Here is a 108,026-nt window from a genome sequence, read left to right as displayed (position 1 = left end):
CGAGGTCGCCCGCTACCTCGACGATCTGGCGCACGCCGTCGGCGCGGACGAAGTCATCACCGCGCACCAGATGCCCGACCTCGGTGACCGGCTCCGCTCCGTGGCGCTGACCGCCACAGCATCAGGGATCACCCCCAAGGACAGACAGGAGCACAACGCCCGACAAAAGCGCGTGTAGAGACGGTCAGCGCCCTGCTCGGGCCGAACACAGTGCACAAGTTTGGGAACAAGACACTGCGATCCCGGGATCGGCAACTCCACATACTCATTGACAACAGGTCAACACCACGAAGGAAACATGAAGATGCCGACTGAAGAAACACGCCGGATCGCAAGAGACTTTATTGAGAATCTCACGACCGGCCGCCACCGCGAGGCGCTGGGCAACTTCTCCGCAGGCGCCTACTGGCACCTCCTCGGGCGTACCGACGAGTTCTCCCTGGCGCGACGGTACCGGGTGGAGGAGCTGGACCAGCTGATGTCGGTGCTGGCTGCCTCGGTCACCCGCGATCACTACGTCCACATCGACAGCATCCTCGCCGAAGGCGCCCACGCCGCGGTCGAGATCCGCACCGGAGGAAGGACCCCTGACGGCCGCGCATACGACAATCGCGTAGCCTTCATGCTGGACATCCGCGACGGAAAAATCGAATACCTGAGAGAGTATCTCGACACCAACCACCTCAAGGCGATCACCCAGGGCGCAGATCCTGGCCCTCTTCAATCATTTCGCTGATTTCCTCTTATTTGCTGGAGTTTCGTCGCACTTACCGACCTGCACCGACCTGTTTCGCGGCCCGACCACCGGACAGCTCCGGCACGTGCTTGTACAAGGTCGAGCGGGACACTCCGAGCAGTCGGGCGATGGAGGCCACCGAGTTGTCGGGGCGGGTGAGTAGGTCACGGGCGTGGCGGATCTGCTCCGAGGTCATCGCTGGCGGGCGGCCCAGGCGTTTTCCGGCGGCGCGGGCAGCGTCCAGGCCTTCCTTGGTGCCCTGGACGATGAGTTCGCGGATGAACTCGGCCAGGGCGGCAAAGACGTGGAAGACCAAGCGCCCACCCGGCGTGGTGGTGTCCAGCGCTTCGTGCAGGGAGCGGAAGCCGATCCCGGCGCGGCGCAGGTCGCCGACCAGGGTGATCAGGTCTGCCAGGGAGCGGGCGAGCCGGTCCAGGGCGGGGACGACCAGGGTGTCGCCTGGGCGCAGATAAGCCAGGCACGCCTTGAGGTCGGGGCGCTCGGCGTCACGGCCGGACTTCTTGTCAGCGAAGACCTTGGCGCACCCGGCGGCTTCGAGGGCGGCGAGCTGGCGGTCGAGTTTTTGGCCCTGGGTCGAGACCCGGGCGTAGCCGACCAGCGCCCCGCCGCCGCGGGCGGGTTCGGGGGCCAGCGGATCATCCGGGAGCGAGAGGGCGGAGTCCATCCCCCAAGTGTACGAAAAATGGTGCCCTTGGAATAGATGAACAGTCCGACTTCTCAACACGTTTTTCTGACACCCTCAGGCCCGGTTCGGCGCCCTCCGGCGGCGTTCGGGGCACCTGTCTGAGAAATGATCGTTAGTTGGACACCCGCAGGGTTGCACGCTCAGTCACGAGAGTTACGGAGGTGCTACCGCCAAAATCCGGACCGATCCTCCCCGGAGGCCGATCCGCAACCGCGACGGCGGGGCGCTGTCGACCCGGGCCGCGAACACCGTCGTGTGCGCACTGGGGCCGCGGCGAACTCGCCACCGCACCGGTCGACGTGGTCCTGGTGGCCGAGCTGATGGGACACGCCGATCTGAACACCACCCGCCGCTACACCCTGCCCACCGACGCGGACAAGACCCGGGCGTTGGAGGCGCTCACCACCGACCGGTGAAACAGGCCGGGGCCGCCTCAACCGGCGGCCCCGGACCCGTGCGGATGGCCAGAGCATTCAGCGTTCGATGCGGGCCATGTTCTCCTCGTTGTGGCGCTCACCCGAGGCCGGGGTGAGGTTGTCCAGGCGCTCCAGCTGGTCCGCGCTGAGTTCGATGCCGTCGGCGGCCGTGTTCTCCTCCACCCGGGAGACCCGCCGGGTCCCGGGGATGGGGGCGATGTCGCTGCCGCGGGTCAGCAGCCACGCCAGCGCGGTCTGGGCGGGGGTCGCTCCGATCTCGGCGCCGATGGCCTGCACCTCGTCGACGATGCGCAGGTTGCGGTCGAAGTTCTCGCCGATGAACCGCGGGTTGGTCTTGCGCCAGTCGTCGTCGGCGAAGTCCTCGACCGTGCGGATCCGCCCGGTCAGAAGGCCGTGCCCGAGCGGCGAGTAGGGCACGAATCCGATACCGAGCTCGCGCAGCAGCGGAAGGATCTCCTCTTCGACGTCGCGGGTCCACAGGGAGTACTCCGTCTGCAGCGCGGACACCGGGTGCACGGCGTGCGCGCGGCGGATCGTCCGGGCACCGGCCTCGGAGAGCCCGATGTGGCGCACCTTGCCCTGCTCGACCAGCTCGGCCAGGGCGCCCACGGTCTCCTCGACGGGCGTGTCGGGGTCGACGCGGTGCTGGTAGTAGAGGTCGATGTGGTCGGTGCCCAGGCGCCGCAGGGAGCCTTCGACCGCGGCCCTGACGTTGTCGGCGCTGCCGTCGACCACGCCGGGGCCACCACCGGAGTGGGAGACCAGTCCGAACTTCGTGGCCACCACGACCTCGTCGCGGCGTCCCCTGATGGCCTTACCGACGACCTCCTCGCTGTGGAAAGGACCGTAGATCTCGGCGGTGTCGATGTGGGTGACCCCGAGGTCCAGGGCCCTGTGGATGGTGCGGACGGACTCGGCGTCGTCGAGCGCCGCGCCCGTGGTGTAGGTGCCGGCCATGGTCATGGCGCCCAGGCCGATGCGGGAGACGTCGAGGCCGCCCAGCGATACGTGCTTCATCGTGTTCTCCTTGTGGTGGTGGCGATCAGGGGGCGCTCAGGCGGTGGCCTCGTCCAGGTTCAGGTTCCCGCCCAGTTCGCGGGAGGCCTGGGCCTGCTCTGCCAGTTCCTGGGCCTTGGCCTGGACACCCGCGATGGCGTCTGCGCCGGCGACGAAGCGCAGCGGCGGCTGCTCCTGGTCGGCGAGGGTCACCAGCGCCCGGGCGAGCTTGGCGGGGTCCCCGCTCTGCTGGCCGTTCATGGACTGCCACTGGGCCTTGGTCGCGGCGGTGCGCTCGGCGTAGTCGTCGATGGACAGCTCGGCCCAGCTGGTGGAGGCCTCCACCAGCAGCTCGGTGCGGAAGAAGCCGGGCTCCACCAGGGTGGTGCGGATACCGAAGGGCTCCACGTCATAGCGCAGCGACTCCATCCACCCCTCCACGGCGAACTTGGAGGCGGCGTAGGCCACGCAGAACTCCTGGCCGATCAGCCCGGCCGAGGAGGAGATCGTGATGACGTGGCCCGCCCGCTGGGCGCGCATCACCGGAAGGACGGCGCGGGTGACGTTCATCGGGCCGAAGAGGTTGGTCTCGATCTGGACGCGCATCTGCTCGGGCGAGATCTCCTCGAAGTACCCGGCGATGAAGTTGCCCGCGTTGTTGATCAGGACGTCGATGCGGCCGAACCGGTCAAGGGCGGCCTGCACGGCGGCGCGCGCGTCCTCCTGGTCGGTGATGTCCACCTTGGTGACCAGCAGGTTGTCCTGGGGTCCGCCCAGTGTCTGCTGGACCTTCTCGGGGCGGCGGCCGGTGGCGATGACCCGGTGGCCCTGGGCGAGGGCCTGGCGGACGATGTCGGTGCCCAGGCCGCGGCCGGCGCCGGTGACGAAGATGACCTTGCTCATGAGGTGCTTCCTTCCAGGCCCCCCGGGGCCCTGTGTGGTGTGCGGGTGAAGGTCAGGCCTGTTCGGTGGGCATGATCCACAGCTCGCCCACCGCGGTGTGGCGGGGACGGGTGACCATGTAGGCCACCCCGTCGGCGATGTCGTGGGCGGTGAGGATCTCGGTCCGCTCCAGGAAGGGCTCGATGGTCGAGCGGACCTCGGCGTTGTTGTGCGAGACCAGCTCGGACTCCACCGCCCCCGGTTCCAGGACGCCCACGCGCACGTGGCTCTGGGTGAGTTCCTGGCGCAGGGACTCGGTGAAGCCGTTCACACCGAACTTGGTGAGGTTGTACACGCCGTAACCGCTGCTGGCCTGACGGCCGGCGATGGAGCTGATGTTGACGATGTCGGCGACCCGGCGCGGCCCCTCCTGCGCGGCCTGGAGCAGGTGCGGCAGGGCGGCGTGCGTGGTGTGGAGCAGCCCCTGGACGTTGATGGCGATCATGCGCTCCCACTCCCCAAGGTCAGCGCCCACGACCGGGCCCAGGAGCATCAGCCCGGCGTTGTTGACCAGGGTGTCCAACCGGCCGAACCGGTCGACGCTCTGCTGCACCGCGGCTCGGGCCTGGCCCGGGTCGGTGATGTCGGCCTCGACGGCCAGTGCGGTGCCGCCGTCCTGCTCGATCTCGGCGACCAGACCGTCCAGGCGGTCCTTGCGGCGGGCCACGAGCGCGACCTGGGCGCCGTGCTGGGCGAGCAGGCGGGCGGTGGCTGCGCCGATACCGCTGCTGGCGCCCGTGACGAGGGCGACGGTTCCGGTCAACTTCGATGCCATGAGAGCTGATCCTTGTTCTGCGGGTGCGAGGGGGCGGGTTCCTGACCAGGGCGTTGAGCCCTGTATCCAGGCAACCACCCGACTCCGCCGCACGGGGGCCCGTAGGGGGCACCGTTGTTCCAAGGGTCTGCCAGTACCCCTTTACGGTCCCCGCGAGAAGGGGGCCCCGACGTACGGTGGACCCATGGACCGCAGCACCGAGATCCGCGAGTTCCTGCGCACCCGCCGGGCCCGGATCACACCCGAACAGGCCGGCCTCGAACCGCAGCCCGGCACCCGCCGCGTGCCGGGACTGCGCCGCGAGGAGGTCGCCTCCCTGGCCGGGGTCAGCGTCGACTACTACATCCGCCTGGAGCGGGGCCAGGCCAAGGGCGTCTCCGAAACCGTGCTCTCAGCGCTGGCCGGGGTCCTGCACCTAGACGAGGCCGAACGCACCCACCTGTTCGACCTGGCCCAACCCACACCGGCACGCACCCGCCGCACACGAAACCTCAGCCCCCAGAGGGTCCGCCCCACCCTGTACCGGGTCCTGGACCTCCTCGGCGCCCCCGCCATCGTCCAGGGGCGGCGCCTGGACGTGCTGGCCGCCAACCGGCTGGGGTATGCGCTCTTCGCCGACTTCGAGGCCCGGCCCCACCGCGAGCGCAACTTCGCACGGTTCGTCTTCCTCGACGAGGCTGCCCCGGCGCTCTACACCGATTGGGAGCGCGTCGCGGCCGACAGTGTGGCCATGCTGCGCCTGTACGCCGGACGCCACCCCCAGGACCCGCAGCTCACCGAGCTGGTCGGGGAGCTGTCCCTGCGCAGCGACGCCTTTCGCCGACTGTGGGCCGACCACGACGTCGTGGCCCACTCCACCGGTACCAAGCGCCTGCACCACCCGCTCGTGGGCGACCTCACGCTGGGCTATGAGTCCCTGGACGTCGAAGGCGACCCCGAGCAGGTACTGGTCATCTACACCCCCGAGCCCGACTCTGCCTCCGCCGAGGCCCTGGCCATCCTCGCCAGCTGGACCGGCACCGCCGTGCCCGAACCGCGCACCCGCCCACAGAGCACCTAGGCACCTAGCCCGCGCGCCCCTGAGGCGAGCCCCAGGACTACCGGCCCCTTTCACAAGCCTCACACGGCCAGGTCCAGGCGCCTGTCCATGTCGAGCACGAACCGGCCATACGGGTTGACGTGGGTCCAAAACAGCGGGTTCAACCCGCGCCGGTCCTCAGGGGTGAGCCGCCCCGCCCAGACGGGGTCTTCCAGCACCCGTTGCAGGAGCAGGGTGTTGACGTGGACCAGGCAGGACTGGAGCAGGTGCAGGGCAAGCATGGAGATCTCGGCGTGCTCGCGGTCGGCGCCGGTGAGCACGCCCTCCTTGCCGTAGAAGAAGGTGTCGTTGGCGCCGTTCCAGTTCTCCACCACCTCCAGGCCGCCGTGGATCTCCCGGCGCAGGGCCTCGTCGGCCAGGTAGTCGCAGGCGAAGATGGTGCGCACCGCCCGGCCGAGTTCCTCCAGGGCCTGGTAAACCGGGTTCTTGGGGCCGCCGCCCTTGGTGAAGCGGCGCAGCACCTGCTCGGTGTCGGCCGTGCCCAGGCGCAGGGCGGTGGCGTAGGCGACCATCTGGTCGTAGTTGCGCTCGATCAGCGCCCAGTCGATGGGCCGGTTCTTGAGGACCCGCTCCAACCTCGGCCACGTCGCGGGGCCGGCGTCGGGGCTGTACAGGCGCACCGCGCCGATGTTCTTCAACCTCGGCAGCAGCTTGAACCCGAGCAGTTCGGTGAACGCGAACCCCACGATGGACGCCCCGTGGGTGTCGGTGTAGTTCGCCTCGACCTCGGCGTCGGTGCAGTGCCGCAGCACCCCCTCGATCATCGCCGCGACCTCCGAGGACGAACACGACTTGAGCTGGGAGTAGATGCACGCCCGGCCCTTGTCGACGTGCCAGTAGATCATCACCCCGTGCCCGCCGTAGCGGGCGTGGAACTCCGTCATCAGGTTCGACTCCCAGGACCCGAACCGCTTGGAGTCCGACGCGGTCGTGGTCGCGGTGCCCCACCACTGGGCGTCCCGGGCGGCGAAGGTCTCGTTCACCACCCGGGCGATGGCCCGGCGCAGGTTGTCGCGGGTGATGTGCGAGGCGCGGGTTCGGCGCAGCGCCCCCTCGTCCTCGCCGTGCTCGCCGGTGGCGATCATCTGCTTGATGCCCATGTTGGTGCCGAGCGCGAACAGGCACAGCAGCAGGCGCCGGTGCAGCGCCGCCTTGGGGATCGCCTCGCGGGTGGCCACCGAAGCGAACTCCTCGCAGAACCCGGTCAGCAGTGCGGAGTCCTTGAGGATGTCGAGCAGGTCCAGGGTGCCCCACCGCTTGAGCACCTCGCCCTTGAGCGCACGCAGATTCTGGGGCTCGGGCAGCGCCTCCAGCTTCGGGACGCTGATCCAGGGCTGGCCCTTGCGGGTCACCACCCGCACCCCGCCGGTGGTGTCCTTGGCCATCGCCCCGTCGAGCCGGTCCAACGCCTGGCGCATCCGGGTGCGCACCCCGTCCACGAACGCGTTCGGCTCCACCGGCTTGTTCAGGGCGGCGTAGTGCACGTCGCGGTTCTCGGCGAAGTCGCCGGGCAGGTCGGTGTCGGGGTCGCGCCAGCGGCTGGCGCCCTGGACGTAGATCTCGCGCCGACGCAACGCCTCGCGCAGCGCGATGAGCACGCACAACTCATACGGGATGCGCTCCACCCGACCGGAGGCGGCGTCGGTGACCGCCTCGGCCCAGGCCTTGGGCACCACCCCCTCGATCGGCACGTGCTCGGCAGCGCCGTAGAACTTCTCGCTCCGGTCGACCTCGGTGTAGCGGCCCAACAGCTCAATGGCCTCCATCACCGGCCGGTAGGCGGTGTTGTTGCAGGCAAAAGACAGAGCGGCCAGCAGCGGGGAGAGCATCCGCCGGTAGTGGTGGGTGTAGGAACCGCGCAGCTGGTAGCGCACCCGCTCGGCCATCGCCTTCTCGGTGGCCATCAACTCCTTGGCCAGACGGCGCAGCGTCTTCTCCCCGCCCGGGACCGCGGGGAAGACCACCTCGGCCACCGTCCCGCCGGGCTGGGCCAGGGAGGCGTCCACCATCCGGCGCAGGATCGACTTCTTGCCCGGCACCGCGGTCAGCTGACCGATCAGCTCTTTTTCCACCCGCGTCTCGGCGCGGGCGTTGATCCGGTGGATGAGCCGGATCAGCAACTCCACCAGGGAGTCGGTCAGCTCAGCCTGGCGAGTCCAGCACAGGGCGGCCAGCAGGGTGTAGCGCACCGGTTCGGCGCACTCGGCGAAGTCCGAGGGGTACATCCGGGCCGCCCGGGAGCGCCAGGCGGCCACGATCTTGTCCGAGACTCCCGCGAAGGGCTCGTCCGGCAGCCCCAGGGCCTGCACGGTCTTGAGCTTGTCGACCTCGGTGAGCAGGGTCTCCAGCCCCAGCGGGCCGGGGTCGGACTTCACGGCCAGCAGCACGCCCTCGGTGCCCAGCACCCGGCTCTGGAGCCGTTCGCACACCCCCCGGCCCAGATGGGCAGCGACCTGGGTGGTGAAGGCCTCCTCGAAGCGGCGCCCAGCCGAGGCCACGATCCGCTCGATCTGCCCCGGGCGCGGGGGTTCGATCTTGAGGGTGTGGCACCGGTTGACCACGGCCTGGGCGAGTTCGGTGCGATCGACCTGCACCGGGCACACCTGGTCGGCCAGCCACTGGGCAAGCTGGTCCTCCTCATCCTCGGTGGCGGCGTGGGTGCCGTACTCCTGCCGGATCTGGTGCCGGTGCCGCCCCGGAACACGTGTGTTCCACGGGTACTTGCCGAACAGGGCCGCGTCCACACCGACCTGCTCGGCGACGAAGTCCACCGCCGCCGACGGGATCTCCTCGGCGTAGGAAGGAAAACGGCCCTGGAGCTGGAAGAACTTCAGCTTGAGCGCGAACCCGAGCCGAGTCGCGCCGCTCTTGTTGCCGACCAGGGCCCGGTCGCCCTCTTCGAGGGTCCACTGGTCGACGAGTTGTTCGAGGGACGGCTCCTGGCGCATGAAGGGTGCTCCGGGTCGTGTGGGGTCAGTCGACACCGCACACGATCGCGAAGGGGTACCGGGTTACCGGTTGGTTCACCTGATCCGTGACCTTGGGGACGCCCACGAAGTTACTCACGGGTTACTTGTCCTGTTGCCGGGCGTTCGGGAGAACCACCCCGACTTAGCGGGTACACCCCAGACAGTACAGCCTGGGGTGTACCCGTCTCGTTTGTGCGGGTCGGAGGGCGCCCTGAATAACGTTGGCGGGCCGGATTGGGCGCCTGGAGGGAGCTGGGGCGCCCCTGAAGGGCTGACTTCCTAGAAGGTTGACTTATCGGAAGTCAGGATTTCCGGGCTTCGGGGTTCTGTTTCGTCACGAAACCTGCGTAACGTTTATTAAATAACGTTACCAACGAAACGATATTTACGGGGTCCGCGAGGGGCCTTCCACGCCGTGTGGCCCCCACCCGAGCTGGATGCGGGCCACACGGGGGCTCTGTGCGGCGTTGGCGCCTCACGCCCACGCCGCACGGGAGTCGCGGGCGTCGAGGATGATTACCACAGGATCTGGCGGCAGAGCCGTCCTGGGCGAACGGTTCGGTGACGGGGCCGGGTTGCCCTGTTCGCGGCCCCCACATTCGGGGCACGTCGCATGAACATCTCTCCGATGAGCGGATCGCCCGCTACGGCCGCTACCCCGACGAGTTGCCGGCGGGCAACCTGGAACAGTTCTTCCGCCCCAGCCGCCTGGAACTCACGGGCAAACGCACCCTGCCCACCCGCTGGGGTGGGACGTGCGGTGGGGCACCGTACGCATGTCGAATCCCGCCACCGTGCAGGAGTCCCGCCACAAGCTCGCTCGCGATGTGTGCCCCGGCAAGCACGGCACCATCCACCAGGCGTACCGCGACGGCATGGAGGACCAGCTCGGCGCGCTCGGTCTGGTCCTCAACGCCATCGTGATCTGGACCTGATGCGCCGGAGCTGGACGTGGACGGGACCGGCTGGGAGGGAGTCGGGGCCGTCGCTGCCTGTGTCTTTACAGGCCGTTCGACCGGTCGCTCAGAGGAGGGCGCCGCCGGAGACCTCGATTCGCTGGGCGGTGACCCAGCGCAGGCCCTCGGAGGCCAGCGTGGCGATGGCGTCGCCGATCTCCTCGGGTTCGCCGACGCGGCCGAGCGCGGTCTGTCCGGCCAGACCCTGGCGCATCTCGGCGTCGTCCCGCATCGCTCCACCGTTGAAATCGGTGGCGGTCGGCCCCGGGGCGATGGCGTTGACCCGGATTCCGCGCGGGCCGAGTTCTGCGGCGAGGGTGCGGCTCAAGGCTTCGACGGCGGCCTTCGAGGCGGAGTAGACCGAGGTGGCGGGGCTGGTGTGGCGGGTCAGTGACGTCGAGACGTTGATGACGCGGCCACCCTGGGCCAGCAGCGGCGCAAGTGACTTGATGAGGAAGAACGTGCCCCGGACGTTGGTGCCCATCACCGTGTCGAAATCGTCGATCGTGACGTCCTCCAGCGGTGCGAAGATCCCCACTCCCGCGTTGTTGACCAAGATGTCGAGCCGCGAAGTACCCCAGCGCTCCAGCTGCTCGCTCAGTTCGGAGGTGAAGGACGCGAAAGAGGAGACGTCGCTGATGTCGAGCCGGAGAACAGCGGCGGTCCCACCCACCGCCTGCACCTGTTCCACCGTCTTCTCGGCCCCGGCCGCATCGCTGCGGTGGGTGACCAGAACCCGCACCCCGCGTTTGGCCAGAGCGATGGCCGCGCCACGTCCGAGGCCGCGATTCGCACCGGTCACCAAAGCGATCCTGTCGATCGTCATGAGCTGTTCCTCCACCGCGCGGCTACCGGAATTCACCCGGCGCCACAGATAGGATGCGAGTCGACCGACTCGCCTTGCTCTCGTACCCAAGCAGGACTATCGAGGCGAGTCAAGTGACTCGCCTCGGGTCTGCGGCATACTGGCCGCATGGCAGCAGAACTCTCCGCACACCACCGCAGACTCGCTCAGCAAAAACGCGCGGCGATCACCACCGCAGCCACAGAACTGTTCCTGGACCGTGGCTACGACGGCACCTCGCTAGCCCGGATCGCCGAAGCGGCCGGGGTCTCGAAGTCCACCCTGTTCAAGCAGTTCCCCACCAAGGCGGCCCTCTTCGAGGCCATCGTCACGCAGTCCTGGCAGCGCGACGCCAGCGATACCGCGCGGCCACCGGCGGGAGATCTGCGCTCCGGGCTGACAGCCATCGGCCACGGCTACGCCGACCTGATGGGTCAGCCCCGCATGACAGGCCTGTTCCGGATCGTCATCGCCGAACTGCCTCGTTTCCCCGAACTGGGACGGATGCAGTTCCAGCTCGGCAAACTGCCCTACTTCACCTCCGTCCAGCACTACTTGGAAGCCGAGCACGAGGCGGGCAACGCTGATGTCCCGGACGCGGCGAGCGCCGCGAACCAGTTCCTCGGCATGATCGCCAACTACGTCCTGTGGCCCCGCATGCTGCTGACCGACTGGAACCCCGCAGCCTCCGACATCCACGACGCCGTCGAACAGGCGGTCCAGACCATGCTCGCCAGATACACCCCGACCCGCCAGCCTGACCCGAGACCGGAACGTTGACACTGGCGCGCAACGCTCAAGATCCGTGGCGCCTGTCGGTAATGATCGTTTGCCGACTGGCGGCCGACGCGTCCAAGGAACCCGTGCAATCCGGGGGCGCGGCGGGTCGAATCCCATCAGATCCGATGGTGATTGCTGACAGGGTTTGACGACAGGTGGCCGGGACCACCGCGAGCAGGTGGCCCTGCGCATCCATGACGGCGCGTTCTTCGCGCTGGACCTCGCCGCCCGCCGTCGGCGACCTCCATCGGGAACTGACCCACGACGGACTGCACGCTGTTAGGGCCAAGGCCAGCAAGGCCGTCGCCGACCTTCCACCCGATCACACCGGCGTGGAGGAGGACATTCCCGCCCGGGAGTTACCGGTCACCCCTCGACTTGCCGCGCAAGGTCGCCGACTTCCTTCGCTCGGCCGAACTGGAGTCTGCCGAGCGGGCCGTGCTCGACGAGGGGGCGACCGTGCGATGAGGCCAGGGCTACACCCTGCGCGTGACCGCCTCCTCGCCGTGCACTGTCGGCTCCTCGACCGCGGCCAGCCGTTCGACGGCGGCCAGGGTGTCCCGGCTGTTCCGGCCCAGCACTGTCGCGAGTGCGAGAACCGCGTCAGCGCGCTCGTGCCGATCGCACCATGATCGTGCTCAGCGCCAACGGCTGTACGAGCAGGTCAGGTGGATCTTCGGCCGCGGCATGGGCCCCTCCTGCGCGTTCGGTAGGCCCATGCGCTTCGGTTCGCCACTACCGCTCCTGTGGGAATCCTCCTCGGCCCCCGTGCCCTTCTCCGTGTGGCGGTGTGACCCCTGCTGGCGCGGGGAAGGGGAACACGCCGCACCGCGGACCGGGGGCGGCGGGTTCCTCAGGTGTGGGGGGTCGCGGGCCTGGGGGCCTTGGGGCCGTGGGTGGCGGTGTACTCCTCGGCCAGCCAGGGGGCCAAGTCCTCGAGGAGGTCGACCAGGTGGTCGCGGTCGGCGCTGGGGTGCCGGGCGGTGTGAGCGGCGGCGCGCATCTGCTCGTGGCGGCCGGGGTGGTAGTGGCCGAAGACCTCCGCCGCCAGGGTCAGGTCGCTGGTCCATCCGCCCCAGGCGGGCATGACCAGTGTGAGTCCGGTGCGGGTGAGTCTGCGGGACACGCCCCGGCTCAGCGCGCGGAGCTGGTCGTCGGTGGTCGCCTCGGCCAGGCGGGTACGCCAGCGGCGCAGGGTCAGGTGCAGGTCGCCGTTGGTCTCACGGGCCAGGAGGCTGGTGGGTCGGTACCGGGGCAGTTGCCGGGCCAGGTCGGGGCCGGTCAGAGGGGTGCACAGGCAGGCGACGAAGAACCCGGAGTCGTGCCGTTCGAGTTCGCTGGTCAGTGTGGGCACCCCGTCCAGGAGGATCCCGCCGCCGTCGACCTGGGGAAAGTCGGTGTCGATCTCCTCCAGGAGCGCTCGGGCGCGGTCCCGGTCAGTGGGAGTGGGGTCGGTGTGCAGGGCCACCAGGGCGTCCAGGTCCGAGACGCCGGGGACGGCGGTGCCCCGGGGGATGCTGCCGTACAGGTAGGCGCTGTGCATGCGGGGCCCGAAGACCTGGTGGAGGCGGGTGCGCAGGGTCTCGACCACGGGGGTGAAGGCGGTGTGGACGCGGTCGGTTGAGCCTTCGCGGGCGATGGTGCCGTCGGGGCGTAGTCCTCGGACGGGGGGTGGTGTCACGGCGGTGGCTCCGAGTGGTGGGTCAGGTGAGGGGGTGCCAGGCCCACATGTTGGGTTCGACGTAGGTGCCGCGGTCGGCGGCCAGGTCGATGGTGACGGGCGACAGGGCGCCTTCCACGATGTGGCGTCCGCTGCCGGGGAAGTCCATGGCGGTCCACTGGCGCCACTGGGCGACGGTGCCCTCCACGGTCATGGACCTCTCGCAGGGGTGGAGCAGGTGCGCGCCGAGGCGTTGGTGGGTGCGCAGCCAGGGGTCGATGGACAGGCCGTCGTCGCGGGTCCAGCTGGCGTACTCGGCCATGGGGATCAGCGGGTAGCGGTGTTTGTGGGTGGGTCGCAGGGGTGCGGCCAGCGCGGTGAGTCCGTGCTCGGCGGCGTTGTCGCGCAGGGCCTGACCCATGCGGGCGCTGACCCCGGCGCCCTGGTGGCGGGTGGAGACGGCGATGTACAGGGCGGAGGCGATGGTGGGTGCGCGTCCGGCGGCCCTGTCGTCGAAGGCCTGTTCCAGGGCCCACGCGAAGCCCTCGTCGGGGAGTTCGTCGGGGGTGCCGTGCCATGCCAGCGGGACGCTGTTGGCGCGGGCGATGACCTCGTCGCCGCGTACCAGGGCGATCTGGTACTCGGCGAAGTCGCGGGCCAGGCGGTTCCAGTACCGGTGGGCGACGGTGTCGTGGAACATCACCTCGGGCCCGGGGTTGAGTTCGGGGCGTTCCAGGACCTCGGCGAGGTCGGGGCGCTGGGCCAGGGTCACGATCCGCATGGGTGCATCGTTGCAGGGGCGCCTTCGGCGGGCAAGCGGATTGCTGCCGGTCAGGTGAGTGGGTCGGAGCTCCGGTAGTGCTGGCACCACTGCGGGAGGTGGGTGGGAGTGGACCGGTAAGTGGGTGTCTGCGTCATCGTGCCGGTCGTACCCGCGGTTCTAGCGTTGAGGGTGTCAGCGAAGCCTGTTGTACGAGGAACCTCGGGGAGAGTCATGATCGCGGCGGGCCCATCCACCATTCCGGTCCCTGAGCCGTTGCGCTATGAGCGCGCCCAGGGGTACGGGGTTCGTCTGCTGGCCTGTGACGGGACCGAGGACGGGCGGATCGTGGAGGAGTTGGGGGACGCGGCCACCGCGGACCATGTCGCGGTCCTGGTGCCGGGCAACGACAACTACCTGGGCAACTACTTCAACCAGAAGCGGGCCACACGGCCGCGCGCCAACGGGGAGACGTTGTTGCGCACGATGCGTGAGGTGGCGCCGGGGGAGCGTGTGGCCGTGGTGGTGTGGGTGGGGTACCGCACGCCGCGCGGGTTCGGGGAGGCCGTCTCGCGTCGCCCGGCGTTGGAGGGGGCTGCGGACCTGGTGCGGCTGACCCGGTTCCTGCCGGGTGCGGCACGGGTGACGCTGGTGGGACACAGCTACGGCACGGTGGTGTGCGGTCTGGCCCTGGGCCGGGGGCGGGTCAGTGACTGTGTGGCGCTGGGCAGCCCCGGCATGGGGACGCGTTCGCTTGAGGAGCTGGGGTTCTCGGGGAACCTGTGGGCGGCGCGGGGGCCCCGTGACTGGATCCGGTTCTTTCCGCGCGGGCACGTGGGGGAGGTGGGGCACGGGCCCTCGCCGATGCGGCCCGGGTACGGGGCGCGGGTGTTCGGGACCGGGGACATCCCGGGGCACTGCTCGTACTACCGGTCGGGCAGTGAGTCGGTGCGCAACATCGCTCGGATCGCGGTGGGCCGGTACGAGGAGGTGACGCCGGTGGTGGCGCCGCGTCCCCGTCACGCGGGTCGGGTGCGGGTGGCGGAGGTGGTCTCGTGAGCGGCGAACCGGTGATCCTGGCGGAGGGGGTGCGCAAGCTCTACCCGGGTGGTGGGGCGGCCCTGGACGGGGTGGACCTGGCGGTGGCGCCGGGGACCGTGCACGCACTGCTGGGGCCCAACGGTGCGGGTAAGACGACGTTGGTGCGGGTCTTGGCGACCCTGTTGGGGTTCGACGGTGGCCGGGCCAGGGTGGCCGGGGCCGATGTCGCCTCGCAGGCTCGGCTGGTGCGTTCGCGGATCGGGTTCGTGGGGCAGTACGCGGCGGTGGACGAGATCCTCAGCGGGCGCCGCAACCTGGAGATGTTCGGGCGCCTCTACCACCTGGGGCGGCGGCGTTCTCGGGAGCGGGCCGTGGAGTTGTTGGAGCGTTTCGACCTGACGGGGGCGGCTGACCGTTCGGTGCGCACGTACTCGGGTGGGATGCGCCGCCGGTTGGATCTGGCGGCGGGGCTGGTGCTGGACCCTCGGGTGCTGTTCCTGGACGAGCCCACGACCGGGTTGGACCCGCGCAGCCGGGCCGAGGTGTGGCGGGCTGTCAGGGAGTTGGTGGCGGGGGGTACGACGGTGCTGTTGACCACGCAGTACCTGGAGGAGGCCGATCGGTTGGCGGATCGGGTGTCGGTGTTGGACCGGGGCGGGGTGATCGCCGAGGGAAGCCCGGAGGAGTTGAAGTCGCGGGTGGGCGGTGGCCGGGTGGAGGTCGTGGTGGCCGGTGTGGAGGAGTTGCCGGTGGCGGTGGAGGTGCTGGGCCGGATGGCCGGGGCGCCGCCGGAGGTGGACCGGGACGCGTTGCGGGTCAGTGCGCCGGTGTGTGGGCGCGGCGCGGGGTTGTCCAAGGTGGTGCGGGCGCTGGACGAGGCTGGGTTGGACGTGGAGGACATCGCGTTGCGGCGTCCGACGTTGGATGACGTGTTCCTGGGGTTGACCGGGCAGCACGGTGGCGCTGTGGCGGAGGAGCGGTCGTGATCGCGGACGTGGAGCGTGAACGGCGGGGGCCGCGGGTCCTGCTGGGAAGGGCTGGTTGGGCGGTGGCCGATTCCGTCGTGGTGGCCCGCCGCTACCTGGCGCACCTGCTGTACAAGCCCGATGAGGTGATCGGGACGCTGATGATCCCGGTGCTGGCGGTGCTGCTGTTCGGTTTCGTGTTCGGTGAGGCGATGGGCGCGGCCATGGGGGTGGGCGGTGAGGACTACCGCGACTTCCTGATGCCGGGGCTCTTCGCGCTGACCATGGCGTTCGGGATCGGGAACACGACGATCGCTGTGGTCACGGACGTGGGCCGGGGTGTGGTGGACCGGTTCCGGACGTTGCCGATGGCTCCGTCCGCGTTGTTGGTGGGGCGCAGTATGGCGGACGTGGTCTCGGCCCTGGTGGATCTGTTGGTTCTGGTGGGGATGGGGTTGTTGGTCGGGTGGCAGTGGCACAACGGACCTGCGCCGGCGTTGGCCGCGTTGGGGTTGTTGTTGCTGTTGCGACTGGCGTTCACGTGGATCGGGATCTACCTGGGGTTGCTCGTGCGCAGCCCCGAAGCGGCCATGAAGTTCTTCTCGCTGGTGTTCCCGCTGGCGATGGTGGCCGAGACGTTCGTGCCCACGGAGGTGATTCCGGCGTGGTTGGCGCCGGTGGCCGAGTGGAACCCGTTGTCGGCGACGGTGCTGGCCTGTCGTGAGTTGTTCGGCAACACCACGGTGGTGGGTGAGTCGTGGGTGGCGCAGAACGCGGTGTTGATGGCGGTGGTGTGGCCTCTGGTGCTGATGGCGGTGTTCGTTCCGTTGGCGATGCGGCGCTACCGGAATCTGGGTCGCTGACTCCGCGTCGGCGTGTGCGGGCACGCTCTTGTTGTGTTCACCTCTCCTTCGTGATGCCGGCGCCACGCCCGTCCCTGGCGGCCTGGCGCGGAAGGCTGGGTCACTGACGGCCGGGGAGGCGGGTCGGCGCCGCCTCCAGGGGTCCTCCTGCTCGAACCGTTTCGCGTTCGTGCCCCCCCCTTCGCCCGTCGGTGGAACGGTGGTGGGAAGGGGCCCGCGTTCGGGGGCGCCCCAGGGTGCGCACACCGGGGGTGTTCTTTGGCGCGGGTGGGTCTTTGGGGGTTCAGGCGTGCGTGGACAGGTGGGCCTCCAGTTGGGCGGCGCCGGTCAGGAGCGCTCGTCCTCGGGTGTCGAGCCGCTGGTGCCAGTCGTCCAGGGTCCCCTCCAACGGTTGGAGGCCGCCGGCCGAGCGCACCTGGGTGATGAGCGGGGCGATCTGTTGCAGCAGGTGGCCGCCGCGCCGGAGCTGGTGGACCAGTTGGGCGTCGCGTACCGCGGCGTCGTCGTAGACGCGGTAGCCGGTTCGTGGGTCGCGGACCGGGAACACCAGTCCGGCGTTCTCCCATTTGCGCAGGGTGGCCGGTCGGACGCCGAGGCGGCCCGCGAGCTGCCCGATGAAGACGGTCCCGGGTGTGGGGTTCGTGGTGGTGAGTCCGGAGAGCACCCTGGTGGCCGCTGGTGCGGCCGTGGTCGGCGCGGGGTCCAGGTCGTGGAGCGCGTTTCGGACGGCGGTGAGGGTGCGGCGGTCGTCGAGGAGTTGGGCGTGGCTCAGGTCGATCTCGTGCAGTGCCTCCTCCACGTGCCCGTGGTTGACCGCTCGCATGATCGCTGCCGCCCGCTGGTGGCCGTGGCCGGGGAACAGGGCCAGGAACGCGCGCAGGGCCGAGGCGTGCAGCGGGGTGTAGGTGCGGTAGCCGTGGGGGGTGCGTTCGGCGGGTGGGAGGATGCCGTCGGCCTCGTAGTTCCTGATCGCCTGGGTGGACAGCCCGTGCCGACGGGCCAGGTCGATCGGTCTCAGGCGTACCCCTCTTTGAAGCTTTTCTGCCATGTTCTCGATGCTAGTGCGTCAAAGTCTCCACGGTCGGTTCAGCGATACCGTCGAAGGTATGGACACGCGGACGAAGGACACGACGCATGCGCTCGGGGCGGCCTCGGTGATGGGGTTGCTCCCAGACCGGCCGCGCGTGCTGGCTCTGGGTGAGCCCACGCACGATGACGGCACGCTGCTCCGGGTGCGCAACGACCTGTTCCGCGAGCTCGTGGAGGAGGGGTATCGGACGATCGCGCTGGAGAGCGACTGCCTGAGGGGGCTGGTCGTGGACGAGTACGTCACCTTCGGTCACGGAACCCTCGACGAGGTGATGGAGCGCGGATTCAGTCACGGCTTCGGTGCCTACGCCGCCAACCGCGAACTGGTGCGGTGGATGCGCGCCCACAACGAGGGACGCCCGGTGGGTGAGCGGGTGCGGTTCGCCGGGTTCGACGGTCCGTTGGAGATCTCGGGCGCCGAGAGCCCCCGGCAGGCCCTGAGCGCCCTGTACGACCACCTGGCCGAACAGGTCGAGGCGGACCTGCTGCCCTGTACCGCCGGGTACCTGGACCGGTTGCTCGGATCGGACGGGACTTGGACCGACCCGGAGGCGATGATGGACCCGGGCCGGTCGGTGGGGCAGTCCGCCGAGGCCGGTCAGTTGCGGTTGATCGCCGACGACCTGGTGGCGCTGCTGGACGCGCAGGCTCCGTACCTGGTGGGGGCGACCTCGCGCGCGGAACTGGCGCGGGCCGAGCTGTACGGTCGCACGGCCGTGGGGTTGTTGCGCTACCACCACTGGCTGGCGGACGCCTCGCCCGCGCGCATCACCCGGTTGTTGGGGGTTCGGGACCAGATGATGGCGCACAACCTCCTGGCCCTGGCCGACCATGGGCCGGTGTTGGTGCACGCGCACAACTCCCACCTGCAACGGGAGCGGAGCTCAATGCGGATGTGGCAGGGGTTGATGGAGTGGTGGAGTGCGGGGGCACTCGTGGCGGAGCGGCTGGGCCGCGGGTACGCGTTCCTGCCCACCGCGTTGGGCACACTGCGTCACCACGGGGTGGAGGAACCACCCCAGGGAAGCGTGGAGGGGGTGTTGTACGCGCTGGGCCGGGAGCGCTGTGTGGTGGACGCCCCTGAGTTGGCGCGGGTGCTGGGTGAGGGTTCCGCCGAGGCCCGGGAGTCGCCGTGGTTCGGATACGCGCCGTTGGACCCGGCGCACCTGGCGAACAGTGACGGTCTGGTGTTCGTTCGGGAGGTCACGCCCTCGGAAGGGCCGGCCAGCGGCTGCGAGTAGGCGCGGCCGAGGGGCCCGCTCACGCGTGGCGCGCTCGCGGACCGGCTGTGGTCCTGGTTCTCGGGTGCGGCCGCTTCGTCGCGGGTGCGCCTCAGCTTCGGGCCAGGAACTCGGCGAAGGTGGTGCGGCCCACGGCGTGCTCGGGGGCCAGGTGCCCCCCGGCGCGGAAGGCGGCGAAGGTCGCTCCGGGCAGGCGCACCGGCAGCAGGCGGCGCGAGGCGCCGGTGGCGTCCAGGTAGGCGCGGGCCAGGTCGTGGAAGGACTCGACCCGGGGGCCACCCAGGTCGGGGACGCGTCCGGAGGGTTCCTGCTGGGCCAGACGGACCAGGCGCAGGGCGACCTCGCCGGGGTCGACGGGCTGCACGTCGACGTCGGGGTAGGGCATCACGGGCAGGCGGGCGGCTCGGGCGCAGACCGCGGCGACGAGCTGGTGGAACTGGGTGGCGCGCAGGACGGTCACGCCCAGACCGGAGGCGAGCAGGGCCTCCTCGACGGTGTGCTTGGTGCGGTAGTAGCCCAGGGGGACGCTGTCACAGCCGACGATGGAGACGTACACCAGGTGGGTGACGCCGTTGGCCCTGGCGGCGCGCAGGAGGTGGGTGGCGGCCTGGAGGTCGCCGCCGGTGGGGCTGCTGGCGCAGTGCACGACGGTGTCGACGCCGGTCAGGGCGGTGTCGAGTCCCTCCCCGGTGCGCAGGTCTACGGCGTGGGCGTTCGGGTCCTGTGGGTCGGGGTGGCGGCTGAGGGTGTGGACCTGGTGGTCGGTCTGGTGTAGTCGTTCCACGACCGGTGCGCCGAGGGTTCCGGTGGCGCCGGTGACCAGGATCGTGCTCATGTGCCCACCTCCGCGGCCGTGGGTGGTGTGTCTGGGCCGTTGGGGCCAAGCTAACACCGGACTGGTCCGCTTTTGTGGATGTTTGGTGGGTATTCGTCTTGTTTTGCCGAGGCGTGGTGTGGGAGATCGTGGGTGTTCGTCCTGGTACGCGGGTGACTCATGGGGTGAGGCGTCCCGTTAGAGTGCTGGGCAGCGTCGGTGCAGTGAGCGCCGCCACACAGGGTGAAGGAGGGGTCCATGCCGGGGGTCGTCGAGGAGCTGGTGGCCGCGATCGGGGCCGAACAGGTGGTCACCGATCCCGCCGTGATGGAGGGCTACTCCCATGACGAGGCCGAGTGGGCGCCCTACGACGCCCCGGCGGCGGTGGTACGGCCCCGCGACACCGCCGACGTCGCCGAGGTGGTGCGGATCTGCGCGAGCGGAGGGGTCGCGGTGGTCGGACGCGGCGCCGGTACCGGGCTGTCCGGGGCGGCCAACGCCGGACGGGGCTGGGTGGTGGTCTCCTTCGAGCGGATGAACCGGGTGCTGGAGGTGGACACCGTCCAGCAGACCGTCACGGTCCAGCCGGGCGTGGTCAACGACGACCTGCGGGCGAGGGTCGCCCAGGACGGCCTGTGGTACCCGCCGGACCCCGCCTCGTCGCCGTGGTCGACGATCGGCGGGAACGTGGCCACCAACGCCGGTGGGCTGTGCTGTGTGAAGTACGGGGTCACCCGGGACTACGTGCTGGGCATGGAGGCCGTCGTCGGCTCCGGTGAGGTGGTGCGACTGGGCAGGACCACCGCCAAGGGGGTGACCGGGTACGACCTGGCCGGGCTCATGGTGGGTTCGGAGGGAACGCTGGGCCTGGTCACCGAGGTGACGTTGCGTCTGGTGCCGTTGCGCCGGGGTGTGGAGCACACCGTGGTGGGCTACTTCGACTCCCTGACCGATGCCGGGCGGGCGGTGGCCGCCGTGTCCGCGGCGGGCATCGTGCCCTCGGCCCTGGAACTCATCGACCGGTTCTGCCTCCAGGCCGTGGACGAGTGGAAGAACATGGGGCTGTCCGCCGAGGGAGAGGTCCTGTTGTTGGCCCGCAGCGACCTGCCCGGGACCTCCGGTCAGGAGGAGGCTGACCGCATCCTGGAGTGCTTCGAGAAGGAGAAGGCCGTGTACGCGGTGCGCTCCACCGACGAGGAGGAGGCCGAGGCGCTCTTCCAGGCGCGGCGGCTGGCCTACCCGGCCCTGGAGCGGCTTGGTCCGTTGCTGACCGAGGACGTGTGTGTGCCCAAGGCGCGGGTCCCGCACATGCTGGAGGCGATCGAGGCGGCCGGGGAGCGGTTCGACACCAGGATCGGCAACATCGCGCACGCCGGGGACGGGAACCTGCACCCGCTGTTCATCGTCCCGGCAGGTGACGAAGAGGCCAAGGGCCGTGCCAAGCAGGCGTTCGAGGTGATTGTGGACGAGGCCCTGGCGGTGGGCGGGACGGTCACCGGCGAGCACGGCGTGGGTCTGTTGAAGATGCGCGGCGCCGCCGACGAGCTGGGCCCGCATGTGCTGGCGATGCACCGGGCGGTCAAGGGAGCGCTGGACCCCGCGGGGATCTTCAACCCGGGCAAGGTCTTCGCTCTGCGGGAGGAGCGGGACTGAGCGTGGGGGACCCCGGTGCGGGGGTCGCCGGAGGAGAAGGGGTGCGGGTCGTCCGGGTGGTTCCCAGGCGGCCCGCACCCCTGTGTGTGGGGGGACGAGGCCAGGTGGCGGGGGGCGACGGCGGTCAGACCGTGCGCGCGTAGTCGTCGAGGAGGGCGGCCGCGGTGAGCATGGCCCGTGAGCGCTGGGTGAGTTCGTCCGCGCGTTGGGCCAGGGCGGTGTGCAGCGCCCGGCTGTCGCCGCTGCGGCGCAGTTCCTGGATGACCGGCGGGATGTCCGAGAGCGGGTAACGGACCTGGCGCAGCAGGTGCACCATACGGGCCTCGCGCACGTCGGCGGGGGAGTAGAGGCGGTACCCGGTGGGGTGTTCGCGCCGGGGGTCGAGCAGCCCGGCGTCCTCCCACACGCGCAGGGTCGAGGTGCGTATGCCCAGGTGGGCGGCGAGTTCGCCGATGCGCAGCTCACCTCCGTGGGCGGCTGGTGCGTCGGGGGTGTGTTCGGCGACCGCAGCCAGGGCCCGACCTGTGGCGTGCAGGGCGGTGCGCTGTTCGTGCAGGGCGTGGTGGGCTGCGTCGATCAGCGCCAGGGCCGCGGGGAGGTCGCGTTGGTGCACGGCGGCCATGACGTCGCGGGCGGTGGCGCCACCGAACCCTGCGCTCAGGGCGCGGAAGGTGAGCAGGGCCCGGCGGTGGAGGTCGGTGAGGATCCGGTAGCCGGAGTCGGTGCGGGCGGTCGGCGGCAGGACGCCCTCGTCCGCGTGGTTGCGAACCTGTTGCGTGGAGATGCCGGCGGCCCGGGCCAGGTCGATGGGGCGGAGCCGGTCGGTGGGCGCGTCCAAGGTGTGGGTCCTCCCTGGGTGTGGGTGATCAGGATAGGGCGCGGGGCGGCCCTTCGGCGGGGTGTGGCGAACGCCCACCCGGGCAGGAGGGGGCGACGTGCCCCGGAAGGTCAAGAAGCAGTGTCGAAGCTGGTCGGGTGGACCCATGCCCGCGACTGAACGACTCCCCCTGGGCCAGGCCGTCGGACGCGTACGACGCTCTCTGGGAACACGTCCAGCGCACGGAAGGAGCGGTGGGAGCCGTGGAAGGAACCACACCCGGTGTCGGACTCGGCGGGCGACTCGCCCGAGGAGACCCGCGCCGCGTGCTGGACCTGACACCGGGTCGCGGCCGGTGAGGACGGCACACTGCCCCCGCAGTAGTGCGAGGGGAAGGGCGGTCTGTGGCAGATTCGGGGTATGGAAGACGAACTCACCCCGGTGCTGGAGGCGGTGGGGCCGCGGTTGCGGTCCCTGCGCAGGGACCGGGGCACCACGCTGGCAGGGTTGTCGGAGCAGACGGGGATCTCGGTGAGCACCCTGTCCCGGCTGGAGTCGGGGCAGCGGCGCCCCACCCTGGAACTCCTGTTGCCGCTCTCCCGTGTGTACGAGGTGCCCCTGGACCGGCTCGTGGGGCAGCCCCCGGTGCGGGACCCCCGGGTCCGGCGCGGGTCGTTCGTCCGTCACGGGGTCACCTATGTTCCGCTCAACCGCAGGCCCGGCGGACTCCAGGCCTACCGGATCACCAACCCGACCGTGAACGCCCCGCTCACCGTCCCTGCGGAGGAGATCGAACAGCGCACCCACGAGGGGCACGACTGGCTGTACGTCCTGGAGGGGCGGTTGCGGCTGGTCCTGGGCGATCACGACATGGTGTTGGAGCCGGGGGAGGTCGCCGAGTTCGACACCCGTATCCCGCACGCGCTGGCCAACCCCGGACCGGGGCCGGTCGAGTACCTGGGCCTGTTCGGCCCCCAGGGTGAGCGCGCGCACGTGCGGGTGCGCCCCAGTCAGGACTCCGGGAAAAGGGCGGAACCAGGCGAGGAGTGAACGGCGTCTCAGTGGGTGGAGAGCCGCGCTGAGAGGAAGTTTCCCTATGTCCGGTGGCACCCTGACGATCATGGCGATCGTCGTAGTCATCATCGTCGCGCTCGTGATGATGTCCTCGGCCGCTGAGCGGCGGCGATCAGAGGCTCTGGAGGCCTGGGCGGGTGAACGGGGCTGGACCTACGACCGGGAGCGCCCCGAACTGGTCGCCCGGTTCAGCGGAACACCCTTCCAACGAGGTCGCTCCGACGCCAAGGCCAGGCACGTTCTGACCGCCGAGCACGGGGGTCACGGGGTCCTGGCCTTCGAGTACAGCTACACGACGACCAGCTACGACGGTCAGAACACGAGCACCACGAAGTACTGCTTCGGGATCGTCGCCCTGAGCACCCCGCGCACCCCCACTCTGGAGGTCAGGAACGAGCACTTCGGACACACCCTTCTCGGACTGTTGGGGGTGCACGACCTCCAGGTGGGGGAGCCGACCTTCGACGAGACCTTCCGGATCGCCACCGAGGACGACGCGTTCGCCCTGGCGGTGCTGGGACCGGCGCTGCGGGCGTGGTTGCTGGAGCGCGCCGAGGAGCGCATACCTTTCCGCTTCACGGGTGACCACCTCCTGACCTGGTACACGGGCGCGTTGGAGCCCGAGAAAACGGTGGCTGCCGCAGACACCCTCATCGGCCTGATGGAGCGGGTCCCCGCCCAGGTGTGGGAGGGGACCCGGGGCTGAGGTCAGGGGCGCAGGTGCGGTGGGAAGCCCGTCCATCGCAGGTCGTGGGGCAGGTGGGTGAGTTCGTTGAGGGTGACCACTGAGGCCGGGGTGTCGGGGGCGTACCTGATGACGGTGAGTCCGGCGTTGGCGGCGCCCACGCTCACCCACCGCCAGGGCGGGGCGTCCAGGGCGGCCGTGACGAGCCAGCCAACCAGGTAGGCGTGGGTGATGAACACCTCGCGCCTGTCCGTCCCGCCCTCCACGGGGCCGGTCAGGAGTTCCAGTGCCCGCTGCCCGAGTTCGGGTGAGCGTTCGGCGGCGGGGACCCGGCTGACGAAGTCGAGGACGCCCTCGGCGTGGGCGGTGGGTAGCTCGTGGCGTCGGGGCAGGTGGGGAGCGTAGTCCCCGGCCTCGGGGAGTTCGGCCGGGGTCACGTCCTCCAGGTGGGAGGCCACCAGGTGGGCGGTTTGCGCGGCGCGGGGCAGGGGGCCGTGCCAGAGGGCGTGGGGCGCGAACTCGCTCAGGCGGGCCCCGAGCAGGTCGGCCTGGAGGCGCCCGGTCTCGGTGAGTTCTCCGGTGTCGGGGTCGGCTTGGGCGTGGCGGGCCAGGTACAGGTGACGGGTCGCGGCCATGGGCGGCCCTTTCTGGTGACAGGGGGCGGTCCTCCCTACGATCCGTGGTTGTGGCGCGTGGTTCGTGGCTGTCCGTGCCGCCTCGTGCGGGGGCCTCTCTCCGGTGGTGGAGCGCTCCCCGAGTCGAAACCACCGCTGTGATGAGCCCCGTGGTACCGGTGCCTCCCGGAGCGGGAACCGAGCTTTTCTCGGCCGAACTGGCCGAACGGTGAACGCTACGTGCTCGTGAGGAGTAGACACTCTTCCAACACGTGATCGGGAGAGCCCGGTGGTGAACAGGGACGGGGGACGGATGGGCCGTGTGCTTCGACGGCGCCGTCGATACGGGGCCGGTGTGGGTGACCCCGAGCCGGACTTGCGTGACGAGGGCGGGGTCCAGGCGGCCTACAACGCACACGGGCCCGAACTGTACCGGTTCGCGTTGCGCCAGCTCAGCGACGAGGTGGCCGCGCAGGACGTGGTGCAGGAGGTGTTCCTGCGCGCCTGGCGCGCGGCGGACCGGTTCGATCCCGAACTCGCCAGTCTGAGGGTCTGGCTGTTCGCCATTGCGCGAAACGTCCTGGTCGACGAGCTTCGTCGCGCCGCCAGACGGCCCCTGCCCATGGCCCCGAGTGGAAGCGGGCGGCTCCCGGAACGCTCCACCGGGCGCAGCCTCGACGAGCAGGTGATGCAATCCTGGCTGGTGGAGGAGGCGCTCCAGCGGATCGGCCCCGAGCACCGGGCCGCCCTGGTGGAGACCTACCTGCGCGGTCGGCCCTACGCCGAGGTCGCCGCTGAGCAGGGCATACCTGTGGGCACGCTGCGCAGCAGGCTCTTCTACGGACTCAAGGCCCTGCGCGTGGTCATGGACGAGATGGGGGTGCGCGAATGAACGGGGACTCCCATCGCGGCGTACGCGACCTCCTGGGCGCCTACGCCCTGGACATGCTCGGACCCGATCAGCGCGCGGCGGTCTCGGCCCATCTGGACGGGTGCGCCGAGTGCCGCGCGGAACTCGACTTCGTCGCCCCCGCGGCGGAGTTGTTGCCGCTGGCCGACCCCGACCGGCTGTCCGAGCTGCCCGCGCCCCCACCCGAGCTGGGGGAGCGCATCGTCGCCGGTGTGCGCGCCGAACACGTGCCGCGTGCGCGCGGGCGGCGAGCCCGACGGCTCCTGGCGGCCTGCGCCGTGACCCTGCTCGTGGGGGTCGGCGCCGGGGTTGTCGCCGGTCACGCCTTCTTCGCCCCGGAGCCGGTTCCCCTGGAGGGTGTGGCCACCACCGTGCACGAGGCCGGAGTGGACGCCGAGGCCGAGCTGATCCCGCACACGTGGGGCGTGGAGATCCGGCTGACCGGTACTGGTTTCGAGGAGGGGCGGACCTACCGGGCCACGCTCCTCGACGAAACGGGAGGTGAGCACCCCGCGGGTGAGTTCGTGGGCGTGGGCGCGGATCCGATGGTGTGCAACCTCAACAGCGCGCTGCTGCGGGAGGACGCGGTGGGCTTCGAGATCACCGACGAGGGCGGCGACCCCGTGGTGAGTTCCTCGTTCTGAGGGTTTCGCGTCTTGGACGGGGCACGGGAGCGCCGCGGTGACCCCGCGCCAAGGGTCACCGCGGCGCCGTCACTGCGCCTCCGGTCGTCCTACCAGGGCTTGCCGTATCCGTTGCCCGCGTCCATGAGCTGGCCACGGATCGCACCGGCCGGGAAGTCGGCGGTGTGGGTGTCGGCGTAGAAGCTCGCCGGGTCGTCCTCGATCTGGGCCACGGTGAAGCCCTCGCCGGTGTCGTTGCCGTCGGCGTCGTCCAGACCGGTGGTGAACGGTCCCCGCATGCAGCCGGAACTGCGCAGGTCGCCACGACCGTCGTCCTCGGGGTCGGGGAAGGCCAGGCGCGGCGGGCCGAACTCGCCGTCGGCGGCCTGGTGGATGTGCGTGGCCGTCTTGGCGGGGCTCTGGTACGGCGGGGTGACACCACGGAACCTGATGTCGTAGCAGACCACGTCCAGGTCACTGTTGAGCCGGAACTCGAAGGAGCCCCACGCGCCCTCCTCGCCAGCGACGGGCTCGCCCTGGTTGTCGATCACCATGTCGGGGGTGGCCTCGACCCAGAACTCGCTGGTGAACACGTTCGGCTCGGGGACCTCCTCACCGGCGTGCGCGGCCGTGCCCGGTGCCGCCACCAGTACTCCGGCGACCGCCGTCGCGAACGCTCCGGTCGTGATCCGCCTCGTCGCTGTCCTCATGCTTGGCCATCCCCCTGTCATCGACCGCGAGACCTTCGCGGACCACGTGAATACGTTCGCCCTCTCCGTGGAGTTCACCCGGAGTTACCAAGTCTGGGTAAAGCCGTGAGCGGCATCACTCTCCGTCGTTACCGTGGTGACACGAAACAGCGAACGGGCGCAACCTGGGCTTGGCACCTTGGGTGCATGGACGCTTTGAGTGGCAGCCATGCAAACGACGACCGTCACGGATTCTTCGGCCGCGAGGTGCTGGAGATGGGGACCCTGCTGTTCGCCGCCGGGTCGGCGCACCTGCTGGTGGTCTCCCTGGGGCACAGCGCCAGCGGGGTCCGGGCCCTGATCGTGGTGGGGGTCCTGCTCCTCGCCTTCTCCGCCCTGCACCGTTGGCGCAGGCACTGTCGGACGCGCCGCCGACCCTCCGCGCACACGGGTGCTGCCCCCGATCCCGACCCGGTCCGTTCCGCGTCCCCCGCCGAGGACCGGCTCTGGAGCGTGCGGGTCGCCGTCGCCGAAGGGCCGGGCGGGCTGGCCGCTCTCGCTGGCCGGTTCTCCGAGTTGGGGGTCGACATCCGTCTCAGACAGGTCCACTCCGACAGCGGCGGTGCCGTCGACGAGTTCTACGTGAGTGTGCCCCCGAACGTGGACGAGACAGACGTTCTGCGCGCGGTGCGCGAGGCCGGCGGTCGTCACGTCGTGGTGCGCACCGGCGATGTTCACGAACTCAGCGACTCCACGGGGCGACCCCTGACCGTGGTGGCGCGTGGTTCGTGGCTGTCCGTGCCACCACCCGGGACCCGTCCGTGGGCGGGGCCGGGGAAGGTGGTCGTTCCCGTGGAGGCGGACTGATCCGGCGCGGGCACGTGAGCGGAGGGGGCTGGGCGGGTAGGGCCGCACGTGTGAGCGGGCCCGTCCGGGTCCGCGCATCCGAGGAGCACACAGGGGGACACGATGGCTGACCCACTCACCGGACGGCGCGTCGCGATTCTGGCCGCCGACGGGGTCGAGCAGGTGGAGCTGGTCCAACCTCGCCAGGCGTTGGTGGATGCGGGTGCCCAGGTGGAACTGGTCTCGTTGAACGAGGGACGGATCCAGGCCATGAACGGGGACATCGAACCGGCCGACCGGTTCACGGTGGACCGGGTGGTCTCCGCGGTCGGAGTCGACGACTACGACGCGCTCGTGGTTCCGGGTGGCACCATCAACCCGGACAACCTGAGGTCGGACGCCGACGCGGTGCGGCTGGTCCGCGACTTCGTCGCCCGGGGCAAGCCGATCGCCGCCATCTGTCACGGGCCGTGGCTGCTGGTGGAGGCGGACGTGGTGCGCGGGCGCACCCTCACCTCCTTCCCCAGCATTCGTACCGACATCCGCAACGCCGGTGGCACCGTGGTGGAGGAGGAAGTGGTCACCGACCACGGCGTCACCACCAGCCGCAACCCGGACGACCTGCCCGCGTTCTGCGAGCGGATCATCGGGGAGTTCGCCGCCTGAACCGTCCCCGGGCCTGACCTGGGCCGGACCAGGACCCCTTACACGGCCGAGTGGCCGCGAACCGCGTGTGCGGTTCGCGGCCCCTCGGGGACTGCGGGGGGTGGGGTCACTCCGACCCGGGGTCGTCCGGATGACGGCGCAGGTGGATGACGGCCGCGATGAGGCCACCCCAGAGCACGGTGATGGAGATGACCATCATGACGATGGCGCTGGTGGACATCAGCGGTCCTCTTCCTTGTCGAAGGGCGGGATGGTCGCTTCGTTGGGCGCGATTTCGTTGGGCGCCGCCAGCTGGCCCGAGGCGCCCTCCTTCCCGTCCGCGATGCGCTCTGCGTCGTGTCGGGCGATGACGTCGGCGCGCTTCCACGGGAAGCAGGACATGACGATGCCGAAGACGATGGCGCCGATGGCCACGCCCCAACCGGCGGCGAGCAGGTACCCGGTCGGGTAGCCACCGTAGTTGGTGGTCAGCTCGGTACGCAGGCTGTCCCACATCATGATGCCGAGCAGGACCGGGGTGATGCCGCCCAGGGTCACACGCCACCACAGGCCGAGGTGGATGCTGGAGACCGAGTTGACGTGCGCCTGGAACAGGGGCAGCTTGCGCACGCCCCAGGAGACGAAGACGACCAGCACCAGACCGGCCAGCGCGATGCCGTACTGGTTGATGAAGTGGTCGAAGACGTCCAGGAAGTGCAGGCCCTCGGGAGTGGGGAAGAGCAGGATCGAGGCGAGCGCGGTGGCGCCGCCGACCAGCAGCACGGTCTGGGTGCGGCCCAGGCCGGTGCGGTCCTGCACGGCCGAGACGATCACCTGGACGATACTGATCAGCGAGGTGAGTCCGGCGATGACCAGGCAGCCGAAGAACATCACTCCGAAGAGCGAACCGCCGAAGGGCAGGCTGGAGATGATCTGCGGGAAGGCGATGAAGGCCAGTCCGATGCCGGAGGTGGCGACCTCGTCCACGGCCGTTCCGGCGGCGGTGGCCATGAAGCCGAGGGCGGCGAACACGCCGATACCGGCCAGGAGCTCGAAGGAGCTGTTGGCGAAGCCCGCGACCATGGCCGATCCGGTCAGGTCGGACTTGCGCCGCAGGTAGGAGGCGTAGGTGACCATGATGCCGAAGCCGATGGACAGCGAGAAGAACACGTGTCCGTAGGCGGCGATCCACACCTTGCCGGTGAGCATCGCCTCCCAGTCGGGCGTGAAGAAGGCGTTGAGGCCGGTGACCGCGCCGTCGAGGGTGAGCGCTTGGACGACCAGGAGGCAGAACAGGACCACCAGTAGCGGGATGGTGATCTTGTTGATGATCTCGATGCCGCGCCGGACCCCGATGATCAGGACCGCCAGGGTCACGAACCAGACGGCGACCAGAGGCCAGGCCACCCCGGAGACGAACCCGGAGACGACACCCGGTTCGGGGCTCATCTGCAGGAAGTCGTTGAAGAAGAAGCTGTCGGGGTCGTCACCCCAGGCCTGGTTGACGGAGAACCAGGTGAAGCGGATGGCCCAGGCGATGATGACGGCGTAGTAGACCGCGACCACGAAGCAGATGGCCACCTGCCACCAGCCGATGACCTCGGCCGGGCGGTAGATGCGCCGATAGGACAGCGGGGCCGAGGAACGGTACCGGTGCCCGATGCCGTACTCGAGGATGAGCAGCGGGATACCCGCCGTCAGCATCGCGATCAGGTAGGGCAGGAGGAACGCCCCGCCCCCGTTCTCGTAGGCGACGTAGGGGAATCGCCAGATGTTGCCGAGTCCGATGGCCGATCCGATCGCGGCCATCAGGAATCCCGCGCGCGTCCCCCACTGCTCGCGAGGCTGTTGCCCCATGTTCAGGTCTCCTAAATCATCCCGTAGTTCGCGACCCGCACGGTAGCAGGATTTGGGTCTTTGGGCATTGTTGGAGCAGGTCCGAGCGCTGGATGTCGTGATCGGGCCCTCGTTTGGTGCCGGATCGTCCAGGGTTGGTGAGGCGCTCCGGGGCAAGCCCGGCTTACCCCTCGCGTTCAGAGCACCTCACCCTGGGGGCGGGGGCTCGGGTTCAGGCGTCGCGGTGCCGGGGACGCGGGCGCAGCCGCGCGTTGGGCAGGTCCGGGGCTGGCAGGGCGGCGCCGTGGTCGGCGCGAACCGGCTCGAAACGCAGGCCCGAGTCCCGGTCGTCGCCTTCGCGTTGGTCCTCCCAGTCGGCGCGGGCGCGCACGATGTCGTCGTGGTCGCGTCCGACGAAGTTCCACCACATGACGAGGTCCTCGGTGAAGGGTTCGCCGCCGATGAGGAGCAGGTGGGTGCGTTCTTCGGCGTGGAACTGGACGGTGTCGCGGCCGGTGCCCAGGTAGAGCAGGGAGCCGGGGACCACGCGGTGGCCGTGGGCGTGGACGGGGGCGTCCAGGGGCAGCAGGCCGTGTTCGAACGCGGCCTGCACGGGGATGGTGACGGTTCGGCCCGCCTCGATGACGATCTCGGCGCCGACCAGGGGTGTGTGGTTGCGCGCGGGTGAGCGGTGGCCGTGGAGTTCGCCCATGATCACGGTGACCCCGGCGCCGGGCAGGGAGAAGCCGGGCAGGTCGGCGTGGTGTTCGAAGTGGGCGGGGCCCTCGCGGTCGTGTTCGGGCAGGGCCACCCACAGCTGTGCTCCCTGGAGCAGGTCGGGGGCCTGCTCGGGGGTGCGTTCGGAGTGGGCGATGCCGTTCCCGGCGGTCATGAGGTTGAGCTGGCCGGGGCGGACGAGCTGGTCCGAGCCGAGGCCGTCGAGATGGTGGACGGTGCCCTGGACCAGCCAGCTCACGGTCTGCAATCCGATGTGGGGGTGGGGCGGTACCTGCATGCCGGGGCCGGTGCTGACGTCGGCGGGTCCGTAGACGTCGGCGAAGCACCAGGCGCCGACCATGCGTCGGTTCCTGCCCGGCAGGGCGCGGTGGACGAGCATGGCGCGCGGTCCGCCGAGGGGGACCTCGCGGGGTTCGAGGAGTTCGGTGTCGGGTTCGGGGCCGGAGCGGTCGGCCTCGCAGACCCGTTGTTCGGTGGGGTGGGGTTCTACGTTGCTCACCCGGTCGACGCTAGTCCAGCCGGTGGCGTGCGCGCACGTGGGTGGGGGTGTGGCGTGGGAGGCGGGTGGGTCTTGTGGGAACTAGATGGGGAGTTCGCGGGTATGAGTGGGGGACGGGGTCCGTTCTCGGGTTCTCACGCGTGTCCTTCCGGGAGGAATCATGACCCATGTTCCCGACGAGGTCGCTCCCGGTGTACACCGGGTCGGTGACGCGCTCGTGAACTTCTACCTGGTGGAGACCGGGGAGGGGTTGGTGATGGTGGACGCCGGGCTGCCCGCGCACAGCGGTCGGTTCCTGGACGCGGTCGCCTGGGTGGGGGGACGGCTGCGGGCGGTGGTCCTCACCCACGCCCATCCGGACCACACGGGTTTGGCCGAGCGGGCCCGCGACAAGGCGGGCGCCCGGGTGTGGGTGCACGAGGCCGACGCGCCGATCCTGGCGGACGGCCCCACCAGTTCGGTGGTCCACGCCCGTCCCGAACGGCCGATGCTGCCCTACCTGGCCAGGCACCCCGCCGCCGTTCAGGCACTCCTGAGGTTGGGGCACGGCGGGGCCTTCACGGCGGACCGGGTCAGCGAGTTCTCGGTGTTCGGCGACCACGAGGTCCTGGAGGAGGTTCCGGGCCGCCCCAGAGTGGTGCCCGCGCCGGGACACACCCCGGGCAGTGTCCTGGTGGTCTTCGAGGATCGGGGGGTCGCGTTCACCGGTGACGCGCTGGTCACCGTCGACCCCAGCACGGGTTGTGAGGGCCCGCGGGTGGTGAGCCGGATGTCCACGCACGACAGTGCCCGGGCGTTGGAGTCGTTGGAGGGTCTGGCCACGTTGCCGGAGCGGAGCCTGTTGTTGCCGGGGCACGGTGCCCCCTTCACCGAAGGTCCCCGTGTGGCGATGATCCGCGCCCGTGCCACGGGGGTGCGTTGAGCCGGTGGCGGCACCCGGCTCCGACTGACAGGGGCCTGTTGGGAGCGCGTGTCCGCGGCACCTGGCGGTGCGACAATACGGCCCATGTCCGTACGTGAACTCGTGGTCCTGGGGACCTCCAGCGCGGTGCCCACCCGTCGGCGCAACCACAACGGCTACTTCCTGCGCTGGGGCGATCAGGGGGTGCTGTTCGACCCGGGGGAGGGCACCCAGCGGCAGATGCGTCTGGCCGGCTTGGCCGCCAGCGACATCACCCGGGTCTGTGTGACGCACTTCCACGGGGACCACAGCCTGGGGCTGCCCGGGGTCATCCAGCGCATCGCCCGGGACCGGGTTCCGCACACGGTGCGGGTGGCCTACCCGGGCGCCGGTGAGGAGTACTGGCGGCGGCTGCGGCACGCCACGTCCTTCCGTGACACCGAGGTGGTCGTCCCCCAACCGGTGGGCGGATCCGGTTCCTGTGTGGTGGGCCCGGACGAGCCGTTCACGGTGACGGCCCTGCCGCTGCGGCACTCGATGCCCGCCTACGGGTACCGGCTGACCGAACCCGACGGGTGGCGGATGCTGCCCGAGCGGCTGCGGCGCTTCGGGGTGCGTGGTCCGGCCGTGTCGCGGCTCCTGCGGGAGGGTGCGTTGGAGTTGGAGGACGGCCGTGTGGTGGAGCTGTCGGCCTGCGCGGTGCCCCGCCCCGGCCAGGTGTTCGCGTTCGTGATGGACACGGGTGTGTGCGAGCAGGCGGTGGAGCTGGCCCAGGGGGCGGACATGCTGGTCATCGAGTCCACGTACCTGGACTCCGAGGAGCACCTGGCCGAGGCGTACGGACACCTGACGGCGCGTCAGGCCGGTCGGATCGCGGCTCGGGCGGGGGTGCGTGTGCTGGTGTTGACCCACCTGTCGGAGCGCTACGAGGAGGCCGACGAGGCCCACTTCACGGCCCAGGCGGGTGCGGAGTTCGACGGGCGGGTGGTGTTGGCCGCCGACCTGGACCGGATCGCGATGCCTGCCCGGCGCCGATCCGCGTCGGACGATTGGTCCGTTGACGGCTGGGCTCAAGGGAGTTGACACAAGGAGTGACACCAGCGGAGCGGGCGGGGTCACGCCCCGCCCGCGACATGGCCTGCGCACCTCAGTGCTGGTCCAGAGCGCGATCCTGGTCGGGGGCCGCCGGGCTTGCTTCGTTGCCGGGGGCGGGTGAGCTCGGCACGGCGGTCTGGGCGATGAAGGCGCCGGTCACGATGACCACGGCGCCGACGACCTGCACGGGGGTGAGCGCCTCGCCCAGGAGCACCCAGGCGAGCACGATCGCGGTGACCACCTCCAGGTAGGCCACACCGCCCGCGACCTGCGGGGACAGGCGTCGGATCGCCGACACCCCGGCGAAGTAGGCGATGGCGGTGCACACCAGGCCCAGCCACAGCACCAGGGCCCAGCCCGGCAGGGTGAGGGTGCCCAGCGGGACCGGGTCGGCGAGCAGGCCCCACGGCAGGGTCCAGGGCTGGGCGAGCGCACCCAGCAGGACGGTGGCGATCAGCGCGCCGAAGGCGATCACCGCCAGGGGGTCGGTGTCCTCCCCCATGGCGTCGCCGAGCAGGAAGAAGGCGGCCTGCGCGGCGGCCGCGCCCAGGGCCAGGCCCACGCCGATGGCGTCCAGGCGCATCCCCGCCCAGATCTCCAGGAGCAGTCCGAGCCCGGCCACGGCGAGGACGACCCCCACCACGGCGGCGGGGGAGACCCGGTTGCGGCGCACCACCCGCACCCACAGCAGCACCAGCACCGGGCCGAGGAACTCCAGCAGTAGAGCGATCCCCACCGGGATGCGGGCGACGGCCGCGAAGTACAGGGCCTGGACTCCGGCCATGGGGAACACGCCGTAGGCCAGGACCAGCAGCGGCCTGCGTTGGGCGACGCGCCAGTGCCGTAGGGCGACGGGCAGAAGGATGAGCGCCGCTCCGGCCACCCGCAGCCAGGTGACGTGCAGCGGGTCCATGCCCGCGTCCAGCAGGGGCCGGGCGAAGACCCCCGAACCGCCGAAGGCCAGGGCGGAGGCGAGCGCGAAGGCGAGCCCCGAGGGGCGGTGGCGGGCGGTGTGGGCGGACACGGGGGCGCTCCAGGGGATGGTGGGGAGATGGGATCTCGTCGAGCATAGGTGTCCCGCTCCGGGACGGGCCGCCCGACCTGGGTGGAGTCCCCCTCCGGGGCGTTCGCGCTCCGGGTCCGTGGCCCTGACTAGGGGGCCGGAGTGAGGTCCAGCTGGGCCCAGGCCACGTCGTGCCAGGCGTCGTGCTTGTGGCCCACCCGGCGCATGATCCCGACGTCCTCGAAGCCCATGGCCCGGTGCAGTCCCAGACTGGCGTCGTTGGGCAGGGTCATGCAGGCGATGGCGGTGTGCATCCCCCGTGCGGCCAGGCGGGGCATCAGCGCGGAGTACAGGGCACGCCCCGCTCCTCGGCGACGGCGTCCGCCTTCGAGGTAGACACTGACCTCGCAGGTCCGTCTGTAGGCGGCACGGGTGCGGAAGGTGCCGCCGTAGGCGTAGCCGAGCACGCCCTCCTCATCCTCCATGACGATCCACGCGTGGTGGCGCTGGGCTTCGGTGATGCGTCGGGCCATCTCCTCCGCGGAGGGAGGGTCGAGTTCGAAGGTGATGGAGGTGTCGGTGACGTAGGGGGCGTAGATGGCCGCGCACGCCGCCGCGTCGGTGACGGTGGCGTCGCGGATGCTGTCGTGCGTGAGCAGGGCGTCCATAGTTGAAGATGATAGGCGAAGATGTCCACTATGGTGAACGCATGAGCGACCCACTCGGACCCGCCCTCGCCACGACCCTCCAGGCCCTGCGCCGTGACCGCGGACTCAGCGGCGCCGCCCTGGCCGACCTGTCCGGGGTGTCCCGGGCCATGATCAGCCGGATCGAGAACGGTGACGCCCAGCCCACCGCCGCCCTGCTGGGCCGCCTGTCCGGGGCCCTCGGCCTGACCCTGTCCGAACTCATCGCCCAGGCCGAACAGGGTGACCGCCGCCTGGCCCGCCGGGACGAGCAGCCCCTGTGGACCGACCCCGAGACCGGCTACCGTCGCCGCGCGGTCTCGCCCACCTCGGGGGGATCGCTCGAACTGGTCGAGGTGGAGCTCCCCCCGGGCGCCCGGGTGCCCTACCCCGAGGAGGTGTTCGCCTTCACCCACCACCAGATCTGGGTCCTGGAGGGTGCGCTCGCCTTCCGTGAGGGCTCGACCGAACACCTCCTGGAACGCGGGGACTGCCTCCAGCTCGGTGCGCCCGCTCCCTGCGAGTACCGCAACCCGACCGGGCGGCCCTGCCGCTACCTGGTGGCGGTGACTCGCCGGAACTAGGCGTCCGGTTCGGTCAGGGCAGCGAGGAGGACGGGGCGCTGGTCGCGCAGCCACCCGGCTCGGCGGACCCTGAGCCGCTCCCACGAGGCCCAGCCGCCCACCCGTTCCACGGTCCGTACGAACAGGGGATTGCCCTGGTCGAACATGTCCTTGACGAAGCCACGGGAGACCTCGTTGTACTGCTCGATCGCCACGGGAAGGGACCTGCGGTCGGCGTCGGACATGCCGTAGGCGTCGGCGAGCAGGCGGATCCGGTGCGGGGTGCGCGCCCCGGCGAACTCCGTGCGGGCGAGGACCTCCGGGGGCAGGGTGGGGCCCAGGTAGAAGGCGAGGGCGGCCAGGTCCCAGACGGGGCGGCCCGGGGCGGCGAGGTCGAAGTCGATCAGGGAGACGGCCTCGCCGTCACGGAAGACCAGGTTCTCCAGGCAGGGGTCGTTGTGGCACAGCAGGGTGCCGCCCTCGGGGTCGCTCAGGGCGGTGGGCCAGGCCACCTCGGCATCGAGGGGCACGTGCTCGGCGGCGTCGTGGTAGCGGCGCAGGAGTCGGGCGCAGGTGCTCACCACACTGTCGGCGCGGGACCAGGCGGGAAAGGGCGGGAGCGCCACGTCGCCCTCGACGAAGGTGAGCTCCTCGGTTCCGGGGCCGCCTCCTCCCTCGGCCGGGTGCAGGGCCAGCGGCCGGGGTGCCCCGGTGAACCCGCGGTCCGACAGGGCGGTGAGGAAGCCGTGCAGGGCGAGGGCGTGCGGTACGGCCCCGCGCACGACGCGATCGCCCCTACGGACGACCTTGTTCATCATGCCGCCGCTCAGTGGTTGGTCCTGTTCGTGCTCTCCGGTGCTCAGGTCCGGCCTCCGCTTCTCGAATCGTCCTGTGGAGCGGGGATCCCGTCGCGCCCCACCGGTGACCAACCTAGTGTCGTGCCGCTGTTCGAACCCGGGGAAACACGGAAGGGACCGTGAGGCCCGTGCCCGCCGCCGCTCACCTCAGGAGAGAAGGCGCCTGGGCGAGCCGAAGGGAGGGGCCGCAGCTGACGGGTCTCCGGCGCGACGGCAGGGGCGGGGGATGTTCCTCCAGCCAGCCGACCGGGGGACCCACCCTTGGAGCCGGGCTCCACTCGGTCCGGTCCGTGCGGGCAGCGGGATCGGCGCCCCGGTGGGCACCGACATGATCGCGCATGCCATCACCACCGATCCCGGGCACCGCCCTCACAGCCTGGGCTCGGTGGTGACGGGACCCTGGTCACGCGCGCCCGTGAACTCGGGGCCGCGAGGGGACGCTGGTCCGTACTCCACAGGGGGCACGGCCCGTACACGCCCCTGGGGTGGAGTCCCCGGAGCACGGTGGCGGTGCCCCGAGGGACCGGGGCGGGGCTGACACGGCCAGAAGGGGAGCGGTCAAAGAAGGACGGAACCGGACGTGTAACGTCGTTGAGAGCCTCGAAAGTGGCCGAATCACTGATCGCGTTGACGTCCCCCAGGGCGCTGACCCGCGAGGGACGCCAGCGCCGAAGGGACCCGAAACACACATGACCTCTGTCAGCGACTCCGAACTGGAGAACCACCACCCGGGCGTGCGTTCGGCGTTCCAGCACGTGGCCCGGCGCAATCCGGACGAGCCCGAGTTCCAGCAGGCGGTCCTGGAGGTGCTGGAGACCCTCTCTCCCGCGCTGTCGAGCCACCCGGAGTACGTCGACCAGCGTGTGCTGGAGCGTCTGTGCGAGCCCGAGCGGCAGATCATCTTCCGCGTCCCGTGGCGTGACGACCAGGGGCGGGTGCACGTCAACCGTGGTTTCCGGGTGGAGTTCAACAGCGCCCTGGGCCCGTACAAGGGTGGTCTGCGCTTCCACCCCAGCGTGAACCTGGGCGTCATCAAGTTCCTGGGGTTCGAGCAGATCTTCAAGAACGCGCTCACCGGCATGGGGATCGGTGGAGGCAAGGGCGGCAGCGACTTCGACCCCAAGGGTCGCTCCAACGCGGAGATCGAGCGGTTCTGCCAGTCGTTCATGACCGAGCTCCACCGCCACCTGGGCGAGTACACCGACATCCCCGCCGGTGACATCGGGGTCGGCACCCGCGAGATCGGCTACATGTTCGGGCAGTACCGGCGGCTGAGCAACCGCTGGGAGGCCGGGGTCATCACCGGCAAGGGCCTGGACTGGGGTGGTTCGGCGGTCCGTACCGAGGCCACGGGGTACGGAACGGTGATGTTCACCGAGCGGATGCTGGAGCGGGCCGGGAAGGGCCTGGCGGGCCGCCGCGTGGTGGTGTCGGGTTCGGGCAACGTGGCGATCTACGCGGTGAAGAAGGCCCAGCAGCTGGGCGCCACCGTGGTGGCCTGCTCGGACTCCAGCGGCTACGTGGTGGACGACAAGGGCATCGACCTCGACCTGCTCAGGGAGGTCAAGGAGGTCGAGCGCGCGCGGATCAGCGCCTACGCCGAACGGCGCGGTGGCGCGACGTTCGTCGAGGGCGGCAGCGTGTGGGACGTGCCCTGTGAGGTGGCGCTGCCCTCGGCCACCCAGAACGAGCTCGACGTCAAGGGCGCCAAGGCACTGGTCGCCAACGGCGTGCTGGCGGTGGCGGAGGGCGCGAACATGCCCACCACCCCCGAGGCGGCCAAGGTGTTCCGGCAGGCCGGAGTGCTGTTCGCTCCGGGCAAGGCCGCCAACGCGGGCGGTGTGGCCACCAGCGTGTTGGAGATGCGCCAGAACGCCCGGCGGACCTCGTGGTCCTTCGAGCACGCCGAGTCGGAGCTGGCCGAGACCATGGCCGGCATCCACGACCGCTGTGAGGAGGCGGCCGTGCGGCACGGCGCCAAGGGCGACTACGTGCTGGGCGCCAACGTCGCCGGGTTCGAGATGGTCGCCGACGCGATGCTGGCCCAGGGGCTCATCTAGTCGGACGTGAACGAAGGGGCGGGCCGGGACCCGGGAAGGTCCCGGCCCGCCCCTTTCGGCGGTGTGGTTCCCCGTTCCCGGTGTGGGGCGCGGGGATCCGTCTCCGGTCAGGCGTCGGCGGACCTGGCGGGTCGGTAGGTCAGTCGGCGCAGCAGGACCTCCGCCGGGCCGCGCCGCCCGGCGCGTTCCATGGCAGCCGCGCCGGCCACGGTGAGGGCCCAGGTGAGCACGGCCAGCAGAGCGGCCGACCAGCTCGACAGGTGCGCGCCCAGTCCCAGGCCCCAGGCGGCCAGGACCGGCCCCCACACCACGGACTGCGCCATGTACCCGCTCATCGATCGGCGGCCCAGGGCGCCCAGCCACCGCACCGGCCGGGAGGAGGCCGCCGCGCGGCCGCTCATCCAGTGCGCCAGCAGTCCGAAGAGAGCGGCGTACCCGACTCCGGTGAAGATCCCGGCGTAGAAGTGCAGGCCGGTCAGCGCCGTCACCGGGGCGATCTCGGCGACACCGGTGTGCTGGAGGGCCAGGACGGCGCCGGTGATCCACCCGGCGGCGATGCCCCACAGGGCGAGCCGCCGCAGCAGCACGAGGTGTCGGCTGGGCTCGTCCAGGATCCGGTGCCGCGCGGCGAGCACGCCCATGAGGAAGGCCGTGGGCAGTGCCACCGTCGCGATCCCCGCGACCAGCTGGAACGACCAGGTGACGAACCGTGTCGCCGCGGCGGCCAGGTAGGACTCCTCGGCGATGCTGGCGCGCTGCATGTCGGCGGCCGCGGCCGTGCCCGCGTCGGCCGGGACCAGCATCCCCGCCAGGGTGAGCAGGGCGCCCAGCCCCAGCAGGATCCCGATCCAGATCTTGAGGGTGCGGTCCGAGCGTCCGAAGAACAGCGGCACCATGATCAGGCCGATCAGCCCGTAGACGCCGATGATGTCGCCCTGCCAGAGCAACAGGGCGTGGACCGCGCCGAACACGAGCATCCACAGGTGGCGTCGTCGCAGAAGCCGTCGGGCCTGGAGGGGACTGGTTCCCTTGGACGTCTGACGCGCGTACATCTGGCCGATGCCGTAGGCGAACAGGAACCCGAACATGGTGTGGACCCGTGCGTCCACGACGATGAGGGTCAGTGCCTGGGCGATCCGGTCGGCCAGGCCGCCCTCCACCGGGTGCAGGCCCACCGATCCCGCCTGCGCCGTGTAGAGGAAGTACGGGGTGTGCGCCAGAGCGATGAGCAGGAGCATCATCCCCCGTGCGATGTCGGGCGCGAGGGAGCGTTCGGACAGTGGGGTCGAGCGGAGTGGCCCCCCGGAGGGGGTCGGCGCATGATCAGGGGTGCGGGTGGTCATGTCGTCCTTTCGGTGGGGGTGGCTCAGTTGCCCGCGTCGTCGAGCCAGGAGTGGCGCAGGCGGAGCGCGCGCTCGGCGCTGCCCAGGGCGGCGCCGACGCCGAGCGTGACGTTGAGCCAGAGCGGCAGCGTGACGGGGGAGGTGAACGTGCCGGTCACGTCGTTGACCGGCGGGATCTGCGAGATGGGTTCGAGGACCTGGAGCAGGTTCAGGCCGAGCCCGACCACGAGCAGGGCGACCGAGACGGCACCGATCCAGCGGCCCAGGGCCAGGTGTTCGCGGTCGAGTCGGGCGCGTCTTCCCTCGGCCGAGCGCGGGTCCGGGACGAGTTGCCGGTCCGCACCGTCATCGGGAACGTGGTGGCAGCGCCTGAGCCCGAAGGAGCTCATGGCGACCTCGACGTGTCCGCCGGGGACGGGGAAGGCCGCGGGCATCCTGGAGTGGGCGTGCCGTGTGCCGTCGAGGTAAAGGTCGGCCGTGACCTCGCCGTCCTCCTTCCCGCCCCAGTGGTTGACGTCGACCGAGTAGAGCGCGGTGCGACCGTCGTCCTGGCGGAGGGGGAGGTGGAACAGGGAGCGGCTGAACAGCTGCCACCAGCGGAACCGCTTCAGGTGGCGGCCGTCTCCGACCTTGACGCGGCGTGCCGCGCGTCGGCGGCGCCACTGGTCGAGCATGTCCGTCCTCCACCTCTCGTCGATCCACTTCCAACACAGCGTGTTGGCGACACGAGAGACACTAACACACCGTGCTAGTACGGTGTACTAGTAGGATGAGGGCAGGAGGTACCGATGACCGAAGCAGGTGACGCGAGGCAGAGCTCGCGCGACAGGATCCTCATCGCGGCGGCGACGATGATCAGTGAGAACCCGGCCGAGCGACCGAGCGTGCGGGCGGTGGCGACCAGGGCCGGGGTGAGCACCGGCTCGCTGCGGCACCACTTCCCCACGCAGCGCGCCCTGATGGACGCGGTGCTCGCGGGCATCTACGCGCACATCGCCCCGGGCGAGCCCATCCACGACACGGCGCTGCCGGCGCGGGAGCGCCTGGTCAGCTGCCTACGGCAGATCCTCGCGCACGCCGGGACCGGGAACGAGGCGAGGGAGGCCCTGCGCAGGACCTACGAGACCCTCATCGCCCCCGAACCGACCGAGGAGGCCCGCAGGGCCTACCTGGTCATCGAAGGCCAGATGCAGCACCGTGTCGAGCACTGGCTCTCCGTGCTCGTCGAGGAGGGCGCGCTCACCGGGGGCGACAACGCCAGGCGCGCGAAGTTCCTGCTGACCGTGGTCAACGGCGTCACGCTTGAAAGGGCGTTGCCCGGTACGGAGTCCCTGCTGGAGTCCGAGGCCGCCACCCTGTTCGCCGCGGTCGACAGTGTCCTGGGCGGCTGCGTGTAGGAGGGTTTCGGAGCCGGACCCCGTGGGGGTCGGGGCCGGGCGCTGGACGGACTCGTCAGCCCCGGCCCCGACGATCACCACAGGTGGTGGACCTGGGGGCGGATCAGCTGGTCGTAGACCTCGCGGACCTGCTCGTGGGTCTTGGCGTCCAAAGGCGGCAGCTGCGCGGCGGCCGCGTTGCCCCGGGCCTGGTCGGCGTCGCGGGCGCCGGGGATGACCACGCTCACCCCGTCCTGATCCAGGATCCAGCGCAGCGCGAACTGGGCCATGGTGACCCCCTCGGGAACCAGGGGGCGCAGGCGTTCCACCGCCTCCAGGCCGGTCTCGTAGTCGACGCCGGAGAAGGTCTCACCGCGGTCGAAGGCCTCGCCTCCGCGGTTGAAGCTGCGGTGGTCGTCCTCCCCGAAACTGCTCGCGGCGCTGAACTTGCCCGACAACAGGCCGCTGGCGAGGGGGACCCGCGTGATGATCCCGACCCCGGCCTCCCTGGCCGCGGGCAGGACCCGCTCCAGGGGCTTGTGGCGGAAGGCGTTGAGGATGATCTGCACGCTGGCCACGTTCGGCCGGGCGATGGCGGCCAGGGCCTGGTCACAGGTCTCCACCGAGACCCCGTAGGCGCGCATGCGCCCCTCGTCCACCATGGCGTCCAGGTCGTCGAAGACGGCGTCGCTCTCGATGACGGCCGAGGGCGGGCAGTGCAGTTGGACCAGGTCGACGGTGTCCACGCCCAGGTTGCGACGGGAGTCGTCGTTCCAGGCGCGGAAGTTCCCCGAGTTGTAGTGGGCGGGGTCCTGGGCCATGCGGCGGCCCATCTTGGTGGCCACGGTCAGGTGGGGGTGGTCCTTGAGCAGCTTGCCGACCAGCCTTTCGCTGCGCCCGTCCCCGTAGACGTCGGCGGTGTCGACGAAGGTGACCCCCTCCTCCACCGCCGTGTTCAGGGCGTTCATGGCGTCGGTCTCGCTGACCTCTCCCCAGCCGGAGCCGATCTGCCAGGCGCCGAATCCGACGACGCCGACCTGGGCGACGGTACCGAGTTCACGTGTGTCCATGGCCGTGATCCTAAGTCCTCTGGAATCGCTCCCACTCGGGGCTTTGGACCCGGGGCGGCCGGTGTCGGACCTGAATTTGCCATCCGAAGTGGCCGGTACGCCGCCGAACGGGTCAGTCCAGACCGAGCGCGCCGCGTGCGGGGGTGGGAGGCGTCCACCTGATCGAGGGACTGTTGGAGAACACCTCCGGAGTCAAGCCCTCCACCGTCCATGCGGACACCCAGGGCCAGTCCGCGCCGGTGTTCACCCTGGCCACCCTGTTCGGGTTCGACCTGATGCCCCGCATCCGCAACTTCGCCGACCTCACCTTCTTCCATGCCCCCGACAAGGTGCTCTACCCCAGCACCGACGAGCTGTACGGGGATCCGGGCGAATCGACTGACGACTGATCGAGCGGCACTGGCGCGACCTGATGCAGGTCACCGTCTCCATCAGCCAGGGACGGCTGTCGTCGGCGACTGATGCTGCGCTCCAACTCGCGCAAGAACCGCATCCACAAGGTGTTCCGCGAGGTCGGCCGGTCGGTGCGCACCGTGGCGCTGCTGCGCTTCCTGGCCGACCCTGCGCTGCGCGCACGCATCACCGGGCCACCAACAAGGTCGAGTCCTACAACGGTTTCTCCCAGTGGCTGCGGTTCAGCAACGGCGGGGTGCTGGCTGACAACGACCCCGTCGAGCAGGAGAAGCTCATCAAGCTCAACACCCTCAGTACAGCGCACAGGACGGCCGTCCCTGGTCCACCTCACCGGGAGGACGGACGGGCCGGGCTCAGGTGTTCCAAACTCCCTGTGTGACGGCCTCGCGGGCGTAGTCGACGAAGTCCCGGGGCGGGCGCCCCAGGACCCGCTCCACGTCCCCGGTGGCCGTTCCCAGCATGCCGGAACGGACGTGGGCGTACAGGTCGATGGTCAGCTGCACCCATTCCTCGGGCACCCCGTGCGCACGTTGCTCGGCGGCGTAGGCCTCGGGGCTCAGCGGGGTATAGCCGGTGGCATGGGCGATGTCTGCGACAGCGTCGGCGAAGGACATCAGCCTCGGGCCGCTCAGCTCGTAGATGAGCCCGGCGTGGCCCTGCTGGGTCAGGGCCCTGACCGCGACGGCGGCGATGTCCTCGGCGTCCACGAACGCCTCCTTGCCATCCCCGGCCGGCAGGCGCATGTCACCGGAGAGCACCGCCCCGTGTAGGAAGTCCTCGCTGAAGTTCTGGAAGAACCACCGCAGGCGGAGCACCGTCGTCTCCAGCCCGGCGCGGGCGGGTGCCTGTTCGGCCGCGGCCACGTGCTCGGGTTCCATCCCCGGGATGTCGGAGGGTGGGAAGGAGATCAGTACCGCGCGCCCCACTCCGGCCGCTGCGGCCCGCTCGGTGAAGGCCGCCAGGTCATCGGCGGCCTGCGCGCTTCCCAGATCGGGAACGACCAGGTACACCGCCTTCGCTCCCTCCAAAACGGGTTCCCAGGTGGTGCGGTCGTTCCAGTCCAGGCGCACCGAGCTGGAGGGCGAGGCCGCGCGTACCGGCACACCCTGTTCATGGAGTCGGCGCACCACGCGGCGACCGGTCTTGCCCGTGGCCCCGGTCACCAGGATCATCTCGTCGTTCATGTCCTCCAGCGAACCAGCCCGACACAGGTGGCGGCCATGGCGAGCACACTCGGTCGCATACGCGTTCGTCTACGCTGACCGGCATGGACTCCCAGGCGTGGACCACGACGGACCCTCTGACGGACCTGCTGAACGGTGTGCGGACCACGGGCGCGCTCTTCCACCGCTCTGTGCTGGAAAGGGCTTGGGCGGTGCGCTTCGAAGACGCCTCGCCCCTGGCGCTGGCGGTGGCGCTGAACGGCTCCGTGTGGATCAGACCCGACCGTGGAGAGCCGGTGCGCCTGGGCCCGCGCGACGTCGCGGTGCTCAGCGGAGGAGCCCCGTACGTGATCGCCCGCGAACCCGATACCGAACCGGGCGTGGTCGTTCGTCCCAAAGAGCGCTGCACCACCCTGGGCGGCCGCGAACACGACACCACGCAGGGCCTGAGCACCTGCGGTTCTTCCGGCCCCGATGACCCGGTCCTGCTGATCGGCCTGTACTCGGTCCTGGCCGGGACACCCCAGCGGCTGCTCGCGGCACTGCCTCCGCTCGCCGTCGTCCCCGCCGATCAGGGAGCATGCCCGATCGGACCAACGGCGTTGGAGGACCTCTCCCACCCGGCCCCGGGGCAGCAGGTCCTGTGGGACCGGATGCTGGACCTGATGCTGATCACCGCGCTGCGCAGTTGGTTCACCCGACCCGGCGCCCCCGTCCCCACCTGGTACCGGGCGCACAGCGACGGTATGGTCGGCCCGGCCCTACGGTTGATGGGCGAGGATCTGGCCCACCCGTGGACGGTCGAATCCCTGGCCACGGAGACCGGAGTCTCACGCGCGGCCCTGGCCCGCCGCTTCACCGCGCTGATCGGCCAGCCACCGATGACCTACCTGCGCGAACAACGAATCGCCCTGGCAGCCGACCTGCTGCGCGATCCCGACACGACGCTCGAATCGATCTCGGGACGGGTCGGATTCTCCAGCGCCTTCGCCCTGAGCACCGCCTTCACCAAAGTGCGCGGCATCAGCCCGAGCCAATACCGAGCGGCGCAGACCCGCCCCTGAGCGCCACCACCCTGACCGGCCGCGACGCCGTTCGGCGCGGTGGTAGGTTCCACTGGCCAGCAAACCGTGGCGTCCCCAGGCCCCTGCCCGGGGCCACCTTCGGAGAGGACTCCGTGACCGAGCGCACCATCCCCACCGTGATCTCCGACCTGCCCTACGCCGAGGATCTGCGCCCCTTCGACAGGAAGCAGCTCCACGCGGATCTGCACGAGGTCGTCCACGTTGACGGCGAGAGGTTCGAGGGGGTCAACCTCCCCGGAGCCCGGTTCATCGAGAGCGCCTTCACCGACACCCAGTGGGACGGCGGAGTGCTGCGCCGGTGCAGGTTCACCGACGTGTGGATGCGCACGGTGCGCATGATGGGCACCGACACCGCTGAGTGCACCTGGCTCGACAGCCACATCTTGTCCAGCATGTTCGCCGGGACCGCGTCCTTCAACTCCGAAATCCAACGTGTGGTCTTCTCCTCCTGCAAGCTCAACGGAGTCAACTTCCGCGCCTCGCGCATGGCCGACGTGATCTTCCAGGACTGCGTGCTCACCGACGTCGACTTCGGCGAGGCGACCCTGACCCGCCTCACCTTCCCCGGCTCCACCCTGCGTGGCCTACACCTGGCCAAGGCCAAGCTACGGGAGGTGGACCTGCGAGGTGCAAGCGAACTCGACCTCGCCTCCGGGTTCGAGTCACTGGCCGGCGCGGTCATCGGCCAGGCTCAACTGATCGCGCTCGCCCCCGCGCTCGCCGCCAACACGGGCATCACGGTCCAGGACCAGTAGTAGTGCCGCGCCGAACTTCTGGAAACCTCCATTTCCGGAAGTCGACTGCCTGGGTAACTTCAGGAAACCCACGGACAGGGCGCCGCCACCGCGATGGAGGACGGCCCCGCTCACGAGGGCGACCTGGCACGCGCCCTGGCCGAGTTCGACTCCCTCCGTCGCCCCCGGTGTCAGGCCATCGCCAGGCAGGCCCGCCTCATCGCCCGAGTGGGCGCCGACCTGGGTGGTGGATGGCGCCAGGGGCTGCGCAACGCGACCTTCCGGCTGATCCCCGCGAGCAGACTGGTCGTCATGGCCAGGGGAGCCGTGGAGTGGACCCCGCCCGACCCCCTGACCCACGCCTGAGGGCTTCGACGGCTCGCCTCGCTACACTCCGAGTCGCTCCACCTGTGTCTCGGTCCAGGGCTCCTCTCCGTCCTCGGGGGAGAGCGGCACCGACGACGGAGGCGATCACGTCCGCGACGAATGGCGTGTCTGCGCGTGGGCGCCACGTTGCATGGGGCGCTGGTGGCCCCGGAGGACCACGGCTCCGGACCGTGCATGACACGCGATCCTGTTCGACCCCGGCCCCCTGAGCGACCTCCGGTCGCGCGGGGGCCGGGGGATACCGGGCGTCGGTCCGGATGACCGGGGTGGACGGGACACGGACAAATGCGTTGCCAAGAGGACGGCTTCTGCCTAGTGTCGCGGTTCATGACTGATCCCCGCATCGACCCGCCCTACGTCGCCGACGAGCGCACCATGCTCGAGAACTGGTTGGAGTGGCACCGGGAGACCCTCGCCGTCAAGTGCCAGGGCCTCACCGACGACCAGCTGCGGGCACGTTCCACCCCGCCCTCACCGATGTCCCTGCTGGGTCTGGTGAGGCACATGGCCTACGTGGAACACATGTGGTTCCGCGTGGTCCTCGCGGGCGAGGACTACCACTCGCCTATCAAGCTCCCCGGCGACCGGGACGGCGACTTCCTGAACGTTGACTCCGCCTCGGTCGAGGAGTCCTTCGCGGTGTGGCGCTCCGAGATCGACAACGCCCGGAAGGCGTCGGCGGGCCTGTCCCTCGATGCCGTCGGCAGGAACCAGCGGCACGGCGAGGACTGCTCGCTCCGGTGGATTCTGGTGCACATGATCGAGGAGTACGCCCGGCACAACGGCCACGCCGACCTCATCCGTGAGCGCGTCGACGGGGTCACCGGGGAGTAGCCGGAGGTACCGCGACGATCTGGAGCATGACCCCCGCGGATCCGCACGCGAGCCCCCGCAACCGCCTGAAGCCGGACCTGACCGGCACCACGGCGGACGGCGCCGGACCCGCGGGACACGAGGTCAGGCTCGGGAAACCGCCGGTGAGCCGCGGGCGGGGCCCAGAACGGCCGGGGGAATCCGCGTCGGACTCAGCCCTGCGTCGTCGTGCTCCACCCTTGATCCCCACGTCGTCGCCGTTTCCGGGCCCCGCGTCACCTCGCCCTGGGCGTCGGGGAAGACCTTGCCGTGCTCGGAGCTGACGACCGCCGCCAGCCGACGGCGGCGCCCACGAGGGGCCCGCCGTGCGGACCGGTGACATCCACGATCCGGCCTCCGGCTCGTTCCTCGGCTGGGGGACCGCCGCGCGGGTCAGGAGAATGACTTGGACAGGTCCTTGACCACCGTGCGGTCGGGCACGAAGCGGACCAGGCGGGCGTCGTCGGCGTAGTACCGGAAGTCCGGGTGCCAGGTGCTCTCGTCGTCGCCCAGGTACCTGCGGAGCTTGCGTCTGCTGAGGGCGGGGTCGAAGGGGACCACCTCCGCTTCCCCGCGCAGGATCACCTGGAGGAACTCCTGCCGCTCCAGGTCACAGGTGTCCACCACCACGGCTGTGCGCGGGTCCCTCTCCAGGTGCCGTGCCATGACCGCGTACTCCCCGGTGATCCACCACAGCACTCCCTTCTCCCAGAGGAACCAGACCGGCCGGACGGTGGGTGCTCCGGAGGCGTTGACGGTGGCCACGCGGGCCACCAGGGGCTGGGACAGGAAGGCGTCGACGTCGAAGGGCGCTGTTGGCTGGGGGGTGTCCGGCATGTCTCCAGACTAGGGTTCGTTCGGGCATCGCGACAGTGCGGGCGTTCACCTGTGGACAACCGCCCCCGGGATCAGGGGTTCTCGGCGTGGCTGACCTGGACGGTGTGGGTCACCCATCCCCGGTCGGTCTGCTGGTGCAGCAGGAACGCGGTGGGTTCGGGCACCAAGCCGCACGGATCGTCACTGTTCCTCTTGAGGGCGCTCTGCCGGTGTGTGCTGGGAGCGGTGGTGAGGACGCTTCCCCCGAAGCCGGTGGTGGTCTGCCGGTGGACGTGTCCCGCCAGCACACGGGCGACGTTCGGGTGGCCGGCCACCACCTCCTCCAGCTCGGCGCCGTCGTCGAGCCGCATGCCGTCCTGGAACGGGATGCCGAGGGGAACCGGCGGGTGGTGTACGCACACGAGGGCCGGAACGTCGGGGCGCCGATCCAGGACCGAGTCCAGCCAGTCCAACTGCTCGGCACCCAGCAGTCCTCCGGGGGCGCCGGGGACGAGGGAGTCCAGAATGACCATGGTGACCTCGGGGTACTCCACGAGGTAGTGGGCGCTCGTGCTCCCGCCGAGGTGGGCGCTGCCCCCGAAGGCGGTGAGCAGGTTCTCGCGGTGGTCGTGGTTGCCCGTCACCAGCAGCAGGGGAAGCGGGAAACCGTCGATGACCTCGTGGAGTGCCGCGTACTCCTCGGGGCTGCCGTGCTCGGCCAGGTCACCCGAGACGACCACGCAGGTCGGGAGCGGGTCCAGGGCCAGCACCCGGCTGAGCGCCTGGCTCAGCCCGACCGCCGGTTCGGCTGCGCGGCCGTCCGCGGTCAGGTGTGGGTCGCTCAGGTGGGCGACGGAGACGGAGGGAGGACCGAAAAAAGGGGTCATGACGGACACAGTGCCCGAGTCGCGGCCGCCTGGGCAACAGGGTGCGCAGGCCTCAACCGGCCAGACCGGGCGGGTCGACGTCGAAGGGTGTGGCTCGCCACTGGTCGACGGCCGGGTTCAGGAACTCGGCCAGCACGGGCAGCTTCGGGACGAGTTCGAGGGCGGCGATGACCCTCAGAGCCCCCACGGCGTTCACGAAGGCCAGCACGTCCCCGTCGAGCTCGCGCACGCCGTCGCGGCGAGCCCCCCGGTCGTAGGCGGCCTCCAGTTCGGGACCGAGCGCGGCCAGGTCCCACTCCACAGGCCCCAGCGAGACCAGTTCGAAGTCGGCGTAGCGGTCTCCGTCCAGGGCGGCGAAGATGTTGGCGGGCGGGGAGTCGCCGTGGATCGGCTGGAGTTCGATCCCCGGGAACGCGCGCTCGAACTCCTCGCGCGAACTGGCGATCGGCTCCAGGACCCCCCACTCACGGCGTGCCCGCTCCAGGTCCGGAGCGGATATGAGGTCGGGGCTGGCCTCCAGACGGTCGAGGCTGGCGGAGAGGGAGGCCGGTTCGGCCGCGCCCAGGAACTCCAGCCGCCCCGGGTAGCCACGCATGGCCGCGTGCAGTGCGGGGACGCTCTCGGCGTTGGCGACGTAGTCGGGTTCCCCCTCGCGCCTTTCCTCCACGTACTCCCAGAACGTGATCGAGAACCCGTCACGCTGTACGGGCTCACACGGCACCAGCGGGCTGGGCGCGAGGACGGGCGTCCCCTGGTCGGACAGCCACCGTGTGACGTCCAGTTCCGCGCGCTGCCGCGCGGTCACCGAGTCCAGGGTCGTCGAGTCCGGCAGGACCGTGGGGAGGCGGGCCACGACCGGTGAGGGCGCGAGGTGGACGACCACGGAGAACAGATCGTGCAGCACGCGCGGGTCGGACACGGTGAGCCCGAGCTCGCGTCCGGCACCCACGGCGGCGCTCACCGCGGCTGTGGTTCGTCGGGCCAGCTGTTCGGGAGTGAGGAAGACTGTCACGGGTCGATCCTTCCACGTCGGGGGAGGAATGCGCTCTGGTGCGGCGGTCTCCGGTGGTTCGCCCGGACGAGGCCGAACTCGGCGGGCGGTGGCGCTCGCCTGGGTGCGTGGGAGGCGGAAAAACACTTGGACCGCATGGGCACGTGCTCCCACAATGGTCGGATGGTCGATCGACACTTCTCCACGCCGGACCTCGCCGAGCTCTACGACTACTTCAGCCACTGGCGGGTCTCCCCGCAGGACGACTTCTACCTTGACCTCGTGATGGGTGCCCGCTCCGTACTGGACGTGGGCTGCGGCACCGGGAAGCTCCAACGGGTGGCGCGAGAGAGCGGACACACCGGTCGGCTCGTGGGGCTGGACCCGGCCGACGCGATGCTGGACGTGGGCCGCCGGGACCGCGACGACATCGAGTGGACCCTGGGCGACCTGGTCTCGGGTGCCTACGACGGGGAGGCGGGTGGCCCGTTCGAGGACGAGTTCGACCTCGTCATCATGTCCGGGCACGCCTTCCAGGTGTTCACCACGGACGACGAGCTGCGCGCCAATCTGGCCGCCGTCCGGCGCGCCCTCACCGCCGACGGACGGTTCGTGTTCGAGACCCGCAATCCGGCCGTACGGGGCTGGGAGGCCTGGAAACCCGAGCGGGTACGCACGGTCAGCGGTCCGCAGGGCCGGGAGGCCACCTGCGTGCACCGCCTCCGAGAGGTCGACGGTGACCTGGTCACCTTCACCTCCGATTACAGCGTCGAGGGATGGGCGCAACCGCTGGTCAGCCGGAGCAAGCTGCGGTTCCTGGACGCCGACCGTCTCAACGGCTTCCTAGCCGAGGCAGGGTTCGAGGTGACCGCGCAGTACGGCTATTGGGACCGGAGCCCGCTCACCGACACCAGTCAGGAGATCATCACCTTCGCACGCCCGGCCTGACCTCGACCCCTCACGTGGAGCGTGGGGCCGGGCGGGATACTGGTGGTTGAGCGAACCCACGAGGAGGCGTCCGTGTTCTTCTTCTACAGCAGCCGTCTGGGCTGCTTGACCTCCCTGCTGCTCTCGGCCGCGCTGACCCTGCTGGTGCTGTACCTGCTGGGCTGGATCTGACCGGCCCCGCCCTCAGCGGTCCTCCCGGCCCAGGCGCGGTAGCCAAGGATGGTGGATCCCGTGGACCTGGGACAGCGCCCGGACCAGCCACCGGCGCTGGGCGGCGTCGAGGACCGGCAGGGTCTCCGTGAGGTCCCGTTCGTCCTTGGGACGCCTTCCCTTGGCCTTGCAGAGGAGCTGGACCTCCGGGGTCAGGTAGGGGAGCCCCTCCACCGAGCGTCGACCGAGCTGGCTCAGGGGGAGGGTGATCCGCGCGTCCCGACGGTAGGTCCAGCGGTCGCCGTCGGCCTCGTCGAGCATGAACTGGAGCCGCCAGGGCGCCGCGGGGCCGGGGCGGCACCATACGTCGTGGACACCCTCGGGCAGCGTCTCACCCGCGCGCCAGGGGCGGAGCGTGCCGGGCGGGTCGGCCGCCCACCACTCCCAGTCCGGGAGCACTTCCTGGACCTTGTGCTGGTCGCGGCGGAGCAGCAGCACGTCCGTGTCGGCGTGCTCGCGGAACCGGCGGCCCACGGCGAGCGCGATGGCGTGCCCGCCCGCGATCCACCAGGGCGCCTCGACCCCGGTGAACAGCGAGGCGACCTCCTCGGGAGCCAACGGGGCCCAGGGGGCGAAGGGGTCGGCGGTGCTCACGCGGACGCGCCCGAAGTGGCGTCGATGCGTCGCTGTACCCCGTCCAGCAGCGCGTCCAGGCCGAACTGGAAGGACTCCCACGCCTCCTGCTCCAGGTAGGGCTCGCTGGGGTCGTCGTTAGCGAAGGCCCCCTCCTCGGTCATCAGGGTGAGTGTGGGGAAGCGTTCGGAGAAGTCATCGGAGACCTCCTCCAGCTGGGCTGAACGAGCGAACCACCACTGGTCCTCGGGCTGGCCGGTGACGGCCTCGGCCTGGCGGGCCTCCGCGGCGGTGCGGACCATGCCCCTGGCCAGGTTGAGGATGCTGCCGTAGGTGTTGCTGATGGCCTTGGCGGGGAGTCCGGTGCGGTGCAGCACGGTCGCCAGTTCCTCGAAGAGCCGGTACTCGTTGGGGCCCAGGACGGGCCGGGCCTGGGAGATCTCCAGGGTCCAGGGGTGACGCAGGTAGAAGTTCCACAGATGGCCGGACCAGGCCAGGACCTCCGCGCGCCAGTCCGTCCTGTCAGTGTCCCCTCCTAGCATCGGAGCGACGCCGCCGGACTCCCACTCACGGACCAGCTCGGCGAAGGCGTGGTCGTACATGAGGTCGATGAGTTCGTTCTTGCTGGCCACGTAGGTGTAGAGGGACATGGCGGTGCGGCCCAGGCGTTCGCCCACAGCGCGCATGGACAGGGCCTGCATGCCCTCGGTGTCGGCGACCTCGATGGCGGTCTCCACTACGAGGTTCACGCTCAGCTGGGCGCGGGGGCCGGGTCCGGTGCGTTCGGCCGGTTCGTGGTCGCGCCACAGCAGCTGCATGGAGCGACGGGGGTCACCCTGCCCGGCGTAGACAACCACTTGCATCTCCTTATGGAATAAACTAACGTTCGCTGGCTGTTAGTTTACCGCATAAGGCTTTCCGAGGATCCTGAGGAGCAGCTTGTCTTCCGAACCCACCACCCTGGCGGACACCCACGACACCATCCAGGTCCGAGGGGCCAGGGAGAACAACCTCGACAACGTCTCCGTGGACATCCCCAAACGGAGACTGAGCGTCTTCACCGGCCTGTCCGGCTCGGGGAAGTCCTCGCTCGTCTTCGGAACCATCGCCGCCGAGTCCCAGCGGCTGATCAACGAGACCTACACCGCGTTCCTCCAGTCCTTCATGCCGAGCGTGGGCCGCCCTGACGTGGACGCCCTGCGCAACCTCAGCGCGGCGATCATCGTGGACCAGGAGCGGATGGGGGCCAACGCGCGCTCCACGGTGGGTACCGCCACCGACGCCCACGCGATGCTGCGCATCGTCTTCAGCCGGGTGGGCAGTCCGCGCCTGGAACCCTCCAGCGTGTTCAGCTTCAACAACTCCGAGGGCATGTGCCCCGAGTGCGAGGGGCTGGGCCGCACCAACCAGATCGACGTCGAGGAGCTCTACGACCGCGACCTCTCCTTGAACGAGGGCGCCATCACCGTACCCGGGTTCTCCGTGGACAGCTGGTACTGGCAGATCTTCACCACCTCCGGGCTGCTGGACCCGGACAGGAAGCTCCGTGACTACACCGACGAGGAGTGGCACAGCCTCCTCCACCAGCCCGTCACCAAGGTGAAGGTCGGGAGCAGCAACCTGACCTACGAGGGCCTGGTCCCCAAGATCAAGCGCACCTACCTGGCCAAGGAACGCGAGAAGATGCAGACCAGCATCCGCGCGTTCGTGGACCGCGCCGTGGTCTTCTCGATCTGCCCCGAGTGCGAGGGCACCCGGCTCAACGCGGCCGCCCGTGAGGTCGAGGTCAACGGCCGCACCATCACCGAGTGCGCGTCAATGCAGATCAGCGACCTGGCGGAGTTCGTCCGCGCACTCGAGGAACCCTCGGTGAAGCCGCTCGCGGACACCCTCGGGCACACCCTGGACTCGCTGGTGCAGGTCGGGCTCGGGTACCTGAGCCTGGACCGGGAGTCGGGCACCCTGTCCGGAGGCGAGGCCCAGCGGGTCAAGATGGTCCGCCACCTCGGCTCCAGCCTCAGCGACGTCACCTACGTCTTCGACGAGCCCACCGTGGGCCTGCACCCGCACGACATCGAGCGGATGAACACCCTCCTGCTCGGCCTGCGCGACAAGGGCAACACCGTGCTGGTGGTCGAGCACAAGCCCGAGACCATCGCCATCGCCGACCACGTCGTGGACCTGGGGCCGGGCGCCGGACCCACCGGCGGCACCGTCACCTACAACGGCGACGTGGCCGGACTGCGGGCCTCCGGGACCCTCACCGGGCGCCATTTGGACCACCGGGCCCAGCTCAGGGAGAGGGCGCGGACCCCGAAGGGCACCATCCCCATCCGGGGGGCCAGCACCCACAACCTCCGGGACGTGTCCGTGGACGTCCCGCTCGGGGTGCTCACCGTGGTCACCGGGGTGGCGGGCTCGGGCAAGAGCTCGCTCATCCACGGGGCTCTGCCCGGCCGTGAGGGCGTGGTGGTCGTGGACCAGTCAGCGATCCGCGGGTCGCGCCGCTCGAACCCGGCCACCTACACCGGGCTGCTGGACCCGATCCGCACCGCGTTCGCCCGCGTCAACAAGGTGAAGTCGTCCCTGTTCAGCGCGAACTCCGAGGGTGCCTGCCCGGAGTGCAAGGGCGCCGGGGTGATCTACACCGACCTGGCCATGATGGCCGGTGTGGCCACCACCTGTGAGAAGTGCGAGGGGCGCCGGTTCAAGGCCGAGGTCCTCGAACACAAGCTGCGCGGGAAGGACATCAGCCAGGTGCTGGCCATGTCCGTGGTGGAGGCGCGCGACTTCTTCGCCTCCGGCAACGCCCGGGTCATCCTGGACCGGATGTACGACGTCGGCCTGGGGTACCTCGGTCTGGGGCAGCCGCTCACGACCCTGTCCGGCGGTGAGCGCCAGCGGCTGAAGCTGGCGATCTCCATGGCCAGGAAGGGCGCGGTGTACGTGCTGGACGAGCCCACCACCGGACTGCACCTGGCCGACGTGGACCGGCTGCTGGCGTTGTTGGACCGGCTGGTGGACGACGGCAACACGGTGGTGGTGATCGAGCACCACCAGGCCGTGATGGCCCACGCCGACCACGTGATCGACCTCGGCCCCGGGGCCGGGCACGACGGCGGCCGGGTGGTCTTCGAGGGCACCCCGGCGGAGCTGGTCGAGAAGGGGGAGACACTCACCGCCCGACACCTGCGCGCCTACCTGGGCCGCGAGGGATAGCCGGGAGAAGTCACGAGTCGGGCCCGTCACCGGAGGACCTCCGGCGGCGGGCCCGACCGTGTGACCGACCTGACCGCGTGTGGGTCAGGAGGCCGCCGGGGCGGCCCTGCGGCCGCGGGCGATCACGTAGTGCAGGGCACCGCCCAGCACCGCCCCGAAGATCCACACGAACCCGGACCAGGTCTGGAGGGCGGGCAGCCACACCGCCGTCACCGAGAAGACCGAGGCCAGGCAGAAGGCGGACAGCGCGCGCAGGTTCCAGCCCCGGGTGAAGTAGTACTCCGAACCGGGGGCCGCCGAGTACAGGGCCTGGAGATTCACGCGCTGGCGCCGCAGCAGGTAGTGGTCGGCGACGATGATGCCGTACAGCGGAGCCAGGACCGCCCCGAGGGTGTCGACGAACGACGCGATGCCGATGTTGTCGATGTAGGCGACCCACAGGGCGCCCACCACAAAGCCCACCGAGGCCGTGATGAGCCCACCGGTGCGGGCGCTGATGACCGAGGGCGCCAGGTTGGCCAGGCCGTAGGCGGGCGGGATGAAGTTGGCGACCAGGTTGATGCCCACGGTGGCGACGAAGAAGGTCAGGGCCGCCACCACGGTCAGCCAGATGTTGTCCACGCGCGCGACGATGTCGGCCGGGTTGGTGAGCGCCTCCCCGTACAGCACCGAGCTTCCGGCGGTGATGACCAGGGTGAGGAAGGAGAACAGGGCCAGGCTGACGGGCAGCCCCCACAGGTTCCCGCGTCGCATGGCGCGCTCGGAGCGGGTGAAGCGTGCGAAGTCGCCGTAGTTGACGACCACCGCGGCGAAGTAGGCGACCATCGTGCCCACCACGGCCGAGAACGCCGCGACCGTGCCGCCCGGATAGTCGCCGTCAGCGGCGAAGACGGTTCCCAGCTCGGAGAGGAGGTCGCCCCCGGCCATGGCCCACAGAGCGATCATCATGGCGATCATGACCGCGTACACCGCCGGTCCGGCCCAGTTGAGGAACACGCCGATCGACTTGATGCCCCGGCTGAACAGCGCCAGCTGAACCACGGCCACGATCACGTAGGAGATCCACCCCACGGCGGACAGGCCCAGGAAGGTGCCCTGGGGGCCCGGGCCGAACAGGGCCGTGATCAGCAGTGCCATCGCCGTGGAGGCGAAGTAGGTCTGGGCCCCGTACCAGAACATGGCGGTGATGCCCCGGATGAGCGTGGGGAACTGGGTGCCGTGCACTCCCATGCTGGCGCGCGCCATGACGGCGTAGGGGATGCCGTAGCGCACGCTCGGGCGGCCGACGAGGTCGCACAGGAACATGACGATGAGCCCGGCCAGGATGATCCCGGCGAACACCGCCCAGCCGTTGAGGCCGTAGGAGATGAAGAGCGTGGCGGCCAGGGTGTAGCCGAACAGGCTCTGGATGTCGTTGGTCCAGACGTTGAAGATCTCGAACGCGCCCCAGCTGCGCCTGCTCCGGGGCACGGGGGCGAGGTCCTCGTTGTGCAGCGAGGGGTCGGGGGATCGGAGGGTCAGGTCGGCGCCGTCGGGGCCGAGCGCCGCTTCGGCGGACGGCGGGTGCTCGGTGTCGCTCATGGGGTCCTCACGGGGGATGGGTGGGATGTGGTGGGGGTGGCTCAGATGTCGGCGCGGTGGTTTCCGTCGGGGAGCTCGTCCACAGTCAGGCGGTCGAAGGTGCCCGAGGCGGGGTCGTGGACCCAGCTGCGGCCCACGCTGGTGGCCAGGTAGGAATCGCTCGGGTCGTCGATCTCGGCCTGCGGGTGGCGGCGCAGGATCCAGGCGTGCATGAGCACCAGGTAGAGCGCGAAGGCGACCGGGAAGCCGATGACGTAGGCGTAGTCGGGCTGCCACAGGGACACGCCCGAGGCGCCCAGCCAGGCGATGAGGGCGGCCGGGTTGACCCCGCGCGCGTACCGGTACTGGCCCTGGGGGTCGTACAGGGCGGGCACGTTCAGGCGACGGCGGCGCAGCACGTAGTAGTCGCAGATCATGATCCCGGCGATGGCCGCGATGAACCCGCCGTAGTAGCTCAGGAAGGTGAACAGGTTGTCCAGCAGCAGCCAGGGCATGACGGCCGTGCCGACCACCCCGGCCAGCACCACCCCCGAGCGGTAGGACAGGTGGGGTGCGGCGGCGTTGACGAAGTTGAGCGCGGCGGGAACGACGTTGGCGGCGGTGTTGGTGGACCACTGGGCCAGGACGATCATCAGCAGCAGGACACCGAGGACGAGGCCGGTGCTCTGGCCCTGGATGACGTCGACGGGGTTCCACTCTCCGGTGACGATGAAGGAGACCGCGCCGATGAAGGAGATCCAGGCCTGCATCATCGGCAGGGCCACGAAGTGGGCGGTGAGGACGGCCCGGTTGCGGCGCAGGAAGCGGCGCTCTCCGGGAGCGGTGCGCACGAAACGGGTGATGCTCGGGATGTCCACGGCCAGCGGCGCCCACACCACCATGTTGATCAGGAAGAACGCCACCAGCGACAGGTCGCCGCCGGAGGCGAAGGTCCAGATGTTGGTGCCCTCCAGGTCGGCGACGCCGTCCAACGTGTAGTACATCCAGATCGAGATGGCCAGGATGCACGGGGCCGCGAAGGAGGCCAGCCGTTCGACGGCCTTGATGCCGAGGGCGACGTTGGCGATCTGCACGGCCAGGAACAGGGCGTACCAGAGCGGCCATGAGGAGAACCCGGTCCAGTACTCCACGAGGCCGTTGATGGCCAGGGCGCCGATGTAGGTCTGGATGCCGAACCAGCAGGCGGCCACCACCCCGCGCGAGAGCGAGGGAATGTGGGTGCCGATGGTGCCGAAGGGGGCACGCAGGAACACGGCGAAGGACAGGCCGTGCTCGGTGCCGATGTCGGCCGTGAGGGTCATGACCACGGCCAGCGCCATGGTGGCGGTGAGCACGACGAGCATGACCACGGGGAGGGAGAGCCCGCCCTCGACACCGTTGGCGCCGTACTGGAAGGTGACGATGACGATGGCCAGGGCCACCCACATCCAGACGAAGCCCAGCAGCGAGATGGGGCGCTGGTTGAGCCAGGTGGGCAGGATCGACTCTTCGAGCAGGTGGTTGTTGGCCGGGGCGGGGGTGCTCTGACGGGGGGTGGAGGCGTCCATGAGCCTGTGCTCCTCCGGGAGGGGTCAGGGGTGGTGGGGACCTCCGAGCGCGGGGCTCAGCGGCCAGTGGGTGACGGCCTTGGGGCGGGGCGCGGCGAAGCTGCGCACCCGGCTGGTGGTCAGGCCGAGGGTCACCAGGGACTCGGTCAGGGCGACGGCGCTGGTCAGGCCGTCCACGACGGGGGCGCCCGCGGTGGCCTCGGGGGTGAGTTCCATTCCGGCCATGCCGCCGCAGCCGAGGACGATCACTTCGGCGCCGTCCTGTTCGACGGCAGCTCGGGCCTGGTGGGCGACGGCGCGCGCCGCGGCGGCGGGGTCGCGCTCCAGTTCGAGCACGCCCATGCCGCTGGCCCGTACCGAGGCGCAGCGGGTGTGGAGTCCGGCCAGGGTGAGGCGGTCTCGGATCATGGGCACGGTGCGGTCCAGGCTGGTGACCACGGAGTAGCGGTGGCCGAGCAGGCAGGCGGTGTGGGCGGCGGCCTCGGTGATGTCGATGACCGGGGTGGGGCAGAGTTCCTGGAGGCCCTCCTTGCCGTGGTCGCCGAAGCCCGCCTGGATGACGGCGTCGTAGGGGCGGTCGTAGGTCATGACACGGTCCATGACGGCGACGGCCGCCAGGTGGCTCTCGAAGTTGCCCTCCACCGACTCGGGGCCAAAGCGCGGGGTGAGCGCCTCGACCTCCGTACCGGGGCGGGCGACGGCGCGGGCCTGTTCGGCCAGGGCGCGGGTGATGGCCGTCGAGGTGTTGACGTTGACGATCAGGAGGCGCATGCGGTCCCTTCGTGAGCCGTGCGGGGGTGACCCCGCCCACATTTGAAGCTATTACTTCAATACCTCTTAAAGCAATGACTTCACAAGACCGGCATCTATACTTAACACGCCATGGCTGACTTCACCGAGAACCCCGCGCCCCCACGGTTCGACGAACGAAGGATCGGCGAACGCATCCGCGAGCTACGGACCGCGCGCGGCCTGTCCCTGCGTGAGCTGTCCGGACGACTGGAGATCAGTGCGAGCGCGCTCTCCCAGATCGAACGCGGCAAGATGCGCCCCTCGGTGACCCGGCTGTACCAGATCATGGGCGAGCTGAACGTGCCCATGGCCGCGGTGTTCGGCCCCGAGGTGAGCGCGCCGACCGCGCCCGACGCCTACACCACTCCCATGAGGGAGGCGCCCGGTCCGCGCTGGGAACCCGGCGACGCCGCCGTGGGCCGCGTCGCGGTGACCCGGCGGGAGGAGGCGGCCACCCTCGAACTCGGCCACGGGGTGCGATACCGCCGACTGACCCCGGGCCCGGTCCCCGGCATGAACTACTTCGAGTCCGTGTACCCGCCGGGTTCCTACTCCAGCCAGAACGCCGAGTACGTGCGACACCGGGGCCACGAGATCGGCAACGTCGTCAGTGGCGTGCTCACCGTGGACGTCGGGTTCGACTCCTACGAACTGCGGCCGGGCGACTCGATCACCTACCCCTCCACCACCCCGCACCGCATCTCCAACCAGGGAGACCGGGACGCCGTGGCCATCTGGCTCAACCTGGACTGATCCCGGCGCGCCCGGAGAACCACGGGCGCCCGTCCCCTGGGGGCGGCAGCTGCCCGGACGCTGAGGAGAGAGGCCCCGGCTGGACCGCCACCCGGCCGTTCTTCCACCGATTCGTCGCGGCGATGCGGTCCGGCCGTGCGGGCCACCCCGATTCGAGGTGGTAGGTGCCCTCCCGGGGCTTTCGCCACCGGCGCGACCACGTGGGCCCGCGCGTGATGGACCGCCCGCTCTGCCTCAGGGCAGTTCGTCGAACCTCTCCCGGGCGCGCTCGACATCCGGCATGGTCTCGGTGGTCCAGCGCAGGAGCGCGTCGACGAGGTCCTGGAGCGTCCTGCCCAGTGTCGAGATGCGGTACTCAACGGCGAGCGGCCGTGTGCTCACGATGACCCGGTCCACCATTCCGTTGCGTTCCAGTCGGCGCAGGGTCGCCGTGAGGGACTTCTGGGTGATGACGGGGATCGCCCGGCGCAGTCCGTTGAAGCGCAGGGGCTGTTCGCACAGGCTGTCCAGCACCTGGAGCGACCACTTGTCGAGCATCTGGTCGAGCAGTTCGCGGTGCTCGGCGGTGATCTGGGGGACGGGCTGGGCGGGCGTGGTTTCCGGCATGATACCTGGTCTCGTTGAGGTTCCCTTTGGCCACCTAGTAGACATGGGATACCTGCAAAACACCAACTGGAGGAACCTCCCATGACCGTGCAGCTGCTCAGCCCCGAAGGCCTGTTCCAGCCCGTTCCCTACCACCACGTCTCGATCGGTACCGGCAGCCGCCATGTGCACGTGGCCGGTCAGATCGCCCGCGACGGCGAGGCCAACCACCTGGCCCCCGGCGACCTCACCGGCCAGGTCGAGGTGGTGCTGCGCCACGTCGCACGCGGCCTGGCCGGTGCGGGAGCGAGCTTCTCCGACGTCGTACGCCTGCGCTTCTTCGCCGTCGACTGGAAGCCGAACAAGGCCGAGGCCTTCATGAAGGGCATCGAGAACGTGACCGAGGAGCTGAATCTGCCGACCCCGCTTCCGCCCGTCTCGCTGATCGGCGTGGACTACCTCTGGGAGCCCGACGTCCTCGTCGAGCTGGAGGCCTACGCGGTCCTGGACTGAGACTCCGACGGCCCCGCTCCGCAAGAGCGGGGCCGCCACCCTGAGCAGGCACCGTGGCCGCACACCGCGAACCGGTGTGCGGTACTGGTCACTCCTCCTCGGCGTCGTCCTCGGGTTCGTCCTTGAGCGGCCGAACCCGGCTCGCGAGCCGGTAGTCGACGCGGACGTCCTCGTAGACGGTCCCGGTCTCGACGGGCTTGGGAAGCCCCGACCGGTCGCTGCCGGAGGTACCCTCCGCCCGCGGGCTTCCCCGGTGCTGGGATCCGACCTCAGGTGCCTCGTGGAAGGTCAGTTCGTCCGCGGTCACGGACGCGCTGATCTCCACGTCGTACTCGGTTTCCTTCCGGGCTCCGATGGTTCTCACCCCCGATTCACTGGTCGGCACCGCCGCCGCTGCGCTTCACCGTGTTACCGGCCCACTTCGCCGCACTGCGCAACACGTTCGCGGCGCTCCTCGCTGCCTCCCCTGCGCTCTTCGCGGCGTCCTCCGCCCTCTTCGCGGCGGCTTCCACGGATTGCACCGCGTCCTCGGGGATCGAGCCGTCATCCTCATCCTCAGCCGGGGCCTCGGAGTCGTCCGCGTCCTCGGCTCCCGAGGGATCGTCGGGTGCCTCGTCCTCGATGTCCGAATCGGCGTCCTGCGGAGCCTCGGTCTCGGATCCGTCGCCTTGCGGAGCGTCCTCCGCGTTCTCGGTTTCGGATGCGTCGTCCTGCGGAGCATCCCCGTCGCCCGCGGCGGCGTCCTGCGGAGCGTCGGTGTCGGAATCGTCGCCTTGCGGAGCGTCCTCCGCGTTCTCGGTTTCGGATGCGTCGTCCTGCGGAGCATCCCCGTCGCCCGCGGCGGCGTCCTGCGGAGCGTCGGTGTCGGAATCGTCGCCTTGCGGAGCGTCCTCCGCGTTCTCGGTTTCGGATGCGTCGTCCTGCGGAGCATCCCCGTCGCCCGCGGCGGCCTCCTTGACGGCGCTGCCAGCGCTTGAAGCGACGCCCTCGGTCGTCTCTCCGGCGACCTCCGTCGCTTCTCCGGCAACCTGGCCGACGTCGTCGACGGCGCTGCCAGCACTCGAACCGACGCCCTTGGCCGCCTCTCCGGCGACCTTACCGACGTCTCCCACCGCACTGCCAGCGTCCGATCCGACGTCCTCCACCGCGCTCCCGGCACCCGAACCAACGTCCTTCACGGCTCCGCCAGCGCCCGAACCGACGTCTCTCACGGCGCCACCGGCGCCTGAGCCGACGTCCTTCACCGCGCTGCCAGCGCCCGAACCAACGTCCTCGACCGCTTCACCGGCGCCCTCGCCCAGAGCTCCCACAGCCTGTCCTGCACCGCTGCCCACCTCTTCGAGGCTGGATTCCACACCCCGGGCCACGTGTTCCAACACCTGCGGGTTCTCGTCGATGGTCTTGAGGACCCGTCCGATGATCTCCCGTACGTTGTCGAGTCTGACCTTGAGAAGGGCCTCGGCCTCGACGCCCTTGATGTTCAGGTGGACGCGACCGAGTCCGACGTCCGCTCCCACCTTCAGCTTGAGCAGGTCCAGCACCTCGGCCTGGAGCGACACGGAGGCCACCAGGTTGTTGACCTCGAGTTCGATCTCGTCGACCTTCAGGTTCGGGACCTCAAGGAGGACGTCCGGTTCACCGTTACCCTCGACGCGGCCGCCGGACTCGCGGCGGGGCTCCGGAACGGCTTCCGCGCCCACGCCCTCCGAGGCGAGGTCCTTCGAGGGGTTCCAAGCGTCCTCGCGTGTGTTCCCCTCGGTCCTTGGAGTGTTCTCATCCACCTTTCCCACAACCTTCCGCGTGGCTGGGCACACCCAGCGGTCTCGGCGCCCTCTTGGGGGTGTGTTTCGCACGGTCGGCTCGGACAGCGGACTCCAGTTCGGAAAGTCCCTCAAGTCACCGTTGTGGGGATTGATGAGAGCGTGTCCGCCCCATGTACCCACCGCGAGCACCGGGAAACTGTTCCCCCTGCTCACGGCTGGTTTTCGGGTGGGGCCACGGCGGGGTGACCCGGCCCGTGGAACGGTCTCCGGCCCTCCTTGTGTCCGACCGCCACCGAGACGAGGAGCCAGGGGCACACAGGCCCGAGTCGACCGTGGACCCCGCAGACTCGGAACCGTCTCGGACCGGCCCGAGACGGGCGACGTCGCCCGGCCCACGCTCCACCCGGTCGGACCCGGCGCCCCACGCGATACTGGCCTCCATGACGACTTCATCCACCACCGAGCCCGTGCCGTTCTCCCGCGTCAAGATCCGTGTGGGAGCGTTGGTGTTCTGCGGTAACGAGGTGGCCCTGATCCGGCGTGACCGGCCCGGGTCGGTCCACTACACACCGCCGGGCGGCAACGTCGAGCCGGGCGAGGACCTCACGGCCGCGCTCCGGCGCGAACTGGCCGAGGAACTGGACCTGAGCCCCCACCAGGCCACCGCACCGGAACTGCTGTGGGTGGTCGACCAGCGCGTCAGCCGCCCCGGCCCCACGCCACCGCCACGCAAGCTGCACCTGATCCACCGCCTGCACGTGGCGCCCGAGGTACGCGAGGTGCTGGCCGTGGAGGAGTACGACGAGCAGCCCGACGGCGGACACGAGATCGGTGTCGTGGAGTGGATCGACCATCGGGACACCGCTGACCTGCCGATCTTCCCGCTGATCGGTGCGGCACTGGCGGCCCTGCCCAGTCCCCACGCGGTCGTCGCCGACGCGGCGCTGCCCGCCGTCACCGACGACGACTACGTGTGGGTCTAGGGCGTCTTCTTGGTTGCTTTCGTCGGTGGCGGCGGAGCGCCACCGACGCGAGCGGCCGTCGCAGGCCATCTCTCGCAAGTGGTGGAGCGAAGGTGCCGCTACTGTGCACCGCTACGCAAGCTCCGCGGTGTCGCACAGCAGAGGCCGCCCGGGTTGGTTGTCCGAGCTGCATCGGCGCGGCGAGAGGCGGCCTGGTGGTGACGCGAGGGCACCGCGCCGCAGGCGTCCGTTGAGGGTGGTGGCGGGCGACGGGTGGAAGGATCAACCAGAAAACTCGCCCTGCGCCTCCATGATTCTCTTGAGGTCGGCCAGCCATGTACGCCAGTGGGCCTTCCACTCGGCTGCGCGCTCGGCGCTGCCGAAGCGGGTGTGCTCGACCCCCGCCGAGGACCTGGCGTCGCCCTTGGCCTGGAAGGTGACGGCGATGCGGGTGCCCTCGGGCAGGTCGGCGGTGAAGCGCCTGCCCGGTTTCGCAGTGCGTTCGGTCGCCTCGACCGGCAGCCAGCGAGCGCGCAGGCCGGGGTCGGCGAAAGCCTCGAACAGCCGCTCGACCGGTACGTTCACGGTCTTGCTGGCGCTGGAGGCGAAGCCGTCCTTCTTCTGGCCGGGCACGCGCAGACCGCGCTCCTGCTCGTAGGCCACGGTGACGGTCTGCGCCCACCAGTCGGGCACACCCTGCTCCTCGACCAGCCACGCGGCGATCTCGGTGTGGGTGCGTGGGGTGGCGCCCCAGGCGTCCAGCAGGGCGAACCAGGCCTCGTAGTCCCGGCCGGTGGCGTCGGCCACCTTCGCGCCGGAGACGCGGTCGCGGATGGTGGCGGCGCCCGTCCCCGACGCGGCGTCGCTGGCGGGATCGGAGGTCAGGTGCGCCCGGGCGGCCGTGTGGCTCTCACCGGTCGTGGCCATGCGAGCGCGCACGTTCTGCTTGAAGGGCTCCTGGCTGGTCATGACTGCTCCTCGGTGGCGCACGGCGGAACCCACGCACCCGTCGCCCGCCGGAAAGGCTGTGCGTCAGACCGGCGTCCCGAGGACTCCAGGGCCCCTTCACCTCCGCGGTGCCGACAGCGTGGGCGCCGGGGCCGGAGGTTGGGCGCGGTCCCGCGCCGTTTCCCACGCTACTCCGGTCGGCACGGTGTCACCAGCCAGCTCAGGAGTGGGTGCGCTGGGCGCGCAGGACGGTGTCGTGGGTGTGGTGCGACCCCTCGGGCGCGGGGGCCACCCGGGCTCGGGTCTCGTTGACGGTGACGGTCCAGTCGGTGTCCAGGAGCGCGGCCACCTCCGCGGGCTGGTAGTAGTCGCCGGGAGCGTGGCCGTCCGCCAGTCGCTCGGGCAGGGGCGAAATGTCGTGACCGACGAACAGGAGGGTGCCGCCGGGGGCGACGGAGGCGAGCAGGGTGCGCAGGGCGGTGTGCTCGGGCTCGCGCGGGAGCGGGAAGTAGTGGACGGTCACCAGGTCGAAGGCGCCCGCAGGGGGAGGCGTGGTGGTCAGGTCTCCCCGTTTCCAGGAGACCCGGCCTGAGACCTCGCCGCTCGCGGCGGCGGCACGATCGAGGGCGACACCGGAGATGTCGACCCCGGTGACCAGCCAGCCCCTGTGCGCCAGCCAGAGGGCGTCGCCGCCCTCGCCGCAGCCCACGTCGAGTGCCTGACCGGGTGGGAGGTCGGCGAGTTCGGCGACGAGGACGCCGTTGGGGTCGCCGCTGAAGAGCTGTTCCCGGCTGCCGTACCTGTCGTCCCAGAACTGTGCGTCCATGCTCGTGCTCCTTGGTGGTTCGCGGGGGCCCGTTGGCCCGCTCCACCACCAAGGTGCCCCGACCACGGGCGGTGCGGCAAGATTTGTTGCGGGAACAGCAAAAAATCAGGAGGGGTGGTCGTACACGAGGGTGTGCCGCCAGAACAGACGTCTGCGTACACGGGCCCCGGGCAGCTCCTGGGCCACCGCGGCGCGGATCCGGCCCAGGGTCCACTGCGGTTCCAGGGTGGGCGCCCTCATGTGCGGGGGTGGTTCGGTGACGGCGGCCGGGTGCCTGACCAGACCGACCAGTGGGTTGAGCACGACGGAGACCAGAGCGGTGAGGTGGTCGGCCCATCCCTCGTCGCGGTGGCAGCCCACGACCACCAGCCGTCCACCGGGGGACAGGGCGGCGCGCAGCTCACGCAGCGTCGCCTCCAGCGGCATGTGGTGCAGGACGGCCACCAGGGTGACGGCGTCCCAGCGGCGGTCGGGATCGCGCTCCGCGAAGCCGGCCTCGGTGACGGTCACCCCGGGGACGTCCGCGAAACGGGCCCGGGCGCGGGCGGCGCTGGCCGGATCGGGTTCGAGTCCCGAGACCTCGCCGACGCGTCGGTGCAGGCGGGCCACCAGGTTGCCGGTGCCGCACCCCACGTCCAGAACGTCGCGCGCCCCGCTGGCCGCCACCCGGCGCACCACCCAGGGGGCGAGGCGGTCGTTGTGGCTCCACGGATGCCGCTGGTTGAGGCGGTCCAACCAGGTGGTCACGGGTGTCAGCGAGGGCATGTCGGCCACAGTAGCGGGACGATCGGCTCAGCCCAGCAGTGCCCCGACCACGGTCAGACCCGCCCACGCCGCACCCACGCCCAGGCCCAGGTGGGCCAGCACGTTCACAAGGGCGCGCCCTCGGGAGCCGGTTCGGCAGAGCTGGACCGTCTCGTACGCGAACGTGGAGTACGTGGTCAGCGCCCCGCACACCCCCACGCCCAGCAGAGACAACGCCTCGGGGGACAGAGGGAGGGCCAGCAGCGCCCCCAGGATCAGGCTGCCCGCCACGTTCACCACCAGGGTTCCCCAGGGGAAGCCCTCACCGAACCGTCGTCTGAGTTCCAGGTCCACGAGGAAGCGCACGGGAGCTCCCACGGCCGCGCCCAGAACGACCATCAGCTCGCTCACGGGTTGCGCCCTCCTCCGTGTGTGAGGAACCGGTGGGCCAACGAGGACGCCGCCCAAGCCGCGATGAGTGCCCCGGCGACCGTGAGGAGGAGGTAGGTCAGCGCGACCTGTGGCGCGCCCCGCTCCAGGGCGGTCACCACGTCGGTGGCGTAGGCGGAGAAGGTGGTGTAGCCGCCGAGGAACCCCACCCCCCAGAAGGGACGTACGAGGTGGTTCCCGGGCCAGCGGTGCACGATCAGCTCCATGAGCAGGCCGATCACCAGGCTGCCGGTGACGTTGATCGCCAGGATCGTCCAGGAGACCCCGGAGGCCGCGGGCGGGCAGAGCACGTCCAGGGCGTGCCGGGTCAGTGCGCCCAGTGCCCCACCGGCGGACACGGCGGCGACCAAGGGCGGCAGCGACCCCCGTGCGGATGTGGACATGGGGTCATTGTGCACCCGCCGTGGCCGCCGTGCCCGATCAGTGCGGGTGGCGACAACGGTGGGGCGCAGATGACCCCGAGGCGGCCCGGTGCGCGCGTGCCTGGGGTGCGCCCATGGCACTCATGCGCGACATCGTCCTGGACTGCGGTCACCCCGCCTCGCTGGCCCGGTTCTGGGCCGCGGCTATGGACGGGTACGCCGTGGCGCCCTACGACGAGGGGGAGCTGGCCCGACTCCGTTCGGAGGGCGTGCTCGACCCCGAGGACGACCCCCTGGTTCTGGTGGAGGGCCCGTCGGGAAGCCCGTCCTTCTTCTTCCAGAGGATCCCCCGAGCCCCGGGCGGCCAAGAACCGTGTGCACGTGGACCTGGTCGGGGACGGTGTCGAGCTCGAACGCCTGCTCTCCCTGGGCGCCTCCGTGCTGGCTCGTCTCCCCGACCTGGTGGTGTTGGCCGACCCAGAGGGAAACGAGTTCTGCCTGGTCGACGACTGAGGGGACCGAGAGCCCTCAGGGTCCGGCTCGGGGGGTGTTCAGGGCCATCCCCCATGGATTCCTGGCCCCGCGTATAGGATTCTGGCCATGCAGTCAGAAAATTATCCAGACGGGCAGAAGCGGTCCTTCATCGAGGAGGCCCGCAGGGCGCAGATCATCGAGGCGGCGGTGGCGACCATCGCCGAGGCGGGCTATCCCAACGCCTCCCTCGCTCGGATCGCCCGGACCGCGGGGATCAGCAAGGGCGTGATCTCCTACCACTTCGACGGCAAGGACGAGCTGATGGACCAGGTGGTGACGGGCGTCTACACCGAGATCGCCGAAACGGTCGCCGCCCGGGTCATGGCGCAGTCCGACGCCGAGGCGATGTTGCGCGCCCACGTGCGCGGCGTGGCCGAGTACGCGCTGGAACACCGTGACCGCATGGCCGCGCTCGCCCAGATCTTCATCCACGCACGCGACGCCGACGGCGGCTCCCGGTTCGGAGGGCGCAAGGCCGAGCCGCTCTACCAGGGCCTCGAGGCGTTCTACCGCCACGGGCAGGAGAGCGGTGAGTTCCGCGACTTCGACGTGCGCGTGATGGCGGTCAGCCAGCAGTCGTCCATCGACGCGATGTTCGAGTACTGGCGCGTCCACCCCGACCACGACCTGCTCGCGCACGCCGACGAACTGGGAGAACTCCTGGTCCGCGCCACCCGAGCCGACTGACTGCCCCAGGGATCACCCAACCCGGACAGAGGGCACCATGACACCGCGAACATCCACGACCACCACGACCCGACCACCAGCCACCACGGCCCGCCTGTTCTTCGTCGACAACCTGCGCGTCTTCCTGACGGTGCTGGTGGTCCTGCACCACGTGGCCATCACCTACGGCAACATCCCGCTGTGGTTCTACACCGAACCCGCCCAGGACCCCACCGGCGGCCTGTTGGACCTGTTCGTGATCCTCAACCAGACCTTCTTCATGGGCCTGTTCTTCCTGCTGGCCGGGTACTTCGTCCCGGGGGCGGCGGACCGCCGGGGACGGCGCCCCTTCGTCCGCGAACGCCTGGTCCGCCTGGGCGTGCCACTGCTGCTGTTCCTGCTGTTGCTGCGCCCCCTGGCCATGGCCCCCGCGCACGCGGGCATGCTGGCCGCCGACCCGGAGCTGTCGTACTGGATGCTCTACGTGTTCGGGATCGACCCGGGACCCATGTGGTTCGTGGAGGTCCTGTTGGTGATGAGCCTGGTCTACGTGGTGGTCCAGGGCCTGCGTGAGCGCCGCGCCCCGGCCTTGGCCGCTGGTGCGGACAGGGACGTGTCGCGACCCGCCGACTCCGAGCCGCTGCGCTGGTTCGTTCCGGTCGTGCTGTTCGCGGTGGGGCTGGCGGTGGTCACCTTCGTGTGGCGGTTCGCCTTCCCCGCGCCGTACTGGCCGGTCGTGGGGCTGCCCAGCCCCGGCTACCTGCCCCAGTACGCGGCCCTGTTCAGCGTGGGTGTGTTCGCGTACCGGCGCAACTGGCTCATGCGACTGCCGAACTCGGCGGGGTGGGTCGGGGCGACCATGGCGGTCGCGGGTCTGCTCGCCCTGGGGACGGCCGTCGCGGTCCTGGGTGTGGACTCCCTGACCCCGGGTAGCTGGCAGGTGCTCGCCCAACTCCTGGCGGAGACCCTCTTCGCCACGGGCGTGATGGTGACGCTGCTGGTGCTCTTCCGGAGGCTGTTCAACCGGAGCAACCGCTTTCTGGGCTTCCTCTCCGAGAACGCCTTCGCGGTCTACGTGCTGCACGCCCTCGTGCTGGTCGCGCTCGGACTGGCGTGAGCGGGTGGGAGGCCAGCGCCCTCGCCAAGTTCGCCGGGATGGCCGCCCTGGCCGTGCCGCTGTGCTGGATGGTGGCCGCCGCCGTGCGGTCCCTCCCGGGGGCCCGGCGGATCCTCTGAGTCGAGGTGCGCGACGGGACCCCGGGGTTAGGGTCGGGCCAGGACTCCCGAAGGAAGGACCCCCGTGGGCACTCAGAAGGAACGCATGCTGGCCGGCGAGCTCTATCTCGCCGACGACCCCGAGATCGACGCGGACGTGGCCCAGGCCCGGCTGCGCTCCGAGGCCTTCAACAACAGTGCGGCCGACGACGTGGAGGGCCGGCACAAGGCCCTGACCGACCTCGTCGGTGAGCTGGGAGAGGGGAGCGAGGTCCGCCCGCCGCTGCGGGTGGACCTGGGGTACCGGATCACCATCGGTCCGCGCTCGTTCGTCAACTTCGACGCGGTCATGCTCGACGTCGCCCCCATCACAATCGGCGCGGACGTGCTGATCGGCCCGGGCGTCCAGCTGCTCACCCCCACGCATCCCCTTGACCCCGAGCTGCGCCGAGCCAAGTGGGAGGCGGCCGCGCCCATCACCATCGGCGACAACGTGTGGCTGGGCGGCGGGGTCATCGTCTGCCCGGGTGTGACCATCGGTGAGAACACCGTGGTGGGAGCGGGGGCGGTGGTCTCCAAGGACCTGCCCGCCAACGTGGTGGCGGTCGGCAACCCGGCACGGGTCATCAAGGAGATCTGACGCCCCAGTCAGGAAGGAGCACACGTGAGCGGCGAGGACGACGTCCGGCGGATCGCGCTGGCACTGCCGGAGGTGACCGAACGCCCCTGCTACGGCAGGCCCGCCTTCTATGCCTCGGGCAGGATCTTCGCCCGCCTGCACGACATGCCCGACGTCCTGGTCCTGTGGTTGTCCAGCGCCGAGCACGGTCAGGAACTGAGGGACGCCGGCCCGGAGCGGTTCTTCACCACCGACCACTACCAAGGGCACGCCAGCGTGCTGGTGCGCCTGGGTCTGGTCGAGGTCACGGAGCTGTCCGAGCTGCTGGACGAGGCCTGGCGTCTGCGCGCCCCGCGCCGCCTGACCGGGCCCGGACCGGACACACGGGGCTGACCATCGGAAGGGGCGGGGACACACCACGTGTCCCCGCCCCTCACCCGTCCCGGTCGGAAACGAGCTGACGGGCGTGCCTCTCCCAGCGAGGTGACCCTTCCGGTCAGGTGGCAGGGGGAGCCGGGGTCCGCGCAAGCGGGCCCCGACCACGGATGGGCCGTTCCCCGGTGTGGCGCCACCGGGGAACGGGGTCTGTGACACCGCTAGGGGGCCTGGCCAGCCGCCACCGGTTCGGTGTCCCCGTGGGAGAACTGGGTCCGGTACAGCTCGGCGTAACGGCCGCCCCTGGCCAACAGCTCGGTGTGGGTTCCGCGTTCCAGGATCCTTCCGGCCTCGATCACCAGGATCTCGTCGGCGGCTCGGATGGTGGACAGCCGGTGGGCGATGACCAGGGCGGTCCGCCCCTCCAGGGCCTCGGCCAGAGCGGCCTGCACGGCCGCCTCGGATGTGGAGTCCAGGGCGGAGGTGGCCTCGTCGAGGATGACCACCTCGGGCCCGGTCAGCAGGAGGCGTGCGATGGTGAGCCGCTGGCGTTCCCCTCCGGAGAAGCGGTAGCCGCGTTCGCCGACCACCGTGTCCAGCCCGTCCGGCAGGCTGCCCACCAGGGTGTCCAGGCGGGCGCGGCGCAGGGCGTCCCAGACCTGGTCGTCGGTGGCCTCCGGGGATCCCAGGGTGAGGTTGGCTCGGATGGACTCGTGGAACAGGTGTCCGTCCTGTGTGACCATGCCCAGCGTGGCGCGCACGGACGCGAACGTGAGGTCGCGGACGTCGGTCCCGGCCAGACGGACGGACCCCTCGTCCACGTCGTACAGGCGCGGGGTGAGCTGGGCGATGGTGGACTTGCCCGCCCCCGAGGAGCCGACCAGGGCGACCGTCTGGCCGGGCTCGACCCGGAAGGACACCCCGTGCAGGACCGGCCCGTTGTCGGTGGTGTCCAGGGTGGCGACCTCCTCCAGGGAGGCCAGGGAGACCCGGTCGGCGGTGGGGTAGCCGAAGGTGACGTCGTCGAACTCCAGCGAGACCGGCCCGGCGGGGACCGTGCGCGCGTCCGGCTTCTCGTCGACGAGGGGTTCGAGGTCGAGCACCTCGAACACCCTGCTGAAGCTGACCAGGGCGCTCATGATCTCCACGCGGGCACTGGCCAGGGCGGTCAGCGGGGCGTACAGGCGGGTGAGGAGCATGCCCATCGCGACGACCGTTCCGGCGTCGAGTTGGCCGCGCAGCGCGTAGTAGCCGCCGAGGCCGTAGACCAGTGCGAGGGCGAGCGCGGAGACCAGGGTCAGGGCGGTGAAGAAGACCTCCTGGACCATGGCGGTGCGCACTCCGATGTCGCGGACCCGGCTGGCTCGGCGGGCGAACTCGGCGGACTCGTCACCGGGGCGGCCGAAGAGCTTGACCAGGGTGGCGCCGGGCGCGGAGAAGCGCTCGGTCATCTGGGTGCTCATGGCGGAGTTGTGGATGGTGCGCTCGCGTTCGATCCTGGCCAGGCGGGCGCCCATGCGGCGGGCCGGCAGGACGAAGACGGGCAGCAGCACCAGCGAGAGCAGCGTGATCTGCCAGGAGAGGGTCACCATGACGACCAGCGCGAGGACGAGGGTGACGAAGTTGCTGATCACGCCGGACAGGACGTCGCTGAAGGCGCGTTGGGCACCGATGACGTCGTTGTTGAGCCGGCTGACCAGTGCGCCGGTGCGGGTGCGGGTGAAGAAGGCGACCGGCATGCGCTGGACGTGGTCGTAGACGGTGGTGCGCAGGTCCAAGATGAGCCCCTCGCCGACCCGGGAGGAGAGCCACCGCACGATCAGGGCGAGGACGGCCTCGGCGATCGCGACCAGGGCGATGAGTCCGGCCAGCAGGAGGACCGGCCTGAGGGGCGATCCGTCCACGATCTCGTTGACGACCTCACCGGCCAGGAGCGGGGACGCAACCGCCAAAGCGGCCACAAGCACGCTGAGCGCGAGGAACCAGGTCAAGGGGCGTGAGTGCGGGCGGGCGAAGGCGGCGATCCTGCGCAGGACCGGCAGGGAGAAGGGGCGTTGATCCTCGTGGGCGTGCATCGCGTGGTAGATCGAGTTCCACGCGGTCATTTCCATACTCATGGGGTCATCCACCGGTCCGTGTCGTTGGCTACCCCCGAACCGTAGAACCTCAACAATAGTTCAGGTCAACTTGGCGCTCGAATCTCCCCTGTGTTCCTTATTATTCCCTGAGATGCGGAGGCTTGGGGTATCTTAGGGAACTTAAGGGAGGATGTCATGAGTGCGATCTACCGGACCGAGGCCGAGGGGCAATGGCTCCGGCAGCGTTACGGCCGGACCCTGGACAACGCTCCGGTGCCGACCCAGCGGCTGCGAGTGCCCACCCGCGAGGGCGAGACCTTCGTGCTCGCCTGCGGCCCCGAACAGGCCCCGCCGCTGGTCCTGCTGCACGGTTCCGGGGCCAACAGCAGTCACTGGTACGGGGACCTGCCCGCGTGGTCCGAGCACTTCCGCGTGTACTCGGTGGATCTTGTCGGCGAACCCGGGCTGAGCGCGCCCTCCCGCCCTGACCTGGCCACGGAGGCCAGCGCGCTGTGGCTGGACGACGTCCTGGCCGGGCTCGACGTGCAGGCGGCCGCGATGGTCGGCATGTCCCTGGGGGGATGGACGGCCCTGGACTACGCGGTCCGCCGCCCCGGACGGGTCACCCGCCTCGCCCTGGGATGCCCCGGAGGCCTGGGCACACAGCGCCGGTGGAGCATCCTCGCGGCGGGGCTGCTGATGCTCTTCGGGTCGCGCGCCCGGAAGTGCTCCGTCAGGTACCTGGTGGGGCTCGACCGCTCCGGGAACGAGGCGGTGCTTGAGGAGGTCATGGCGGTCTTCACCCGGTTCCGCCCGCGCACCGAGGCCCTGCCGGTCCTCACCGACTCCGCCCTGCGCGCGCTGGACCTCCCGCTCCAGGTCACCGTGGGCGACCGCGACCGGATGTTCGACTCCTCGGAGACCGCCCGGCGGGTGCGCGCGTGCGTTCCGCACGCTCACGTGCGGGTGCTTCCGGGGGTCGGTCACGCCCTCACGAGCCAGACCGGACCCGTTCTGGAGTTCCTTCGTGGCCGGGCCGCGCACCCCGGGTGACCGTTCCCGCGCTGACCGCGTTGGCGGCCACGATCGCCAGGATCGCCGCGCCCTCCACCCAGTCCAGGGCCTGCCCGAGCACCACCCAGCCCGCGAGGGCCGCCATCACCGGGTGCACGCTCATGAACAGGCCGAAGAAGCGGGCCGGGACCCGGCGCAGCGCGTACAGGTCACCCAGGAACGGGATCATCGAGGAGAGCACTCCCGCCACCGCCGCGCACAGCACGGCGGTGAACGTGGGCGGATTCAGGTACAGGACGACGATCCCCACGGGGACGAACACGAGCGCGGAGATTCCCGCAGCGGTGGCCGACCCCTCGATTCCGGGCAGCCGCCGCCCCACCGTCCTGTTGAGCAGGATGTACGCCGCCCAACAGGCCGCCGCGACCAGGGCCAGGGAGATCCCGAGGTAGTCGGTGGACGGTTGCGGGCGCATGAGGACCGCGACCGCGCCGCCCGCCACCAGCGCGCAGGCCAGGTCGGTCCAGCGGCGCGTGGCGGCCAGGGCCACCGCCAGGGGGCCGAGGAACTCCAGGGTGACGGCGAGCCCCAGACCGATGCGGTCGACGGCCAGGTACAGGGTCAGGTTCATGGACCCGAACACCACCGCCATCGCCAGCACCGGCCACCACTGGTGCCAGGTGAACGAGCGCAGCCGGGGTCGTCCCACCGCCATCAGCACGGTGCCCGCCACCCACTGGCGGATCGCGACCACACCGACCGGCCCGATCACCGGGAAGGCCAGGGCGGCGGTGGCCGCGCCGACCTGGTTGGAGGCGCCGCCGGTCAGCATCACGGCCATGCCCCGCCATCGCCCCCCGCCCGTTTCGGGGCCGTTGCCCCCGGCCGTGTCCCCGCCCTGTCCGGTGTCGGTGGAAGTCGTCATACCGCGAGCATCCACCGGCGCTTCACATACGCAAAATGCATACGACTGAGCATCTATACGCTGGAGTCATGGATCTCGAACTCCGCCACCTGCGCTGCCTGGTCGCGATCGTGGACACCGGCAGCTTCAGCGACGCCGCCCTCGAACTCGGGGTGTCTCAGGCGGCGGTCTCCCGGACCCTCGCCGCGTTGGAGGGCATCCTCGGCGTGCGTCTGCTGCACCGCACCAGCCGCAACGTCACGCCCACCACCGCAGGGGTCCAGGTGCTGGCCCGAGCCCGCCACCTCCTGGCCGAGGCCGACAACCTCGTGAGCGAGGCCACCACCGGCCACACCCGGCTGAGGGTGGGGCACGCGTGGTCGGCGGTGGGCCGCCACACGGCCGAGTTCCAGCGCCGCTGGGCCCACCTGTACCCGGACGTGGCCCTGCACCTGATCCGCACCAACACCCCCACCGGGGGTCTCGCGGAGGGACTGTGCGACCTGGCGGTGGTTCGGGCGCCCTTCGACAGCAAACGCTTCGACAGCGCCGTGGTGGGGCACGAGCGGCGGCACTGCGCGATGGCCTCCGACGACCCCTGGGCGCGACGCCGCTCGCTGCGCCTGGAGGAGCTGGCGGGCCGGGTCCTGCTGTTCGACCGCCGCACCGGGACCACCACCGCGGACCTGTGGCCGGAGGACGCCCGTCCGGAGATGGAACCCACCCGCGACATCGACGACTGGTTGGCCGAGATCGCCACCGGGCGTGCGGTCGGCATCACTCCTGAGAGCACCGCGACGCAGTACCGGCGCGACGGGATCGTCTTCCGGCCCCTGCGCGACGCGCCGCTGATCCCCGTGCGGCTGGTCTGGCGGCGGCACGACCCGCACCCGGCCACGCACGCGGCGGTGGCTCTGCTCTCGGAGCTGTACGCGAAGGGCCGCTGACCCCGGGGGAGCGGTCAGAGCGCGCTCACGTAGGGGCGCTCCTCCCACCGTGTTCCTGACCGACGAAGAGACTGCTGGCCGGGAGGTCCTCCACGCACACCCGCACGTGTTTCCGCGCTCTGTGTTGAGGTGCTTCGCGTGCCCGAACCCAAAACGGTGCGGAACCGCGTGCGCGTGGACCTCGCGACCACCTCCACGACCCACTTGACTGAGCTGGTCGCGCGTCTGAAGGGCCTCGGCGCCACCGCCGTCGACCTGGGGCGGGAAGACGCCCCCTGGGCCGCCCTGGCCGACCCCGAGGGCTACGAGTTCCGCGTCCTCACCCCGCGCTGACGGCAGAACCGGTCGACCCTCGACCAGACCCGGGTGTCGAGGGGACATCGGAACAGGATCCGGGGCTGATGCTCCCCGAACCGGGGCGGGCTACCGCCGCATCCTGTCGCAACCCTCCCCGGCCCCCGTCTCAGAGGTCGAGGGAGTCGATGAGGTCGATGATCCCCACCTGCTGGAGACCGTTGATGAGCAGGATGAGCCCCACGATGCCGATGACCCAGGACAGGACCTCGCGCGAGCCCGAGTCGATCTTCTCCCGCCAGCGGTCCAGCCTGGGGCGCAGGCGCTCGCCGAACACGCGGTGGCCCAGGTAGAGCAGGACCGGGGGCAGGACCATCACCAGGTTGTAGGCGGCGAGCATGGGGACCCAGGTGTGCGGGGCCAACTCGGCGGTGCTCATGACGCCGATCGCGCCGAGGTAGGGCAGCGCGGTCCCGGCCTCCAGCAGTCCGGTGGCCAGGCCAAGGCCGACCATGCTGGTGGTCCGGAACGAGGCCGGGCGGCGGGGTGCGCGCCGCTTGGTGGGCATCACCCAGGAGTAGGCGAACAGGCCCGCCCCCAGGACCACCATGACCCAGCCCGTGACGGGGCTGTCGGCGAGGTGGGACAGTTCGCTCAGGGCGACTCCCAGTCCCAGCATGAGCGCGCACCCGAGGGCGAAGTAGAACAGTGCCACCGTGCCGAGGTAGACGAAGAGGGGGCGGGCGACGGAGCTGGCGCCGCTCAGCAGCACGAAGAGCGAGACACCGAGGGTGGTGGGGCTCAGTGTGTCCAGGAGCGCCAGTCCGGCGACCGGCAGGAGTACGTCCAGGGGAGGCATGCGTCTCTCCGCATCTTTTTCAACTCGACTGTGCCAAATAAAATAACACAGATGTGCTAAAAAAGGAGGGTGCCCAAGATCGTTGATCACGAAGAACGCCGCCGGGAGCTGGCCGAGGCCCTGTGGAGGGTGATCGCCAACTCCGGCCCCCAGGCCGTGTCCATCCGCACCGTCGCCGCCGAGGCGGGGCTCTCCGCCGGGGCACTGCGCCACTACTTCCGGACCCGCGAGGAACTGCTGGTCTTCGCCATGGACCTGTCCGAGGAACGCGTGGTCGGGCGGATGCGGGAACAGTCGCTCACCATGAACCCCGGGGACTCCATGGTCGAGCGCACCGCAAGGTTCGCCGAGCACATGCTCCCCCTGGACCCCACTCGCAGCGCCGAGTTCCGTGTCTGGGAGGCGGCCGGGGACCTCGGGGATCTCGACCCCCGCCTGGAGGAGCGCTGGTCCCGCCAGCGGGGCCTCTACCGCCGGCTGGTCGGCGGACTCGGCGGACTGCCTCCCCTGCGCGACCCCGAAAGCGAACACCCCGACCCGTGGTTGGAGACCTGGGCCGCGTTCCTGCACACCTTCGTGGACGGGCTCGCCCTCCAGATGATGGTCAACCCGGCGCAGGTTTCCTCCGAGGCCGGGAGCGCGAGGCTGCGATCCTTCCTGGCGCACGTCGAGTCCACCCGGCACTAGCCCGGTCCGATCGCCTCGGCCCGGTGTCCGCACCAGGGGGTGGCCCGGCCACTCCCCGGTCTTGGACATACTGGGTGCGCGGTTCGGGGTGATCCCGAGGGATTTCGAGGGGGAGAGCGTGACCACCATGCAGGGCGAGGGCGTGCCGGACGGACGGGCCAGGGTCGAGTTCCGGCCCGCGGGGGTCGAGGACGTCCCCGCGCTGGTCGACCTGGTCAACTCCTGCTACCGGGGCGACAGCTCACGGCAGGGCTGGACCACCGAGGCCGACTTCCTCGACGGGCAGCGGGTGGACGCCGACGCCATGGCGGAACTGTTCGGCCGCACCAACACCCTGGTGCTCGTCGGCGAGTCCGAGGGTGCGATCGTCACCTGCTGCGAACTCCAGCGCAGCGTGAACGGCGCGTACTTCGGGATGTTCTCGGTACGCCCCGACCTCCAGGGAGCGGGCCTGGGCCGAGTCGTGCTGGCCGAGGCCGAGCGCACGGCCGCGCGCGAGTGGGGGTGCCGCCTGATCCGGATGAAGGTCCTCAAGCAGCGCCCCGAGCTGATCGCCTGGTACGAGCGGCGCGGGTACACCAGCACCGGCAAGACCGAACCCTTCCCCTACGGAGACGCCGCCTTCGGGCTGCCCCGCCGGGACGACCTGGCCTTCGTCGAGCTCACCAGGGAACTGCTCTTCGACTGACGGTCAGGGCTGTTCGAGGTTGGCCGACATCCGTTCGAGGACGTTGACGGTGTCCCGGTACTCCTGGTCGCTGACGCCCTCGCACAGTCGTTCCCGTGTGCGTTTGACGCGCTGGAGGAGATCTCCGTGGGCCCGTTCGCCGTCGGCGGTCAGCTCCAGTGAGACCAGGCCGCTCACCCAGCCGCGCTCACGCAGGGCCTCCACGGCCGGGGCGACGGTGGGCTCGTCCTCCTCCAGGAAGGGCGCCAGGCGCTGGTCCAGCTGGAGGACGGTGCCGGGGTCCTCGTGCAGGGAGTTGAGCACCTGCCACTGACGGCGTCCGAGGGAGTCCTCGGCCAGGGCGTGGTCGAGGTCGTTCTCGATGAGCCGGTCCAGGTGCTTGAGCCAGAATCCGATGGGCAGGTCGGTCATGGTGCCTCCGGATGGGTCGAGGTCCGGGTCCCGACGGACCGACGATATATCGGCGGTCGCCGTCGCGGCCAGTGTCACGCCGGGTCGGCCGGTGCGTGTTCCGTGAGACTGATCCCCGGAGGCGGTTCGTGGGCCGCGCATGCGTCGCCAGCCGCCCCCCAAAGCGGCTCGGCCGGGCAGTTGATCTCGGTGGGAGATCGCTGGGTTCGGAACAGGACGGTGTTGGTCAGGCGCGTCACCGTCGAGGACATGACCGACGACGCCGTCGCGGTCATGGACGAACTCGGCTGGGAGTCCGCTCACCTGTTCGGGGTCTCACTCGGTGGAACCGTGGCCCAGCGCGTCGCCGTCCGCCACCCGGACAGGGTCCGCAGCCTGACCTCGGCCAGCGCCGTGCCCGGAGACACGGGGGCCTGGGCGCCCTGCGCTACGTCAACATCCCCTCCGTGGCGGGGCTCAGCCGAATGCGCTTCCCCGACACGAGGGAGGGCGCGGTCCGGGCGGGGCTGGCCGTGGCCCGCTTCTGCGCGGGGCCCGGCCAGCCCTTCGACGAGGGGGAGGCCCTCACCAGGGCCGAAGCACTGGCCGACGCGGGTGCCCGGGACACCGGGGCGCAGAGCCGTCAGATCGGAGCCCAGTGGAGCGGTCCGCCGATCAGCTCCGTCACGGCGCCCACACTGGTGCTTCACGGCGAGGACGACCCCCTGATCCGGCCAAGGGCTGCGACCGTGATCGCCTCGAGAATCCTCGGCGCCCGTCTGGTCACCCTGCCGGGCGTGGGCTCACGAGGTTCCCGCCCCGGCCTGGCGGACCGTTGTCAGCGAGATCCGCGCGCTCGCGGACCCGGCCTCGTCGCGGTGAGACCAGACGGCTGGTGAACGGGTGCGCGGGCCGCCGACGCCTGCCTCAGCCCGGAACCCGGCACAGGATCGCGCCCCGGGGGATCACGAACACACCGTCGGGATGAGCGCTCCACCGCCGCCAGCCCTGGGAGATCCACTCCAGGTCCTCCTGGCTCGCCATCCCCCTCTCGACGGCGTCGCGGCCCACCGCCGACTCCAGGATGCGGTGCGACCACATGTCGCCCCACCAGGCCCGGCGTTCGGGGTCGGAGTGGTTCCACGCCTCGGCGACATAGCTGACCTCGGTGAACCCGGCCGCGTGCGCCCAGGCCAACAGGTGGCGTCCGGCGTCGGGTTCGCCCCCGTTGGCGCGGGCCACCCCCTGGTACAGCGTCATCCAGGCGTCCAGTTCGGGCAGGCGCGGGTACCAGAGCATGGCCGAGTAGTCGCTGTCGCAGGCGGCCACCACGCCGCCCGGTCGGGCGACCCTGCCCATCTCGGCCAGCGCCCGCACCGGGTCGCCCACGTGCTGGAGGACCTGGTGGGCGTGGACGACGTCGAAGGTGTCGTCGGGAAGGTCCAGGCCGTGGACGTCGCCGACCACGAAGTCGACGTTGTCCGCGCCCACCTCCTCGGCGTGGGCTCGTGCCCGCTCGACCGCCTCGGAGGAGGCGTCCACGGCGGTGACGCGTCCGGGCGCGACTCTGCGGGCGAGGTCGACGGTGATGCTGCCGGGGCCGCAGCCCACGTCCAGGAGGGAGTGCCCGGGCCTGATCTCCGGCAGCGCGTAAGCGGCGGAGTTCTCCGCGTTGCGCCACAGGTAGGAGGTGGTGACGGTCGGGTGTTGTCCGTGCGTGTACCGGGCCATCGGGTTCCGCCTTCGTCTCGGGGGCTTCGGTCGACCCTACCCCGGCATCTCTCTTTGTGAGATGATTATCTCAAAATGCGAGACGATGCTCTCCGGTCAGAGGGACAGCCGCTCTCCCAGGGCTCGCAGATCGGGGACGAACCAGCACTGCGTTCCGCGATCACACTCCCGGACGAGGTCGCGAAAGGCGTCGCTGGCCGCCACGTGCGCGGAGACGTCTCCGACCACGGCCAGTCCGAGCCGGTAGTTGGCGAACTTCTGGAGGAACTCTCCGGCCACGCCCGTGCGCAGCCGGAAGAAGTCCGGGTCGAGGCGCCCGGCGGGCACCGCGACCCAGGTGACGCCGTGGTGGAAGGCGTCACCGATCACGTCGGCGGCCTCGCGCAGGGGAGGTCCGAGCTCCGGGCAGAGCATGACGGGGCGCGCGCCCAGCTGGCGGGTCTCCGGAAGGGTCCGCGACGTCGGCTCCGTTTCCCTTCCCGGCGGCCCGGCTGTTTCCGAAGCGCTCACCGCTGGTCACCCACAAGCGAGTCGATGTAGCCCAACAAGGTCGCGGTGGAGGCCAGGTCGCCCACCATGACCACCTTCAGTCGGGAGCGCCCCGGGTCGTGGACCACCTGGACGTGCGCCCGCCCACGGTCCTCGGGGCGCCCGGTGACGGTGAGCAGCGTGGTGACACGGTCGGCCGTGGCGCGGTCGATTCCGTCGACGTGCACGACGGTGGAGGCCTCCGCGTGGGGAGCCTCCTGGGCCTCGGAACCCTCCTCCTCGGACAACGGACCACCGGCGAACTCCTCGAGGTCACGGCGGCGGACACGGTACTGCTTCCCGATCCGGGTGGCCGCCAGACGCCCCTCGCGGACGTAGGCGCGCACCGTCTTGACGTGCAGACCCAGAAGGTCCGCGACCTGGTCCACCGAGTAGTACTGCTGGGGCACGACTCTCCTTGCTGACGCTTTTTCTTCCATAAACTTCCCTCAGCATACTTGCTGTCGCAGGAGTTTAGGGAAGTTTGAGGAGTGTGGTGCGGCATGAGAGAAGCGGGTACCAAGAGGAGAGGGGAAATTCCGGGGAGAAGGGGGAGACCATGGCACTCCTGCACACGATCAGGCCGTGTCTGTGGTTCAACGGCCAGGCGGAACAGGCGGTGGAGTTCTACACGCAGGTATTCGAGAACTCGCGCGTGCTCAGGACCACGCACTACGGCCCCGACATGCCGGTTGCCGAGGGCACCGTGCTGACCATTGAGTTCGAACTGGACGGGGCGCCCTTCACGGCACTCAACGGCGGGGGCGGTTTCACCTTCGACGAGGCGGTGTCCTTCCAGGTCATCTGTCGCGACCAGGCCGAGTCCGACCGCTACTGGAACGCGCTCACCGACGGCGGCCAGGAGAGCCAGTGCGGCTGGCTCCGGGACCGCTTCGGCCTCTCCTGGCAGGTCTTCCCGGAGGAGCTGGACTCCCTGGTGTGGGATCCCGACCCGGAGCGGGCCTACCGGGCCACCCAGGCCATGCTCACGATGGGCCGCATCGACCTGGAGGCGGTCCGCCGGGCGGCGGACGGTGTCTGAGCCGAGCGGGACCGGCCCCGTGGGCGAAACGGCACGGACGTCTCCTCACCGGGAACGGGTGGTGGGCGGGTGGCGCAGCGCGCAGTCACCGCACAGACCGCCCCCGGGCAGCCGGTAGTACAGACAACAGGTGGTCCTGCGAAAGACCGCCAACCCGGCGCGGTCCACTCCGACATAGGCACCCGTGCCCCGAAGGCAGGGCCGGTCCGTGAGGACCCGGACCACCTCCTCCGCGTGCGCGCGCTGCTCGCCCCGGGCGCCGCCCAGGGCGCGTGCGGCCCCTGCCAGGGCCGCACCGGTGTCGCCCCGCAGAAGACCGGTGGAGACCCGGCCGATGCCGGACAGCGCCTCCTCCACGTGGGCCAGCACACCCCCCACCACGGTCTCCTCCACCCACGCTGCGACCTCGACGGGTTCCCTTGACATCGGTGTGGCCCGGGTCTGTCGCGTGCGCAGCTCCAAGGACCCCGAGCGCCCCGGTTCGTGGACAAACAGGTCGGCGCGCAGGCGCACCCCGTGACACAGCCCCGCCGCCAGCACGGGCGAGAGCAACCGCGAGGCCAGCCCCTGGTGGAACAGCGAGGCGCCCACCCGCCACTCCACGTCCTGCGCGCCGACACCCGAGACCGCCCCGAGCTGGGCCCGCACTCGGTCGACCTCGACCGCCACCCGCTCCCGCCCGGCCTCGGTGCGTCCGTCCCACGCGGTGACCGGCTCCCAGCCCTCACCGAGCGGAGCCCTCCCCACCCGGAAGAACGTGTTGACGCCCCCGACGTCCTCCAACACCCGTTCCAGCACCGTCACCCCCGGTCGACGAACCCGAACCCCCACCCTGCACCATCCGGCACTCGGCCCGCCCCGACCAGGCCGGTAGTGCTGGCACCACCCGCGTTCCTCGTGCTGCTGACCTCGTGCCCAACTGCCCCAATCCCTAGATTGGTCCTGTGAGCGGCACACGGGAACAGCGGGCGCGGAGCGCGGAACGGGGCGGCGGAAGAGTCGGGGCCCGGCTGACCGCCCTGGCCGGTGTACCCTTCGCCTCCGACCTCCACGGAAGCGGATGGCGGCTGCTCCTGGTCCAGGTCCTGCACCTGATGACCTCCCTGACCCTGGCCCTCTTCTACCTGATCCCCGTGTCCCTGCTGGTCATGGTGGCGAGCTGGATCGGGATGGGGCTGTTCCTGCCCTGGACGGACATCGGGTTCACCTACCCGGTCTCCCAGGTCGTCCGCGACTCCCTGGGGTTCCTGGTCGTCCTGCCCGTCACCGCCACCCTGCTCGCCAGACTCGCCTGCCGGGTCCAGCGCGACCGCCTCGCCAACGTGTTCGGGATCGTGGAGGCCAACCCGCCCGACCCCCTGGCCGACGACAACCCCTGGACCCGGGTGTGGCGGTTCGTCTTCGGCCGCGACGCGTGGACCATGGTGGTCTACAGCACCGCCGCCGGCCTGCACGGACTGTTCGCCGCGGGCCTGGTCGTGGTGTTCGTGGTGTGCGGCGGCGCCGCCGCCATCGGCGCGTCCCTGGGAATCGCCTACATCCTGGCCCTGGGCACACCGGGCGATCTGGTCGGCCCGCTGATCCTGGTCGTCGTCGGGCCGCTGGCCGCCGTGGTCGGTCTGCGCCTGGCCCCCCACATGATCTCCACCGAGGTCCTCCTGCACCGCCTGCTGCTCTTCGAGGCCCCCGAGGTCCGGATGCGGCGCAGGCTCCTGCACGTCCAGGACAGCCGACTGCGAATGGTCGACGAGGCCGAGGCCGAACGCCGCAGGATCGAACGCGACCTGCACGACGGCGCCCAGCAACGACTCCTCGCGCTCACCATGACCCTCACCCGGGCGCGCGCCCGGCTCTCCCACGACCCCGACGGCGCCCGTGAGCTGATCACCGAGGCGCAGGAGGAGTCCCGGGAGGTCATGACCGAACTCCGCCAGGTCGCACGCGGCCTGCACCCCAGGGTCCTGACCGACCACGGGCTCGGCGCGGCCCTGCCGGTGGCGGCCGGTCGCTCCCCGGTCCCGGTCCGCCTCGACGTGGACCTGCCCGAACGCCCCTCGGCGCGGGCCGAGGGAGTCGCCTACTACGTGGTCTGTGAGGCGCTGACCAACGTCGCCAAGCACGCCGACGCCGGGCAGGTCGCGGTGACCACCGAACGGATCGCGGCCCTTGGGCGCAGGGGCGAGCTGCTGCGCGTCACCGTGACCGACGACGGGGTCGGGGGCGCCGACCCCGAGGCGGGCACCGGTCTCTACGGGCTGTGGGACCGGGTGGACGCGGTCGACGGGATACTGACCGTCCACAGCCCGACCGGCGGGGGCACCGTCCTGACCGCGAACATCCCATGGAAGGCGTGACCGTGAGCACGGCCGACACACACGACGAACGGCGGGGGCCGCGCGTCATCATCGCCGAGGACTCCGTGCTGCTGCGCAGCGGCATGGTCCGGCTGCTCGAGGACTCCGGGGTGGAGATCCTCGCGGAGGTGGGGGACGCCGACGCGTTGACCGCCGCCGTCCTCCAGCATCCGGACGTCGACCTGTGCCTGATCGACATCCGGATGCCGCCCACCTACTCCGAGGAGGGCATCCAGGCGGCGGTGCGCATTCGGCGAGACCACCCCGAGGTGGCCGTGCTGCTGCTGTCCCAGCACGTGGTCAGCCGCTACGCCGCCGACCTGCTCGGGGGCGGCGCCGAGAAGGTCGGCTACCTGCTCAAGGACCGGGTGGCCGACATCGAGGAGTTCCTCACCGTGCTGCGCCGGGTGGCCGGGGGCGGCGCGGCGATCGACCCCGAGGTGGTCTCACAGCTGCTGAGCAGGCGCCGGGACCGGGCCCTGGAGAGCCTCACACCGCGTGAGGGCGAGGTCCTTGAGGTGATGGCCCAGGGTCTGAACAACGCCGGGATCGCCGACCGGCTCACCATCACCGACCGGGCCGTGGAGAAGCACATCAGGTCGATCTTCACCAAGCTCGACCTCGGCCAGGACGACCACGACCACCGCAGGGTCCAGGCCGTGCTGCGCTACCTGCGCGGCACCGACCGCGACTGACCGGCACCGGCACGAGACCGGGACACCAGAGGGAGGGCCGAGCCTTCCAGGAAGGGAAGAACATGACTTTCAGGGCACGAGGCCTGTACGCCTCCTCAAGCAAGGAGCGCGGGGGATTCCGCCGGGGACCGTGGATGTTCCTGGGCGGGGTGCTCGTGCTGGCGCTGGTCGTCCTCACCGCGCTCTCCGTGCTGGGGAACATGACCGTCAACCAGTCGGACCGCGCGGACTCCTTCGGCGGGGTGAGCGCGCTGGAGATCGACAACTCCACCGGCGGCGAGGTCCTGCTCCGCGGCGGCACGGGCGACGAGGTCACCGTGGACCGCAAGCTGCGGGGCAGCCCCCTGTCGGAGCCGGACGAGGACATCGAGGCCGAGGGCGGCACGCTGGAGATCGAAACCGACTGTTCGGGGCTGCCGCTCTTCAGCTCCTGCTCGGTGGACTACGAGGTCACGGTCCCCACCGGGACCCAGGTGACCTTGGAGACCATCAGCGGCCGGGTCTCCGTGGAGAACCTGGAGGGCGACCTCAGCGTGGAGACCACCAGCGGTGCCGTGGACGTGTCGGAGCACAGCGGCGCGGTCGACGTGGAGAGCGTCTCCGGGAACATCGTCCTCGACGGGGTCGAGGGCGCGGCGCGGGCCCACACCGTCAGCGGCCGGATCACGGCCTCCGGCGAGGGCCCCCTGCTGGACGTCTCCAGCACCTCGGGCGAGGTCCTCGCGGAGGACTTCACCGCCGACGAGATCCGGGCCGAGTCGGTCAGCGGTGCGCTGGAGCTCGGCGGCGGGTTCACCACCCTGGAGGCCGTCACCACGTCCGGTGAGGTCAGGGCACGGACCACCGATCCCTTCGACCTTCTGTCGGTGGAGACCGTCAGCGGCGGGGTCGTGGCCACGGTCCCGGACGGGGAATACGAGGTCACCGGGGAGTCGGTGTCCGGCCAGCGCGACTTCGGTGTGGGCACCGGTGGCGGCGACGGTCGGATCGACGTCAACACCACCAGCGGTACCGTCCGGGTCGAGAGCTAGACGCCCCGGCGTTCGAAGCGCAGCGCCGCCCAGTCCGAGTCGATTGGCACCTGGGCGGTGCCGCGCCATCCCGCGTCCACTAGGGTGTCCCAGCCCTTGTCAGCCGTCAGGTCCGTGATGATCGTGCCGCCCCGCTGGGGGAAGCACACCCACAGGCGGGTGGTGGGGCCGGTGAGCGCCAGGGCGCGGGGGCCCTCCCGGTCGACGGTGCCCCGGTCCAGGGCGAACAGGTGCAGGTCGTCGTACTCGGCGCCCTCGATCGGACCGAGGTCGATGTGGATGTCGGTCGGGGGTTCCAGCAGCCGCAGGTAGCGTTCGGGGGCGTTGAGGACGAGCAGCCGGTCTCCGGGCTCGACCCCCAACCTCCGGGCGAGTGTCTCCGACATTCCTCCTCCGTTCACGTGTCGGCCGTGCGCGGCCTCTCCTCGGCCACCGTACGGTCCCCCCGCGCGGAAACCGAGGACCTTCCCCGCCTCGACCCGGACATGACCGTGTTTTTAGGATGCCCACATGACACAACAGAACGGTGGGCCGCGCTGGGGCGTGGTGGGGACCGGTGGGATCGCGCACGCCTTCATGGAGGGACTGCGGGCCGTCCCCTCGGCCCGGGTCACGGCGGTGGGCTCGCGCACGCTGGACCGGGCGGAGGAGTTCGGTCGGGTGTGGGACGTCCCAAACCGCCACGGCGGGTACGAGGAACTCGCGGCCGACCCCGACGTGGACGTGGTCTACGTGGCCACACCGCACCCCTGGCACCATCCGAACACCCTCCTGATGCTCGAAGCGGGCAAGCACGTGCTCGTGGAGAAGCCCATGGCGATGAACGCGCTCCAGGTGTCGCAGATGGTCGCGGCGGCCCGGGCCAACGACCGCTTCCTGATGGAGGCCATGTGGACGCGTTTCCTGCCCGCCTCCCGGCTCGCCCGCGAACTGGTCGCGGACGGGGCGGTCGGTGAACTGTGCACGGTCTCCGCCGACTTCGGGATCAACGTCCCCTACGACCCCGACCACCGGCTGTTCAACGTCGACCTCGGCGGTGGCGCCCTGATGGACCTGGGGGTGTACCCGCTGGCGCTGGCCGCGCAGTACCTGGGCGAACTCACCGTGGTGGGCGCCACCCGGCAGCTGTCGCCGGACCGGATGGTGGACACCCAGACCGCGGTGCTGGTGCACGGGGAGAACGGAGTGAGCGCCTCCCTGACCTGCGCCTCCCGCAACGTCCTGCCCAACCGCGCGGTGCTGGCCGGGACGGACGGTTGGATCGAGATCCCGCTCTTCTGGGCCGCCACCGAACTGGTCCTGCACCGGGAGGGGCGCGCGCCCGAACGGTTCCACCGGCCCTTCCGGGCCAACGGCTACGAGTACGAGATCGAGGAGGTCGGGCGGTGCCTGGCCGCCGGTGAGCGCCAGAGCCCGGACATGACCTGGGCGGAGAGCCTGCGGCTGGCCGGGGTCACGGACCAGATCAGGGACGTGGGCGCGCTGGTGAGCGGGCCCTCCGACGTCAGAAGCGTCCCCCGGGGATGAGCCCGCCCGCCCCCGCTCCGGTGGGGGTGGCGCGCACGGTGAAGTCGTCGCGGACCGTGGCCCCCGGCACGGTCCGGCCCCGGCTGGAGGCGGGGCGGGGCCGGGGGCTGAGGGCGCGGCCCAGCACCAATCTGGCCAGGGGCAGGGCGCCCATGCGGGCCACGACCAGGACCGCGTCCTTGGGGCCGACCTCGCGGGCGAAGCGGGCGTCCAGTTCCGGGTCGCCACTTCGGGGAGCGACCCCGTAGATCTCGCCGTCGAACATCCGGTAGGCGTCGCGGACCAGCAGGGAGTCGGGGTCCAGCCCGGGGCCGTCGCCGAGCCAGTCTGCGGCGTCGGAGGCGATCCGGCGGACCAGTCCGGGCACGGGGCGGTCCTGGCGCGGGAAGACCCGCGCCCGCCCCAGTCCCTTGCGCCACCCCGCGTAGACGGCCGGGTGGCGGGTGCGCAGTACGACATAGGTGCTGGACAGCGGGTGTGCCAGGACCTCGCGGCTCAGGAAGTGCATCATCAGCGCGGCGGAGAGGCCGGAGCGCCGGTGGGCGGGGACCACACCGGCCGCGTCCAGGTACAAGGCGTTGCGGGCGGCGAAGCGGCGTCGGTGGTAGCCGCCCCAGCCGACGGGCACGCCGTCCGGCCCCAGGATCAGCGCGAGCGAGGAGATCTGGTCGAAGAACCCGGAGGCCATCCGGGCGTGCCAGTACCCGGAGTGGTCGGCTCCGAAGGCGCGGGCCGCCAGGTCGCGCAGCGCGCGGTGGAGGCGTTCGCGGCACTCGGGGGCCAGGGCGGTGGGGTCGTCCCAGCGGGCGACACGGTAGCCGGGTCGGAGCGGCCGGACTGTCGGAGGAACACTGAGTTCGCGCAGTTCCAGGCTGGGGTGTCGGGTCTGGTCGGGCACGCGGAAGCCCCACTTTCATTACTCTACGAAAGTAAACGACTCCTTAACGTAGCGGCTTTGTGGCGTTCCCGTGCGGACTTGACCCAACTGGAGGTTCCTGGGACTAGCCGGACACCGGCTCGGGGGCGTTCACCGCCGGTCGCCGGTACAGGTTCCACGCGGCGCCCGCGTAGGCGCAGACGATGATCCCCGCGATCACGAACCGCGAGGTCATCAGGTGCTCCACCGGGTACAGGACGCCGGTGATGTGGAAGTCGATGAACCCGTTCCGCATCACCTCGCGGCCGGTCTGCAAACGGGACCAGTTCTCGATGTCGGTGAGGAAGCACGACCAACCGACCACGACGATCCCGAGCGCGTACACCGCCACCGCGAGGTGCGGCCAGAACATCCTCGGCCACTTCCAGGAGAGGAAGCCGCCGAGGACGACATAGGCGAAGAACAGGTAGTGGATGACCATCGCGGTGTGACCGATGAGGAGGTGCGTCATAGGGCGAACCTAGGCCGGAAGGGGCCCTCCGGACATCGGTGTCCGTACCCACGCGCGGTGAGTACCCGTACTCATGCGCCCTGGTCAGACCCCCGGGGTACGTCGGGAGGACCCACCCATGCGTGAGAGCCGCTCTCCCAGACGGCCCATCTCCGCGCGCAGCTCCGCGGGCTCCTCCACCTCCATGTCGACGTCGAGCATGGCCAGGTAGCAGGCCATGCCGACCAGGTCCTCGCCCGCGCACAGCAGCACGCAGGAGTGCTCGTCCACCGCCTCGATGACGCCGTGACGCGCGGCGGGGCCCTCCATGGCCGTCTCGGCGGACACCCCCAGTCGCACACGCGCCTTGATCGGCCACATGTGCAGGTTCATCCGGTCGGCGAGATAGGCGGCCACCCCACGCTCCGGTGGGTCGCGCGGCGGCACCCGCGGGCCGGTGGGAGTGAGCGGGCGCATGCGGTCCAGCCTGAAGGTGCGCCAGTCGTCGCGGTCGGTGTCCCAGGAAACCAGGTACCAGCGGCGCCCATGGGAGACCAGGCGGTGCGGCTCCACGATCCGACGTCCGGTCGACCCGTCGTGGCGTTCGTAGTCGAAGCGCAGCAGCTCGCTGTCACGGCAGGCCGAGGCCACCAGGGTGAGGGTCGCGGAGTCGACCGAGGGGCCCTCGCCCGGCATCGGGACAGTGAAGGTCCCCAGCGCGTCCACACGGCGGCGCAAACGGGAGGGAAGTACCTGAAGGAGCTTGGCCAGGGCCCGCACCGAGGTTTCCTCGATCCCCGAGACCCCGCCCTGCGCGGCGGTGCGCAGGCCCACGGCGACCGCCACCGCCTCGTCGTCGTCCAGGAGGAGCGGTGGCAGGGCCGCACCCGCTCCCAGCTGGTATCCGCCACCGGTGCCCATGGTCGCCTGGATGGGGTAGCCCAGGTCGCGGAGGCGGTCCACGTCTCGCCGGATGGTACGCGGGCTGACCTCGAGGCGATCGGCGAGGTCGGCCCCCGGCCAGTCCTTACGGGTCTGGAGGAGGGACAGGAGCTGGAGCAGCCGGGCCGATGTCGACTTCATGCCCCGAGTCTGCCAGGAGTGGAGGTCCGTTCCTGGCCTCCACCTGCCAGGCCGAACGCCCGGACCGTCACGGCCTCACCCGACGCTTCGTGGCGGTCACGGGTGTGACCCCGCTGCGCTGGCTGAACGACCAGCGTGTGCGCCGCGCCCAGGAACTCCTCGAGACCACCGACGATTCGGTGGAGGTCAGCGCCTCTCGTACCGGGACGGGCACCGCCGCCACGCTGCGCAGGCACTTCCGGCGCGCCCTCGGGGTGCCGCCGGACACCTACCGGCGCACCTTCCGCGCGGCCCGCCCCGACCGTTTGCCGGGGCGGGCCGCGTGAGGGCAGGCGCACCTCCCGCGCCGGTCAGGCGGACGGGGACGCGGGGCGGTCGGGGATCAGCACGCTCAGGCAGGTCACGCAGGCCTCCAACTTCTCGAACTCGGAGATGTCGACCGGCAGTACCCGCCAGTGGTCCGCGGTCAGCTGGTGGATGGTCTCGTGCGCGGCGGCACTGACCAGCACGTCACGACCGCCCAGGGGCAGCACGTGCGCGCCCGGTTCCTCGGGGGCCTGGCGGATCGGTGGCAGGCCGCTGGCATCGATCAACTCGGGCAGGCCGACCAAAGTGCCGTCCGGCAGGGCGGTCACGGCCGACTTCAGGTGCAGGGCCCGACCCAGCGCGATCCTGCGGACCTTGCGGCCCAGCAGGGCCAGATGCTGTTCGAGCTGGTCGGCGCCGTCCTCGTTGGTCCGCCCGCCGACCCCCACGTACACGGTCTCCCCGACCTGGAGGACGTCACCGCCGTCGAGGGTCCCGGGATCCTCGATCCGCACCACCCTCAACCCCAGGGCGCTGACCGTGGCCTCCACCCCCGCCACCTCGCCCCGCCGCTCCGTCGCCCCCGAACGGGTCAGGACCGCCAGATCCTCGCACACCACCAACGGGTCCTCCACGAACACCGAGTCCGGGTGCTCCGGGGCCGGATCCACCTCGTGCACCCGCCAACCGGCCGAGGCCACCGTCTCCTGGTAGATGGTGAACTGACGGGCGGCCAGCACCGGATCCACCGAGGCCCGCTCGATGTGCGTGACGATGCCGTCGGCCAGGCGAGGGCTGGGGCGACGCATCAGGGCGACCCCGAAATAGGTGTAACCGTCCATACGACCTCCAGGAAAGGAAAGGGGAAGGGGGCCGGGCTCCGTCAAGGAAAGCCGCAGCGTATCGCGACTCCCTACCCCGTTTCGCGGACCGGCACGCGGGGCGAACGGCTTGTCCGTCGGCGCGGGTGGCGGCAGGGTGGACGTATGGACGTGATCGTTGTCGGCGGCGGGGTCGTGGGGGCCAGCGCGGCCTTCCACCTGACAAAGAAGGGTGTGTCCACGGCTCTGGTGGACGCCTCCCACCTGGGACAGGCCACTGCGGCCGGGACGGGGGTGGTGTTCCCGTGGCCGTTCCCCTGGGACGCGCCACCGGTGTGGGACTTCAAGGCCCGCGCCGCCGAGCACTACCCGGGGCTCATGGCGGAGCTGGCCGAGGACGGGCAGACCACCGGATACGAGGTGGTCGGTGGGATGTCGGTGGACCGCGAGGGCGGCGACGCGGGCTTCGAGCTCCTGCGCACGCTCTCCGAGCGCCCCGAGTTCGCCACCATGGGCCGTGTGGAGCGGTTGGCGGAGGGGGAGCCCCGGCGCCACTTCCCGCTGCTGCCCGAACCCTACGCGGGCGTGCACATCGGCGGCATGGCCCGGATCGACGGGCGCCGTGTCCGGTCCGCCCTGTTCACCGCCGCGGGGGAGCGCGGACTGCACTACTACAAGGGCGACTCCAGCCTGCTGTGGAACGGCCACCGCGTCACCGGTGTACGGGTGGGCAACGAGGACCTGGAGGCGCCGATCGTGATCGTGGCGGCCGGGGCCTGGTCCGCGGGTCTGCTGTCGGTCGCCGGGGTCGAGCTGGGGGTGCACCCGGTGCGCGGTCAGATGACCCACTTCGCACTCCCGGAGCGGGACACCCGCTCCTGGCCGGTGGTGCGGTTCGGGGAATGCGACTACTACGTGAGCGCCTTCGCGCCCAACCGGGTGGTCACCGGGGGCACGACCGAGCCCGAGGCGGGGTTCGACCGCAGGGTGACCGCGGCCGGGCTCTCGCACAACCTGTCCACCGCGCTGGAACTGCTCCCGGAGCTGGCCGAGGCCAGCGTGGTCGAGACGCGTGTGGGGTTCCGTCCCGGCACCCACGACGGCCAGCAGCTGCTCGGTCCCATCGAGCGGCTGCCCGGCGTGCTGGTGGCCACGGGGTTGGGCTCCCAGGGGCTCACCTTCGGCCCGTACCAGGGTGTGGTCGCCGCCCGGCTCGCGATGGGAGAGGACCCCGGGGTGGACCTGTCCGCCTTCGTTCCCGACCGGAGCCAGACCCCCTCCGTGGACTGACCCCGGGCCGGAGCGGGGACGAGGGCCTCGGTGAGGGCGCTGCGGAGCGCGCGGCGCCCACCGGGCCCGGTCAGGCGTTGGGCGGCAGGTCGGTTCCGGCCCCCCGCTGGCGGGTCCGCAGCAGGTCGTGGCGCTCGCCCGGAAGGGTCGGCTCGCCCGCGTCCTGCACCACGAACCCGGCGTCCGCGATCATCTCCAGGTCGTCCCGGCCCGCCTGTCCCTCGCTGGTGAGGTAGTCGCCGAGGAAGATCGAGTTGGCGATGTGCAGGGCCAGGGGCTGGAGGGAGCGCAGGTGGATCTCGCGCCCGCCGGCCAGGCGCACCTCCACGTCCGGGAAGACGAAGCGGGTGGCGGCCAGCACGCGCAGGCAACGCTGCGGGGTCAGTTCCCAGGTGCCCTCCAGGGGCGTGCCGTCGAACGGCATGAGGAAGTTGACCGGGACCGAGTCCGGGGCCAGCTCACGCAGCGCGAACAGGGCGTCGACGAGGTCGTCGTCGCTCTCGCGCATGCCCGCGATCAGCCCCGAGCAGGGGGACAACCCGGCGTGCTTGGCCCGTTGGACCGTGTCGACCCGGTCGGCGAACTCGTGTGTGGTGCAGATGTCGGAGTAGCGCTCCTCCGAGGTGTTGAGGTTGTGGTTGTAGGCGTCGACCCCGGCCTCGCGGAGCCTGTCGGCCTGTCCCTCGGAGAGCAGGCCGAGGCAGGCGCACACCTCCACTCCGGGGTGTTCCTCCTTGATCCCGGCCACGGCGGGGGCAAGGCGGTCCACGTCGCGGTCGGTGGGTCCGCGCCCGCTGGCCACCAGGCACACGCGGCTGGCCCCGGCCTTCACCCCGTGCGAGACGGCCTCTCGGGTCTGGTCGGGCTTGAGCCACGTGTACTTGACGATCTCGGCCTGGGACCCGAGCCGCTGGGAGCAGTAGAAGCAGTCCTCCGGGCACAGGCCGCTCTTCATGTTGACGAGGTAGTTGAGCTTGACCCGGCGGCCGAAGTAGCGACGGCGGACCCGCGAGGCGGCGGCGACCAGGTCCATCAGGTCGTCGTCGGAGCTGTTCAACACCTTCAGGAGTTCGTCGCGGGTGGGGGTCTCACGGCGCAGGGCCTTCTCGGACAGTGCGTGGAGGCAAGCGTGGAAAGTCGTCACGGGAATGATCCTGGGGGCTGGGGGCACGTTCACGCAGTGCCGGAACCCGCCAAGAAACCGATCGAAGTCTTGTGTGCCGTGGCAGGGCCGCAGTGGCTCAACTCGGCCGGTGAGCGGTCTCGTCCGCTCCCGTCCACCGGCCCATGGGCGGCAGCGGGTCGTCCGTGACCGGAAGCGGAGTGAACCCGGCGGCGCGGAAGAACGCGAGCCTTCCCTCCACGCCCTCACCGCCCTCCGGCAGTAGGAACACCCACCTGACCCCGGCCTCGCGCGCCCTGTGCACGTACCGGTCCAGCAGGGCGCACCCGATCCCACGCCTGCGTCGCTCGGGGTCCACGACGACCGCGAGCACGTACCCGTGGGGCGGGGGAGCGGGCGCGCCGGGACCCGTGTACGCCCAGTCGAGCACGGCCTCCAACCAGCCGACGACTCGACCCTCCTCCTCCGCGACGAGGACCACCATCCCGGGAGGCAGGAGCTGCTCCGGGTAGCCCTTCGTGTCGAAATGCGGCGCGGCGCGGATCATGAGGTCACTGATCGCGGGCCCGTCGCGGCCGGTGGCGTTCCGGACGATCATCCACCCAGGGTAATGGAAGAGATCGGTTCGTCGTCCGGCAATTCACGCATGAATTCCCTGTTTGAGCTGCTTACACCGGGTTTCGCGGTCACTTGCTCCTTTCGGGGTGTCGGGTTGCCACGAACACTCCGAGGCCAGGATCATCACGTTCGGTAATTCCCATGGAAAGGTCACGTTCGCATGATCCGAAGTTCGGCAGCACTCGCCCTGCTCCCTTTCGCCGCCGCTCTTATGCTGGCACCCGCCCCCGCGTACGCCGCCCCCACCCCTCTCACTGAGGCGATCGAAGCCCTCACTGTGGCCGAGGAGTCCAGGGACGGGTACGACCGAAGCCTCTTCCCCCACTGGGTCGACGCCGACAGAAACGGCTGCAACACCCGGGCGGAGGTGCTGCTGGAGGAGGCCGTCACCGCGCCCGAGGTCGGCGAGCGGTGCCGCCTGAGCGGAGGCGAGTGGCACTCCTACTACGACGACCGCACCTTCACCGACGCCCGCGGGCTGGACATCGACCACATGGTGCCGCTGGCGGAGGCCTGGGACTCGGGTGCGTCTCAGTGGAGCACCCAGCGCCGTCAGGCCTACGCCAACGACCTGGACGAGCCCGTCGCGCTGGTCGCGGTCAGCGCGGCGTCGAACCGTTCCAAGTCCGACAAGGACCCGGCCCAGTGGCTGCCTCCGGCGGCCGACGCGCACTGCCGCTACGTCACGGAGTGGACCACGGTGAAGACGCGCTGGGGCCTGACCGTGGACGAGGCCGAACGCGCCGCCCTCGACTCCGTCGCGGAGAACTGCCCGGACGCGGTCGTTGAGACCACCCCGGCACCCTGACGCTCCTTCACGAATGACGCGGGCCCCGGAAACACCGGGGCCCGCGTCGTGTTCGGGGGCGGTTTCGGACGATGAGGGAATCGCGTTCGTGTTTCCTTCCGCGACGACGCGTGGGAGCGGTGTTCTGAGTTTCGCCAATGACCATATACAGGGGGAAGGGAGAGCCTTTCGGGTGATCCGTTCCTGGCGGAAGAGATCCGCTTTCGAGCACCCCGAAGGAGAACCCTTCGAGGTGAACCCCTGTCTCACGAGGAACCGGGTGCGCGGTCAACCGTCGCACCGTTCCGTGCACTCGCGCGAATAATGACGAACGAGATAATCCGTCTCGTTTCGTGATTGATCTCGTTCATGTGGGTATCGAGCCTCCGTAGTTCTCGCACCCCCGCTCCCGCGAGGAAAGGACCCCCCCATGAAGTTCCCCCGTTCCGGAGCGCTGTTCAGGCGTCTGAGCACGCTTGTGGCCACGGCCCTGTTGACCGTCGTACTCGTGCCGGTGAGTGCCGTGGCGAGCGAACAGGCAGTAGCCGCGGTCAACCTGCGCACGCCCTTCGACTGCGGTCAGGTCTGGACCGCCAACACCCGCACCAACCACAACCCGCAGCTGGCGGTCGACTTCCAGCGCTCGAACGCCCTGAACCAGAACGTGCGCTCCAGTGCCGCGGGCACCGTGACCACGGTCGCCGACCGGGGAAACACCAGCTACGGCAAGTACATCGTCATCGACCACGGCAGCGGCGTCACCACCCTCTACGCGCACCTCAACTCGCAGTCGGTCTCGGTGGGCACCCGGGTGAGCACCGGAACCGTCATCGGCAAGGTCGGCAGCACCGGTGGCTCGACCGGTCCGCACCTGCACTACGAGCAGCGTGTCAACGGCACCGTGGTGCGCGCGGTGCTCAACGGGGTGTCGATTCGCTACTACGGCAACACCACCATCACCAGCAGCACCGGCTGCTGACACCTCCCGGTTCACGTGCGGCGCGGGTCCCCCAGGGGCCCGCGCCGTTCGTCGGTCGGCTGCCCTGCGTCGTCGTGAGTTGACGGACCCGAACCCCGGTCGACCCCCGCCCCCGTGCGAGGAACGGCCCCGGCACTCCGACGGCGCTCCTCGTGTGGGGTCAGTCGATGGAGCCGGATCGGTCCGGATGCGGTGGCGTCGTCCAGGAGAACGTCCCGGACCCGGTGACCTCCTCGGTGGACGCGTTGCCCGGGGCCGAGTGGATATCGAGTCGTCCCGTGGTGATTTCCAGCTCGTGGAGGTCAGCGTACGGAGCCTTTGGTGGTGAACGGCAGCACGCAGTCATACGGCTCCCTTCCCCGGGCCCCGCCGAGCTGGGCGGGCTCGCCTCCGGTTTCGGCCTCTCCCGTGCGCGCCCCAGCCACGGGGTCCCGCGGACGTCGTGCGAACTGTTCCGGTGTTTCGGGGCTCGAAACCGAATGTCGGACGGCCTGATCCCGGTAGCGTCGCCAAGGCGCGCCCGCCCGACGAGCGCGCGCTTGGACACCACTCTCAGAAAGCAGCGACCATGCGCGTATCCGTGATCGGCTGTGGCCACCTCGGCGCCCCCCACGCCGCCGCGATGGCGGAACTGGGCCATGACGTCGTCGGCGTGGAACTCAACGCCGACGCGGTCAAGACTCTCAACAGCGGCCAGTCGGCCTTCTTTGAGGACCGCCTGGGCGAACTGCTGGAGCGCCACACCGCCTCGGGACGGCTGCGGTTCACCACCAGCCTCGCCGAAGCTGCCGAGTTCGCCGACCTGCACTTCGTGTGCGTGGGCACCCCCCTGCGCGAGGACCGCAGGGGATACGACGTCTCCCAGGTCCTGGGCGCCGTGCGTGCCCTGGCCAAGCTGCTCACGGGCCCGGCCACGGTCGTGGGCAAGTCCACGGTGACCGTGGGTACCGCCGCCCGCCTGGAGCGCATCCTCTCCGGACACGCGCCCGAAGCCCACCTGGCGTGGAACCCGGAGTTCCTGCGCGAGGGCCACGCCATCCACGACTCCCTCTACCCGGACCGGATCGTGGCCGGGGTGTCCTCCAAGGAGGCCGAACTGGCCGTGCGCGAGGTGTACGCGCCGATCCTGGACCGTGGCACACCCATGATCGTCACCACCCCGGCCACCGCCGAGGTTCTCAAGTCCGCCGCCAACGCGTTCCTGGCCACGAAGATCTCCTTCATCAACGCCATGAGCCAGGTCGCCGACCACACGGGCGCCGACGTCAACGCCATCGCCCACGCGCTCGGCCTGGACGAGCGGATCGGCCCCAAGGGGATGCGGCCCGGCATCGGGTTCGGTGGCGGGTGCCTGCCCAAGGACGTGGCCGCCTTCACCCACCGCATCAACGAACTTGGCGCCCACCAGGCCGCCGCGATGCTGGGTGCGGTCCAGGACGTCAACACCGCGCAGCTGCACTCCGCGCAGGCGCTGGTGGAGGCCGCCAACCAGGGTCCGGTGGACGGCGCCCGCATCGGCGTGCTCGGCGCCTCCTTCAAGGCCGGAACCTCCGACGTCCGCAGCAGTCCGGCGCTGCGGCTGGCCGGGTTGCTCCACCAGGACGGCGCGCAGGTACGCATCCACGACCCCGAGTCGGTGGCGGCCGCGCGGCGCCTGCACCCGGAGTACTCCTACGCGGCCACCGCGGCCGAGGCGGCCACCGACGCCGACCTGCTCGTCATCGGTACCGAATGGCCCCAGTTCACCCAGGACGCGGACCTGCCACGCGAACTGGCGGAGGTCGTCGCACGTCGTGTCGTGGTCGACGTGCGCAACGCCATCGACGTTCCCGTCTGGCAGGCGGCCGGTTGGCAGGTGCGCCAGCTCGGCCGCCCGACCCAACACCCCACCGCCTAGAGGTCCACGAACGGTGTGGCCCCGGGATTCCCTGTGGAGGCGTGGATGGACGGCTGGTTCGATCCAGCCACACGGGCCGGGCGAGCGGCGCGGACGCCCCACTCCGTTAGAGCGGGTCGCTGATCACCACGGACCCGGGGAGACCGACGCAGTGGCCGGGGAACCGCCGGGTACGCCGACTCCTCGGGGGATCCAGAACGGGATGTGCTCGACGACCTCGGCCGCCATCAAGCGGATCAGCCCCCGCTCAGGGTGAGCATGAGAGCGCCTTGCGGTCGACCACCGAACACGGGAGCTGACCCGTCCCCGGAACGCGGCGCAGAGCGGTCCCCTCGTTACGGTGGGGGACCGCTCTCTTGACCAGAGGAGAATCCCATGGCCGACACCGACCCTGCCGGATGCGTCGTAGTGATCACCAACGGGCGCGGCCAGGTGCTGCTCCAGCTTCGTGACGACATCGAGGGCATCTGCTGGCCCGGTCACTGGAGCCTGCCCGGCGGGCACCGGGAAGCAGGCGAGTCCTGGGAGCAGACAGCTCGCCGGGAGGTGGCCGAGGAGACGGGGATCCTCCTCGACCTCGTGAGCGAGGTGAGCGTGGACGAACACCCCGGCGGGCAGGACAGGGTGTTCCACGCGGACTGGGACGGTCCCGAGCGGGACCTGGTGCTGGGGGAGGGGCAGGCCCTGCGGTTCTGCGATCCTGACCGTCTTCCCGCGCCGGTCCCCCCACACATCGCGCACTTCATCCGGCAAACCGCCGAATCGAAGCGCACCGTGTGACCAGGGACTGCTGGCCGGGTCACTGATCCCGGGCGCGGCTGGCGGGGGGAGCGAAGCGGCCCCGCCCGCTGCTGGATCCCGCGCTGCCGCCTGACCCCCTCCTCCAGCACCGAGTCGGGAGTCGACCACTTGGCGTGTATGGCCTCTCGCCGCCCGCCGGATCGGGCCCCGGACGTTCACATCGGCTTGCTCCGGTCCGGGCTCGGATGGGAGAAACGTGGGAGAGGCAGTAGTTGGCGAGGTGCCTCCAACCGCGGTCCGGTGCGTTCCCGGTTCGCGTTGCGCTCCGGGACCGGAGGGCGCTGATCTGTCACTGTGGAGCACGGGCGCACTACCCATGTACGCCTGTGAACTGGGAAGAGGCAGATGTGAGCGATACCGGAGCATCTCCGGCGGGGGCCGGTGACGCGAACCTGGCCCACGTGACCATGATCGCGTCCGCGGCCGCGATGGGTGGCTTCTTGTTTGGTTACGACAGCGCCGTGATCAACGGTGCGGTCGACGCCATCCAGCAGCGGTTCGAGGTGGGACCCGGGATCCTGGGATTCACCGTCGCCTCCGCGCTGCTGGGCTGTGTGGTGGGCGCGGCGGCGGCGGGCAACCTCGCCGACCGGCTCGGCCGCATCCGGGCCATGCAGATCGCCGGTGTGCTCTTCGCGGTGAGCGCCATCGGTTCGGCCCTGCCGTTCTCCATCTGGGACCTGACCTTCTGGCGGATCATCGGCGGCGTGGCGATCGGTATGGCCTCGGTGATCGCGCCGACCTACATCGCCGAGGTCTCGCCCGCCGCCTACCGGGGCCGCCTGGCCTCCCTGCAACAGCTCGCCATCGTGCTGGGAATCGCCTGTTCCCAGTTGGTGAACTACGCGATCGCCCAGGAGGCGAACGGCAGCGCGCACAACATGCTCGGGCCGGTCCAGGCGTGGCAGTGGATGCTGGCCGTGGAGGCGTTGCCCGCGCTGGTCTACCTCGGGTTGAGCCTGGTCATCCCCGAGTCGCCCCGATATCTGGTGCGGGTGGGGCGCGTGGACCGGGCCCGGACCATCCTGAGCGAGGTCGAGGGCGGCGGTACCGCCCGGATCGACCGGCGGCTCGGGGAGATCAAGGAGGCCCTGGGGTCGGAGGTACGCCCCAGCCTGCGTGACCTCACCGGGAAGTACGGCCTGCTGCCCATCGTGTGGATCGGTATGGCGGTCTCCGCCTTCCAACAGCTGGTGGGCATCAACGTCATCTTCTACTACTCCAGCTCCCTGTGGCAGTCGGTGGGTGTGGCCGAGACCGACTCGCTGCTGCTGAGCCTGTTCACCTCCCTGGTGAACATCGTGGGCACGGTGATCGCGATCATGCTGGTGGACCGGGTGGGGCGCAAGCCGCTGCTGCTGGCGGGGTCGGCGGGCATGACCGTGGCACTGGGCCTGGCCGCCTTCGCGTTCAGCCACGCCACCGGATCCGGCGAAGAGGTCACGCTCCCCTTCATGTGGGGCGTGGTGGCGTTGGTCGCGGCCAGTTCGTTCGTGCTGTTCTTCGCCCTGTCGTGGGGCGCGGTCGTGTGGGTGCTGCTGGGAGAGATGTTCCCGCTGCGGATCCGCGCCGCCGCCATGGGCGTGGCCACCGCCACCCAGTGGCTGGCCAACTGGCTGATCACCGTGAGCTTCCCGAGCCTGCGGGACTGGAGCCTGCCCGGCTCCTACACGATCTACGCGGCCTTCGCCCTGCTGTCCTTCTTCTTCGTGCTCAAGTTCGTGCAGGAGACCAAGGGCAAGACCCTGGAGGAGATGCGGGGTTAGCCCTTGTCTCACCCTCCAGAGGCCTTCAACTTCGGCCTCTGGGGGCAGATGGGGGGGCACGGATGGGAGCTAGGCTGGAAGCGTGGACGGCAGGGAACGGGGCCACACCTGGGACTTCGCGGTGGCGGCCCCCGGCAGCGCTCCTGGGGTGGCCGCGATGGTCGGCTACCGCAACCGTGACGCGCCCGACTCCGTCCACCTCGGTCTGCCGTCGGCGACCCTGACCCTCATCCTCAGCCTGGACGACGGGGTCGAGGCCGCTGACACCCCGGACCGGTTGGCCGACGCCCGCCCCAGCCCGGTGCTGTTGGGCGGACTCCACATCCGGGCGACCCACGTGAACCAGCGGCCGGGGCAGTCCGGGGTCCAGGTCTCGGTGCACCCCCTCGCCTCCCGTGCGCTCTTCGGCGTACCGGGGTCGGAACTGGCTGTGGGCGACTCCGACGGGTTCGACGCCTCGGAGATGCTGGGACGTCCCGCCACCGAGGTCCACGAGCGGCTGACCGAGGCACCCGGGTGGGACGCGTCGTTCACGCTGGTCCGTCACTACCTCGTGGCACGCCACCGCGACCTGGGCGCGGTGGCGCCGAGGAGTGAGGTCGTGCACGCCTGGGAGCTGCTGGCCCGCAGCCGCGGACGATTCCCCGTTGCCGAGCTCGCTCGCGAGGTGGGCGTGAGCGCGCGCCACCTTGGCACTCTTTTCCACCGCGAGGTTGGGCGGTCACCCAAGACGGTGGCGACCCTGATGCGCTTCGAGTACGCACGCACCCTGATCACCCAGGACGTTCGCCTGCACGGCCGGGTCCGGCTCGCCGAGGTGGCCATCGAAGCCGGGTACAGCGACCAGGCCCACCTGAACAGGGAGTTCGTGCGCTTCACCGGGCTCTCCCCGGGGTCCTGGCTGGTCAGGGAGTTCCGAAACATCCAAGACGTGGCCCGCGCCCCACACGAAGAATGGACACCATGAGCAACACGAATCCCACCGTCTGGAGCACGCTCCAGGCCGTGGACGCACCCAGACTGATCGACTACTACGTCGAGACCTTCGGCTTCGTGCTCGCGGCGCGTCACGACGACGGCGACACCGTGGCCCATGCCGAACTGCTGTGGCCCGAGGGCAGCGGCGGTCTCATGCTCGGCACCCACAAGCCCGGAGGCGAGTGGTCACGCCAGCCCGGGACGGCGGGGACCTACGTGGTCACCACCGACCCGGACGCCCTGTACGAGCGGGTGACCGCCCGGGGCGCGGACGTCACCCGCCCCCTCGCGGACACCGACTACGGCTCCCGTGAGTTCGGGGTGCGCGACCCGGAGGGCAACCTCTGGTCGTTCGGCACCTACCCCGGCGCGTCCGCCCCCTGAGGAGCTGACCCCGCCGGAGCCGCCGAGGGGGTCACCGTTCGTCCGGTGCGCCGATGAACAGCTCGCGCACCTCCTCGGCGGTGGTCTCCCGCAGCTCCTCGTCGAGCAGCAGCCAGCGGGTGATCCCGATGGACTCCAGGAAACGCAGGTCGTGGCTGGCGACCAGCAACGCCCCCTGGTAGGCCTCCAGGGCGTTGGTCAACTGCCGCACGCTGGACAGGTCCAGGTTGTTGGTGGGCTCGTCCAGCATCAACAACTGCGGGGCCGGGGAGGCCAGCATGGTCGCCGCCAGGGCGGCCCGGAAGCGTTCGCCGCCGGACAGCGTCCCCGCGACCTGCGCGGCCCGGTTCCCCTTGAACAGGAACCGTGCCAGCTGGGCGCGGATGTGCTGGGCGCTGACGCCCGGAGCGGCGTCGGAGACGTTCTCCGCGACGCTCAGGGAATCGTCCAGCACGTCCAGCCGCTGTGGCAGGAACCGTACGGGCACGGACACGTCGACCTCGCCCTCCACGGGGCTCTCCTGCCCGGCCACGGCGCGCAACAGCGTGGTCTTGCCCGCTCCGTTGCGTCCCACCAGGGCGATCCGCTCCGGTCCGCGTACCAGTAGGTCGCCCGAGACCAGACGGCCGAACCGGGGGCGCACCCCGCGCAGACTGAGCACGTCACGGCCGTTGGGAACCTCGGTGTGGGGCAGCTCCACCCGGATCTCCGCGTCGTCACGCACCGCGTCGGCCGCCTCTTCGCGGCGTTCGCGCGCCTCGTCGAGCCGATCCTCGTGGGTGCCCCGGAGCTTGCCCGCGGACTCCTGGGCGGCCCGCTTGAGCGCGCCCTGGACGATCTTCGGGATTCCTCCGTCGATGGCCGCCTTCTTGGCGGTGCGCTGGCGTCGGGCCAGTTTGACCTGGGTCTCCTCCAGTTCCCTTTTCTGTCGGCGCACGTCGGCGTCGGCCGCGCGCAGGGTCCGTTCGGCCGCCTCCTGCTGCACGGCCAGCGCCTCCTGGTAGGCGGTCCAGCCGCCGCCGTAGACAGTCACCGAGCCGGTTCGCAGCTCCGCGATCCGGTCCACCCGTTCCAGGAGTTCCAGGTCGTGGCTGACCACCACCAGGGAGCCCGACCGCCAGGTCTCCACCGTCTCGTAGAGTCGGCGGCGTGCGACGAGGTCCAGGTTGTTGGTGGGTTCGTCGAGCAGGAGCACGTCGGGGCGCTCCAGCAGGACCGTGGCCAGGCGAAGCAGGACGGTCTCGCCGCCGGAGAGCTGGCCGACGCTGCGGTCCAGGCCGATCCCGCCCAGCCCCAGCGAACCCAGGGTCGCCAGGGTGCGCTCCTCGATGTCCCAGTCGTCACCGACCGTCTCGAAGTGCTGTTCGGAGGCGTCTCCTGCCTCGATGGCGTGCAGGGCGGCGCGTTTGTCGGCGATGCCCATCGCCTGGTCGACCCGCGTGCCGGTGTCGAGCGTGACGTTCTGCGGCAGGTAGGCCAGGCTCCCGCCGACGGTCACCGAACCCCGTGCGGGACGCAGTTGACCGGCCAGGAGCCGTAGCAGGGTGGACTTGCCAGCGCCGTTGGTGCCGACCAGTCCGGTGCGGCCCCGGCCGAGGGTGAGGGACAGTCCGTCGAACACGACGGTGCCGTCCTTCCACTGGAAGGCCAGGTCAGAACAGGCGACGGCGGCACTCGTGGTGGTGCTGGTCTTGGACATGGGTGTTCTCGCAGTCAGAAGCGGTGTGGAAAGGGCTTCGTGTGCGAGCACCACGCGGCGTTGCGCCGTGAGGGAAGGCGAGGGGGTCCTGGTCGAGTCAGGGACGGCTCCTACACCGAGGTTCCATGCACGCGTCGGACAGCCGGAGACCGGCGCCGTACCGCGTGATGATCGCGAACCTCAGATGCGCAACGTCCACCTCGATCGTAGACAACAGGACGAGGAGAACTGTACCCACTCCGCCCCGAGTGTCAATCAGCCAGCGCGTGTGACGTGAGTCTCCGAGGGCTCAGAACTCCTCGAGGTCGATCTTGCGCTGGAGGTACTCCTCGCGGCTGATCTCACCTCGGGCGTAGCGCAGGCGCAGCTCCTGGGTGGCGGCGTCCGTGGCCGGGGGAGGAGCGATCGACGGCCCGGTGCGGCGCCGCGTGAGCAGCTGGCCGACCTCGGTGACGGTGAGCACGAAGAAGAAGGCCAGGCCCAGCACGACCACGATCGCGACCACGGCGACGAAGACGTTCACGGCGTCCCTACCTTCGACAGTGAGCGGACCGGCGTGCCCGCGGTTCCTCCTGTCTACAGCCTGCCCGGTCCCATCACCAGGGCTGGCGATCCTTGAACCACCCAGAAAGGCGTAATCTGGGACATCGCGATCCAACAGCCGGTCCCAGAAAGGGCGGGATGCGCGTTCTCCTCGTGGACAACCACGACTCCTACACGTACAACCTGTTCCAGCTCCTCGCCGAGGTGCTCGGCACGGAGCCCCTGGTTCTGACCAACGACGACCCCCGCTGGGCCGAGTTCGACCCCGCCACCGTGGACGCGGTCGTGGTGTCACCGGGACCGGGCCGCCCGCAGAACGCCCGCGACCTGGGACACGTCACGGAACTCCTCGCGCACACGGACCTGCCGGTCCTCGGGGTGTGCCTGGGGCACCAGGCCATCGCGCACCTGGCCGGAGCCGAGGTGAACGCGGCGCCCCAGCCCCGCCACGGACACCTGACCCGGGTCCAGCACGACGGCACCGGGCTCTTCTCAGGGGTGCCGCAGGACTTCACCGCCGTGCGCTACCACTCCCTCGCCGTGTCCGAGCCCCTGCCCGGGAACCTCGTGGCCACCGCCTGGGCCGAGGACGGCGTGGTCATGGGGCTGAGCCACCGCGACCTGCCGCGCTGGGGCGTGCAGTTCCACCCCGAGTCCATCGCCAGCGAGCACGGAGCCGACCTGGTCGCCAACTTCCTGGCGCTGGCCCGCGACCACCAAGGAGCGTCCTCCGCTCACAACGCCCAGGGGCCGACCACCAGGAACGACACCGAGAGCGGGCCCTCGATCCGCTCCGAGTCGCTCCCCTACGCGGTGGACACCGAGCGCGCCTTCGCCCACCTGTACGGCGACTCCGAACACGCCTTCTGGCTGGACAGCTCCCGCCCCGATGGGCCCGCCCGTTTCTCCTTCCTCGGAGACGCCTCCGAGGTCCTCACCTACGACGTCGGCGACACGGGCGTGTGTGTGCACACCACCGACAGGACCCGTGAGGAGCCCGGTGACGTGTTCGGGGCACTGGAACGGCGCACCCGCCACACACCCCGCCCGACCGGACTGCCGTTCGGGTTCACCGGCGGCTACGTGGGCTACTTCGGCTACGAACTCAAGGCCGACTGCGGGGCCGCCCAGGCCCACACGGCCGACACCCCGGACGCCGTGTGGATGCGCTGCGACCGCTTCGTCGCCGTCGACCACCATGAGGGCCGCACCCATGTGGTCTGCGCGGACGATGAGCCAGACGCGGACGAGTGGGTCCGGAACACGCTCGCGGCCCTGGGCGACCTCCCCACGTTGCCCGAGCCCGCGCCCTCGCTCACGCCAGTTGACCTGGCCTCGCTCCTGGAACAGTCCCGCGACGCCTACGTGGACGACGTCAAGACGTGTCTGGGCCACCTGACCGACGGCGAGAGCTACGAGATCTGCCTGACCAACCGGGTCCGTCTGCCCGACCTCGGCGACGGTGGCGACCTGGACTTCTACCGCCGCCTGCGTGCCGCAAGCCCCGCCCCCTACGCCGCGTTCCTCCGGGCCCGGGGAGTGACCGTGCTCAGCGCCTCACCCGAGCGCTTCCTGCGCGTGGATGCGGAGCGTGTTGCCGAGAGCCGCCCTATCAAGGGCACCGCGCCCCGCCACGCCGATCCGGCAACGGACGCCCGCATCGCCTCCGAGCTGCGCACCGGCGCCAAGACCCGCGCCGAGAACCTCATGATCGTGGACCTGCTCCGCAACGACCTCGGCCGAGTGTGTGAGGTCGGCAGCGTGGAGGTGCCCGCCTTCATGTACACGGAGTCGTACGCGACCGTGCACCAGCTGGTCTCGACCATCCGAGGACGGCTGCGCCCGGAGGTGTCGACGCTGGAGGCGGTCCGCGCCTGCTTCCCGGGCGGTTCGATGACCGGTGCGCCGAAGCTGCGCACAATGGAGCTCATCGACCGGCTGGAGTCCTCAGCCAGAGGTGTGTACTCCGGGGCGCTGGGCTACGTCTCGTACACCGGCGAGGCGGACCTCAGCATCGTCATCCGCACGGCCGTGCACGCCAACGGTGGGGTCACCGTGGGCGCTGGCGGGGCGATCGTGCTGGACTCCGACCCCGAGGACGAGTACGAGGAGATACTCCTCAAAGCCGAGGTCCCAGCCCGAGGCCGGTAGGAGCGCGCTCCGTTCGAGCGAGTGTCCTTGCCTCGTTGCGTCAGGGATCAGTCGCAGTGGTCGTCGTGGGTTTCCTTCGGCCCGTCGTCAGCGGGCTCGGGCTCGGGTGGGTCCGGGTCTTCGTAGGGGCGACACCCACGCCCGTGACCGGATCAGGACACCCCTGCGCCGCAGGCGGTCACCCCGGCCTGATGCGGCCCATCCTCGCGTGCGGGGAACACTTCCATCTGGAGTGGATCTGGAGTGAGCGACTGGACCATCCCCGCGTGCGCGGGGAGCACTTGATCAGGCCACGAATGATGTTCTTCCCCGCGGGACCATCCCCGCGTGCGCGGGGAGCACGAATACGTGGCACCTGCTCCCGACGTGAATCCGGGACCATCCCCGCGTGCGCGGGGAGCACCCTTTTTCACGTGCGAACTTACCGGCGGCAAGGGCCTGTTTTTGTAAGTTCTCCAGAAACAGACAAATCCGGCGCAGCCTTTCCAGTTCTCCCGCCTCATTGTCCTCCATGACCAGGACGATCTTCCCCGTGGTCCGGCCGGTCTCGCCCAGCGAGTGGGCTTCGCGGCCTCGGACAGCGGGACGTCGCCTCCACGTGCGCCTTCAGGACTCCCTCGTCCACAAGTCCGGCGATCGCTTCCACTCCGGCGTGGTCGTCCTCGTCCAGCATCGCCACCGCTCGGATGTCGCGTTGGTGAGGCCCACTCGACCACCTCTCCGGAAAGGGGTAGCAGGCACCTGGTCCGCTCCGACCACGGGCAGCGAGCTCGCGAACCGGGTGGCGCGAACCTGGCGCGACGGCGGCCAGGCCCCCTGTCTGACCTGGCCGAACACGCACACATGAGCCTGAGGACCTTCATCCGCAGGTCAACGAGGAGGTCGGGACGAGCCCGGGTCGGGGGTTGATCCACCAGAGGGTCCTGGGGGCGCGTCACCTGTTGGAGACCACGTACCCCCGGTGGACGAGGTCGCGGGACGGGTCGGGTTCGCCACCGGCACCTCCCTGCGCCAGCACCTGCGGGTCGCGATCGGGGTGTCCCCACTCACCTACCGGCGCACCTTCCGGGGCCCGGAGGTGGCTGTTTCCTGAGGTCAGCGGCGCGGGGAGCCGGACGAACCCCGACTGCGGACACAGGGTGTTCCGGTGGAACATGATTGCCCTGGCCACTAGTGTCGGCGGCACCATCCAGGCGGAACTCAGCTGCGGAGTGATCCAGTATGTCCACGATCCTGTTCCTGATGACCGGCGCCGACCACTGGACTCTGGCGGACGGCACCCGGCACCCCACCGGTTTCTGGGCGGAGGAGGCCGTCGCCCCCTACGAGGCGTTCAGGGACGCCGGACACGAGATCGTCGTCGCGACTCCCGGCGGGGTCGTGCCTCCCGTTGACCGGGGCAGCCTGGAGGCGGGCGCCAACGGCGGCCAGGAGAACGCCGACCGGGTCTCCGCCCTTTTGGACTCCTTCACCGAACTCCACTCGCCGCTCAGTCTGGAGGAGGTCGACCTCGGCGACTACGACGCGGTGTACCTGCCCGGAGGGCACGGTCCCATGGAGGACCTGGCGGTGGACACCGTCTCCGGTGACCTGCTCACCACCGCTCTGGAGACGGGCAAGCTGCTCGGGGTGGTCTGCCATGCCCCCGCGGCGATGCTGGCCGCCGAGCGACCGGACGGGGCGAACCCGTTCGCCGGTTACCAGGTGAGCGCGTTCACCAACACGGAGGAGACCCAGGCGGGGCTCGCTGACAAGGCCGCGTGGCTGCTCCAGGACCGCCTGGTGGAGGCCGGGGTGGACTTCCAGGAGGGCGAGCCCTGGGCCCCCAAGGTCGTGGTGGACCGCAACCTGGTCACCGGCCAGAACCCCGCGTCCTCCGCCCCGCTGGCCCAGGAGATGCTCAGGCTGATGGGCTGAGGCCCCCGCGCTGGCCAGCGGAAAACCGGTTGCCGCGCCCGCTGGTCAGCGCCACTGTGGTCTCCCATGAGCATTCCCCCGTTCCAGATCAGGGCCAGGTACACCGACACGACGGTCACCGTCTACCAGGCCTACGCCCCCGCGATCGGCGTCCCCGCCGCGCGTGAGGGCCGCTTCCCGGCGTCGTGGAAGCGGGAGCGGATGACCTGGATCAAGCCGTCGATCCTCTGGATGATGTACCGCTGCGGGTGGGGGCGGAAGGCGAACCAGGAGACGGTGCTGGCGGTGGAGATCACCCGCGAGGGGTTCGAGTGGGCCCTGCGCCGCTCCGCCCTGTCGCACTACAGGCCCGGTCTGCACTCCGACCGTGACGCCTGGAAACGGGAACTGCGCACGGCCCCGGCGCGTGTCCAGTGGGATCCCGAACGCGATCTTCGCATGAACCCGCTCGCGTACCGCTCCCTCCAGCTGGGGCTGTCCGGCGAGGCGTCCCGCCGCTACGCGGACGAGTGGACGGTGTCGATCACCGACGTCACACCCCTGGCCCACGAGCTGCGCGAGCTGGTGAGCCGAGGTGAGCTGGACACGGCCGCCGCGCTGCTGCCGCGGGAACGCCCGTATCCGATCGCGGACCGGGCCATCGCACACCTGCGACCAGCCCAGAGCCGGATCTAGCCGTGCCCTCGACCCCTTGACGGGGCGGGACGTCCGGCGTCCTGCGGGTGGGCGGGCGTTCACGAGAGACAGGTCTTCCGGAGGCACCGTGCCTTAGGGGGCTAACCGGCCGGTTCGGCGCGGGCTCGCATACCGTCGCGCGTGTACATCCAGGCGGTCCCGCAGGTGAAGGGGACCTCGGTACAGCCCTTGGACAGACAGGGTTCCCAGGCTCCGCAGCGCTCCGTCCTCGTGGTGGCACCACCGCGCGGGTCGGGTTCGTCGGGGCCCAGGGTCGCCAGCAGTGCGTGGGCCTCCTCCGT

General features: G+C 70.4%; 115 protein-coding genes, 5 pseudogenes and 1 CRISPR repeat array (2 of these 121 only partly in view). Of the genes and pseudogenes, 63 read left to right on the top strand and 57 right to left on the bottom strand.

Annotation, left to right across the window (positions count from 1 at the left end; genetic code table 11):
- Both KBX21_RS01820 and KBX21_RS01815 read left to right on the top strand, forming a co-directional pair.
- A protein-coding gene (locus KBX21_RS01820; protein WP_210840798.1) for an LLM class flavin-dependent oxidoreductase crosses the window boundary here: on the top strand, nt 1-178 show its 3' portion. 848 nt of this gene lie to the left of the window's left edge; the window shows 178 of its 1,026 coding nt (coding positions 849-1,026); the start codon falls outside the window, past its left edge; the stop codon is at nt 176-178.
- A 126-nt stretch (nt 179-304) separates the two neighbouring features.
- Nucleotides 305-736 carry a nuclear transport factor 2 family protein gene (locus tag KBX21_RS01815; protein WP_210840797.1) on the top strand — a complete coding sequence of 144 codons (432 nt, stop codon included), beginning with the start codon at nt 305-307 and terminating at the stop codon, nt 734-736.
- 31 nt (nt 737-767) lie between these two features.
- Here the strand turns inward: KBX21_RS01815 and KBX21_RS01810 are convergent, their stop codons facing one another.
- The 4 genes from KBX21_RS01810 to KBX21_RS01790 form a co-directional block, all read right to left on the bottom strand.
- Nucleotides 768-1,421, bottom strand: coding sequence for a recombinase family protein (locus KBX21_RS01810; protein ID WP_247665035.1), 654 nt, complete (start codon nt 1,419-1,421; stop codon nt 768-770).
- Between the two features lie 494 nt (nt 1,422-1,915).
- The gene (locus KBX21_RS01800; protein WP_210840796.1) at nt 1,916-2,896 is read right to left on the bottom strand and encodes an aldo/keto reductase; all 981 of its coding nucleotides are present in this window, start codon (nt 2,894-2,896) and stop codon (nt 1,916-1,918) included.
- A 36-nt stretch (nt 2,897-2,932) separates the two neighbouring features.
- On the bottom strand, nt 2,933-3,778 hold the full coding sequence (locus KBX21_RS01795; protein ID WP_210840795.1) for an SDR family oxidoreductase: 846 nt from the start codon (nt 3,776-3,778) through the stop codon (nt 2,933-2,935).
- 52 nt (nt 3,779-3,830) lie between these two features.
- Nucleotides 3,831-4,592: an SDR family NAD(P)-dependent oxidoreductase gene (locus KBX21_RS01790; RefSeq protein ID WP_210840794.1), complete on the bottom strand. Its 762-nt coding sequence runs from the start codon at nt 4,590-4,592 to the stop codon at nt 3,831-3,833.
- A gap of 184 nt (nt 4,593-4,776) precedes the next feature.
- Between KBX21_RS01790 and KBX21_RS01785 the strand changes: the two genes are divergently transcribed.
- Nucleotides 4,777-5,652 carry a helix-turn-helix domain-containing protein gene (locus KBX21_RS01785; protein WP_210840793.1) on the top strand — a complete coding sequence of 292 codons (876 nt, stop codon included), beginning with the start codon at nt 4,777-4,779 and terminating at the stop codon, nt 5,650-5,652.
- 59 nt (nt 5,653-5,711) lie between these two features.
- Here KBX21_RS01785 and KBX21_RS01780 read toward each other — a convergent pair whose 3' ends face one another.
- Nucleotides 5,712-8,639: a Tn3 family transposase gene (locus KBX21_RS01780; protein WP_210840792.1), complete on the bottom strand. Its 2,928-nt coding sequence runs from the start codon at nt 8,637-8,639 to the stop codon at nt 5,712-5,714.
- Nucleotides 8,640-9,451: 812 nt separating this feature from the next.
- On the opposite strand from KBX21_RS01780, the pseudogene KBX21_RS01775 reads away from it, so the two are divergent.
- A pseudogene (locus KBX21_RS01775) lies at nt 9,452-9,589 on the top strand (Tn3 family transposase); the annotation flags it as partial.
- 94 nt (nt 9,590-9,683) lie between these two features.
- On the opposite strand, the gene KBX21_RS01770 reads toward KBX21_RS01775, so the two are convergent.
- The gene (locus tag KBX21_RS01770; RefSeq protein WP_210840791.1) at nt 9,684-10,442 is read right to left on the bottom strand and encodes an SDR family NAD(P)-dependent oxidoreductase; all 759 of its coding nucleotides are present in this window, start codon (nt 10,440-10,442) and stop codon (nt 9,684-9,686) included.
- 147 nt (nt 10,443-10,589) lie between these two features.
- On the opposite strand from KBX21_RS01770, the gene KBX21_RS01765 reads away from it, so the two are divergent.
- Nucleotides 10,590-11,240, top strand: a complete 651-nt coding sequence (locus tag KBX21_RS01765) for a TetR/AcrR family transcriptional regulator (protein ID WP_210840790.1) — start codon at nt 10,590-10,592, stop codon at nt 11,238-11,240.
- 853 nt (nt 11,241-12,093) lie between these two features.
- Here KBX21_RS01765 and KBX21_RS01760 read toward each other — a convergent pair.
- Nucleotides 12,094-12,921: a nucleotidyltransferase domain-containing protein gene (locus KBX21_RS01760; protein ID WP_210840789.1), complete on the bottom strand. Its 828-nt coding sequence runs from the start codon at nt 12,919-12,921 to the stop codon at nt 12,094-12,096.
- Between the two features lie 22 nt (nt 12,922-12,943).
- Entirely contained in the window at nt 12,944-13,681 is a 738-nt protein-coding gene (locus KBX21_RS01755; RefSeq protein ID WP_210840788.1) for a hypothetical protein, read from the bottom strand.
- A gap of 213 nt (nt 13,682-13,894) precedes the next feature.
- Between KBX21_RS01755 and KBX21_RS01750 the strand changes: the two genes are divergently transcribed.
- The 3 genes from KBX21_RS01750 to KBX21_RS01740 are packed head-to-tail and all read left to right on the top strand — an operon-like array spanning nt 13,895 to nt 16,529.
- Nucleotides 13,895-14,719 (top strand): alpha/beta hydrolase, encoded by an 825-nt coding sequence (locus KBX21_RS01750; protein ID WP_210840787.1) that lies wholly within the window; start codon nt 13,895-13,897, stop codon nt 14,717-14,719.
- Nucleotides 14,716-15,687 (top strand): ATP-binding cassette domain-containing protein, encoded by a 972-nt coding sequence (locus KBX21_RS01745; RefSeq protein ID WP_210840786.1) that lies wholly within the window; start codon nt 14,716-14,718, stop codon nt 15,685-15,687. The genes KBX21_RS01750 and KBX21_RS01745 overlap by 4 nt, the downstream gene beginning before the upstream one ends.
- Nucleotides 15,684-16,529, top strand: a complete 846-nt coding sequence (locus KBX21_RS01740) for an ABC transporter permease (protein ID WP_049572348.1) — start codon at nt 15,684-15,686, stop codon at nt 16,527-16,529. Before KBX21_RS01745 ends, KBX21_RS01740 begins: the two co-directional genes overlap by 4 nt.
- Nucleotides 16,530-16,812: 283 nt before the next feature.
- Here KBX21_RS01740 and KBX21_RS01735 read toward each other — a convergent pair whose 3' ends face one another.
- Nucleotides 16,813-17,577 carry a TioE family transcriptional regulator gene (locus KBX21_RS01735; RefSeq protein ID WP_210840785.1) on the bottom strand — a complete coding sequence of 255 codons (765 nt, stop codon included), beginning with the start codon at nt 17,575-17,577 and terminating at the stop codon, nt 16,813-16,815.
- Between the two features lie 58 nt (nt 17,578-17,635).
- Here KBX21_RS01735 and KBX21_RS01730 point away from each other — a divergent pair, with 58 nt between their 5' ends.
- Entirely contained in the window at nt 17,636-18,859 is a 1,224-nt protein-coding gene (locus KBX21_RS01730; RefSeq protein WP_210840784.1) for an erythromycin esterase family protein, read from the top strand.
- Nucleotides 18,860-18,950: 91 nt separating this feature from the next.
- On the opposite strand, the gene KBX21_RS01725 is transcribed toward KBX21_RS01730, so the two are convergent.
- The gene (locus tag KBX21_RS01725; protein WP_210840783.1) at nt 18,951-19,694 is read right to left on the bottom strand and encodes an SDR family oxidoreductase; all 744 of its coding nucleotides are present in this window, start codon (nt 19,692-19,694) and stop codon (nt 18,951-18,953) included.
- A 237-nt stretch (nt 19,695-19,931) separates the two neighbouring features.
- On the opposite strand from KBX21_RS01725, the gene KBX21_RS01720 reads away from it, so the two are divergent.
- Nucleotides 19,932-21,326: an FAD-binding oxidoreductase gene (locus KBX21_RS01720; RefSeq protein WP_210840782.1), complete on the top strand. Its 1,395-nt coding sequence runs from the start codon at nt 19,932-19,934 to the stop codon at nt 21,324-21,326.
- 124 nt (nt 21,327-21,450) lie between these two features.
- On the opposite strand, the gene KBX21_RS01715 is transcribed toward KBX21_RS01720, so the two are convergent.
- A complete protein-coding gene (locus tag KBX21_RS01715; protein WP_210840781.1) occupies nt 21,451-22,164 on the bottom strand; it encodes a MerR family transcriptional regulator in 714 nt (237 codons plus the stop codon).
- Between the two features lie 399 nt (nt 22,165-22,563).
- Between KBX21_RS01715 and KBX21_RS01710 the strand changes: the two genes are divergently transcribed.
- Together KBX21_RS01710 and KBX21_RS01705 are read left to right on the top strand one after the other, a co-directional pair.
- Nucleotides 22,564-23,193 (top strand): helix-turn-helix domain-containing protein, encoded by a 630-nt coding sequence (locus KBX21_RS01710; RefSeq protein ID WP_049572373.1) that lies wholly within the window; start codon nt 22,564-22,566, stop codon nt 23,191-23,193.
- A 46-nt stretch (nt 23,194-23,239) separates the two neighbouring features.
- Nucleotides 23,240-23,923: a hypothetical protein gene (locus tag KBX21_RS01705; RefSeq protein WP_210840780.1), complete on the top strand. Its 684-nt coding sequence runs from the start codon at nt 23,240-23,242 to the stop codon at nt 23,921-23,923.
- A gap of 2 nt (nt 23,924-23,925) precedes the next feature.
- On the opposite strand, the gene KBX21_RS01700 is transcribed toward KBX21_RS01705, so the two are convergent.
- On the bottom strand, nt 23,926-24,537 hold the full coding sequence (locus KBX21_RS01700; protein WP_210840779.1) for a histidine phosphatase family protein: 612 nt from the start codon (nt 24,535-24,537) through the stop codon (nt 23,926-23,928).
- Between the two features lie 268 nt (nt 24,538-24,805).
- On the opposite strand from KBX21_RS01700, the gene KBX21_RS01695 reads away from it, so the two are divergent.
- Nucleotides 24,806-25,408: a sigma-70 family RNA polymerase sigma factor gene (locus KBX21_RS01695; protein ID WP_234003940.1), complete on the top strand. Its 603-nt coding sequence runs from the start codon at nt 24,806-24,808 to the stop codon at nt 25,406-25,408.
- Nucleotides 25,405-26,070: an anti-sigma factor gene (locus KBX21_RS01690; protein WP_210840778.1), complete on the top strand. Its 666-nt coding sequence runs from the start codon at nt 25,405-25,407 to the stop codon at nt 26,068-26,070. The genes KBX21_RS01695 and KBX21_RS01690 overlap by 4 nt, the downstream gene beginning before the upstream one ends.
- An 89-nt stretch (nt 26,071-26,159) precedes the next feature.
- Here KBX21_RS01690 and KBX21_RS01685 read toward each other — a convergent pair whose 3' ends face one another.
- On the bottom strand, nt 26,160-26,759 hold the full coding sequence (locus tag KBX21_RS01685) for a CHRD domain-containing protein (protein WP_156208067.1): 600 nt from the start codon (nt 26,757-26,759) through the stop codon (nt 26,160-26,162).
- A 186-nt stretch (nt 26,760-26,945) separates the two neighbouring features.
- On the opposite strand from KBX21_RS01685, the gene KBX21_RS01680 reads away from it, so the two are divergent.
- Both KBX21_RS01680 and KBX21_RS01675 read left to right on the top strand, forming a co-directional pair.
- On the top strand, nt 26,946-27,605 hold the full coding sequence (locus KBX21_RS01680) for a hypothetical protein (RefSeq protein WP_247665034.1): 660 nt from the start codon (nt 26,946-26,948) through the stop codon (nt 27,603-27,605).
- 102 nt (nt 27,606-27,707) lie between these two features.
- A complete protein-coding gene (locus tag KBX21_RS01675; protein WP_049572391.1) occupies nt 27,708-28,250 on the top strand; it encodes a type 1 glutamine amidotransferase domain-containing protein in 543 nt (180 codons plus the stop codon).
- A gap of 106 nt (nt 28,251-28,356) precedes the next feature.
- Here KBX21_RS01675 and KBX21_RS01670 read toward each other — a convergent pair whose 3' ends face one another.
- The 3 genes from KBX21_RS01670 to KBX21_RS01660 all read right to left on the bottom strand — a co-directional run bounded on the left by KBX21_RS01670 (nt 28,357) and on the right by KBX21_RS01660 (nt 31,302).
- Nucleotides 28,357-28,470, bottom strand: a complete 114-nt coding sequence (locus KBX21_RS01670) for a methionine/alanine import family NSS transporter small subunit (RefSeq protein ID WP_082206432.1) — start codon at nt 28,468-28,470, stop codon at nt 28,357-28,359.
- Nucleotides 28,470-30,086: a sodium-dependent transporter gene (locus tag KBX21_RS01665; RefSeq protein ID WP_049572395.1), complete on the bottom strand. Its 1,617-nt coding sequence runs from the start codon at nt 30,084-30,086 to the stop codon at nt 28,470-28,472. Before KBX21_RS01665 ends, KBX21_RS01670 begins: the two co-directional genes overlap by 1 nt.
- 211 nt (nt 30,087-30,297) lie before the next feature.
- Nucleotides 30,298-31,302 carry a pirin family protein gene (locus tag KBX21_RS01660; RefSeq protein WP_210840777.1) on the bottom strand — a complete coding sequence of 335 codons (1,005 nt, stop codon included), beginning with the start codon at nt 31,300-31,302 and terminating at the stop codon, nt 30,298-30,300.
- Nucleotides 31,303-31,462: 160 nt separating this feature from the next.
- Between KBX21_RS01660 and KBX21_RS01655 the strand changes: the two genes are divergently transcribed.
- Nucleotides 31,463-32,224 (top strand): MBL fold metallo-hydrolase, encoded by a 762-nt coding sequence (locus KBX21_RS01655; RefSeq protein WP_210840776.1) that lies wholly within the window; start codon nt 31,463-31,465, stop codon nt 32,222-32,224.
- Between the two features lie 84 nt (nt 32,225-32,308).
- The gene (locus tag KBX21_RS01650) at nt 32,309-33,286 is read left to right on the top strand and encodes a ribonuclease Z (RefSeq protein WP_210840775.1); all 978 of its coding nucleotides are present in this window, start codon (nt 32,309-32,311) and stop codon (nt 33,284-33,286) included.
- A 64-nt stretch (nt 33,287-33,350) separates the two neighbouring features.
- Here KBX21_RS01650 and KBX21_RS01645 read toward each other — a convergent pair whose 3' ends face one another.
- Together KBX21_RS01645 and KBX21_RS01640 are read right to left on the bottom strand one after the other, a co-directional pair.
- Nucleotides 33,351-34,322 (bottom strand): DMT family transporter, encoded by a 972-nt coding sequence (locus KBX21_RS01645; protein WP_210840774.1) that lies wholly within the window; start codon nt 34,320-34,322, stop codon nt 33,351-33,353.
- Between the two features lie 128 nt (nt 34,323-34,450).
- Complete coding sequence (locus KBX21_RS01640) at nt 34,451-34,969, bottom strand: GNAT family N-acetyltransferase (RefSeq protein ID WP_049572409.1); 519 nt, start codon at nt 34,967-34,969, stop codon at nt 34,451-34,453.
- Between the two features lie 41 nt (nt 34,970-35,010).
- On the opposite strand from KBX21_RS01640, the gene KBX21_RS01635 reads away from it, so the two are divergent.
- Complete coding sequence (locus KBX21_RS01635; RefSeq protein ID WP_210840773.1) at nt 35,011-35,571, top strand: XRE family transcriptional regulator; 561 nt, start codon at nt 35,011-35,013, stop codon at nt 35,569-35,571.
- Here the strand turns inward: KBX21_RS01635 and KBX21_RS01630 are convergent.
- Complete coding sequence (locus KBX21_RS01630; RefSeq protein ID WP_247665033.1) at nt 35,568-36,368, bottom strand: phosphotransferase; 801 nt, start codon at nt 36,366-36,368, stop codon at nt 35,568-35,570. The genes KBX21_RS01635 and KBX21_RS01630 overlap by 4 nt on opposite strands.
- A 728-nt stretch (nt 36,369-37,096) precedes the next feature.
- Here KBX21_RS01630 and gdhA point away from each other — a divergent pair.
- The gene (gdhA, locus tag KBX21_RS01625; RefSeq protein ID WP_049572415.1) at nt 37,097-38,467 is read left to right on the top strand and encodes an NADP-specific glutamate dehydrogenase; all 1,371 of its coding nucleotides are present in this window, start codon (nt 37,097-37,099) and stop codon (nt 38,465-38,467) included.
- Nucleotides 38,468-38,574: 107 nt separating this feature from the next.
- Here gdhA and KBX21_RS01620 read toward each other — a convergent pair whose 3' ends face one another.
- Together KBX21_RS01620 and KBX21_RS01615 are read right to left on the bottom strand one after the other, a co-directional pair.
- Nucleotides 38,575-39,810, bottom strand: coding sequence for a DUF418 domain-containing protein (locus tag KBX21_RS01620; RefSeq protein WP_210840772.1), 1,236 nt, complete (start codon nt 39,808-39,810; stop codon nt 38,575-38,577).
- A gap of 23 nt (nt 39,811-39,833) precedes the next feature.
- The gene (locus KBX21_RS01615; RefSeq protein ID WP_210840771.1) at nt 39,834-40,484 is read right to left on the bottom strand and encodes a hypothetical protein; all 651 of its coding nucleotides are present in this window, start codon (nt 40,482-40,484) and stop codon (nt 39,834-39,836) included.
- Nucleotides 40,485-40,598: 114 nt separating this feature from the next.
- On the opposite strand from KBX21_RS01615, the gene KBX21_RS01610 reads away from it, so the two are divergent.
- A complete protein-coding gene (locus KBX21_RS01610) occupies nt 40,599-41,207 on the top strand; it encodes a TetR/AcrR family transcriptional regulator (RefSeq protein ID WP_210840770.1) in 609 nt (202 codons plus the stop codon).
- Nucleotides 41,208-41,281: 74 nt separating this feature from the next.
- Here the strand turns inward: KBX21_RS01610 and KBX21_RS01605 are convergent, their stop codons facing one another.
- The gene (locus KBX21_RS01605) at nt 41,282-42,256 is read right to left on the bottom strand and encodes an aldo/keto reductase (protein ID WP_210840769.1); all 975 of its coding nucleotides are present in this window, start codon (nt 42,254-42,256) and stop codon (nt 41,282-41,284) included.
- A gap of 152 nt (nt 42,257-42,408) precedes the next feature.
- Between KBX21_RS01605 and KBX21_RS27180 the strand changes: the two are divergent.
- Nucleotides 42,409-42,962, top strand: a pseudogene (locus KBX21_RS27180) (Tn3 family transposase); the annotation flags it as partial.
- Nucleotides 42,963-43,023: 61 nt separating this feature from the next.
- On the opposite strand, the gene KBX21_RS01595 reads toward KBX21_RS27180, so the two are convergent.
- Nucleotides 43,024-43,854 (bottom strand): NAD(P)H-binding protein, encoded by an 831-nt coding sequence (locus KBX21_RS01595; protein ID WP_210840768.1) that lies wholly within the window; start codon nt 43,852-43,854, stop codon nt 43,024-43,026.
- Nucleotides 43,855-43,937: 83 nt separating this feature from the next.
- Here KBX21_RS01595 and KBX21_RS01590 point away from each other — a divergent pair, with 83 nt between their 5' ends.
- From KBX21_RS01590 to KBX21_RS01575, 4 genes are all read left to right on the top strand, one after another.
- Nucleotides 43,938-44,897, top strand: a complete 960-nt coding sequence (locus KBX21_RS01590; RefSeq protein WP_210840767.1) for an AraC family transcriptional regulator — start codon at nt 43,938-43,940, stop codon at nt 44,895-44,897.
- Between the two features lie 113 nt (nt 44,898-45,010).
- Nucleotides 45,011-45,673: a pentapeptide repeat-containing protein gene (locus KBX21_RS27040; protein ID WP_210840766.1), complete on the top strand. Its 663-nt coding sequence runs from the start codon at nt 45,011-45,013 to the stop codon at nt 45,671-45,673.
- A gap of 93 nt (nt 45,674-45,766) precedes the next feature.
- On the top strand, nt 45,767-46,018 hold the full coding sequence (locus KBX21_RS01580) for a hypothetical protein (protein WP_247665031.1): 252 nt from the start codon (nt 45,767-45,769) through the stop codon (nt 46,016-46,018).
- A gap of 348 nt (nt 46,019-46,366) precedes the next feature.
- Nucleotides 46,367-46,873 (top strand): DinB family protein, encoded by a 507-nt coding sequence (locus tag KBX21_RS01575; RefSeq protein ID WP_210840765.1) that lies wholly within the window; start codon nt 46,367-46,369, stop codon nt 46,871-46,873.
- Nucleotides 46,874-47,284: 411 nt separating this feature from the next.
- Here KBX21_RS01575 and KBX21_RS01570 read toward each other — a convergent pair whose 3' ends face one another.
- The 3 genes from KBX21_RS01570 to KBX21_RS01560 all read right to left on the bottom strand — a co-directional run bounded on the left by KBX21_RS01570 (nt 47,285) and on the right by KBX21_RS01560 (nt 49,606).
- Nucleotides 47,285-47,728 (bottom strand): pyridoxamine 5'-phosphate oxidase family protein, encoded by a 444-nt coding sequence (locus tag KBX21_RS01570; protein WP_049572437.1) that lies wholly within the window; start codon nt 47,726-47,728, stop codon nt 47,285-47,287.
- Between the two features lie 71 nt (nt 47,729-47,799).
- Entirely contained in the window at nt 47,800-48,594 is a 795-nt protein-coding gene (locus KBX21_RS01565) for a phosphodiesterase (protein ID WP_247665030.1), read from the bottom strand.
- 52 nt (nt 48,595-48,646) lie between these two features.
- Nucleotides 48,647-49,606, bottom strand: a complete 960-nt coding sequence (locus KBX21_RS01560) for a phosphotransferase (RefSeq protein ID WP_210840763.1) — start codon at nt 49,604-49,606, stop codon at nt 48,647-48,649.
- A 162-nt stretch (nt 49,607-49,768) separates the two neighbouring features.
- Between KBX21_RS01560 and KBX21_RS01555 the strand changes: the two genes are divergently transcribed.
- Together KBX21_RS01555 and KBX21_RS26835 are read left to right on the top strand one after the other, a co-directional pair.
- Nucleotides 49,769-50,533, top strand: a complete 765-nt coding sequence (locus KBX21_RS01555; RefSeq protein WP_210840762.1) for a class I SAM-dependent methyltransferase — start codon at nt 49,769-49,771, stop codon at nt 50,531-50,533.
- A 42-nt stretch (nt 50,534-50,575) separates the two neighbouring features.
- Nucleotides 50,576-50,704, top strand: coding sequence for a hypothetical protein (locus KBX21_RS26835; protein ID WP_282104489.1), 129 nt, complete (start codon nt 50,576-50,578; stop codon nt 50,702-50,704).
- 12 nt (nt 50,705-50,716) lie between these two features.
- Here KBX21_RS26835 and KBX21_RS01550 read toward each other — a convergent pair whose 3' ends face one another.
- On the bottom strand, nt 50,717-51,337 hold the full coding sequence (locus KBX21_RS01550) for a nucleotidyltransferase domain-containing protein (protein ID WP_210840761.1): 621 nt from the start codon (nt 51,335-51,337) through the stop codon (nt 50,717-50,719).
- The gene (locus tag KBX21_RS01545) at nt 51,334-52,173 is read right to left on the bottom strand and encodes a TetR/AcrR family transcriptional regulator (RefSeq protein WP_210840760.1); all 840 of its coding nucleotides are present in this window, start codon (nt 52,171-52,173) and stop codon (nt 51,334-51,336) included. The genes KBX21_RS01550 and KBX21_RS01545 overlap by 4 nt, the downstream gene beginning before the upstream one ends.
- An 82-nt stretch (nt 52,174-52,255) precedes the next feature.
- Here KBX21_RS01545 and KBX21_RS01540 point away from each other — a divergent pair, with 82 nt between their 5' ends.
- On the top strand, nt 52,256-54,535 hold the full coding sequence (locus tag KBX21_RS01540) for an excinuclease ABC subunit UvrA (protein WP_210840759.1): 2,280 nt from the start codon (nt 52,256-52,258) through the stop codon (nt 54,533-54,535).
- Between the two features lie 84 nt (nt 54,536-54,619).
- Here KBX21_RS01540 and KBX21_RS01535 read toward each other — a convergent pair whose 3' ends face one another.
- From KBX21_RS01535 to KBX21_RS01525, 3 genes are read right to left on the bottom strand one after another with little or no spacing between them, the layout of a single operon-like run.
- Nucleotides 54,620-56,116: an NCS1 family nucleobase:cation symporter-1 gene (locus tag KBX21_RS01535; RefSeq protein ID WP_049572455.1), complete on the bottom strand. Its 1,497-nt coding sequence runs from the start codon at nt 56,114-56,116 to the stop codon at nt 54,620-54,622.
- A 41-nt stretch (nt 56,117-56,157) separates the two neighbouring features.
- Nucleotides 56,158-57,663, bottom strand: a complete 1,506-nt coding sequence (locus tag KBX21_RS01530; protein WP_210840758.1) for an NCS1 family transporter — start codon at nt 57,661-57,663, stop codon at nt 56,158-56,160.
- A 24-nt stretch (nt 57,664-57,687) separates the two neighbouring features.
- The gene (locus KBX21_RS01525; protein ID WP_210840757.1) at nt 57,688-58,434 is read right to left on the bottom strand and encodes an aspartate/glutamate racemase family protein; all 747 of its coding nucleotides are present in this window, start codon (nt 58,432-58,434) and stop codon (nt 57,688-57,690) included.
- Between the two features lie 111 nt (nt 58,435-58,545).
- Here KBX21_RS01525 and KBX21_RS01520 point away from each other — a divergent pair, with 111 nt between their 5' ends.
- Nucleotides 58,546-59,208 (top strand): helix-turn-helix domain-containing protein, encoded by a 663-nt coding sequence (locus tag KBX21_RS01520; protein ID WP_210840756.1) that lies wholly within the window; start codon nt 58,546-58,548, stop codon nt 59,206-59,208.
- A gap of 234 nt (nt 59,209-59,442) precedes the next feature.
- Here KBX21_RS01520 and KBX21_RS01515 read toward each other — a convergent pair whose 3' ends face one another.
- Nucleotides 59,443-59,814, bottom strand: a complete 372-nt coding sequence (locus KBX21_RS01515) for a helix-turn-helix domain-containing protein (RefSeq protein WP_017543265.1) — start codon at nt 59,812-59,814, stop codon at nt 59,443-59,445.
- An 81-nt stretch (nt 59,815-59,895) separates the two neighbouring features.
- On the opposite strand from KBX21_RS01515, the gene KBX21_RS01510 reads away from it, so the two are divergent.
- Nucleotides 59,896-60,306, top strand: a complete 411-nt coding sequence (locus tag KBX21_RS01510; RefSeq protein WP_017543266.1) for a RidA family protein — start codon at nt 59,896-59,898, stop codon at nt 60,304-60,306.
- 88 nt (nt 60,307-60,394) lie between these two features.
- Here the strand turns inward: KBX21_RS01510 and KBX21_RS01505 are convergent, their stop codons facing one another.
- Both KBX21_RS01505 and KBX21_RS26425 read right to left on the bottom strand, forming a co-directional pair.
- On the bottom strand, nt 60,395-60,661 hold the full coding sequence (locus KBX21_RS01505; protein ID WP_049577447.1) for a hypothetical protein: 267 nt from the start codon (nt 60,659-60,661) through the stop codon (nt 60,395-60,397).
- 16 nt (nt 60,662-60,677) lie between these two features.
- A complete protein-coding gene (locus KBX21_RS26425) occupies nt 60,678-62,282 on the bottom strand; it encodes a hypothetical protein (protein ID WP_247665028.1) in 1,605 nt (534 codons plus the stop codon).
- A gap of 227 nt (nt 62,283-62,509) precedes the next feature.
- On the opposite strand from KBX21_RS26425, the gene KBX21_RS01495 reads away from it, so the two are divergent.
- A complete protein-coding gene (locus KBX21_RS01495; RefSeq protein WP_210840755.1) occupies nt 62,510-63,052 on the top strand; it encodes an NUDIX hydrolase in 543 nt (180 codons plus the stop codon).
- 261 nt (nt 63,053-63,313) lie between these two features.
- Here the strand turns inward: KBX21_RS01495 and KBX21_RS01490 are convergent, their stop codons facing one another.
- From KBX21_RS01490 to KBX21_RS01470, 5 genes are all read right to left on the bottom strand, one after another.
- Nucleotides 63,314-64,000, bottom strand: coding sequence for an SRPBCC domain-containing protein (locus tag KBX21_RS01490; protein ID WP_210840754.1), 687 nt, complete (start codon nt 63,998-64,000; stop codon nt 63,314-63,316).
- Nucleotides 64,001-64,199: 199 nt separating this feature from the next.
- On the bottom strand, nt 64,200-64,805 hold the full coding sequence (locus tag KBX21_RS01485) for a bifunctional 2-polyprenyl-6-hydroxyphenol methylase/3-demethylubiquinol 3-O-methyltransferase UbiG (RefSeq protein ID WP_210840753.1): 606 nt from the start codon (nt 64,803-64,805) through the stop codon (nt 64,200-64,202).
- 105 nt (nt 64,806-64,910) lie between these two features.
- Entirely contained in the window at nt 64,911-65,570 is a 660-nt protein-coding gene (locus tag KBX21_RS01480) for a bifunctional 2-polyprenyl-6-hydroxyphenol methylase/3-demethylubiquinol 3-O-methyltransferase UbiG (protein WP_049577409.1), read from the bottom strand.
- A 27-nt stretch (nt 65,571-65,597) separates the two neighbouring features.
- Nucleotides 65,598-65,960, bottom strand: a complete 363-nt coding sequence (crcB, locus tag KBX21_RS01475) for a fluoride efflux transporter CrcB (RefSeq protein WP_210840752.1) — start codon at nt 65,958-65,960, stop codon at nt 65,598-65,600.
- A complete protein-coding gene (locus KBX21_RS01470) occupies nt 65,957-66,382 on the bottom strand; it encodes a CrcB family protein (protein ID WP_210840751.1) in 426 nt (141 codons plus the stop codon). The genes crcB and KBX21_RS01470 overlap by 4 nt, the downstream gene beginning before the upstream one ends.
- On the opposite strand from KBX21_RS01470, the pseudogene KBX21_RS01465 reads away from it, so the two are divergent.
- The 6 genes and pseudogenes from KBX21_RS01465 (at nt 66,373) to KBX21_RS01445 (ending at nt 69,788) form a co-directional block, all read left to right on the top strand.
- Nucleotides 66,373-66,874 (top strand): annotated as a pseudogene (locus tag KBX21_RS01465) (VOC family protein). The gene KBX21_RS01470 and the pseudogene KBX21_RS01465 sit on opposite strands and share 10 nt — an antisense overlap.
- Before the next feature lie 87 nt (nt 66,875-66,961).
- The gene (locus KBX21_RS01460) at nt 66,962-67,582 is read left to right on the top strand and encodes a TetR/AcrR family transcriptional regulator (protein WP_210840750.1); all 621 of its coding nucleotides are present in this window, start codon (nt 66,962-66,964) and stop codon (nt 67,580-67,582) included.
- Nucleotides 67,583-67,619: 37 nt separating this feature from the next.
- Complete coding sequence (locus KBX21_RS01455) at nt 67,620-68,678, top strand: acyltransferase (RefSeq protein ID WP_247665026.1); 1,059 nt, start codon at nt 67,620-67,622, stop codon at nt 68,676-68,678.
- Entirely contained in the window at nt 68,675-68,797 is a 123-nt protein-coding gene (locus tag KBX21_RS26830) for a hypothetical protein (protein ID WP_282104488.1), read from the top strand. The genes KBX21_RS01455 and KBX21_RS26830 overlap by 4 nt, the downstream gene beginning before the upstream one ends.
- 85 nt (nt 68,798-68,882) lie before the next feature.
- Nucleotides 68,883-69,416: a sugar O-acetyltransferase gene (locus KBX21_RS01450; RefSeq protein ID WP_210840833.1), complete on the top strand. Its 534-nt coding sequence runs from the start codon at nt 68,883-68,885 to the stop codon at nt 69,414-69,416.
- Nucleotides 69,417-69,440: 24 nt separating this feature from the next.
- Entirely contained in the window at nt 69,441-69,788 is a 348-nt protein-coding gene (locus KBX21_RS01445) for an MmcQ/YjbR family DNA-binding protein (protein WP_210840749.1), read from the top strand.
- A 203-nt stretch (nt 69,789-69,991) separates the two neighbouring features.
- On the opposite strand, the gene KBX21_RS01440 is transcribed toward KBX21_RS01445, so the two are convergent.
- On the bottom strand, nt 69,992-71,887 hold the full coding sequence (locus tag KBX21_RS01440) for an ABC transporter ATP-binding protein (protein ID WP_210840748.1): 1,896 nt from the start codon (nt 71,885-71,887) through the stop codon (nt 69,992-69,994).
- A gap of 156 nt (nt 71,888-72,043) precedes the next feature.
- Here KBX21_RS01440 and KBX21_RS01435 point away from each other — a divergent pair, with 156 nt between their 5' ends.
- On the top strand, nt 72,044-72,901 hold the full coding sequence (locus tag KBX21_RS01435; RefSeq protein ID WP_210840747.1) for an alpha/beta fold hydrolase: 858 nt from the start codon (nt 72,044-72,046) through the stop codon (nt 72,899-72,901).
- Here the strand turns inward: KBX21_RS01435 and KBX21_RS01430 are convergent.
- On the bottom strand, nt 72,840-73,787 hold the full coding sequence (locus tag KBX21_RS01430; RefSeq protein WP_210840746.1) for a DMT family transporter: 948 nt from the start codon (nt 73,785-73,787) through the stop codon (nt 72,840-72,842). The two genes, KBX21_RS01435 and KBX21_RS01430, sit on opposite strands and share 62 nt — an antisense overlap.
- A 68-nt stretch (nt 73,788-73,855) precedes the next feature.
- Between KBX21_RS01430 and KBX21_RS01425 the strand changes: the two genes are divergently transcribed.
- Nucleotides 73,856-74,713, top strand: coding sequence for a LysR family transcriptional regulator (locus KBX21_RS01425; RefSeq protein WP_210840745.1), 858 nt, complete (start codon nt 73,856-73,858; stop codon nt 74,711-74,713).
- Between the two features lie 81 nt (nt 74,714-74,794).
- Nucleotides 74,795-75,046, top strand: a pseudogene (locus KBX21_RS01420) (VOC family protein); the annotation flags it as partial.
- 130 nt (nt 75,047-75,176) lie between these two features.
- On the opposite strand, the gene KBX21_RS01415 reads toward KBX21_RS01420, so the two are convergent.
- Nucleotides 75,177-75,866 carry a GAP family protein gene (locus KBX21_RS01415; protein WP_210840744.1) on the bottom strand — a complete coding sequence of 230 codons (690 nt, stop codon included), beginning with the start codon at nt 75,864-75,866 and terminating at the stop codon, nt 75,177-75,179.
- A gap of 69 nt (nt 75,867-75,935) precedes the next feature.
- Here KBX21_RS01415 and KBX21_RS01410 point away from each other — a divergent pair, with 69 nt between their 5' ends.
- Nucleotides 75,936-76,553, top strand: a complete 618-nt coding sequence (locus KBX21_RS01410) for a TetR/AcrR family transcriptional regulator (protein ID WP_210840743.1) — start codon at nt 75,936-75,938, stop codon at nt 76,551-76,553.
- A gap of 127 nt (nt 76,554-76,680) precedes the next feature.
- Entirely contained in the window at nt 76,681-77,241 is a 561-nt protein-coding gene (locus KBX21_RS01405; RefSeq protein ID WP_210840832.1) for a GNAT family N-acetyltransferase, read from the top strand.
- Nucleotides 77,242-77,244: 3 nt separating this feature from the next.
- On the opposite strand, the gene KBX21_RS01400 is transcribed toward KBX21_RS01405, so the two are convergent.
- The gene (locus KBX21_RS01400; RefSeq protein WP_210840742.1) at nt 77,245-77,652 is read right to left on the bottom strand and encodes a MarR family winged helix-turn-helix transcriptional regulator; all 408 of its coding nucleotides are present in this window, start codon (nt 77,650-77,652) and stop codon (nt 77,245-77,247) included.
- On the opposite strand from KBX21_RS01400, the pseudogene KBX21_RS27035 reads away from it, so the two are divergent.
- Nucleotides 77,584-78,054: pseudogene (locus KBX21_RS27035) on the top strand (alpha/beta fold hydrolase); the annotation flags it as partial. The gene KBX21_RS01400 and the pseudogene KBX21_RS27035 sit on opposite strands and share 69 nt — an antisense overlap.
- 44 nt (nt 78,055-78,098) lie before the next feature.
- Nucleotides 78,099-78,530 (top strand): hypothetical protein, encoded by a 432-nt coding sequence (locus tag KBX21_RS27030; protein WP_307869131.1) that lies wholly within the window; start codon nt 78,099-78,101, stop codon nt 78,528-78,530.
- Between the two features lie 28 nt (nt 78,531-78,558).
- Here KBX21_RS27030 and KBX21_RS01390 read toward each other — a convergent pair whose 3' ends face one another.
- From KBX21_RS01390 to KBX21_RS01380, 3 genes are all read right to left on the bottom strand, one after another.
- On the bottom strand, nt 78,559-79,362 hold the full coding sequence (locus tag KBX21_RS01390; RefSeq protein WP_210840741.1) for a methyltransferase domain-containing protein: 804 nt from the start codon (nt 79,360-79,362) through the stop codon (nt 78,559-78,561).
- Between the two features lie 96 nt (nt 79,363-79,458).
- Complete coding sequence (locus KBX21_RS01385; RefSeq protein WP_307869126.1) at nt 79,459-79,872, bottom strand: DUF4180 domain-containing protein; 414 nt, start codon at nt 79,870-79,872, stop codon at nt 79,459-79,461.
- The gene (locus KBX21_RS01380) at nt 79,869-80,300 is read right to left on the bottom strand and encodes a helix-turn-helix domain-containing protein (protein ID WP_049577349.1); all 432 of its coding nucleotides are present in this window, start codon (nt 80,298-80,300) and stop codon (nt 79,869-79,871) included. Before KBX21_RS01380 ends, KBX21_RS01385 begins: the two co-directional genes overlap by 4 nt.
- Before the next feature lie 149 nt (nt 80,301-80,449).
- On the opposite strand from KBX21_RS01380, the gene KBX21_RS01375 reads away from it, so the two are divergent.
- Nucleotides 80,450-80,932, top strand: coding sequence for a VOC family protein (locus tag KBX21_RS01375; protein ID WP_210840740.1), 483 nt, complete (start codon nt 80,450-80,452; stop codon nt 80,930-80,932).
- Between the two features lie 45 nt (nt 80,933-80,977).
- Here the strand turns inward: KBX21_RS01375 and KBX21_RS01370 are convergent, their stop codons facing one another.
- Nucleotides 80,978-81,730, bottom strand: a complete 753-nt coding sequence (locus tag KBX21_RS01370; RefSeq protein WP_307869125.1) for a (2Fe-2S)-binding protein — start codon at nt 81,728-81,730, stop codon at nt 80,978-80,980.
- A gap of 146 nt (nt 81,731-81,876) precedes the next feature.
- Between KBX21_RS01370 and KBX21_RS01365 the strand changes: the two genes are divergently transcribed.
- The 3 genes from KBX21_RS01365 to KBX21_RS01355 all read left to right on the top strand — a co-directional run bounded on the left by KBX21_RS01365 (nt 81,877) and on the right by KBX21_RS01355 (nt 85,012).
- A complete protein-coding gene (locus tag KBX21_RS01365) occupies nt 81,877-83,286 on the top strand; it encodes a histidine kinase (protein WP_210840738.1) in 1,410 nt (469 codons plus the stop codon).
- A complete protein-coding gene (locus tag KBX21_RS01360) occupies nt 83,274-83,981 on the top strand; it encodes a response regulator transcription factor (protein WP_049577338.1) in 708 nt (235 codons plus the stop codon). The genes KBX21_RS01365 and KBX21_RS01360 overlap by 13 nt, the downstream gene beginning before the upstream one ends.
- Before the next feature lie 62 nt (nt 83,982-84,043).
- Complete coding sequence (locus KBX21_RS01355) at nt 84,044-85,012, top strand: DUF4097 family beta strand repeat-containing protein (RefSeq protein ID WP_247665024.1); 969 nt, start codon at nt 84,044-84,046, stop codon at nt 85,010-85,012.
- Here KBX21_RS01355 and KBX21_RS01350 read toward each other — a convergent pair.
- On the bottom strand, nt 85,009-85,398 hold the full coding sequence (locus KBX21_RS01350) for a hypothetical protein (RefSeq protein ID WP_049577332.1): 390 nt from the start codon (nt 85,396-85,398) through the stop codon (nt 85,009-85,011). The two genes, KBX21_RS01355 and KBX21_RS01350, sit on opposite strands and share 4 nt — an antisense overlap.
- A gap of 124 nt (nt 85,399-85,522) precedes the next feature.
- Between KBX21_RS01350 and KBX21_RS01345 the strand changes: the two genes are divergently transcribed.
- Nucleotides 85,523-86,539, top strand: coding sequence for a Gfo/Idh/MocA family protein (locus KBX21_RS01345; protein ID WP_210840737.1), 1,017 nt, complete (start codon nt 85,523-85,525; stop codon nt 86,537-86,539).
- Here KBX21_RS01345 and KBX21_RS01340 read toward each other — a convergent pair.
- The 3 genes from KBX21_RS01340 to KBX21_RS01330 all read right to left on the bottom strand — a co-directional run bounded on the left by KBX21_RS01340 (nt 86,517) and on the right by KBX21_RS01330 (nt 88,989).
- Nucleotides 86,517-87,437, bottom strand: a complete 921-nt coding sequence (locus tag KBX21_RS01340) for a GNAT family N-acetyltransferase (protein ID WP_210840736.1) — start codon at nt 87,435-87,437, stop codon at nt 86,517-86,519. The genes KBX21_RS01345 and KBX21_RS01340 overlap by 23 nt on opposite strands.
- Before the next feature lie 103 nt (nt 87,438-87,540).
- Nucleotides 87,541-87,927, bottom strand: a complete 387-nt coding sequence (locus KBX21_RS01335; protein ID WP_210840735.1) for a DUF2784 domain-containing protein — start codon at nt 87,925-87,927, stop codon at nt 87,541-87,543.
- 84 nt (nt 87,928-88,011) lie between these two features.
- Complete coding sequence (locus KBX21_RS01330; protein WP_210840734.1) at nt 88,012-88,989, bottom strand: YafY family protein; 978 nt, start codon at nt 88,987-88,989, stop codon at nt 88,012-88,014.
- Between KBX21_RS01330 and KBX21_RS01325 the strand changes: the two genes are divergently transcribed.
- A complete protein-coding gene (locus tag KBX21_RS01325; protein WP_374225687.1) occupies nt 88,977-89,315 on the top strand; it encodes a helix-turn-helix domain-containing protein in 339 nt (112 codons plus the stop codon). The genes KBX21_RS01330 and KBX21_RS01325 overlap by 13 nt on opposite strands.
- A gap of 24 nt (nt 89,316-89,339) precedes the next feature.
- Here KBX21_RS01325 and ddaH read toward each other — a convergent pair whose 3' ends face one another.
- Entirely contained in the window at nt 89,340-90,137 is a 798-nt protein-coding gene (gene ddaH, locus KBX21_RS01320) for a dimethylargininase (RefSeq protein WP_210840733.1), read from the bottom strand.
- Between the two features lie 144 nt (nt 90,138-90,281).
- Between ddaH and KBX21_RS01315 the strand changes: the two genes are divergently transcribed.
- Nucleotides 90,282-91,406, top strand: a complete 1,125-nt coding sequence (locus tag KBX21_RS01315) for an FAD-binding oxidoreductase (protein ID WP_049573152.1) — start codon at nt 90,282-90,284, stop codon at nt 91,404-91,406.
- 70 nt (nt 91,407-91,476) lie between these two features.
- On the opposite strand, the gene bioB is transcribed toward KBX21_RS01315, so the two are convergent.
- Both bioB and KBX21_RS01305 read right to left on the bottom strand, forming a co-directional pair.
- Entirely contained in the window at nt 91,477-92,550 is a 1,074-nt protein-coding gene (gene bioB / locus KBX21_RS01310) for a biotin synthase BioB (protein WP_049573147.1), read from the bottom strand.
- A gap of 97 nt (nt 92,551-92,647) precedes the next feature.
- Nucleotides 92,648-93,127 (bottom strand): GNAT family N-acetyltransferase, encoded by a 480-nt coding sequence (locus KBX21_RS01305; protein WP_049573145.1) that lies wholly within the window; start codon nt 93,125-93,127, stop codon nt 92,648-92,650.
- A 180-nt stretch (nt 93,128-93,307) separates the two neighbouring features.
- Between KBX21_RS01305 and KBX21_RS01300 the strand changes: the two genes are divergently transcribed.
- From KBX21_RS01300 to KBX21_RS01270, 7 genes are all read left to right on the top strand, one after another.
- On the top strand, nt 93,308-93,955 hold the full coding sequence (locus tag KBX21_RS01300) for an HNH endonuclease family protein (protein ID WP_049573142.1): 648 nt from the start codon (nt 93,308-93,310) through the stop codon (nt 93,953-93,955).
- Nucleotides 93,956-94,364: 409 nt separating this feature from the next.
- The gene (locus KBX21_RS01295) at nt 94,365-94,913 is read left to right on the top strand and encodes a M23 family metallopeptidase (RefSeq protein ID WP_049573132.1); all 549 of its coding nucleotides are present in this window, start codon (nt 94,365-94,367) and stop codon (nt 94,911-94,913) included.
- A gap of 568 nt (nt 94,914-95,481) precedes the next feature.
- The gene (locus KBX21_RS01290) at nt 95,482-96,810 is read left to right on the top strand and encodes a UDP-glucose/GDP-mannose dehydrogenase family protein (protein ID WP_049573130.1); all 1,329 of its coding nucleotides are present in this window, start codon (nt 95,482-95,484) and stop codon (nt 96,808-96,810) included.
- 375 nt (nt 96,811-97,185) lie between these two features.
- Nucleotides 97,186-97,590, top strand: coding sequence for an NUDIX domain-containing protein (locus tag KBX21_RS01285; RefSeq protein ID WP_049573126.1), 405 nt, complete (start codon nt 97,186-97,188; stop codon nt 97,588-97,590).
- A gap of 368 nt (nt 97,591-97,958) precedes the next feature.
- Nucleotides 97,959-99,377 (top strand): sugar porter family MFS transporter, encoded by a 1,419-nt coding sequence (locus tag KBX21_RS01280; protein ID WP_210840732.1) that lies wholly within the window; start codon nt 97,959-97,961, stop codon nt 99,375-99,377.
- Between the two features lie 82 nt (nt 99,378-99,459).
- Entirely contained in the window at nt 99,460-100,344 is an 885-nt protein-coding gene (locus tag KBX21_RS01275; protein WP_210840731.1) for a helix-turn-helix domain-containing protein, read from the top strand.
- Nucleotides 100,341-100,739 carry a VOC family protein gene (locus tag KBX21_RS01270; protein ID WP_049573178.1) on the top strand — a complete coding sequence of 133 codons (399 nt, stop codon included), beginning with the start codon at nt 100,341-100,343 and terminating at the stop codon, nt 100,737-100,739. Before KBX21_RS01275 ends, KBX21_RS01270 begins: the two co-directional genes overlap by 4 nt.
- Before the next feature lie 31 nt (nt 100,740-100,770).
- On the opposite strand, the gene KBX21_RS01265 is transcribed toward KBX21_RS01270, so the two are convergent.
- Together KBX21_RS01265 and KBX21_RS01260 are read right to left on the bottom strand one after the other, a co-directional pair.
- Nucleotides 100,771-102,438, bottom strand: a complete 1,668-nt coding sequence (locus KBX21_RS01265) for an ABC-F family ATP-binding cassette domain-containing protein (protein WP_210840730.1) — start codon at nt 102,436-102,438, stop codon at nt 100,771-100,773.
- Between the two features lie 289 nt (nt 102,439-102,727).
- Nucleotides 102,728-102,961 carry an SHOCT domain-containing protein gene (locus tag KBX21_RS01260; RefSeq protein ID WP_049573111.1) on the bottom strand — a complete coding sequence of 78 codons (234 nt, stop codon included), beginning with the start codon at nt 102,959-102,961 and terminating at the stop codon, nt 102,728-102,730.
- Between the two features lie 158 nt (nt 102,962-103,119).
- On the opposite strand from KBX21_RS01260, the gene pabB reads away from it, so the two are divergent.
- The 4 genes from pabB (at nt 103,120) to KBX21_RS01240 (ending at nt 107,724) form a co-directional block, all read left to right on the top strand.
- On the top strand, nt 103,120-105,132 hold the full coding sequence (pabB, locus tag KBX21_RS01255) for an aminodeoxychorismate synthase component I (RefSeq protein ID WP_210840729.1): 2,013 nt from the start codon (nt 103,120-103,122) through the stop codon (nt 105,130-105,132).
- Nucleotides 105,133-105,327: 195 nt separating this feature from the next.
- Nucleotides 105,328-105,535: a CRISPR direct-repeat array (repeat unit 28 nt; unit sequence GGACCATCCCCGCGTGCGCGGGGAGCAC).
- Between the two features lie 558 nt (nt 105,536-106,093).
- Nucleotides 106,094-106,225 (top strand): hypothetical protein, encoded by a 132-nt coding sequence (locus KBX21_RS27025; RefSeq protein WP_307869124.1) that lies wholly within the window; start codon nt 106,094-106,096, stop codon nt 106,223-106,225.
- A gap of 128 nt (nt 106,226-106,353) precedes the next feature.
- Nucleotides 106,354-107,049: a type 1 glutamine amidotransferase domain-containing protein gene (locus KBX21_RS01245; protein ID WP_210840728.1), complete on the top strand. Its 696-nt coding sequence runs from the start codon at nt 106,354-106,356 to the stop codon at nt 107,047-107,049.
- A gap of 66 nt (nt 107,050-107,115) precedes the next feature.
- Nucleotides 107,116-107,724: a DUF4291 domain-containing protein gene (locus tag KBX21_RS01240; protein WP_210840727.1), complete on the top strand. Its 609-nt coding sequence runs from the start codon at nt 107,116-107,118 to the stop codon at nt 107,722-107,724.
- 101 nt (nt 107,725-107,825) lie between these two features.
- On the opposite strand, the gene KBX21_RS01235 is transcribed toward KBX21_RS01240, so the two are convergent.
- Nucleotides 107,826-108,026, bottom strand: the final stretch of a protein-coding gene (locus KBX21_RS01235; RefSeq protein ID WP_049573095.1) for a bacteriocin fulvocin C-related protein. 762 nt of this gene lie beyond the right edge of the window; the window shows 201 of its 963 coding nt (coding positions 763-963); the start codon falls outside the window, past its right edge; the stop codon is at nt 107,826-107,828.

This window comes from Nocardiopsis sp. B62, from assembly GCF_018070675.1.
Lineage (GTDB): Bacteria > Actinomycetota > Actinomycetes > Streptosporangiales > Streptosporangiaceae > Nocardiopsis > Nocardiopsis prasina.
The sequence above is the reverse complement of the archived record's forward strand: the minus strand, read 5'-3'. Positions and strand labels throughout refer to the sequence as shown.

Coding starts and splice junctions, on each gene's coding strand:
- KBX21_RS01520 (WP_210840756.1), top strand. CDS start 58,546: ATGGCTGACTTCACCGAGAACCCCGCGCCCCCACGGTTCGACGAACGA.
- KBX21_RS01735 (WP_210840785.1), bottom strand. CDS start 17,577: ATGGCAGAAAAGCTTCAAAGAGGGGTACGCCTGAGACCGATCGACCTG.
- gdhA (WP_049572415.1), top strand. CDS start 37,097: ATGACCTCTGTCAGCGACTCCGAACTGGAGAACCACCACCCGGGCGTG.
- KBX21_RS01315 (WP_049573152.1), top strand. CDS start 90,282: ATGGACGTGATCGTTGTCGGCGGCGGGGTCGTGGGGGCCAGCGCGGCC.
- KBX21_RS01270 (WP_049573178.1), top strand. CDS start 100,341: ATGAGCAACACGAATCCCACCGTCTGGAGCACGCTCCAGGCCGTGGAC.
- KBX21_RS01795 (WP_210840795.1), bottom strand. CDS start 3,778: ATGAGCAAGGTCATCTTCGTCACCGGCGCCGGCCGCGGCCTGGGCACC.
- KBX21_RS01330 (WP_210840734.1), bottom strand. CDS start 88,989: ATGAAGTCGACATCGGCCCGGCTGCTCCAGCTCCTGTCCCTCCTCCAG.
- KBX21_RS01530 (WP_210840758.1), bottom strand. CDS start 57,663: ATGGACGCCTCCACCCCCCGTCAGAGCACCCCCGCCCCGGCCAACAAC.
- KBX21_RS01620 (WP_210840772.1), bottom strand. CDS start 39,810: ATGACCACCCGCACCCCTGATCATGCGCCGACCCCCTCCGGGGGGCCA.
- KBX21_RS01615 (WP_210840771.1), bottom strand. CDS start 40,484: ATGCTCGACCAGTGGCGCCGCCGACGCGCGGCACGCCGCGTCAAGGTC.
- KBX21_RS01375 (WP_210840740.1), top strand. CDS start 80,450: ATGGCACTCCTGCACACGATCAGGCCGTGTCTGTGGTTCAACGGCCAG.
- KBX21_RS01470 (WP_210840751.1), bottom strand. CDS start 66,382: ATGTCCACATCCGCACGGGGGTCGCTGCCGCCCTTGGTCGCCGCCGTG.
- KBX21_RS01725 (WP_210840783.1), bottom strand. CDS start 19,694: ATGAGCACGATCCTGGTCACCGGCGCCACCGGAACCCTCGGCGCACCG.
- KBX21_RS01790 (WP_210840794.1), bottom strand. CDS start 4,592: ATGGCATCGAAGTTGACCGGAACCGTCGCCCTCGTCACGGGCGCCAGC.
- KBX21_RS01285 (WP_049573126.1), top strand. CDS start 97,186: ATGGCCGACACCGACCCTGCCGGATGCGTCGTAGTGATCACCAACGGG.
- KBX21_RS01640 (WP_049572409.1), bottom strand. CDS start 34,969: ATGGACGCCCTGCTCACGCACGACAGCATCCGCGACGCCACCGTCACC.
- KBX21_RS01480 (WP_049577409.1), bottom strand. CDS start 65,570: ATGCCCTCGCTGACACCCGTGACCACCTGGTTGGACCGCCTCAACCAG.
- KBX21_RS01450 (WP_210840833.1), top strand. CDS start 68,883: ATGCTGGCCGGCGAGCTCTATCTCGCCGACGACCCCGAGATCGACGCG.
- KBX21_RS01665 (WP_049572395.1), bottom strand. CDS start 30,086: ATGGGGCAACAGCCTCGCGAGCAGTGGGGGACGCGCGCGGGATTCCTG.
- KBX21_RS01295 (WP_049573132.1), top strand. CDS start 94,365: ATGAAGTTCCCCCGTTCCGGAGCGCTGTTCAGGCGTCTGAGCACGCTT.
- KBX21_RS01785 (WP_210840793.1), top strand. CDS start 4,777: ATGGACCGCAGCACCGAGATCCGCGAGTTCCTGCGCACCCGCCGGGCC.
- KBX21_RS01780 (WP_210840792.1), bottom strand. CDS start 8,639: ATGCGCCAGGAGCCGTCCCTCGAACAACTCGTCGACCAGTGGACCCTC.
- KBX21_RS01240 (WP_210840727.1), top strand. CDS start 107,116: ATGAGCATTCCCCCGTTCCAGATCAGGGCCAGGTACACCGACACGACG.
- KBX21_RS01635 (WP_210840773.1), top strand. CDS start 35,011: ATGAGCGACCCACTCGGACCCGCCCTCGCCACGACCCTCCAGGCCCTG.
- KBX21_RS01425 (WP_210840745.1), top strand. CDS start 73,856: ATGGATCTCGAACTCCGCCACCTGCGCTGCCTGGTCGCGATCGTGGAC.
- KBX21_RS01685 (WP_156208067.1), bottom strand. CDS start 26,759: ATGAGGACAGCGACGAGGCGGATCACGACCGGAGCGTTCGCGACGGCG.
- KBX21_RS01335 (WP_210840735.1), bottom strand. CDS start 87,927: ATGACGCACCTCCTCATCGGTCACACCGCGATGGTCATCCACTACCTG.
- KBX21_RS01670 (WP_082206432.1), bottom strand. CDS start 28,470: ATGTCCACCAGCGCCATCGTCATGATGGTCATCTCCATCACCGTGCTC.
- KBX21_RS01610 (WP_210840770.1), top strand. CDS start 40,599: ATGACCGAAGCAGGTGACGCGAGGCAGAGCTCGCGCGACAGGATCCTC.
- KBX21_RS01345 (WP_210840737.1), top strand. CDS start 85,523: ATGACACAACAGAACGGTGGGCCGCGCTGGGGCGTGGTGGGGACCGGT.
- KBX21_RS01800 (WP_210840796.1), bottom strand. CDS start 2,896: ATGAAGCACGTATCGCTGGGCGGCCTCGACGTCTCCCGCATCGGCCTG.
- KBX21_RS01555 (WP_210840762.1), top strand. CDS start 49,769: ATGGTCGATCGACACTTCTCCACGCCGGACCTCGCCGAGCTCTACGAC.
- KBX21_RS01300 (WP_049573142.1), top strand. CDS start 93,308: ATGATCCGAAGTTCGGCAGCACTCGCCCTGCTCCCTTTCGCCGCCGCT.
- KBX21_RS01490 (WP_210840754.1), bottom strand. CDS start 64,000: ATGACCAGCCAGGAGCCCTTCAAGCAGAACGTGCGCGCTCGCATGGCC.
- KBX21_RS01650 (WP_210840775.1), top strand. CDS start 32,309: ATGTCCGTACGTGAACTCGTGGTCCTGGGGACCTCCAGCGCGGTGCCC.
- KBX21_RS01565 (WP_247665030.1), bottom strand. CDS start 48,594: ATGACCCCTTTTTTCGGTCCTCCCTCCGTCTCCGTCGCCCACCTGAGC.
- KBX21_RS01415 (WP_210840744.1), bottom strand. CDS start 75,866: ATGCCTCCCCTGGACGTACTCCTGCCGGTCGCCGGACTGGCGCTCCTG.
- pabB (WP_210840729.1), top strand. CDS start 103,120: ATGCGCGTTCTCCTCGTGGACAACCACGACTCCTACACGTACAACCTG.
- KBX21_RS01755 (WP_210840788.1), bottom strand. CDS start 13,681: ATGCGGATCGTGACCCTGGCCCAGCGCCCCGACCTCGCCGAGGTCCTG.
- KBX21_RS01350 (WP_049577332.1), bottom strand. CDS start 85,398: ATGTCGGAGACACTCGCCCGGAGGTTGGGGGTCGAGCCCGGAGACCGG.
- KBX21_RS01515 (WP_017543265.1), bottom strand. CDS start 59,814: ATGCCGGAAACCACGCCCGCCCAGCCCGTCCCCCAGATCACCGCCGAG.
- KBX21_RS01245 (WP_210840728.1), top strand. CDS start 106,354: ATGTCCACGATCCTGTTCCTGATGACCGGCGCCGACCACTGGACTCTG.
- KBX21_RS01655 (WP_210840776.1), top strand. CDS start 31,463: ATGACCCATGTTCCCGACGAGGTCGCTCCCGGTGTACACCGGGTCGGT.
- ddaH (WP_210840733.1), bottom strand. CDS start 90,137: ATGGACGGTTACACCTATTTCGGGGTCGCCCTGATGCGTCGCCCCAGC.
- KBX21_RS01810 (WP_247665035.1), bottom strand. CDS start 1,421: ATGGACTCCGCCCTCTCGCTCCCGGATGATCCGCTGGCCCCCGAACCC.
- KBX21_RS01730 (WP_210840784.1), top strand. CDS start 17,636: ATGGACACGCGGACGAAGGACACGACGCATGCGCTCGGGGCGGCCTCG.
- KBX21_RS01770 (WP_210840791.1), bottom strand. CDS start 10,442: ATGACGATCGACAGGATCGCTTTGGTGACCGGTGCGAATCGCGGCCTC.
- KBX21_RS01400 (WP_210840742.1), bottom strand. CDS start 77,652: ATGACCGACCTGCCCATCGGATTCTGGCTCAAGCACCTGGACCGGCTC.
- KBX21_RS01690 (WP_210840778.1), top strand. CDS start 25,405: ATGAACGGGGACTCCCATCGCGGCGTACGCGACCTCCTGGGCGCCTAC.
- KBX21_RS01580 (WP_247665031.1), top strand. CDS start 45,767: ATGGAGGACGGCCCCGCTCACGAGGGCGACCTGGCACGCGCCCTGGCC.
- KBX21_RS01435 (WP_210840747.1), top strand. CDS start 72,044: ATGAGTGCGATCTACCGGACCGAGGCCGAGGGGCAATGGCTCCGGCAG.
- KBX21_RS01510 (WP_017543266.1), top strand. CDS start 59,896: ATGACCGTGCAGCTGCTCAGCCCCGAAGGCCTGTTCCAGCCCGTTCCC.
- KBX21_RS01675 (WP_049572391.1), top strand. CDS start 27,708: ATGGCTGACCCACTCACCGGACGGCGCGTCGCGATTCTGGCCGCCGAC.
- KBX21_RS01815 (WP_210840797.1), top strand. CDS start 305: ATGCCGACTGAAGAAACACGCCGGATCGCAAGAGACTTTATTGAGAAT.
- KBX21_RS01605 (WP_210840769.1), bottom strand. CDS start 42,256: ATGGACACACGTGAACTCGGTACCGTCGCCCAGGTCGGCGTCGTCGGA.
- KBX21_RS01440 (WP_210840748.1), bottom strand. CDS start 71,887: ATGAGTATGGAAATGACCGCGTGGAACTCGATCTACCACGCGATGCAC.
- KBX21_RS01630 (WP_247665033.1), bottom strand. CDS start 36,368: ATGATGAACAAGGTCGTCCGTAGGGGCGATCGCGTCGTGCGCGGGGCC.
- KBX21_RS01265 (WP_210840730.1), bottom strand. CDS start 102,438: ATGTCCAAGACCAGCACCACCACGAGTGCCGCCGTCGCCTGTTCTGAC.
- KBX21_RS01700 (WP_210840779.1), bottom strand. CDS start 24,537: ATGGCCGCGACCCGTCACCTGTACCTGGCCCGCCACGCCCAAGCCGAC.
- KBX21_RS01765 (WP_210840790.1), top strand. CDS start 10,590: ATGGCAGCAGAACTCTCCGCACACCACCGCAGACTCGCTCAGCAAAAA.
- KBX21_RS01750 (WP_210840787.1), top strand. CDS start 13,895: ATGATCGCGGCGGGCCCATCCACCATTCCGGTCCCTGAGCCGTTGCGC.
- KBX21_RS01575 (WP_210840765.1), top strand. CDS start 46,367: ATGACTGATCCCCGCATCGACCCGCCCTACGTCGCCGACGAGCGCACC.
- KBX21_RS01460 (WP_210840750.1), top strand. CDS start 66,962: ATGCAGTCAGAAAATTATCCAGACGGGCAGAAGCGGTCCTTCATCGAG.
- KBX21_RS01430 (WP_210840746.1), bottom strand. CDS start 73,787: ATGACGACTTCCACCGACACCGGACAGGGCGGGGACACGGCCGGGGGC.
- KBX21_RS01360 (WP_049577338.1), top strand. CDS start 83,274: ATGGAAGGCGTGACCGTGAGCACGGCCGACACACACGACGAACGGCGG.
- KBX21_RS01325 (WP_374225687.1), top strand. CDS start 88,977: ATGTCGACTTCATGCCCCGAGTCTGCCAGGAGTGGAGGTCCGTTCCTG.
- KBX21_RS01570 (WP_049572437.1), bottom strand. CDS start 47,728: ATGCCGGACACCCCCCAGCCAACAGCGCCCTTCGACGTCGACGCCTTC.
- KBX21_RS01355 (WP_247665024.1), top strand. CDS start 84,044: ATGACTTTCAGGGCACGAGGCCTGTACGCCTCCTCAAGCAAGGAGCGC.
- KBX21_RS01590 (WP_210840767.1), top strand. CDS start 43,938: ATGGACTCCCAGGCGTGGACCACGACGGACCCTCTGACGGACCTGCTG.
- KBX21_RS01710 (WP_049572373.1), top strand. CDS start 22,564: ATGGAAGACGAACTCACCCCGGTGCTGGAGGCGGTGGGGCCGCGGTTG.
- KBX21_RS01405 (WP_210840832.1), top strand. CDS start 76,681: ATGCAGGGCGAGGGCGTGCCGGACGGACGGGCCAGGGTCGAGTTCCGG.
- KBX21_RS01525 (WP_210840757.1), bottom strand. CDS start 58,434: ATGCGCCTCCTGATCGTCAACGTCAACACCTCGACGGCCATCACCCGC.
- KBX21_RS01290 (WP_049573130.1), top strand. CDS start 95,482: ATGCGCGTATCCGTGATCGGCTGTGGCCACCTCGGCGCCCCCCACGCC.
- KBX21_RS01305 (WP_049573145.1), bottom strand. CDS start 93,127: ATGATCGTCCGGAACGCCACCGGCCGCGACGGGCCCGCGATCAGTGAC.
- KBX21_RS01455 (WP_247665026.1), top strand. CDS start 67,620: ATGACACCGCGAACATCCACGACCACCACGACCCGACCACCAGCCACC.
- KBX21_RS01535 (WP_049572455.1), bottom strand. CDS start 56,116: ATGAGCGACACCGAGCACCCGCCGTCCGCCGAAGCGGCGCTCGGCCCC.
- KBX21_RS01390 (WP_210840741.1), bottom strand. CDS start 79,362: ATGGCCCGGTACACGCACGGACAACACCCGACCGTCACCACCTCCTAC.
- KBX21_RS01720 (WP_210840782.1), top strand. CDS start 19,932: ATGCCGGGGGTCGTCGAGGAGCTGGTGGCCGCGATCGGGGCCGAACAG.
- KBX21_RS01680 (WP_247665034.1), top strand. CDS start 26,946: ATGGACGCTTTGAGTGGCAGCCATGCAAACGACGACCGTCACGGATTC.
- KBX21_RS01595 (WP_210840768.1), bottom strand. CDS start 43,854: ATGAACGACGAGATGATCCTGGTGACCGGGGCCACGGGCAAGACCGGT.
- KBX21_RS01705 (WP_210840780.1), top strand. CDS start 23,240: ATGTCCGGTGGCACCCTGACGATCATGGCGATCGTCGTAGTCATCATC.
- KBX21_RS01485 (WP_210840753.1), bottom strand. CDS start 64,805: ATGGACGCACAGTTCTGGGACGACAGGTACGGCAGCCGGGAACAGCTC.
- KBX21_RS01495 (WP_210840755.1), top strand. CDS start 62,510: ATGACGACTTCATCCACCACCGAGCCCGTGCCGTTCTCCCGCGTCAAG.